The organism is Kluyvera genomosp. 1 (assembly GCF_001266615.1).
Taxonomy (GTDB): Bacteria; Pseudomonadota; Gammaproteobacteria; order Enterobacterales; family Enterobacteriaceae; genus Kluyvera; species Kluyvera cryocrescens_A.
In genome coordinates, this window is record NZ_LGHZ01000014.1 from 1 (window position 1) to 115343 (window position 115343).

112 protein-coding genes, 2 pseudogenes and 1 riboswitch (1 of these 115 running past the window's edge) are annotated in these 115343 nt (G+C 53.2%); of the genes and pseudogenes, 51 read left to right on the top strand and 63 right to left on the bottom strand.

Features of this window, described 5'->3' with window-relative positions:
- Window positions 1-77 precede the first annotated feature (77 nt).
- A pseudogene (locus KP80_RS23310) lies at window positions 78-215 on the top strand (IS3 family transposase); the annotation flags it as partial.
- A 37-nt stretch (window positions 216-252) separates the two neighbouring features.
- On the opposite strand, the gene cho reads toward KP80_RS23310, so the two are convergent.
- The 5 genes from cho to ycgZ form a co-directional block, all read right to left on the bottom strand.
- Complete coding sequence (cho, locus tag KP80_RS08765; RefSeq protein ID WP_052283258.1) at window positions 253-1116, bottom strand: excinuclease Cho; 864 nt, start codon at window positions 1114-1116, stop codon at window positions 253-255.
- 87 nt (window positions 1117-1203) lie between these two features.
- Entirely contained in the window at window positions 1204-1761 is a 558-nt protein-coding gene (locus KP80_RS08770; RefSeq protein ID WP_052283259.1) for a helix-turn-helix transcriptional regulator, read from the bottom strand.
- A 46-nt stretch (window positions 1762-1807) separates the two neighbouring features.
- The gene (locus tag KP80_RS08775; RefSeq protein ID WP_052283260.1) at window positions 1808-2074 is read right to left on the bottom strand and encodes a biofilm development regulator YmgB/AriR family protein; all 267 of its coding nucleotides are present in this window, start codon (window positions 2072-2074) and stop codon (window positions 1808-1810) included.
- Between the two features lie 49 nt (window positions 2075-2123).
- Window positions 2124-2426 (bottom strand): hypothetical protein, encoded by a 303-nt coding sequence (locus KP80_RS08780; protein ID WP_052283261.1) that lies wholly within the window; start codon window positions 2424-2426, stop codon window positions 2124-2126.
- A gap of 104 nt (window positions 2427-2530) precedes the next feature.
- The gene (ycgZ, locus tag KP80_RS08785) at window positions 2531-2776 is read right to left on the bottom strand and encodes a regulatory protein YcgZ (RefSeq protein WP_052283262.1); all 246 of its coding nucleotides are present in this window, start codon (window positions 2774-2776) and stop codon (window positions 2531-2533) included.
- 318 nt (window positions 2777-3094) lie between these two features.
- Between ycgZ and KP80_RS08790 the strand changes: the two genes are divergently transcribed.
- The 4 genes from KP80_RS08790 (at window position 3095) to KP80_RS22375 (ending at window position 6010) form a co-directional block, all read left to right on the top strand.
- Complete coding sequence (locus tag KP80_RS08790) at window positions 3095-4315, top strand: diguanylate phosphodiesterase (RefSeq protein WP_052283263.1); 1221 nt, start codon at window positions 3095-3097, stop codon at window positions 4313-4315.
- A 234-nt stretch (window positions 4316-4549) separates the two neighbouring features.
- On the top strand, window positions 4550-5284 hold the full coding sequence (locus KP80_RS08795; RefSeq protein WP_052283264.1) for a MerR family transcriptional regulator: 735 nt from the start codon (window positions 4550-4552) through the stop codon (window positions 5282-5284).
- A 119-nt stretch (window positions 5285-5403) separates the two neighbouring features.
- Complete coding sequence (locus KP80_RS22370) at window positions 5404-5562, top strand: YqaE/Pmp3 family membrane protein (protein ID WP_072129083.1); 159 nt, start codon at window positions 5404-5406, stop codon at window positions 5560-5562.
- Between the two features lie 277 nt (window positions 5563-5839).
- Window positions 5840-6010, top strand: a complete 171-nt coding sequence (locus tag KP80_RS22375) for a CPCC family cysteine-rich protein (RefSeq protein WP_072129084.1) — start codon at window positions 5840-5842, stop codon at window positions 6008-6010.
- A 389-nt stretch (window positions 6011-6399) separates the two neighbouring features.
- Here the strand turns inward: KP80_RS22375 and KP80_RS08800 are convergent, their stop codons facing one another.
- Window positions 6400-7230 carry an SDR family oxidoreductase gene (locus KP80_RS08800; RefSeq protein ID WP_052283265.1) on the bottom strand — a complete coding sequence of 277 codons (831 nt, stop codon included), beginning with the start codon at window positions 7228-7230 and terminating at the stop codon, window positions 6400-6402.
- Between the two features lie 344 nt (window positions 7231-7574).
- On the opposite strand from KP80_RS08800, the gene KP80_RS08805 reads away from it, so the two are divergent.
- Window positions 7575-8633 carry a YncE family protein gene (locus KP80_RS08805; RefSeq protein ID WP_052283266.1) on the top strand — a complete coding sequence of 353 codons (1059 nt, stop codon included), beginning with the start codon at window positions 7575-7577 and terminating at the stop codon, window positions 8631-8633.
- 10 nt (window positions 8634-8643) lie between these two features.
- A complete protein-coding gene (locus KP80_RS08810; protein WP_052283267.1) occupies window positions 8644-10632 on the top strand; it encodes a TonB-dependent receptor domain-containing protein in 1989 nt (662 codons plus the stop codon).
- A gap of 32 nt (window positions 10633-10664) precedes the next feature.
- On the opposite strand, the gene KP80_RS08815 is transcribed toward KP80_RS08810, so the two are convergent.
- The 4 genes from KP80_RS08815 to KP80_RS08830 form a co-directional block, all read right to left on the bottom strand.
- Window positions 10665-11702: a S66 family peptidase gene (locus KP80_RS08815; protein WP_052283268.1), complete on the bottom strand. Its 1038-nt coding sequence runs from the start codon at window positions 11700-11702 to the stop codon at window positions 10665-10667.
- Between the two features lie 65 nt (window positions 11703-11767).
- On the bottom strand, window positions 11768-12460 hold the full coding sequence (locus KP80_RS08820; RefSeq protein WP_052283418.1) for an ArsR/SmtB family transcription factor: 693 nt from the start codon (window positions 12458-12460) through the stop codon (window positions 11768-11770).
- A 14-nt stretch (window positions 12461-12474) separates the two neighbouring features.
- The gene (locus tag KP80_RS08825) at window positions 12475-12864 is read right to left on the bottom strand and encodes an amino acid-binding protein (protein WP_052283269.1); all 390 of its coding nucleotides are present in this window, start codon (window positions 12862-12864) and stop codon (window positions 12475-12477) included.
- Window positions 12857-13180 carry an antibiotic biosynthesis monooxygenase family protein gene (locus tag KP80_RS08830; RefSeq protein WP_052283419.1) on the bottom strand — a complete coding sequence of 108 codons (324 nt, stop codon included), beginning with the start codon at window positions 13178-13180 and terminating at the stop codon, window positions 12857-12859. Before KP80_RS08830 ends, KP80_RS08825 begins: the two co-directional genes overlap by 8 nt.
- A gap of 150 nt (window positions 13181-13330) precedes the next feature.
- Here KP80_RS08830 and KP80_RS08835 point away from each other — a divergent pair, with 150 nt between their 5' ends.
- Complete coding sequence (locus KP80_RS08835; protein WP_052283270.1) at window positions 13331-13918, top strand: NUDIX domain-containing protein; 588 nt, start codon at window positions 13331-13333, stop codon at window positions 13916-13918.
- A gap of 6 nt (window positions 13919-13924) precedes the next feature.
- On the opposite strand, the gene KP80_RS08840 is transcribed toward KP80_RS08835, so the two are convergent.
- On the bottom strand, window positions 13925-14815 hold the full coding sequence (locus tag KP80_RS08840) for a LysR family transcriptional regulator (protein WP_197276148.1): 891 nt from the start codon (window positions 14813-14815) through the stop codon (window positions 13925-13927).
- Window positions 14816-14963: 148 nt separating this feature from the next.
- Between KP80_RS08840 and KP80_RS08845 the strand changes: the two genes are divergently transcribed.
- Window positions 14964-15941 (top strand): NAD(P)H-dependent flavin oxidoreductase, encoded by a 978-nt coding sequence (locus tag KP80_RS08845; protein ID WP_052283272.1) that lies wholly within the window; start codon window positions 14964-14966, stop codon window positions 15939-15941.
- Between the two features lie 45 nt (window positions 15942-15986).
- Here the strand turns inward: KP80_RS08845 and KP80_RS08850 are convergent, their stop codons facing one another.
- From KP80_RS08850 to KP80_RS08870, 5 genes are all read right to left on the bottom strand, one after another.
- On the bottom strand, window positions 15987-16607 hold the full coding sequence (locus KP80_RS08850) for a LysE family translocator (RefSeq protein ID WP_052283273.1): 621 nt from the start codon (window positions 16605-16607) through the stop codon (window positions 15987-15989).
- A gap of 90 nt (window positions 16608-16697) precedes the next feature.
- Window positions 16698-17012, bottom strand: a complete 315-nt coding sequence (locus tag KP80_RS08855; RefSeq protein ID WP_052283274.1) for a non-heme iron oxygenase ferredoxin subunit — start codon at window positions 17010-17012, stop codon at window positions 16698-16700.
- A 9-nt stretch (window positions 17013-17021) separates the two neighbouring features.
- On the bottom strand, window positions 17022-17498 hold the full coding sequence (locus KP80_RS08860; RefSeq protein WP_231625916.1) for an aromatic-ring-hydroxylating dioxygenase subunit beta: 477 nt from the start codon (window positions 17496-17498) through the stop codon (window positions 17022-17024).
- Window position 17499: 1 nt separating this feature from the next.
- A complete protein-coding gene (locus KP80_RS08865) occupies window positions 17500-18756 on the bottom strand; it encodes an aromatic ring-hydroxylating dioxygenase subunit alpha (protein WP_052283275.1) in 1257 nt (418 codons plus the stop codon).
- Window positions 18757-18791: 35 nt separating this feature from the next.
- Window positions 18792-19769, bottom strand: coding sequence for a 2Fe-2S iron-sulfur cluster-binding protein (locus KP80_RS08870; RefSeq protein WP_052283276.1), 978 nt, complete (start codon window positions 19767-19769; stop codon window positions 18792-18794).
- Window positions 19770-19884: 115 nt separating this feature from the next.
- Between KP80_RS08870 and KP80_RS08875 the strand changes: the two genes are divergently transcribed.
- Complete coding sequence (locus tag KP80_RS08875; protein ID WP_052283277.1) at window positions 19885-20790, top strand: LysR family transcriptional regulator; 906 nt, start codon at window positions 19885-19887, stop codon at window positions 20788-20790.
- Between the two features lie 17 nt (window positions 20791-20807).
- Here the strand turns inward: KP80_RS08875 and KP80_RS08880 are convergent, their stop codons facing one another.
- The gene (locus tag KP80_RS08880; RefSeq protein ID WP_052283278.1) at window positions 20808-21602 is read right to left on the bottom strand and encodes a helix-turn-helix transcriptional regulator; all 795 of its coding nucleotides are present in this window, start codon (window positions 21600-21602) and stop codon (window positions 20808-20810) included.
- A 102-nt stretch (window positions 21603-21704) separates the two neighbouring features.
- On the opposite strand from KP80_RS08880, the gene KP80_RS08885 reads away from it, so the two are divergent.
- Window positions 21705-22463, top strand: a complete 759-nt coding sequence (locus tag KP80_RS08885) for a class I SAM-dependent methyltransferase (protein ID WP_052283279.1) — start codon at window positions 21705-21707, stop codon at window positions 22461-22463.
- Window positions 22464-22528: 65 nt separating this feature from the next.
- Here the strand turns inward: KP80_RS08885 and KP80_RS08890 are convergent, their stop codons facing one another.
- On the bottom strand, window positions 22529-23536 hold the full coding sequence (locus KP80_RS08890; RefSeq protein WP_052283280.1) for a nitrilase family protein: 1008 nt from the start codon (window positions 23534-23536) through the stop codon (window positions 22529-22531).
- 97 nt (window positions 23537-23633) lie between these two features.
- Between KP80_RS08890 and KP80_RS08895 the strand changes: the two genes are divergently transcribed.
- Window positions 23634-24515 (top strand): LysR family transcriptional regulator, encoded by an 882-nt coding sequence (locus tag KP80_RS08895; RefSeq protein WP_052283281.1) that lies wholly within the window; start codon window positions 23634-23636, stop codon window positions 24513-24515.
- Window positions 24516-24666: 151 nt separating this feature from the next.
- On the opposite strand, the gene KP80_RS08900 is transcribed toward KP80_RS08895, so the two are convergent.
- A complete protein-coding gene (locus tag KP80_RS08900; RefSeq protein WP_052283421.1) occupies window positions 24667-25713 on the bottom strand; it encodes an NAD(P)-dependent alcohol dehydrogenase in 1047 nt (348 codons plus the stop codon).
- A gap of 294 nt (window positions 25714-26007) precedes the next feature.
- On the opposite strand from KP80_RS08900, the gene KP80_RS08905 reads away from it, so the two are divergent.
- Both KP80_RS08905 and KP80_RS08910 read left to right on the top strand, forming a co-directional pair.
- Window positions 26008-27702: an NAD-dependent malic enzyme gene (locus KP80_RS08905; protein WP_052283282.1), complete on the top strand. Its 1695-nt coding sequence runs from the start codon at window positions 26008-26010 to the stop codon at window positions 27700-27702.
- A 398-nt stretch (window positions 27703-28100) separates the two neighbouring features.
- Window positions 28101-29813, top strand: coding sequence for an ATP-binding cassette domain-containing protein (locus tag KP80_RS08910; RefSeq protein WP_052283283.1), 1713 nt, complete (start codon window positions 28101-28103; stop codon window positions 29811-29813).
- 105 nt (window positions 29814-29918) lie between these two features.
- Here KP80_RS08910 and KP80_RS08915 read toward each other — a convergent pair whose 3' ends face one another.
- Window positions 29919-30527 carry an inorganic diphosphatase gene (locus tag KP80_RS08915; protein ID WP_052283284.1) on the bottom strand — a complete coding sequence of 203 codons (609 nt, stop codon included), beginning with the start codon at window positions 30525-30527 and terminating at the stop codon, window positions 29919-29921.
- Between the two features lie 217 nt (window positions 30528-30744).
- Between KP80_RS08915 and adhP the strand changes: the two genes are divergently transcribed.
- Window positions 30745-31755 (top strand): alcohol dehydrogenase AdhP, encoded by a 1011-nt coding sequence (adhP, locus tag KP80_RS08920; RefSeq protein WP_052283285.1) that lies wholly within the window; start codon window positions 30745-30747, stop codon window positions 31753-31755.
- 42 nt (window positions 31756-31797) lie between these two features.
- Here adhP and araJ read toward each other — a convergent pair whose 3' ends face one another.
- From araJ to fdnG, 4 genes are all read right to left on the bottom strand, one after another.
- Complete coding sequence (gene araJ / locus KP80_RS08925) at window positions 31798-32964, bottom strand: MFS transporter AraJ (RefSeq protein ID WP_052283286.1); 1167 nt, start codon at window positions 32962-32964, stop codon at window positions 31798-31800.
- A gap of 220 nt (window positions 32965-33184) precedes the next feature.
- Window positions 33185-33841 carry a formate dehydrogenase-N subunit gamma gene (gene fdnI, locus KP80_RS08930; protein ID WP_052283287.1) on the bottom strand — a complete coding sequence of 219 codons (657 nt, stop codon included), beginning with the start codon at window positions 33839-33841 and terminating at the stop codon, window positions 33185-33187.
- On the bottom strand, window positions 33834-34721 hold the full coding sequence (gene fdxH, locus KP80_RS08935) for a formate dehydrogenase subunit beta (protein WP_052283288.1): 888 nt from the start codon (window positions 34719-34721) through the stop codon (window positions 33834-33836). Before fdxH ends, fdnI begins: the two co-directional genes overlap by 8 nt.
- 11 nt (window positions 34722-34732) lie before the next feature.
- Window positions 34733-37780, bottom strand: a complete 3048-nt coding sequence (gene fdnG / locus KP80_RS08940; protein WP_156315632.1) for a formate dehydrogenase-N subunit alpha — start codon at window positions 37778-37780, stop codon at window positions 34733-34735.
- 218 nt (window positions 37781-37998) lie between these two features.
- Between fdnG and yddG the strand changes: the two genes are divergently transcribed.
- Entirely contained in the window at window positions 37999-38880 is an 882-nt protein-coding gene (gene yddG / locus KP80_RS08950; RefSeq protein ID WP_052283291.1) for an aromatic amino acid DMT transporter YddG, read from the top strand.
- Window positions 38881-39060: 180 nt separating this feature from the next.
- On the opposite strand, the gene KP80_RS08955 is transcribed toward yddG, so the two are convergent.
- The gene (locus tag KP80_RS08955; protein WP_052283292.1) at window positions 39061-40551 is read right to left on the bottom strand and encodes an MFS transporter; all 1491 of its coding nucleotides are present in this window, start codon (window positions 40549-40551) and stop codon (window positions 39061-39063) included.
- 120 nt (window positions 40552-40671) lie between these two features.
- Here KP80_RS08955 and KP80_RS08960 point away from each other — a divergent pair, with 120 nt between their 5' ends.
- The 7 genes from KP80_RS08960 (at window position 40672) to KP80_RS08990 (ending at window position 51104) form a co-directional block, all read left to right on the top strand.
- The gene (locus tag KP80_RS08960) at window positions 40672-41253 is read left to right on the top strand and encodes a TetR family transcriptional regulator (RefSeq protein ID WP_052283293.1); all 582 of its coding nucleotides are present in this window, start codon (window positions 40672-40674) and stop codon (window positions 41251-41253) included.
- A 178-nt stretch (window positions 41254-41431) separates the two neighbouring features.
- Window positions 41432-42817 (top strand): NarK family nitrate/nitrite MFS transporter, encoded by a 1386-nt coding sequence (locus tag KP80_RS08965; protein ID WP_052283294.1) that lies wholly within the window; start codon window positions 41432-41434, stop codon window positions 42815-42817.
- Between the two features lie 168 nt (window positions 42818-42985).
- A complete protein-coding gene (locus KP80_RS08970; RefSeq protein WP_052283295.1) occupies window positions 42986-46726 on the top strand; it encodes a nitrate reductase subunit alpha in 3741 nt (1246 codons plus the stop codon).
- Window positions 46723-48249 carry a nitrate reductase subunit beta gene (narH, locus tag KP80_RS08975; RefSeq protein ID WP_052283296.1) on the top strand — a complete coding sequence of 509 codons (1527 nt, stop codon included), beginning with the start codon at window positions 46723-46725 and terminating at the stop codon, window positions 48247-48249. The genes KP80_RS08970 and narH overlap by 4 nt, the downstream gene beginning before the upstream one ends.
- Window positions 48249-48944 carry a nitrate reductase molybdenum cofactor assembly chaperone gene (gene narW, locus KP80_RS08980; RefSeq protein WP_052283297.1) on the top strand — a complete coding sequence of 232 codons (696 nt, stop codon included), beginning with the start codon at window positions 48249-48251 and terminating at the stop codon, window positions 48942-48944. The genes narH and narW overlap by 1 nt, the downstream gene beginning before the upstream one ends.
- The gene (gene narI / locus KP80_RS08985; protein ID WP_052283298.1) at window positions 48941-49621 is read left to right on the top strand and encodes a respiratory nitrate reductase subunit gamma; all 681 of its coding nucleotides are present in this window, start codon (window positions 48941-48943) and stop codon (window positions 49619-49621) included. The genes narW and narI overlap by 4 nt, the downstream gene beginning before the upstream one ends.
- A 229-nt stretch (window positions 49622-49850) precedes the next feature.
- Window positions 49851-50034, top strand: a riboswitch (M-box (ykoK) riboswitch).
- Window positions 50035-50090: 56 nt separating this feature from the next.
- Window positions 50091-51104 carry a magnesium transporter gene (locus tag KP80_RS08990; protein ID WP_052283299.1) on the top strand — a complete coding sequence of 338 codons (1014 nt, stop codon included), beginning with the start codon at window positions 50091-50093 and terminating at the stop codon, window positions 51102-51104.
- A 53-nt stretch (window positions 51105-51157) separates the two neighbouring features.
- Here the strand turns inward: KP80_RS08990 and KP80_RS08995 are convergent, their stop codons facing one another.
- From KP80_RS08995 to KP80_RS09020, 6 genes are all read right to left on the bottom strand, one after another.
- On the bottom strand, window positions 51158-51958 hold the full coding sequence (locus KP80_RS08995; RefSeq protein ID WP_052283300.1) for an MBL fold metallo-hydrolase: 801 nt from the start codon (window positions 51956-51958) through the stop codon (window positions 51158-51160).
- 92 nt (window positions 51959-52050) lie between these two features.
- Window positions 52051-52602 carry a shikimate kinase gene (locus KP80_RS09000; RefSeq protein ID WP_052283301.1) on the bottom strand — a complete coding sequence of 184 codons (552 nt, stop codon included), beginning with the start codon at window positions 52600-52602 and terminating at the stop codon, window positions 52051-52053.
- Window positions 52603-52688: 86 nt separating this feature from the next.
- Entirely contained in the window at window positions 52689-53534 is an 846-nt protein-coding gene (gene nhoA / locus KP80_RS09005) for an N-hydroxyarylamine O-acetyltransferase (RefSeq protein WP_052283302.1), read from the bottom strand.
- A gap of 79 nt (window positions 53535-53613) precedes the next feature.
- Complete coding sequence (locus tag KP80_RS09010) at window positions 53614-55266, bottom strand: ABC transporter permease (protein ID WP_052283303.1); 1653 nt, start codon at window positions 55264-55266, stop codon at window positions 53614-53616.
- A gap of 63 nt (window positions 55267-55329) precedes the next feature.
- A complete protein-coding gene (locus tag KP80_RS09015) occupies window positions 55330-56289 on the bottom strand; it encodes an ABC transporter substrate-binding protein (RefSeq protein WP_052283304.1) in 960 nt (319 codons plus the stop codon).
- Window positions 56286-56990, bottom strand: coding sequence for an ABC transporter ATP-binding protein (locus KP80_RS09020; protein WP_197276146.1), 705 nt, complete (start codon window positions 56988-56990; stop codon window positions 56286-56288). The genes KP80_RS09015 and KP80_RS09020 overlap by 4 nt, the downstream gene beginning before the upstream one ends.
- A gap of 189 nt (window positions 56991-57179) precedes the next feature.
- Between KP80_RS09020 and KP80_RS09025 the strand changes: the two genes are divergently transcribed.
- Entirely contained in the window at window positions 57180-57770 is a 591-nt protein-coding gene (locus KP80_RS09025) for a flavin reductase family protein (protein WP_052283305.1), read from the top strand.
- A gap of 99 nt (window positions 57771-57869) precedes the next feature.
- Here KP80_RS09025 and pptA read toward each other — a convergent pair whose 3' ends face one another.
- Window positions 57870-58097, bottom strand: coding sequence for a tautomerase PptA (gene pptA, locus KP80_RS09030; protein ID WP_052283306.1), 228 nt, complete (start codon window positions 58095-58097; stop codon window positions 57870-57872).
- An 83-nt stretch (window positions 58098-58180) separates the two neighbouring features.
- On the bottom strand, window positions 58181-58723 hold the full coding sequence (locus KP80_RS09035; protein ID WP_052283307.1) for an AAA family ATPase: 543 nt from the start codon (window positions 58721-58723) through the stop codon (window positions 58181-58183).
- Window positions 58724-58825: 102 nt separating this feature from the next.
- Here KP80_RS09035 and KP80_RS09040 point away from each other — a divergent pair, with 102 nt between their 5' ends.
- Window positions 58826-59719, top strand: a complete 894-nt coding sequence (locus tag KP80_RS09040; protein ID WP_052283308.1) for a LysR family transcriptional regulator — start codon at window positions 58826-58828, stop codon at window positions 59717-59719.
- Here the strand turns inward: KP80_RS09040 and paaY are convergent.
- The 13 genes from paaY to paaA form a co-directional block, all read right to left on the bottom strand.
- Window positions 59712-60308, bottom strand: coding sequence for a phenylacetic acid degradation protein PaaY (paaY, locus tag KP80_RS09045; RefSeq protein ID WP_052283309.1), 597 nt, complete (start codon window positions 60306-60308; stop codon window positions 59712-59714). The two genes, KP80_RS09040 and paaY, sit on opposite strands and share 8 nt — an antisense overlap.
- A gap of 11 nt (window positions 60309-60319) precedes the next feature.
- Window positions 60320-61246, bottom strand: coding sequence for a phenylacetic acid degradation operon negative regulatory protein PaaX (paaX, locus tag KP80_RS09050; protein ID WP_197276147.1), 927 nt, complete (start codon window positions 61244-61246; stop codon window positions 60320-60322).
- Between the two features lie 119 nt (window positions 61247-61365).
- Window positions 61366-62682, bottom strand: coding sequence for a phenylacetate--CoA ligase PaaK (gene paaK, locus KP80_RS09055; protein WP_052283423.1), 1317 nt, complete (start codon window positions 62680-62682; stop codon window positions 61366-61368).
- 29 nt (window positions 62683-62711) lie between these two features.
- Window positions 62712-63917, bottom strand: coding sequence for a 3-oxoadipyl-CoA thiolase (gene pcaF / locus KP80_RS09060; RefSeq protein ID WP_052283311.1), 1206 nt, complete (start codon window positions 63915-63917; stop codon window positions 62712-62714).
- Window positions 63917-64339: a hydroxyphenylacetyl-CoA thioesterase PaaI gene (gene paaI / locus KP80_RS09065; RefSeq protein ID WP_052283312.1), complete on the bottom strand. Its 423-nt coding sequence runs from the start codon at window positions 64337-64339 to the stop codon at window positions 63917-63919. Before paaI ends, pcaF begins: the two co-directional genes overlap by 1 nt.
- Window positions 64332-65750: a 3-hydroxyacyl-CoA dehydrogenase PaaH gene (gene paaH / locus KP80_RS09070; RefSeq protein ID WP_052283313.1), complete on the bottom strand. Its 1419-nt coding sequence runs from the start codon at window positions 65748-65750 to the stop codon at window positions 64332-64334. Before paaH ends, paaI begins: the two co-directional genes overlap by 8 nt.
- 3 nt (window positions 65751-65753) lie before the next feature.
- Window positions 65754-66542, bottom strand: a complete 789-nt coding sequence (paaG, locus tag KP80_RS09075; protein WP_052283314.1) for a 2-(1,2-epoxy-1,2-dihydrophenyl)acetyl-CoA isomerase PaaG — start codon at window positions 66540-66542, stop codon at window positions 65754-65756.
- Between the two features lie 2 nt (window positions 66543-66544).
- Window positions 66545-67312: a 2,3-dehydroadipyl-CoA hydratase PaaF gene (gene paaF / locus KP80_RS09080; RefSeq protein WP_052283315.1), complete on the bottom strand. Its 768-nt coding sequence runs from the start codon at window positions 67310-67312 to the stop codon at window positions 66545-66547.
- Window positions 67309-68379 (bottom strand): 1,2-phenylacetyl-CoA epoxidase subunit PaaE, encoded by a 1071-nt coding sequence (gene paaE, locus KP80_RS09085; protein ID WP_052283316.1) that lies wholly within the window; start codon window positions 68377-68379, stop codon window positions 67309-67311. Before paaE ends, paaF begins: the two co-directional genes overlap by 4 nt.
- Window positions 68380-68386: 7 nt before the next feature.
- The gene (paaD, locus tag KP80_RS09090; protein ID WP_052283424.1) at window positions 68387-68884 is read right to left on the bottom strand and encodes a 1,2-phenylacetyl-CoA epoxidase subunit PaaD; all 498 of its coding nucleotides are present in this window, start codon (window positions 68882-68884) and stop codon (window positions 68387-68389) included.
- Between the two features lie 11 nt (window positions 68885-68895).
- Complete coding sequence (gene paaC / locus KP80_RS09095) at window positions 68896-69651, bottom strand: 1,2-phenylacetyl-CoA epoxidase subunit PaaC (RefSeq protein WP_052283317.1); 756 nt, start codon at window positions 69649-69651, stop codon at window positions 68896-68898.
- 7 nt (window positions 69652-69658) lie between these two features.
- Window positions 69659-69946, bottom strand: coding sequence for a 1,2-phenylacetyl-CoA epoxidase subunit PaaB (paaB, locus tag KP80_RS09100; RefSeq protein ID WP_052283318.1), 288 nt, complete (start codon window positions 69944-69946; stop codon window positions 69659-69661).
- Window positions 69947-69957: 11 nt separating this feature from the next.
- Window positions 69958-70887, bottom strand: coding sequence for a 1,2-phenylacetyl-CoA epoxidase subunit PaaA (paaA, locus tag KP80_RS09105; RefSeq protein WP_052283319.1), 930 nt, complete (start codon window positions 70885-70887; stop codon window positions 69958-69960).
- A gap of 285 nt (window positions 70888-71172) precedes the next feature.
- Here paaA and paaZ point away from each other — a divergent pair, with 285 nt between their 5' ends.
- The 6 genes and pseudogenes from paaZ to KP80_RS23315 all read left to right on the top strand — a co-directional run.
- Window positions 71173-73218 carry a phenylacetic acid degradation bifunctional protein PaaZ gene (gene paaZ, locus KP80_RS09110; RefSeq protein WP_052283320.1) on the top strand — a complete coding sequence of 682 codons (2046 nt, stop codon included), beginning with the start codon at window positions 71173-71175 and terminating at the stop codon, window positions 73216-73218.
- 217 nt (window positions 73219-73435) lie between these two features.
- The gene (tynA, locus tag KP80_RS09115) at window positions 73436-75703 is read left to right on the top strand and encodes a primary-amine oxidase (protein WP_052283321.1); all 2268 of its coding nucleotides are present in this window, start codon (window positions 73436-73438) and stop codon (window positions 75701-75703) included.
- A gap of 141 nt (window positions 75704-75844) precedes the next feature.
- Window positions 75845-76582, top strand: coding sequence for an SDR family oxidoreductase (locus KP80_RS09120; protein ID WP_052283322.1), 738 nt, complete (start codon window positions 75845-75847; stop codon window positions 76580-76582).
- Between the two features lie 171 nt (window positions 76583-76753).
- On the top strand, window positions 76754-77293 hold the full coding sequence (locus KP80_RS09125; protein WP_052283323.1) for a GNAT family N-acetyltransferase: 540 nt from the start codon (window positions 76754-76756) through the stop codon (window positions 77291-77293).
- Window positions 77294-77547: 254 nt separating this feature from the next.
- A complete protein-coding gene (locus KP80_RS09130) occupies window positions 77548-78771 on the top strand; it encodes an MFS transporter (RefSeq protein ID WP_052283324.1) in 1224 nt (407 codons plus the stop codon).
- 166 nt (window positions 78772-78937) lie between these two features.
- Window positions 78938-79066 (top strand): annotated as a pseudogene (locus KP80_RS23315) (NADH:flavin oxidoreductase); the annotation flags it as partial.
- An 87-nt stretch (window positions 79067-79153) separates the two neighbouring features.
- Here KP80_RS23315 and KP80_RS09135 read toward each other — a convergent pair.
- The 3 genes from KP80_RS09135 to KP80_RS09145 form a co-directional block, all read right to left on the bottom strand.
- Window positions 79154-79789: a DUF421 domain-containing protein gene (locus tag KP80_RS09135; RefSeq protein ID WP_052283325.1), complete on the bottom strand. Its 636-nt coding sequence runs from the start codon at window positions 79787-79789 to the stop codon at window positions 79154-79156.
- 9 nt (window positions 79790-79798) lie between these two features.
- Entirely contained in the window at window positions 79799-80245 is a 447-nt protein-coding gene (locus tag KP80_RS09140; RefSeq protein ID WP_052283326.1) for a DUF3290 domain-containing protein, read from the bottom strand.
- A 401-nt stretch (window positions 80246-80646) separates the two neighbouring features.
- On the bottom strand, window positions 80647-81546 hold the full coding sequence (locus KP80_RS09145; RefSeq protein WP_052283327.1) for a LysR family transcriptional regulator: 900 nt from the start codon (window positions 81544-81546) through the stop codon (window positions 80647-80649).
- A 137-nt stretch (window positions 81547-81683) separates the two neighbouring features.
- Between KP80_RS09145 and KP80_RS09150 the strand changes: the two genes are divergently transcribed.
- From KP80_RS09150 to KP80_RS09190, 9 genes are all read left to right on the top strand, one after another.
- Window positions 81684-82607 carry an alpha/beta hydrolase gene (locus tag KP80_RS09150; protein ID WP_052283328.1) on the top strand — a complete coding sequence of 308 codons (924 nt, stop codon included), beginning with the start codon at window positions 81684-81686 and terminating at the stop codon, window positions 82605-82607.
- A gap of 364 nt (window positions 82608-82971) precedes the next feature.
- The gene (fecI, locus tag KP80_RS09155; RefSeq protein ID WP_052283329.1) at window positions 82972-83493 is read left to right on the top strand and encodes a ferric citrate uptake sigma factor FecI; all 522 of its coding nucleotides are present in this window, start codon (window positions 82972-82974) and stop codon (window positions 83491-83493) included.
- The gene (gene fecR, locus KP80_RS09160) at window positions 83490-84443 is read left to right on the top strand and encodes a ferric citrate uptake sigma factor regulator FecR (RefSeq protein ID WP_052283330.1); all 954 of its coding nucleotides are present in this window, start codon (window positions 83490-83492) and stop codon (window positions 84441-84443) included. Before fecI ends, fecR begins: the two co-directional genes overlap by 4 nt.
- A gap of 86 nt (window positions 84444-84529) precedes the next feature.
- Window positions 84530-86854: a TonB-dependent Fe(3+) dicitrate receptor FecA gene (gene fecA, locus KP80_RS09165; protein ID WP_052283331.1), complete on the top strand. Its 2325-nt coding sequence runs from the start codon at window positions 84530-84532 to the stop codon at window positions 86852-86854.
- Window positions 86855-86927: 73 nt separating this feature from the next.
- Complete coding sequence (locus KP80_RS09170) at window positions 86928-87830, top strand: Fe(3+) dicitrate ABC transporter substrate-binding protein FecB (protein WP_052283332.1); 903 nt, start codon at window positions 86928-86930, stop codon at window positions 87828-87830.
- On the top strand, window positions 87827-88825 hold the full coding sequence (gene fecC, locus KP80_RS09175) for an iron-dicitrate ABC transporter permease FecC (protein WP_052283333.1): 999 nt from the start codon (window positions 87827-87829) through the stop codon (window positions 88823-88825). The genes KP80_RS09170 and fecC overlap by 4 nt, the downstream gene beginning before the upstream one ends.
- Window positions 88822-89778 (top strand): Fe(3+) dicitrate ABC transporter permease subunit FecD, encoded by a 957-nt coding sequence (gene fecD, locus KP80_RS09180; RefSeq protein WP_052283334.1) that lies wholly within the window; start codon window positions 88822-88824, stop codon window positions 89776-89778. Before fecC ends, fecD begins: the two co-directional genes overlap by 4 nt.
- Window positions 89779-90546, top strand: coding sequence for a Fe(3+) dicitrate ABC transporter ATP-binding protein FecE (gene fecE, locus KP80_RS09185; RefSeq protein WP_052283335.1), 768 nt, complete (start codon window positions 89779-89781; stop codon window positions 90544-90546).
- 383 nt (window positions 90547-90929) lie between these two features.
- Entirely contained in the window at window positions 90930-91409 is a 480-nt protein-coding gene (locus tag KP80_RS09190; protein WP_052283336.1) for a hypothetical protein, read from the top strand.
- Between the two features lie 111 nt (window positions 91410-91520).
- Here KP80_RS09190 and KP80_RS09195 read toward each other — a convergent pair whose 3' ends face one another.
- Both KP80_RS09195 and KP80_RS09200 read right to left on the bottom strand, forming a co-directional pair.
- Window positions 91521-92099 carry a hypothetical protein gene (locus KP80_RS09195; RefSeq protein ID WP_052283337.1) on the bottom strand — a complete coding sequence of 193 codons (579 nt, stop codon included), beginning with the start codon at window positions 92097-92099 and terminating at the stop codon, window positions 91521-91523.
- Between the two features lie 216 nt (window positions 92100-92315).
- Complete coding sequence (locus KP80_RS09200; RefSeq protein ID WP_052283338.1) at window positions 92316-93227, bottom strand: LysR family transcriptional regulator; 912 nt, start codon at window positions 93225-93227, stop codon at window positions 92316-92318.
- A gap of 147 nt (window positions 93228-93374) precedes the next feature.
- Here KP80_RS09200 and KP80_RS09205 point away from each other — a divergent pair, with 147 nt between their 5' ends.
- Window positions 93375-94124, top strand: coding sequence for an SDR family NAD(P)-dependent oxidoreductase (locus KP80_RS09205; protein ID WP_052283339.1), 750 nt, complete (start codon window positions 93375-93377; stop codon window positions 94122-94124).
- A gap of 246 nt (window positions 94125-94370) precedes the next feature.
- On the opposite strand, the gene KP80_RS09210 is transcribed toward KP80_RS09205, so the two are convergent.
- Entirely contained in the window at window positions 94371-94670 is a 300-nt protein-coding gene (locus KP80_RS09210; RefSeq protein ID WP_052283340.1) for a putative quinol monooxygenase, read from the bottom strand.
- Window positions 94671-94930: 260 nt separating this feature from the next.
- On the opposite strand from KP80_RS09210, the gene KP80_RS09215 reads away from it, so the two are divergent.
- A complete protein-coding gene (locus KP80_RS09215; protein WP_052283341.1) occupies window positions 94931-95248 on the top strand; it encodes a YebG family protein in 318 nt (105 codons plus the stop codon).
- 120 nt (window positions 95249-95368) lie between these two features.
- On the opposite strand, the gene KP80_RS09220 is transcribed toward KP80_RS09215, so the two are convergent.
- Window positions 95369-96583, bottom strand: coding sequence for an MFS transporter (locus tag KP80_RS09220; RefSeq protein WP_052283342.1), 1215 nt, complete (start codon window positions 96581-96583; stop codon window positions 95369-95371).
- A 104-nt stretch (window positions 96584-96687) separates the two neighbouring features.
- On the opposite strand from KP80_RS09220, the gene KP80_RS09225 reads away from it, so the two are divergent.
- Complete coding sequence (locus KP80_RS09225) at window positions 96688-97626, top strand: LysR family transcriptional regulator (RefSeq protein ID WP_052283343.1); 939 nt, start codon at window positions 96688-96690, stop codon at window positions 97624-97626.
- A 56-nt stretch (window positions 97627-97682) separates the two neighbouring features.
- Here the strand turns inward: KP80_RS09225 and KP80_RS23320 are convergent, their stop codons facing one another.
- Together KP80_RS23320 and KP80_RS09235 are read right to left on the bottom strand one after the other, a co-directional pair.
- Window positions 97683-98369, bottom strand: a complete 687-nt coding sequence (locus KP80_RS23320; protein ID WP_231625917.1) for a hypothetical protein — start codon at window positions 98367-98369, stop codon at window positions 97683-97685.
- Between the two features lie 248 nt (window positions 98370-98617).
- A complete protein-coding gene (locus KP80_RS09235; RefSeq protein WP_052283345.1) occupies window positions 98618-99367 on the bottom strand; it encodes a pirin family protein in 750 nt (249 codons plus the stop codon).
- A gap of 52 nt (window positions 99368-99419) precedes the next feature.
- Here KP80_RS09235 and KP80_RS09240 point away from each other — a divergent pair, with 52 nt between their 5' ends.
- Together KP80_RS09240 and KP80_RS09245 are read left to right on the top strand one after the other, a co-directional pair.
- On the top strand, window positions 99420-100361 hold the full coding sequence (locus KP80_RS09240; RefSeq protein WP_231625918.1) for a LysR family transcriptional regulator: 942 nt from the start codon (window positions 99420-99422) through the stop codon (window positions 100359-100361).
- Between the two features lie 158 nt (window positions 100362-100519).
- Complete coding sequence (locus KP80_RS09245) at window positions 100520-101002, top strand: glutathione peroxidase (RefSeq protein WP_052283347.1); 483 nt, start codon at window positions 100520-100522, stop codon at window positions 101000-101002.
- A gap of 65 nt (window positions 101003-101067) precedes the next feature.
- On the opposite strand, the gene KP80_RS09250 is transcribed toward KP80_RS09245, so the two are convergent.
- Window positions 101068-101808 carry a sulfite exporter TauE/SafE family protein gene (locus tag KP80_RS09250; RefSeq protein ID WP_052283348.1) on the bottom strand — a complete coding sequence of 247 codons (741 nt, stop codon included), beginning with the start codon at window positions 101806-101808 and terminating at the stop codon, window positions 101068-101070.
- 114 nt (window positions 101809-101922) lie between these two features.
- Here KP80_RS09250 and KP80_RS09255 point away from each other — a divergent pair, with 114 nt between their 5' ends.
- Entirely contained in the window at window positions 101923-102813 is an 891-nt protein-coding gene (locus tag KP80_RS09255; protein ID WP_052283349.1) for a LysR family transcriptional regulator, read from the top strand.
- 9 nt (window positions 102814-102822) lie between these two features.
- On the opposite strand, the gene KP80_RS09260 is transcribed toward KP80_RS09255, so the two are convergent.
- A complete protein-coding gene (locus KP80_RS09260) occupies window positions 102823-103374 on the bottom strand; it encodes a nucleotidyltransferase family protein (protein WP_052283350.1) in 552 nt (183 codons plus the stop codon).
- A 224-nt stretch (window positions 103375-103598) separates the two neighbouring features.
- Here KP80_RS09260 and KP80_RS09265 point away from each other — a divergent pair, with 224 nt between their 5' ends.
- Window positions 103599-104090 (top strand): hypothetical protein, encoded by a 492-nt coding sequence (locus KP80_RS09265; protein ID WP_052283351.1) that lies wholly within the window; start codon window positions 103599-103601, stop codon window positions 104088-104090.
- A 2-nt stretch (window positions 104091-104092) separates the two neighbouring features.
- Window positions 104093-104656, top strand: coding sequence for an RNA polymerase sigma factor (locus tag KP80_RS09270; protein WP_052283352.1), 564 nt, complete (start codon window positions 104093-104095; stop codon window positions 104654-104656).
- A 67-nt stretch (window positions 104657-104723) separates the two neighbouring features.
- Here KP80_RS09270 and KP80_RS09275 read toward each other — a convergent pair whose 3' ends face one another.
- Complete coding sequence (locus tag KP80_RS09275; RefSeq protein ID WP_052283353.1) at window positions 104724-105779, bottom strand: SDR family oxidoreductase; 1056 nt, start codon at window positions 105777-105779, stop codon at window positions 104724-104726.
- A gap of 97 nt (window positions 105780-105876) precedes the next feature.
- On the opposite strand from KP80_RS09275, the gene KP80_RS09280 reads away from it, so the two are divergent.
- Together KP80_RS09280 and KP80_RS09285 are read left to right on the top strand one after the other, a co-directional pair.
- Complete coding sequence (locus KP80_RS09280) at window positions 105877-106770, top strand: LysR family transcriptional regulator (RefSeq protein WP_052283354.1); 894 nt, start codon at window positions 105877-105879, stop codon at window positions 106768-106770.
- A 94-nt stretch (window positions 106771-106864) separates the two neighbouring features.
- Entirely contained in the window at window positions 106865-107302 is a 438-nt protein-coding gene (locus KP80_RS09285) for a hypothetical protein (protein WP_052283355.1), read from the top strand.
- A gap of 165 nt (window positions 107303-107467) precedes the next feature.
- On the opposite strand, the gene KP80_RS09290 is transcribed toward KP80_RS09285, so the two are convergent.
- From KP80_RS09290 to KP80_RS09300, 3 genes are all read right to left on the bottom strand, one after another.
- A complete protein-coding gene (locus tag KP80_RS09290) occupies window positions 107468-110725 on the bottom strand; it encodes an autotransporter outer membrane beta-barrel domain-containing protein (RefSeq protein WP_052283356.1) in 3258 nt (1085 codons plus the stop codon).
- Window positions 110726-111422: 697 nt separating this feature from the next.
- Window positions 111423-111926, bottom strand: a complete 504-nt coding sequence (locus KP80_RS09295; RefSeq protein ID WP_052283357.1) for a DUF1543 domain-containing protein — start codon at window positions 111924-111926, stop codon at window positions 111423-111425.
- Between the two features lie 330 nt (window positions 111927-112256).
- On the bottom strand, window positions 112257-113756 hold the full coding sequence (locus KP80_RS09300) for an aldehyde dehydrogenase family protein (RefSeq protein WP_052283358.1): 1500 nt from the start codon (window positions 113754-113756) through the stop codon (window positions 112257-112259).
- 233 nt (window positions 113757-113989) lie between these two features.
- Here KP80_RS09300 and feaR point away from each other — a divergent pair, with 233 nt between their 5' ends.
- Window positions 113990-114898, top strand: coding sequence for a transcriptional regulator FeaR (gene feaR, locus KP80_RS09305; protein ID WP_052283359.1), 909 nt, complete (start codon window positions 113990-113992; stop codon window positions 114896-114898).
- 12 nt (window positions 114899-114910) lie between these two features.
- Here feaR and KP80_RS09310 read toward each other — a convergent pair whose 3' ends face one another.
- Together KP80_RS09310 and KP80_RS09315 are read right to left on the bottom strand one after the other, a co-directional pair.
- Complete coding sequence (locus tag KP80_RS09310; protein WP_052283360.1) at window positions 114911-115132, bottom strand: YgdI/YgdR family lipoprotein; 222 nt, start codon at window positions 115130-115132, stop codon at window positions 114911-114913.
- A 148-nt stretch (window positions 115133-115280) separates the two neighbouring features.
- On the bottom strand, window positions 115281-115343 hold the 3' end of the coding sequence (locus KP80_RS09315) for a YncE family protein (protein ID WP_052283361.1). 1002 nt of this gene lie beyond the right edge of the window; 63 of the gene's 1065 nt are visible here — the last part of the coding sequence; its start codon lies beyond the right edge, outside the window — the gene reads right to left on this strand; the stop codon is at window positions 115281-115283.

A 115343-nucleotide genomic window follows, 5' to 3' on the forward strand; every position in this document is an offset into this window, starting at 1 on the left:
CATATTACCCGGTGATCTGCTTCCCGTTGATTGATACATCCTAATGTTAGTCTCGTCTTCATAAGCCGCATGAGGACATTTCCAAGAAGAAACCTTTTTCTGATGAACAGATCATCTGTATCCTCTGCGAGACCGGTGGTTCTGTCCGTAAGCACGCCATTTCCAACATCACCTTTTACACCTGTCTGATGAAGCGCTGGATGGGGCAAAAAGTGAGGGCGTAACTGTGTTTAACGATGGAAAGCATCCTGATTACTCAGGGATATGGATTGGATAATTTCCGCTCAGCATTGGGCGGCAGAGGGTTTTATAGCCATCGTGGTCAAATCCTGACGCGACACTGGAAAGTGTGTGAACGTCTGTCAGTGAGCTGACCGCACCGAGCCAGAACCAGTTATGAATGACATGGTACTGAGTGAGAAACTCACCTTGTTCTTCCAGTGCAACCGCCCCTTCCCATGGCCAGCAGAGTACCTGTAAATGTGCTAATGCCTGATAAAGCCGGGCATGATGCGTTTCTATTGCCTCCCGGCCGCAACAGGCTCCTGCACAGCGTCCTAGCATTGAACGAAAACAGGCACGCCCGTGGTTAACGGGTTCGAGGCCCATTACCGAATAACAAAGCTTTTGTTCATCGGCCACGGTTTTCAACGCATCGAGCGCAGCTCGTCGATTCGCAAATAAACCAAAAAGATGCGGTGTGCGGGAGAAATCGATATCTCGCGCATACACAATCTCCGGCCGGGTGCCATTAAGGCGAAGTGAACATAGCTGTCTGTTTCTCCGCAGACGCTTATTAAACAGGGGCTGTTGTTCTTTAATGAGACGCGCTTCAAGCAATAGCGCGCCCAGTTCACCGGCGGTAGGATGCCAGGAAATTCGTCTTGTTTGCTGAAGTAACGACGCTTCTTGAGTGGTACGGAAATGTGACATCACCCGGCTACGAATGTTGATGCTTTTCCCGATATAAAGCGGCAGTGATTCACTGTCACCATGAAAAATGTAAACACCAGGCACTTTGGGTATTGACGCCAGAATAGGGCGCAGGTGCTCCGGATATTGGTAGACTGGTCCTTGGTCGTTTTCCGACCGAACAGGAACCCGACGGTTGATCATAATGACTCCACTTACTGTTTATACATACAGGATACCCGGCGGATTGGTGATGTCAACGCCGCCAGTCGTATGCAAACAGGTGTGCAATCATGCGCGTTGATCCGTTAGCCAGGATTTAAATACATCATTACGCAATGTTTTCATGAAATCGATATTTCCTGAACACCCCAGTTTTTTAATCAGATTAGAGCGAATCTGATACACCGTCTTGATATGAACATTGAGATTTTCTGCCATTTCAATGATCTTTTTCCCGTTAGACATTTGATCAAGCAGGGTGGTCTCGCGAGGTGAAAGTTTCACTCTCTGCTCAAGACGAGGACTTTCTTCTCGTTGCTTACCAATCGTAGTGAGTATTCGAGTCATTTCATTTATTGACGCTTTCGATGAAATAAAATTGACCGTAAAAGAATCCAGGAAATTATGCAGATTACCATCACCCAACAAAAGAAAACGATGTGTGCGCAGATCATATTGATGCTGTTTTACATTGGCATATTGATTGACTGAGAAAATAACAAAACGAACATCATCACGATTAAAGCGTACATTCGTGAGGATTTGTCGCAAACCTAGCTCGAGGAAGTTATCATCAAGCCATAAATCTACTCGTTCAAGTTTAACAGGGTTAGCTTCGCCGTTCATAATGACTCCACATTAAAAATAATGATGCTATGCGGCCTCGACGTGATTAGATATCGTCGAGAGTATAGTCCACAATAATTTCCAGTGTTTTACGAATAACATCAGCCGAAACGATGTTATTCGTTTCTTCTAGTGAATGGATAAGTACAGCAATAATATTTTTGTTACTAACCGTCTCGCCAGCGGTAAGAAGCTGGCGTACCGCACCGCCAAGTACTTCAGCTTCTTCTGCTAACATATCTCCAGCCTTAAGGAAATGCTCAGATAAAGCTTTGTTGTGCAGGGATGGGTAGAAATCATATTGCTGTAGCATAGCGATTCTCATCTGTAAGTTGTGTGAGCATTAGTTGTTGGGTGAATATTCAATGGATTTTGCTGCTTTTGTTTTTATTGCTGTGAATCAAAATATCGTTGTCATCGTGTCTGCGTTTCTTTATGTTCCTTACCTGAACAGGCGAAATAGCATCATTTGAACTATTTAATGCATCAATTTCATTGATTGCTTTTTGCAAAGCATGCATTCGAGTTACATCTATTTCCGTGCTCAGCATGTTATTCAACTCATATAAAAGTGCCTTCGAATTAATCGGTCTTTTACTTTGAATAATCGATAATACGGCTTCACCAATCAGTGTGTCAGCCAGTTTTTTTTCATTACTCATCATAACAACATTCTCTTATTGCTTTATATCCCATATGAAGGATTAAGCATTAAGTTAACTCAGGCCGAGTATTGCAGTACTCTATATGCACGGTATTCTTTTCTTTATTATCTGTTTTCAAAAAGCAATCCAATCAATTCGTTGTAATGTTTCTCTTCTTCATGGTCAGCAGAGTGCTCAAGTCGCTTGAGCAATTTAGTACATAGTGATTTCCTGTTGAGATTTTTCCCGTCTGTCAGGATTTCTACCACGATCTGCCCTAAGGTCTCTTGCTGAGTAGGAAGAGTGGCTTTATCAAAGTAGCTGCAAATAGCACTGGCTGAATCTACGTTGTATTGACGGTTCTGCTGCATGTTTTGCTCCTGTTGATGACGTTTTCTTGTAACGATTAGCGTTAGCAAACTCATAAAAATTGTACATAAATGTTGTACAACATGATGATTATTTTTTAGCAAAAAATGCTTATCGTTTAAAAACAGCAAGATAAATGTTATTTATTTGTATCAACTTAAGAGTAATCTGTACGTGAGTTGTACGTGATTAAATGAAAAGTAGGATAAAATAACAGTGTTGGAATTAATTAAAAATAATGTTAAATCAATGTGTTAAAACAAGGGCATTTTGCTGTCTTATCTGCTACTGTGGGAAAAAACCTCATTGCTGGAACCGTTATGCTAACAACCATTATCTATCGCAGTCATTTATGCCACGATGTTCCAGTAAAAGCGCTTGAGAGTATGGTGGCAGAAGCCAATCTAAAAAATACTGAAGCGAATGTTACGGGGATCCTTCTCTTCAACGGTACCCATTTTTTTCAACTGCTTGAAGGCCCTGATCAGAGTGTGAGGCGTATCTACAGCGATATCGGTGGTGATAAACGGCACTACAATATTGTCGAATTGCTATGTGACCACGGGCCTACACGCCGATTTGGAAAAGCAGGGATGGAACTCTTTGATTTACGAGAACATCCTCGTGAAGAAGTCCTACAAACGGTGCTGAACAGAAGTACCACTCACTATCAATTAACCTATAACGATCGTGCACTACAATTTTTCCGAACATTCGTTGAGGCGACTGAAAAGGGGAACTATTTTGAGATCCCACCCGCGGAGTCCTGGGAGTTTGTTTCTACTGAAGTAACGGATGATCTGGGTCCATACAGGGCATCGACCGCGCGGGAATATACGCTTGCATTACAACCCATTATCGACCCTCTGGCACAGGAAATTATTGCTCTCGAGGCGCTGATCTTCACCCCGCAGGGTGAAATATCTGATGCGTATTTCGACAGCCTGCAAGGTGATGAGATTTATGAAGTTGACCTTGTGAGCAAAAAAGTCGCCTTCGAAATGGTGCGGGAGCGAGATCTGAGTGGAAAAATCCTTTCCATCAATCTGCTACCGATGACGCTAGTAAAAATACCTGATGCCGTTGATTATCTCATCCATGAGATAAAAACGAATGGGTTGGTCCCTGAGCAAATTGTCGTGGAATTCACGGAACATGAGGTGGTATCAGGGATTGAGGAGTTTACCCGTGCGGTGAGAGTGCTGAAATCTGCCGGAATCAGTGTTGCTATCGACAACTTTGGCGCCGGATTTGCCGGTCTGCAACTACTGGCACAATTTCAGCCTGAACGTATCAAAATTAATGCGGAGTTGATCCGCGATGTTCACAAAAGTGGGCCGAAACAGGCCATTGTACAAGCGATTATTAACTGCTGTTGCTCACTTGAAATTGTCGTCTCAGCACTCGGTGTTGAGAAAGCGGAAGAGTGGATGTGGCTTGAGTCTGCGGGTATTTCCCATTTCCAGGGGAAACTCTTCGCTGCCCCTTACCGGGAAGGTGCTCCAGCCATTGCCTGGCCGGAGAAAAAAGGGTTACTCTAACGCTGTACAACTTTCCCGTCTTACACCCCTTGTGACGCCGTGTTGTAAGGGGTGAACTCTCTGAATTTCCTCATATGTCCTTTTTTAACCTCTTGTTTTCACTTGCCGTTTAATAAAAATTAACAACATATGCACTCTTTTTTGCGAAAAAGACTGTACAATAAAAAATAAGTTATACAGATTAAACCGAACCTTATCCTGTTCAGGAAAGTAAGGATCGTGTCGAGAGGTACTATGGCGTTTTACAGTATCGGTGATGTTGCCGAAAGATGCGGAATAAACCCTGTCACGCTACGAGCCTGGCAGCGTCGATACGGGTTACTGAAGCCTCAGCGAAGCGAAGGGGGACATCGTCAGTTTGACGAAGAAGATATCCAACGCGTTGAAGAAATTAAGCGTTGGATTAAGAGCGGTGTACCTGTTGGCAAAGTAAAAGCGCTGCTGGAAGAAAGCCGCGTCATCACCCATGACGATGACTGGACATCTCTGCAAGAAGAAATGATGTCCGTACTCCGCTTTGCCAATCCACCAAAGCTGCGGGCAAAAATTGTTGCAGCAGGGCGGGAATATCCCATTGATGCACTTATCGATCATGTTTATATGCCGGTGCGTCAGCGCTTGAGCCTTGATCACAATACTGCACGTATTATGTGTAGCATGTTTGATGGCATCCTTATTGAGTATGTTGCGTCTGCTTTAACAGAACGACGTCGTAAGGCGGGTAAGGAAGCGTTACTGATTGGCTGGGATATTGATGACAGAGCTCGCCTTTGGCTGGAAGCATGGCGTTTATCACAGGCTGGCTGGCATATTTCGGTCCTTGCCGAACCTCTGGAAACCCCGCGTCCTGAGCTTTTCCCTGGTCAAATGCTCTTTGTCTGGACCGGTCTGACCCCAACCAGACGCCAGCAGGAATTGCTTCAGCACTGGAATGAACAGGGTTATACCATCACCTTCCATCAGCCTTGATACCGTCGTATAGAAAACTCTTAAATACGCTCCAAACGAAGCATAACTGAATGATTCTAAGTAGAAACTCCGAAAAAGAGACTATGCTTACTACTCTGCGATTTTAAAAGGGAGTGAAAATGGGTTTCTGGAGAATAGTCATCACAATCATTTTACCTCCATTGGGTGTGTTGCTCGGTAAAGGATTTGGGTTAGCCTTTTTCTTAAATATTATCTTAACCTTACTCGGTTATATTCCGGGATTAATTCACGCCTTCTGGGTACAAACGAAAGACTAGTCAATATTAAACGGCGCAAGCGCCGTTTTTTACTGTCTTCTATGCATTTGTCTGCATCTATTACGTCACCATTGTGATGTCCTGATCTGAAAATGAAATCTGAGTCACGACGCCCCAAATATACATCAGTTTTAATAACGGTCCCAACCGACCGCGCCGGGATCCTCCTTTTAGCGGTCAGCCTTAATCAAGATACCCGTCCTCGCGCCTGAACACCGACTGATTTACAGCGCTCTGGCAAATTATAAGTATTCACAGTGAGGAGTAGGGGGAAGCGGTGGGCGCTGCTACATGTAAAAATAAAACAATTGATGAGTCTGGTTGTTTTGAAATTTGCCCTGTATGTGGGTGGGAAGATGACCCAGTGCAATCTGCTGACCCAGATATTACTGGAGGGGCAAACTCTCCGAATTTAAATGAGGCGAAACGTCCATTCAACAAACAGTAACTGAGTATTTTATCCCGGCCACTACGCCGGAATCGCTTCAACGTGGTAAAAAGGCCCGTAATGCGGCGAAACAGGTTGCTGAATCCGTGAAAACACAGGTCCGGGAAAAACTGGGTGAAGGTACAGCTTTTAGTCTTACGGTGTAGTGTAGATGGAATAAAAAGCGGCTGGCATATGAAGTAATAGCCCCACAGACGTCATTTAACATAATATACATTATGCGCACTAAAATGAATTCAGGCAGAATCCACGGTTTACTGGTCATGATGATGTTCATTAGTTAAAGCCAGGTCAGCTCTCAGGTCCTCACTTCTGGATCATCGGTATCGATTTGTCTTCTATCAAACCCGGTAAAAACCGGGTCAGTTTTTGGGGTTGAATTCACTACGTTACTCAGGCCTCAGTTCACCGTATTTGAATGATGCGGTTGCTCCACCATCTATCAGTAAATCGCTGCCTGTCACGTAGGTTCCATTCGGCCCAAAAAGAAATTCTGCCAGCGCACCGATCTCATCAGGTGTACCGCCACGACCAGCCGGTGATTTCTCCAGCATGTTCCGATAAAAAGTGCCGCGTTCATCACTATTAAGTTCGTCATACGCTAATGGCGTGAAAATGATACCGGCACTGATGCAGTTTATCCGGGCACCGCGTCTTCCCCATTTTACAGCCTCTGACATAACCCGAAGCGCATTACAGCGTTTAGATATCTGGTAAGCATAAAGGCTGTCTTCAATCTCTTTAACCAGCGGCATTTCAAGTAATGCTTCTGGCGATAATGTGGCGAGTTCATCCACCTGAGCCTGAGTCAATGCATCGACTGCTAGTCGGTGGCTGGACTGGGAGCCAATAACAACGCAAGAACCGCCCGCAGCGATGACGTTGCCAAATTCTTCAAATAGTACCGCACTACCATACAGGTCAACGCGGATCAGATCCTGGGCGCTGGCTTGAGATGGCGATAATCCCGCAGTGTGGATAACACCTTTGATGTCACCCAGTGCACATGCCGTTTTCACCAACGCCTGTATTGAATGGCGTGAGCTCACATCTACGGTCGTAGTACTCACCTGAAATCCAGCCCTTGAAAGCGAATGTTCAACCTGCTGTGTATTTTCAGGTTTGATATCGGCTAGCAGGATATGTTTGCCAACGCTGACGCGCCGCGCAATTGCCTGAGCAATTGATCCACTGCCGATTACAACAATAACATCGGTCATAATACTACCTCATCTGTTGATGATTACCGGTGGCAAAAGCCTACAGCCTACGCCCCTGACGTCAAATATCGGTTGATCATAGCGGTTGCCATGAAATGAAGTAAGTCACTAAATCGGCTTAACCTTATGAATTGCGCTCATCAATAATGGTACTGTTCCTCTGAACAACTGCCGGTGATTTCAGCTTTGTATCCTGATTATTCCTCTCTAAAGCTTAAAAAAAAGCGCATTTTGGACTATACGCAACACAAATTCTGGTAGGTAGATGAGAGTTAATCTCAATTGCAAATGATAGTAGTTACCATTACCATCTTGGTTTGTAAAAATTTGCAAAGGAAACTTACATGTCTACAAAAAATGTAAAGAAGACTGTTTTACGTGCCCTCGCCCTTTCCTTATCTATCCACGCCTGTTTTGTCCACGCGGCAGACTTTACCGATAAAGATTTTCCGTCCCAGCCTCTAGGTCATGGCGTTTACGAGCTGGCCTATGACCAGGGACAAAATGCCCTTTATGCCGCATCGGCTCCCTCGTTTGATAAAGACAAAACGGCCGGGCTGGTTTTCCAGCTTGATGCAAATTCGCTGGAAATAAATCATAAAATCGCAACAGATCGCCGCACGTTTGCCGTTGCTTTGGATGAAGCTAACCACATTCTGTATCTGGGAAATGCACTTGAAGGCTCAATTACACTGCTCGATACCCGCACCAATAGCGTTATCAATACCCTCCAGTTAAGTGACGATTCCAACCCCAAAAAGAGCGCGCACGTTCGTGAAGTCGTGCTCGATAAAAAACATCGTCGCCTCTACATCTCCGGCATTGGAGGTAAAGACAGCGGATTACTATGGGTTGTTGATACAGAGAAACAACAGCTGATCGAGACAATTGAGAAATACGATCCGGTCGGGTTTGCGGTCGATAACGAGGCTAATAAAGTGTACGCCGTAACGGGGAAAGGTGAACTGCTGACTCTGGATGGCGCGACCTCAAAAGTGCTTTCCCGCGTGGCGGTTGATCCTAAAGAGCCTAAACATTACTTCCTCAATATTGCGCTAAATACCGGGAAAAATGTTGGCTACATCGCCGATACCAACACCCGTGATGTTCTGGTCGTGGACCTTAACTCCGGCAAACTCCTCCACCGGATCCCTACCCCTAATTCCATTGCCGTGGTGTACAACCCTTCACGCAATGAAATTTATGTCACCCACCGTAACGATCAGCAGATTAGTGTTATCGATGCCAACACCTACCGCGTGAAGCACAGCATCAAAACTGCCGCCATGCCGAACAGTCTGGTGCTTTCTCCTGATGCAAACACGCTGTACGTCAGCGTTAAGCAAGACGAAAAAAGCGCTCAGGCTGATTACGTCGTAAAAATCGATCTCACTAAATTCTGAGGACCTATTCGTGATTACCCAAACACGTATTGCCGTGGCTGTTTCGCTTGCATTTGCTAACCTTTCCGCTGCTGTATATGCAGACACTAATGAAGACCAGATGGTGGTTACCGCGACCGGTTTTAGCCAGGAACGTCGCGAAGCGCCGGCGACCATTTCCGTCGTTGATGAAAAAGAGTTAAACACACGTTCAAACCAAAACGTCACTGAGGCATTACGTGAAATGCCGGGTGTCCTAGTGGGTAACGGCCACGGTACGCTGGCTACCGGCGATGTTCAGATGCGCGGGATGGATTCGTCCTACACCTCGTATATGGTGAACGGCATCAAACAGGCCACCCGTGAATCGCGGCCTTACGGCCATCATATTGGGACCGAGGCTTCCTTTCTGCCACCCATGGCCGCCATCGAACGCGTCGAGGTTATTCGTGGGCCGATGTCCTCTCTTTATGGTTCCGACTCCATAGGCGGCGTGGTCAACGTTATCACCAAAAAAGGCTACAACCTCGAGAACTGGACCGGTGTACTGGAAGATAACTACTTCCTGCAGGAACAGAGTAAATACGGCAATACCAACCAGACCAATGCTTTCCTGATGGGACCGGTGATCCCCGGCAAACTCGGCGTCAGCGTGGCGGCCGATTATCTTGACCGCCGCGACGACGATAGCCCGAAGAAACCACGCTTTGTCAAACATGAAGCGGGTAACCTGGATGCAACCGTATCCATGTCGCCAACCGATACCCAACTGTGGGATTTGAATGCGTCTCGCGGTCATCAGGAAAAAAGCCATAACCCAGGCAACCCTTGGTATTGGGGCTTTGACCGCGATGCGGCCTCACTTTCCCAGCATGCCTGGTACGGTGACGATCTGTTGGAAGTGAAAAACTTCATCAGCTATGAGAAAGCGCGCACTGAATACCGCGTGGAGGAAATGTCGCCACAGTTTATTGAACAGCGCAATTTTGAAGCCAACAGCGCCAACACCTTCACCCTGGGCGATCATAAACTGACGCTGGGCGCGAACTATACCCGCAATGAGCTCAATGATACTTTTGACGTCGAAGATAAAGCCGTTGCGGGCGTCACCCCAGTGAGCAAAATCACTCGCTACGGCTGGGCGGTGTTTGCGGAAGATGCCTGGATGATTGTGCCAGACTTTACCCTGACCACTTCTGCGCGCCTCGATCACGATAGCTACTTCGGCTATCACGTGACGCCTAAACTGTACGGCAACTGGACCATCGACCAAAACTGGGCATTAAAAGGTGGCGTATCCACCGGCTATAAAAAGCCCGATCTGCGTGAAAACAACTCCGGATTTACCAGCGTCTACGGTGCCTACCCATACTCCTACATTGGCATTGGTAACGATGATCTGAAGCCGGAAGAAAGCGTTAACACCGAACTTGGGATTTACTGGCAGCAGGACACGCTGGCCCTGGATGCGACCGTGTTCCACACACGCTTCAAGAACAAGATCAGCGATTACACGATTTGTACTGAAACCGCGACGCAGAAATGCGTTTATAACGGCTACACGGCGGAAAGCGTCTCCCAGTATTTCAACGTCAGCGACGCGGAAGTTTACGGCCTGGAGTTGAACGGCGACTGGCAGGTCACGCCTTCCCTGAAGGCCAACGCCAACTATACCTATACTCACAGCGAGCAGAAAAGCGGCGAGTATAAAGGCTACGCGCTGAGCGATTTCCCAACCAGCATGGCCAATATCTCGCTGACCTGGAACGCGATTAACGATCTGGACCTGTGGACGAAAGCGAGCTGGCGCAGCAATTCGCCGGATATCGGTAAATCGACCGCCACGGAAGCTTATGCGCTGGTTGATTTAGGTGCGCGCTATCGCGCGACGAAAAATATCACGCTGATGGCCGGTGTTTATAATGTCTTTGACGTAAACCCTATCTATACCACGACGTATAACGAAACATCCATGCTTGAAGGACGCCGCTATAATATTGGCGCCCGCTACGAGTTCTAAATAAAATGCCGGAGCCTATGTGCTCCGGCGTTTTATCGTTGTTGGCTAATTGAGCCACCATTATGACGGTAAACGACCGTTGCAAGCGCGCCATTAACCAGCGTCATTTGCGGGGGAATATGGCCGATATCGACATCGTAAATAACCGGAATATTCAAATCTCCCAACGCCGAGAGCAAGGCATCACGATAATTTTGCTGTGACGGGTTATCCGTATCGGGCCCGGCATTTCGGCCAATCAGAATGCCATTGAGCGAAGTTAACCAGCCGTGTAAACGCAAGCTATAAAGGGCGCGCGTTAATTCACATGGCGCCATTTCGACATTCTCAAAATAGAAAATAATGCCCTCTTCACTATTTTGCTCTCTGAACCTCGGCAAATTCCCCCACGGTGTACCCGCCAAACGTGAAATGATATCGAGACATCCTCCAATTAACCGCCCGGTAAACTCTACGGTGTCTGAAGTACCGTTTAGCATTTTCCACTGCGTTGGCTGAGTGAGGTTAAAACCTGCATCGGTGGCAACACCCCATTGATTTTCCTCAACCTGATAAGCCTGAGAAGCGTGTTGAATATTTGATTTCTCGCCCGTTTCTTCCAGAATATCCCATATCGCCCTGGTGGTCGTATCTAATTCACGGGCGCCAAGTTCCATTAAATTTGGACCATGTACGGTAGCCCAATGGCAGTTTAGGGTCAGCGGGAAATGAAAAGTACTCAAGTCAGAAAAACCGACGAACCATTTTGGTTCCTGCGCGGCTAATTGTTTAAAATCGAGCAGTTCAAGTAATTCCATGCCCAAATCGCCGCCCCAAGGCGGCATGACCGCCTTTATTTCTGGGTCGGCAAGAAAACGCATTAACTCCACTGCGCGAGCCTGTTTATCCGCACTTTTATTTTTATGCTGTGCGCGTAGGCAGTCCCCTTCAAGCACCCGATATCCACGTAGTCGAAGAGCGTTAATGGCCAGATCCAGACGCGCATGTAAATGCGCAGGAACGCCCGATGACGGCGCGGTGATGGCAATTAAATCTCCCGCAATTAAGCTACGCGGAAAGCGGATGTTCATAGGCCGATCCTCAAGAGTAAAATGAGAACATAACGTAATCGTTACGAACATACACCTACGATAATTTATAAGGTCAGCTTAAATATCCGCGTCAGCGCCCTTTTCCCTTCATCGGTAAAATTGACCTCCCGATAACCTGCAATGCGCGTGAGCCAACCATTACGTTCAAATGCGGCTAACAGCGCTGCCCCACAGCTACCGCCAAGGTGAAGCCGTCGTTCACTCCAGTCCAGGCAACCGCAAATCGTCTTACGTTTACTCAACGGTGTCATGACCGCCCCCATCTGCTGGAATTTATCTCTCCCTTCTGCTGAGAGATCACGGCCATCGGCAGTAAACCAGCCCTGTTGTTCCATAAACTCGTAAAGCTTGACCGCCACTTCACCGGCTAAATGATCGTAGCAAGTACGTGCTTTACGCAGGTTAATGGGTGTGCTGCACTTTTGTGGTGATGATAACCGCATCGAGACACCCATTAGATTTTCCAGCAGCGCAGCAATCTCGCTGCCGGCAAGCCGATAATAGCGATGCCGCCCCTGAGATAAACAACTGATGAGCTGGCCTTGCAGAAGTTTGTTGAGATGCGCGCTGGCGGTGGACGGCGCAATGTTCGCGACCGCGCTGAGTTCTGTCGCCGTCCATGCGCGACTGTCCATCAAGGCACACAGCATACTGACCCGTGAAGGATCGGCTATCGCCGTGGCCACCTCAGCCATGGAATATTCGAGTATTTCAGCATCATCATGCACAGCGTTCATCTCAAGCGGTTTAGTCACCTATCAGCGCTCCATTTTTCGGTCACCTGCGCGGCTAACGGGTCGTTATCTGTCAACAAAATCAGCCGGTTATTGTGATCGCTGTACTGAACATGAATGGTTATCTGGTGCTCAGCCAGCACGCGAGCTATCTCACCTAACTCCCCAGGACGTTCCTGCAGAAGCCGTCGAATCAGTGGTTTTGCGATGCTCTCAACGTGCATTCCGGCGGCGCTAAGCACCTGACGCGCCCGTTCGCCGTCTTCCACCAGGAAATGCGCATGGCTGCTATCACCGACGGTAAAAACGCCGCCGCCTTCCAGCCCTACGCCATTTTTCCCCAGCGTGACGCCTAACTGTGCCAGCGCTCCGGGTGCATGATGAAGAATAACGTGAATATCATACATGAGGGCATGCCCTCGTTTGTAAAGAATACTCCCGCAGCAGCTGCGCAACCCGAATACGATAATGGGCAAAAATGGTACTTTGCCCTTCACGCTGTGCGGCCTGGTGACGGATATTACATTTCCACGCTCGAACCGCCTCTTCGTTTTCCCACCATGAGAGAGATAACACCTTTCCCGGCGAACTTAAGCTTTGAAAACGCTCGATCTCAATAAATCCAGCGACATGGCTCAACTCAGCTTTGAGTTCGGCGGCAAGCGCCAGGTATCTGTCCTGTTGTTCCGGCATAGCGCGAGCTTCAAATATAACGGCAATCATAGCAACCTCCTTCGTGTGAATGACTGCACTATAAACAGCGTCATGAGTGAATGCTTCGCTAACGGGCGAAATATCCAGGATGCACGAAATATCTTGATAATGCATGATCATGGCGATTAGCATGCATTGACACTCTATGGAGGCTGTAACTTGACCCTTAAAAACTCACAAATACGCATTATTGATGATCAAACGCTGGCTAATGATTGGTACCTACTAAAAAAATATACCTTTGACCTACGGCGACAGAATGGACAATGGCAGCGTCAGAGCCGTGAAGTTTATGACCGGGGAAATGGCGCGACCGTCCTGCTCTACAACCGGGTTAAGCGCACGGTCATTCTCACCCGCCAGTTTCGCTTTCCGACCTACGTCAATGGTCACGACGGTTTTCTTATCGAGACCGCCGCTGGGCTGCTCGATAATATGGCGGCAGAACAGCGCATCAAAGCGGAAGCCGAAGAAGAGACCGGTTATCAAATTACCCGCGTCGAAAAGGTCTTTGAGGCGTTTATGAGCCCTGGTTCAGTCACCGAAAAGCTGCACTTTTTTATCGCGGAGTACAGCCCGGAAAGTCAAACGAGCGCGGGTGGCGGTATCGAGGCCGAAGGTGAAGATATCGAAGTACTGGAGATGACTCTCGAAGAGGCGTTAGCCGCCATCGATAATGGACAGATTATCGATGGTAAAACCATCATGCTGTTGTATCACATGGTGGTGAAAGGCATTATGTCATAGTCTTCATCAGCGCAGCTCTGCAATCAGCCCTTCCAGCCATTCGGCAAACACCCTCACCTTCTGCGATAAATGGCGGTGCGGATAGAGCAGAGACAGTCGACGGCGTGGGCTTGGATAATCTGGCAAGATCTCGACAAGCTGGCCGTTATCAATGTAGGGCTGCAAAAAGAAGTTCATTCCCTGTAATAAGCCAAGCCCGGCGAGCCCTGCGGCGATATACACTTCTGAGTTATCAAGGATCAGCTTGCCCGGCAAGGCTATCTCTTCCGTCGTCGACCCCCGCTGAAAACACCACGGCATCACCTGGCGGCTGCTGGTATTAATCCAGTTAACGCCCTGATGATGCTGCAGATCATCGAGCGTTTTCGGCACGCCGTACTGTGCGAGATACTCCGGGCTGGCGCAGGTGGTCATTTTAATATTGCCAAGCGATCTGGCGACATAGTCACCATCATCCAGCGCCCCAACCCGCAGTACACAGTCGAGGCCATCGCGGAGCATGTCCCGACGTACATCGGAGCTACTCAGGATAATCTCCAGGTCCGGATGAGCGCGGTAAAAATCCGGCAGTTTGGGGACCACAATCAGTCGGGCAAAGGCGATGGGCATATCCACGCGCAGCTGCCCATGCAATGGGCGGCCCGGCGCGAAGGATTCCAGCAAGTCATCGGCCTGTGCCAGTAGCGGTTTGCTGCGACGATAAAACTCTTCCCCTTCCGACGTCAGATTGATGCGCCGCGTGGTGCGCTGCAACAGACGTACACCGCTTACCTGCTCTAGCTGCTGCAGCGCTTTGGTCACCGCGGGACGATGAATCTGTAGGTTTTCCGCCGCTTGGGTAAAGCTGCCTGAATCAACGATTTCAATAAAAATCTTAATATTTTCAAACAGATTCATTTGCATGATGCCGCCACTTTACCAATAACCACGAGATTGTTATCCATTTAATAATATTGAAGAACGATTTTCACTATTTTTCCAAACAATTAAGCGGCCTACACTGCCCGCATTCCAGCATATCCCTGCTTGTCACAAGGAAAATAAGATGAAAACTAACCGTATCTGTCAGATTCTCGGCATCGAAAAACCGGTCATTCAAGGGCCGCTATCCTGGCTTACCGATGCACGTCTGGTCGCTGCCGTGAGCAATGCCGGTGGATTGGGCGTATTAGGCCCGAATGCCGGGTTAACCGCAGACACCGCGGTTTCTACCCCGGAAGAAACCGCCGAGAAAATGCGCGAAGAGATCCGCAAAACGAAAAAACTGACCGAAAAACCCTTTGGCGTAAACCTGATCCCGAGCCCGGAAAACGACATCTGGACGCCGCCGATCCTCAACGTTATTAAAGAAGAAGGTGTCCATGCGGTGGTCTATACCGGCTACGGTGAAGGTGCGATTATTCCGGCATTGTTCGACGAACTGAAAGCCGCTGGAATTATCATTATCTACCGCGATATCAATCCAACCCCCGCCAATACACGCGAGGCAGAACGGGCCGGTGCCGATATCATTGTCGCCACCGGGTTTGATGAAGGCGGTACGCTGCCGGGCAATGTCCTGGGTACATTTTCCATCGTGCCGATGATTGCTGATGCAGCAATCAATGTGCCGGTACTGGCAGCTGGCGGTATTGTCGATAAACGTACCGCCCGTGCGGCACATGCGCTGGGCGCGGAAGGTGTATTCGCTGGGTCGGTGTTTATCAGCACAGAGGAAAGCCGGGTGCCGCGGTCGGTGAAAGAGAAAATCGTCGCCGCCAATGGGCTGGACCTGAGCCTGTTCCGCACCCTGCCTGATTTCTATCGCTCGCTGCCGGGCAAGCTGACTCAAAAACTGGTCGCGTTAGATAAAGCCGGTGCTAGCAAAGAAGAGATTGGCACCGCGATGGGCGGCCTGCGTGGGCTGCGGCTGGGAATGCTGGAAGACAATACCGACGAGGGCTATATCTCGCTAGGTACCGGGATCGGTGGCATTAAAGCCATTACCCCTGTGGTGGAGGTTGTCGAGCAATTAACCGCATAATCGACGATGGGCAGCAATAGGCTGCCCATCATTGCTCATTGGCCCCTAGCGCTGGCTTAACGCCAGGCGCAGGGCAAATAGCATAAAGAGCCCGCCGGTCACCCTATCCATACTTTTAATAAAACGGGGATTGCGTAAGATCCGTGAAGCATAGCGGGTGACCATAATGAGCGTCAGTGACCAGAGTGTGCCGATGAGGACGTGGATAGTCACCAGTATAAACGTCCACAGAATCGGTGAGTGCCCGGTAGGAATAAACTGCGGCAGAAATGAAACGTAGAAGACACCCATTTTAGGGTTCAGCACGTTGCTCAAAAGCCCCCGCACAAACCCGTTCCCTCCCCGTTCATTTTCCGATGTCGGTTCTGCTACGGTATGCCGAGGTTTAAGGAGAAGTTGGAATCCCAGCCAGCCTAAATAGCCAGCCCCGCACCATTTGAGCATATCGTAGAGCAGCGCAGAGGTTGCCAGAACCGCGCCAAGCCCAAAACCCACCAGTGCCCCCCAGATAAAACAGCCGGTATCAATTCCTAACGCCGCCTGAAATGCCTTTTTCCCGCCTTCGGCAGTGGAGGTGCGGAGGATCAGTGCAGTATCGAGCCCTGGAGTCAGTGTGAGGAGTAAAGCGGCAAAAGAGAATGCGAGAAGAGAATCTGCAACGGACATTTTCGAACTCCGAAAACGAGGATGCTATTGCAGAATTAACATGAGCGCAACAAAAAAGTTCTGCAGGACTGTCTGGCCCTGCAGATGAGGTTAAGACAATTTCAGATACACCTGCTCGCCGTCGATCTGTACCGGATAGACGGTAACGCCCTGGGTTAACGGGCTGCACAGCGCATTGCCGGTTTTAATACAAAAGCGCCCCTGGTGCAGCGGGCACTCAATTTCACCATCCTCAAGAAAGCCATCGCTCAGACGCGCATTTCCGTGTGAACAGAGATTATCACTGGCGAACACCCCTTCCTCCGTGCGATACAGCGCGATATCGAGGCCGTTCACGGCGACGCCAATCACATCATCTTCCGGGAGATCGTCCAACTGCGCGGCAAAGATCCAGTTCTCAGACATAGCGTTACCTCAAATAGGATAAATCAGCGAGTTGGGGACCAGTTCGCTATCGAAGATGCACAACCGACTGGCAAAACGTAGGCCCTTCGGCGTCTGCACCACGGTGTCGAGGTAATAACCGACGTTGAATACTTCGCTATGGCCATCCGATTTCGTGCGGAACACCGCATAGTTGGTCCGCGCCACAATTTCTTGCTCATCAATAGACACTATATGCGGCAGCCCAATCACATGACGCTGATAGTACGGGTCGTGGAATAAGGTTTCAGCAACGCCGTAGATTCGGTCTTTTAACATCCCCTTGCTGTCGAGATTAATGGTCGATAGCGGCAAGTGGCGATCGTAATTTTCACGCGGGATCACCTTATAACGACAATCGTCGGTGAATAACTCGGTCCATTTTTCCCACTCTGCGCGGTCAACGGCATCGCTATACTCCGTTTGCAGCGTGACCAGCTGTTGCCAGATTTCACTATTTATCATCATGTTAAATCTCCAGAACGCCGCGCCAATAGTGGTACATTCCGCGAATTAGGGTTTCCGACACCATATGGTCGGTATTCTCATAGCCGGTGCCGCCCATTTCGGCGAGAGTGCGCTGGGTAGGGTTGTGTTTAAATCCCTGCTGCGAAAACTCCACCACTTCACCATCATCCGCCGAGACAAATCCCGCAGGGCCAAACAGATTGGCCTGCTTGAGGCGACGCTGGGTCATCTCCTCGCTGTCGTCGGCAAAGCCAAAGTGCGTCCAGACAAAATCAAATTCGTGCGGACCGCGCGGCTGAATATGTCGTACGGACATCGAATTGACGTTTTGCTGGATAACCAGGCTTGGGAACAGCGTCATCATCACCACCGTCGGGCCGTTCCACCACGGCTCTTCCACCACATCGAGGAAGCTCGAGTCGTTAAGCTGCATTTGTTCTTTAAAGCTACTGACGCCCTGCGTTACCTCGCTTTTACCGCCATTGCCCTTACGGCTGACCATCGCGGCATGGCGATATTTGTCATCCATAATCAGCTGCGAACGGTTATCAGCACGCCACAGGCCAAACGTCACGAACCAGGTATGCAGTAAACCGGCGTGATAAGGATCTTTGATGTTTTCTTGCATCAACTTCCAGTTACCGGGGATCCGCTGACGGTTATAGCCCAGCAGTTTCAACGGACGACCGCTGAATACGCGCTCAAAATAGGCCAGAATATCCGGGCCAAGATAGCTTTCCAGCGGCTCCACCTCATTTGAGAATGAGGCGAAAACCACGCCGTTATGGCAGGCTACGTTCAGTTTTTTCAGCCCGTGTTCTGCCGGATTAAAATCCTTCGGCATACCGCCGTTGACCTTGCCATCCTGCTTCACGCCGCGTCGGAACGGAACGCCCTGCAAGTTGCCATCAAGATCGTAATTCCACTGGTGATAAGGACAGACAAAGTCGGTACGATTGCCGGATTTTTCGCGGCAAAAACGCATACCGCGATGGGCGCAGACGTTTTCGACGACATTGATCTCACCCTGTGCGTTACGCACAACAATGACCGAGCGCTCGCCGACCACGCTGCGAACAAAATCACCGTTATTGGGAATTTCGGCTTCCAGGGCGACGTAACTCCAGTGCTTCCCGTAGAAAATTTTCTCCAGTTCGCGCTGATAGATATCATCGCGGGTATAGGCCCAGAACGGGATGCGGCTAGTACCGTCATCGGGCCACAGCAGGTTGCTATGAGGTTCAGAGGTGAAGTTCATGATGACTCCTTGTTGTTATCTAACCAGGTACGACATTACGGTTGGTAATAAAACGCATCGGCATGAATATCTTCGGCCTTAGCGCCGAGCGCACGCGCCTGCTGCACCATCGACTCGACCATCGCTGGCGCGCCCGCCGGGTAAACTTTCCAGCCGGTCAGCGTAGGCAAGCCCTCGGCCACTGCGGCGGGAAGCCGGCCAAAACGCACCGCGGCCGCGGGCGGTTCCTGACTTAATACAAGGTGATAGCGAAAGTTTTCATGCTGGCGACGCAGTGTTTCCAGTTGCTCGATGCCATAGAGATCTTTTGCCCAACGGCTGCCGTAATAGAGATGAATAGGGTTGGCCATCCCCTCTGCCAGCGCTGTGCGAATAATCGATAGCAGCGGCGCAAGTCCAGTGCCTCCGGCGACACACAGCATCGGGCCTTCATGCTTTTGACGAAGCCAACTAGCCCCCAGCGGGCCATTGAGTTTGAGCGTCGTGCCCGGCGTCAGGCTCTCAATCAGCCCCGGCGTCACGCGGCCGTCCGGGACAATGCGAATATGAAATTCCAGGTCATCCTCCTGCGGTCGGCTGGCCATGGAATAGCTGCGCTGGGCTCCACCGGGAAACGTCAGGCGGACAAACTGCCCGGCCGACCAGGCAAACGACTTGGCAGGCTTTAACCGCAGCTGCCACACGTCGTGGCAAAGTGGCATAAATGACAGCACCGTGGCTTTTAATGTCCTCGCGGGGTGAGTCACAATCTCATCCGCCGGCGGCAGTTCGATGGTGCACGGTGAATGCAGTACCGTGCAGCAGGCAAGAACTTCCCCTTCCGCCATGTCCGGCACGTTATCCGGTAGTAACTGTTCGACATGCCCCGATACCACGCGACATCGGCAGGTCTGGCAGCGTCCAGACATGCAGCTGTAGGAAATCGGGATTTGGTGCTCACGTAAAACGTCCAGCAGATTGCTACCTGGGGTCACGCTAAGCTGCCGGCTTGCCGGGGTGATATCCACTTGCATCACAATTCCCCCTTTCGAATGTTGTTATTTTGTTAACGAAGCGTATAAAAAAAGGGGGCGGTGAGATATGCCGTGCGGTTTATAGCGGTTATTAATCGGATACATAACGATATCTATGTCACGTTTACATGAAGTAGACCTGAATCTGCTGGTGGTCTTTCGCCATATGTACAGCGAACGCCATACGGGACGCGTTGCTGAAATTATGGGCCTGACCCAACCTTCAGTAAGCCATGCCATTAAACGGCTGCGCATCATGCTAGGGGATGAACTGTTTGAAAAAGCATCGCGCGGTATGCGCCCGACGCCGTACGCTGAAGCAATCGCCGGCGACGTTGATGAGATTTTGAGCTCGCTGGAGAAGACCCTCAGCTATCGGGATACCTTTAATCCCTGGGAAAGTTCACGGGAATTTCGCGTCGCCATGACCGATCTGGGCGAGATCTATCTGCTACCCAGATTGATGAATTTACTCGGCAAAGAAGCCCCGGGCGTGCGGATCACCACCGTTCGTGATACTGCGGTGCCGCTCAAAACCGAAATGGAAAACGGTGGCGTGGATTTGGCGGTGGGCCTGCTGCCGCAGTTGGAGGCGGGTTTCTATCAGCGTCGATTGTTCGACCAGCGCTATGTGTGCCTGATGCGTAACGATCATCCGCTCAGCACGGTTGAGTTTGATGAAACCGCCTTCCGCGAGGCGCAGCACATCAAGGTTATGGCACAGGACTCGGGTCATCGGCGGATCTTCGATCTGTTTGCCAAAGCGGGAATTGCCGACCAAGGGCTGCTCTGCGTACCGCATTTTATGGCCATTCCCTATATCCTCAGCGAAACGGACTTTATTGTTACCGTGACCGAGAAGCTGGCGCTGCAAACCGCTCAGCGTTTTGGTTTGACGATCCGTCCCTTACCTTTTGATTTGCCGGGTATTCAGATTAACCTGTTCTGGCACAGCCACGTACATCAGGACGCGGCAAATACCTGGCTGCGCCGCTGTTTTATGCGGCTGTTTACCGAATAAGTAAGTGACGTTGTCACTTACTTTTGGTTTGTACTCTCTGGGATCAGCATAATCATTTTTAATGCGCGGTTGCTGGTGAGCTGCCAGCTCAACTGGCGATAAACCAGTTCCCCTTGCTCGGCGTGGTGAAACAGACGTTCGCCGCCTTCCCGGACAATGACCTGCTGTTGTGACCAAAATTCACGAAAATCAGCGCTGTTCTCGCGCATTTGCTGCACAAAGGCATTCAATACCGTATCGTTTGCATAATGCACCGCATCGGCCCGTAGCTCCGCGACAATACGCCGGGCGCGGGCTTCCCAGTTATCAACCAGCTTGCGCGCCAGCGGATGCGCAAACATAAAGCGCATCATATTTGGCGTGCTATCTACATCGAGCCAACCGGCGAATAACGCCTCAGCACCTTTATTCCATGACAGCACTTGCCAGGTGAGATCCAGTAGATAACACGGCTGTGAGACGCTGTTCACGGTAGCCAATATCGTGGGTTCGACGGCAGGTACCTGCTCATTGAGCGGATCGCTTTTATGTGCCAGCAAAAACAGATATTCGCGCTCGGCCGCCGTCAGCTTCAGCGCCAATGCAATTCCTGAAAGCGTTTGTGCCGACACGGTAATATCGCGACCCTGCTCAAGCCAGGTATACCAGGTGGTGCTAATTGCACTCATCTGTGCCACTTCTTCGCGGCGTAACCCTTTGGTTCTACGGCGAGAAATAATCGGTATTCCCACCATTTCCGGTGAGGTATTTTCCCGCTTGACGCGTAAAAAAGCCCCTAATGCTTGCGGCCCGGTGAGCTGCGATTTGTCCATGGTAGTAACTCGATATACCCGTATAAATGCCCATATTGTACCCGTATTAATCCCGTCGTATAGTCGGTTTTAACAACAAAATAACAACAGAGGAAGACAGGTATGAGCAACCATCACGAAGCATTAGTACAGTCGCAGTTTAGCAGCCAGGCCGCCGCCTATTTACAGAGCAGCGTTCACGCCCAGGGGGTTGATTTACGTCGATTAAGCGAATGGATAGCAGATGATACAGCCGCGACCCTGCTGGATGTAGGCTGCGGTGCTGGGCACGCCAGTTTTACCGCCGCGCCGTTAGTGGCAAAGGTCACCGCGTATGACCTGTCAGAAGGGATGCTGGCGGTGGTCGCCCAGGAAGCGGAAAAGCGCGGCTTTGGCAACATCACCTGCACACAGGGGCCCGCGGAAGTACTGCCGTTTGCCGACCATAGTTTCGATATCGTTATCAGCCGCTACTCCGCTCACCACTGGCATGATATTCAGGCGGCGCTGATGGAGATCCGCCGCGTCCTGAAACCCGGTGGCCGTTTTATCATGATGGACATCGCGTCCCCCGGCAAAGCGATGCTCGACGTCTGGTTACAAACCGTGGAAATGCTGCGCGACCCTTCGCACATCCATAACTATTCACAGGGACAGTGGCTGGCGATGGTTAACAATCGCGGAATGATCGTCGAAAAACTGGTTAGCGATAAGTTGCCGCTGGAGTTCTCCTCCTGGGTTGCTCGCATGAAAACCCCGGAGAATATCGTTGAGGCTATTCGCTATTTGCAAAATAAAGTCTCCGACGAAGTCCGGGCCCACTTCGCCATTGCCGAAGATGGTAGTTTCGTCAGCGATACGATTATGTTCCAGGCGCGCTAATCGCCACAGGCAGTGACGCCGGGGTAATCCCGGCGTTGTTTATGGCGAGGTGCGGGAAGACATGATCAGTGGTTTGCGGGTGACTCATCTTTGTCAGCGTTGAATGACGGGATGTCCTGTGAAAATCTTGCCGTTCTGGCATCGCGCTCATAGCCCTGCGGTTCGCTTAATATCTGATACAGCTCAGGCCGTCGGCCATGAATCCATCGCCTTCCCGTAGACATCGCCAGCAACGTCAGATCGAGGTCGGCAAACACAATCGCATCTTCAACGGCGTCAGTTTCGTTAACCACGCGGCCATAGGGATCAAGGATCATCGCGTTACCGGTTCGGACTTCGCCATTATCAAGTCCCACACCGTTACTGAACAGGATGAAGAAACCATTATCATGCGCTCGTGAAGGTAACCAACGCATCAGCCATCCTCGCCCGCTATCTCCCTGAAATGCGGATTTTAGTGCGTCCGGATCCTGGTGACGGTTTTCCCAAAGATTGACCGGAATGGGCTTCATACCAAAGGGGCTACGTGAATTTGTACCGCCAGTCTGGTGAGGTGCAATCAGGATGTCAGCCCCCTTCAATGCAGTAATGCGAGCGTTTTCAACAAGATTGTTATCCCAGCAAATAAGAATACCCATGCGTACGCCCCAGGGCGTGTCGAAAACGGTGTAGTCATTGCCACGTGCGATGTCAGGGTGCTCGAAAGCATGCAGTTTCCGGTGAATATGCCGTTTTCCGTCAGGCATGCAGACTGCGTAGGCATTATATAATTTCCCGTCAGCCCCCTTTTCAATAAAACCGGCGCCAATCGCCATATCATACTTTTTCGCAAGGAGCGCGACGTTGGCCAGCGACTGGCTGGTGTCGGTGCTTTCAGCCAAATTGATGACCTCCTGAGTGCTGAGATCAGGTACGTGCCAGTAGCCCGTAATGCACATTTCTGGAAACGCCAAAATCTGGACGTTGTCCTTGTGGGCTTTGGCGATGAAATGTTCCATAACTGACAGGTTATATGCCTTGTCGCTTGCTCGATGGCAAAACTGAACTGAAGCGACACGAATACTTTTTTTCATCATGTTTATCCTTGTAATTCACTGAGAAGCCTAATTTCAGCAGAAAGAAGATAAGTATGTATAATCAGTAATTCTCCCCCTTTGATAACTGACTGGAATGGATATCAAACTACTGCGCGCATTCGTGATGCTCTCTCAAACTGGGGGATATCGGACTGCTGCGGCTAAGCTTTGCGTCACACAGCCTGCTCTGACAAAGCAAATTCAGATGCTTGAACACCTCTCTGGAATGACTCTTTTTCAGCGCGGTCGCCATGGTGCAAAATTGACTCTCGCGGGAGAGCAACTGCTTCAGGAAGCGCAGGATGCGGTGGATTACTATGAAAAATTTCTTAAAAAAGCGGCACACTTACAGAAAGGGAATGCAGGAAAAATCATGCTGGGATTTGGTATTTCCTCTTTTCGTATGGCGCCCGAGAAAGTTGCCATTTTTCGCGACGCGTTTCCTGATGTGCAGGTTTTTCTTAATGATATGCCTTCCGCGGTGCAGTGCCGCGAGTTGCTCGAAGGTAATCTCCAGGCCGGATTCGTACGGCTGCCCGTTTCCGAGCAATTACAAAGCACGGTTCTGACGGAAGAGAAACTCGTTCTTGCCGTTGCATCCGATCGCCATACCGGCTTAGCCGAGGCGTTGAAGCTTATCGAAAATAATCTTCTGCTCCAACTGTCGGCAAACCGTGGAGAAGGATTGTCAGCGCAAACCGCACACTTCCTGATGTCGCATAATTTGTTCCCCAAAAAAGTGGCCGCCGCCGATGACATTCAAACGCTGCTGGCACTGGTCGCAGCGGATGCTGGAGTGGCTCTTCTACCTGAAAGCGTCCGCTATATCCTTCCGTCAGGCGTTAATCTTATTGCGCTGGAAGGTGAGTTTACGACATGGCAAACCGGGATAGCGTGGAATGCACGGATAATCGATCCGCTTAGGGATAACTTCATTAATATCGTGATAGGCGAAACTGAGAACCTATCAGTTTGAGTGGCGAGGATAGTTAGCAAAACGGGGGCCGGAAAAGAGAGAACATGACTCACAGTAAACACTGACGGGTACACAAATAGTCCCACTATGAGGTGTTCTCCCCCCTCCAGACGCCCTGAACATTCACGAAATAAGTGACGCCGTCACTTATTTAACCGGCCAGAGACGCCATATCAATCACAAAGCGGTATTTCACATCGCTTTTTAGCATCCGCTCAAAGGCGTCATTAATATTCTGAATATCAATCACTTCAACATCAGCCGTAATGCCGTGTTTGCCGCAGAAATCGAGCATTTCCTGAGTTTCCGCAATGCCACCAATGCAAGAGCCGGCAATCGCGCGACGTCCTAATAGCAGCGGTACGGTGCTAAACTCCGGCGCATCCCCAACCAGGCCGACAAAGACCAGGGTGCCATCGAGGGTTAATGTCGACAGGTAGGGATTGATCTCATGCACGTACGGCACCGTATCGATAATGAGATCGAATTGATTTTGCACTTTCGCCATCTGTGCTTCATCAGTGGAGACCACCACGTGTGCCGCCCCCAAACGACGGGCATCGACTTCTTTGCCAGGAGAACGGGTAAACAATGTCACTTCCGCTCCCAGCGCGTTGGCCAGCTTAATGGCCATATGCCCTAAACCGCCGAGCCCAACGACCGCAACCTTACTCTGCGCATTAATTTTCCAGTGGCGCAGCGGTGACCAGGTGGTGATCCCGGCGCACAGTAGCGGTGCCGTGCCCTGCAAATCCAGCGTTTCAGGCACATGTAGCACAAAATCCTGGCTGGCAACGATAGACTGCGAGTAGCCGCCGTAGGTGGTGGAATGGTCGTGACGGTCCTGACCGTTGTAGGTCTGAATATTGCCCTCTTCGCAATACTGCTCCAGCCCGTGCTGGCAAGGCTGACAGACACGGCAGGAATCAACCATACAGCCAATTGCCGCTAAATCTCCGGCTTTAAACTTAGTCACACCGCTGCCGACGGCACGCACGCGCCCGACAATTTCATGCCCTGGCACAATCGGGTAGGTGCTAAAGCCCCAGTCATTGCGCGCCTGATGCAAATCGGAATGGCAAACGCCGCAGTAGAGAATATCGATAACCACATCATCGGTTCTCGGCTCACGACGTTCAAAGGAAAACGGCGCCAGCGGCGTTGATGGGTTTGTGGCAGCATAACCTAACACTTTCATGACGTTACCTCGCACTTCTGGTTTATCTTTCAGCCAAAATACGCTACAGCACATTGATTAACGCGACTATACCCGCGAACGCAATACCATCATGAGCCTGGTTCATGAATCGTTCTTGGCCTCCGGCAGCGCACAAAGGGTTAAGGTGGCGAAATAGTCAGCAGTTGGCGGTTTTTTTGTGCCCTTACCCCTAATTTGTCACCATCATGTTAATGGTTGCTCTATAATCTTGCGCGCTGCAGTTTCTGCCAGCCCGTCGCCGGGTCTGGAATGAAGACAACGGAGTTACGTAAGATGTTATCAGGTCATAAAAATCGTTCCCTGTATATCCCCTATGCGGGGCCGGTACTGTTGGAATTCCCTCTGCTTAATAAAGGCAGTGCGTTCAGCATGGAAGAACGCAGCAATTTCAACCTGCTCGGGCTGCTGCCTGAAGTAGTTGAAACTATTGAAGAACAGGCCGAGCGCGCCTGGATCCAGTATCAGGGATTTAAAACTGAGATCGATAAACACATCTACCTGCGCAATATCCAGGACACCAACGAAACGCTGTTCTATCGTCTGGTCGAAAACCATCTCGATGAGATGATGCCGGTCATTTATACCCCGACCGTAGGCGCCGCCTGCGAGCGTTTCTCCGAGATTTATCGTCGCGCGCGTGGCGTATTTATCTCTTACCAGAATCGTCACAACATGGACGATATTCTGCAAAACGTGCCAAACCACAATATCAAAGTGATTGTGGTGACCGATGGCGAACGTATTCTTGGCCTTGGCGACCAGGGCATCGGTGGTATGGGCATTCCAATCGGTAAACTGTCGCTGTACACCGCCTGTGGCGGGATTAGCCCGGCGTATACCCTGCCGGTGGTGCTGGATGTCGGCACTAACAACCAGCAGTTGCTGAACGATCCGCTGTATATGGGCTGCCGTAACCCGCGTATCAGCGATGACGAGTACTATCAATTTGTTGATGACTTTATCCAGGCGGTCAAACACCGCTGGCCGAACGTACTGCTGCAGTTCGAGGATTTCGCGCAGAAAAACGCCATGCCGCTGCTTAATCGCTATCGCGATGAAATCTGCTGCTTCAACGATGATATTCAGGGTACCGCCGCGGTCACCGTCGGCACGCTGATTGCCGCCAGCCGTGCGGCTGGTAGCCAACTTAGCGAGCAAAAAATTGTCTTCCTTGGTGCAGGTTCTGCCGGTTGTGGAATCGCTGAGCAAATCGTTTCCCAGCTGCAGCGTGAAGGCCTAAGCGAAGAACAGGCGCGTGGCCGCGTCTTTATGGTTGACCGTTTCGGCCTGCTGACCGATCAAATGCCGAACCTTCTCTCTTTCCAGAGCAAACTGGCACAGAAGCAGGAAAAAATTCAGGACTGGGCGCACGAGAATGATGAAATCTCTCTGCTGGATGTGATTCGCAATGCGAAGCCCGATATTCTGATCGGCGTTTCTGGCCAGACCGGGCTGTTCACCGAAGAGATCATTCGCGAAATGCATGCGCATTGCCCGCGCCCTATCGTCATGCCGCTGTCGAACCCGACTTCACGCGTAGAAGCCACGCCGCAGGATATTATCAGTTGGACCGATGGCCAGGCGCTGGTTGCCACCGGTAGCCCGTTTGCCCCGGTGGTCTGGAAAGACACGGTTTATCCGATTGCCCAGTGCAATAACTCCTACATCTTCCCAGGCATTGGTTTGGGTGTGATTGCTTCTGGTGCGTCACGCATTACCGACGAAATGCTGATGTCGGCAAGCGAAACGCTTGCGAAGCACTCGCCGCTGGCCACTCACGGTGAAGGCCTGGTGCTCCCGGAACTGAAAGATATTCACAAAGTGTCGCGTGCCATTGCGTTTGCCGTTGGCAAAATGGCGCAGCAGCAAGGTGTGGCAACCAACACCTCTGCCGATGCATTGCAGGAAGCAATCGACGAGAACTTCTGGCAGCCGGAATACCGCAACTACCGTCGCACCTCCATCTAATCGTGTCATAGCCCAGATTGAGTTACCGCATTGGGACTCAATCTGGCTACCAGACTTTAGCAGGCACGATGTTGAAGACCGGTATTTTTAAGATCTTCATAATGTATGTTGTAACTAATGTTTTATTCACTGGCGTAATATCACCCGTCCCGCTACACTGCATTCACACTTTAACCACATTACTGAAAATAAGGAGGCTAATTATGCTGTATCGTGAAAAATTTAATATTTCACATACACTTGGTGATCGCACCTGCTCAAGCGTTATCGATATCGTGCTGCGATAACTTCGGCTTGAGCGAAGACACTCACTCTTAATCCCTTCCCTCGGGCTTACTTAGTTATCGTCAGCGATGTTTGACGAGGCATTCCCATGCCTGTAACTCTTGAGTAAGCAAATGAGCACATTACTAACGGCACAATCTCTACACGTTGAGACGGCGTTTGGCCCTCTTTTCACCCAACTCTCTTTTACCCTGAAAAAAGGCGACCGTATCGGCCTGATTGGCTATAACGGCTGCGGAAAAAGTACCCTGCTTCAGGTGCTTGACGGCACGCTTGCGCCCTCTTCAGGACAAGTGTCACTCGCCAGCCATTGTTTGATGGCAAGAGTGGAACAGCATTTACCTTCGACATTGTTGAATCAGTCGCTTATCGACGCCGTCCTGGTGCAGCTACCTGTGGCAACACGTGAAAGTCAGCGGTGGCAGGCCGAACGACTCTTACTGGAAATGGGGTTTATCTCCGGCGAAATTGCGCAGACGGCATCCACGCTGAGCGGCGGCCAGCATACGCGTTTGCTCTTAGCGCGCGCGTTGATATTACAACCCGATTTACTGCTATTGGATGAGCCCGGTAACCATCTCGATCTGCCGACGCTGCTATGGCTGGAGAGTTTCCTCAATAGCTGGAGCGGGAGTTTCGTTCTGGTTTCGCATGATAATCCGCTGCTGGATGCAGTCACCAACACCAGTTGGATCCTCCGCGATAACCGACTACATGCGTTTGCACTGCCTTGTACCGCCGCTCGCCTGGCATTAGAAGAACAGGACGCCAGCGATGCGCTGCGTCATAAGGCCGAACAAAAAGAGATCGACCGCGTCACCGCTAGCGCCAAACGGCTAGCCACCTGGGGACGGGTGTACGACAACGAAGACCTCTCGCGTAAGGCCAAACAGATGGAGAAACAGGTCACGCGGCTAAAAGAGAGTCAGACCGAACTCACCCACGGCACGCCGTGGACATTAGCGTTGCACGGGGATGCAGTACGCGCAGATCGATTACTGGAGCTGGAACAGCTGTCGGTTCCACCGGCCCCCGGTCTTCCGCCGCTGTTCACCACCGGAATCGCGCGACTGCAAAGCGGTGACCGGGTGGCAATTATGGGCCGTAACGGCGGCGGAAAATCCTCGTTGTTACGGCTGCTGTGGCGACAAATGCAGCAGGATACGCCTGATGCTGGGCTACGGCTTCATCCACGTCTCCACGCGGGATATTACGACCAAACGCTGCATCAGCTCGCCGACAACGACTCGCTACTTGACGCACTCGAAGGTTTCGAGCCGTCGGCAGAAACGCGGAAACGAGCGCTCATTTCCGCCGGTTTTGGCTGGGCGCGGCATGGTCAAAAAGTGAGTACGCTGAGCGGCGGCGAGCGTTCACGCCTGCTGTTTGTTGGGCTATCGCTGGCTCGCTACAGCTTGCTGTTACTGGATGAGCCAACCAACCATCTGGACATGGACGGTAAGGAAGCACTGGCACAGACGCTGTGTGAATACTCCGGCGGTTTATTAATGGTCAGCCACGACCGCCAGCTTATCAGCCGCAGCTGTAATCGCTTCTGGCTAATTGACGAAAACGGACTTAGCGAATGGCCGGATGCCGATGCCGTTTATGCACAAATCAGAACCCACGATCGCGCGGACACAGAACAACAGACCGTTTCTGAAATACCCAACGTCACCATTGACGGTGATGAACTGCTGGAACGGCTGGTGATGCTGGAACAACGGCTTGCGGAAGATTTAGCACGGAAACCAAAGCACCAAAAACCGCAGCTACAGCAGCAATGGCAGGAGGAGATTGCGCGGATTAACCAACAATTGGGCTAATAGCGCGTAGAGGTTGTATCCGAACACCGCCATCCGGTTAGAGATGGCGGCTGAAATTATCCCTGAACAATAGCCCGGCCGAGCATAGCAACGCCGGGCTATTTTCTACTGCTGAGGCTGCGGGTGTTTCTCTTTCCACGCATCCCACGACTGCTTGATTTCTTGTTTTGCCGCCACGGCATCGTTAAAACCGCTCAGCTCCACGCTTTTGCGCCCGGCCGGCAGCTGCTTGTAGACGCGGAAGAAGGCTTCCAGACGCTCCTGCTCCATCTTTGGTAAATCGCTGATATTTTTAATTTCATCATAGGTCGGGTCAATTTTACTCGCGGGTACCGCGATAATTTTGTCGTCCTTCTCACCGCCGTCAACCATCTTCAGCACGCCAATCGCCCGCAGTTTGATGAGCGTCCCCGGCGCCATTGGCGCTCGGGTGTAGAACACCACATCCAGCGGATCGCCATCTCCGGCCAACGACTGCGTCAACGAACCGTAGTTCGCCGGATAGGCTACCGGCATTGACTGGAAACGGTCGGCGATAATAAACCCTGTTTTGGCATCGGTCTCATATTTGATGACCCCACCGGCTGGAATTTCGGTGACCGCGTAAAACTCTTCCGGATTGTTATCCGGCTGAGGAAAATCCAGTACGTTGTGCGCCTGAACGGCGGCTGAGAAAACCAGGCTTGCAGCGATGATTGTTTTGACCAGATGCATTGTCGTATCACTCTATTGTTATCAGAAAATAAAAACGACACGGTAGAGTTTGCAGTTGAACGCAAGATGACCATTTAATGGCACTTTTATGAACGCTTAACACTATCAAACTGAAAAACCACCATATTCTTCCCCCCTCCTGCCTTGCAATTTCGGCATTAATGACTAATCATTAATGAGTATTATTATCAAATACATATCAACCAGGAGTAAGGTTATGAAGGCTGCTGTTGTCACTCAGGATCATCAGGTAAACGTCACCGATAAAAAGCTGCGTCCGCTGCAGCACGGTGAAGCCCTGTTAAAAATGGAGTGTTGTGGTGTCTGTCACACCGACCTGCACGTGAAAAACGGCGATTTCGGTGACAAGACCGGGGTTATCCTCGGCCACGAAGGCGTCGGCATCGTTAAGGAAGTTGGCCCGGGCGTAACCTCACTGAAAGTTGGCGACCGCGCCAGCGTGGCATGGTTCTTCCAGGGCTGCGGCCACTGTGAATACTGCAACAGCGGTAACGAAACCCTGTGCCGTTCGGTTATCAACGCCGGTTATACCGCCGATGGCGGGATGGCTGAAGAGTGCATCGTTACCGCTGACTATTCAGTCAAAGTGCCAGACGGTCTCGATTCTGCCGCAGCCAGCAGCATTACCTGCGCGGGCGTGACCACCTACAAAGCAGTGAAAATTTCCAATATCAAACCGGGCCAGTGGATTGCCATTTACGGCCTTGGCGGCTTGGGCAACCTGGCGCTGCAGTATGCGAAAAACGTCTTTAATGCCAAAGTGATCGCGCTGGACGTTAACGATGCGCAGCTGAAGCTGGCACAAGAAATGGGGGCCGATCTGGTGATCAACTCCCGTAGCGAAGACGCGGCGAAAATCGTGCAGGAAAAAACCGGCGGCGCACACGCCGCGGTGGTGACTGCCGTGGCGAAAGCCGCATTCAACTCCGCCGTTGACGCCGTTCGCGCCGGTGGCCGTGTGGTAGCGGTTGGCCTGCCGCCAGAGTCCATGAGCCTGGACATTCCACGTTTGGTTCTGGATGGCATTGAAGTGGTGGGTTCACTGGTCGGTACGCGTCAGGATCTGACCGAAGCATTCCAGTTTGCTGCCGAAGGTAAAGTGGTGCCGAAAGTGACGATGCGTCCGCTGGAAGACATCAACGCTATCTTTAAAGAGATGGAACAAGGCCAAATTCGTGGCCGTATGGTGATTGATTTACGCCATTAATGCCCTGTGCCTCTCCCCCCAGGGAGAGGCAGTTTTCCACGTTCACCCACCAGCCAATACTCGCTGACGCTGCTGATAACGCGCATAGATAAGTAATGACGTCATCGCCAGGAACGATAGCGCTGCAGCCGGCAAGGCAACAGTATTCCAGCCAAAGTTTAACGTAATCATCAGACCGCCGAAGAATGCGCCAATAGCGCTGCCGAGGTTAAAGGCAATCTGCCCACCCGCCGCCCCGAGCATTTCGCCACCCTTCGCGTTTTGCAGCAGCAGAATTTGTAGCGGAGCCGACAGCGCAAACAGCCCAGCACAGCAGATAAATGCTAACGCCAGTGACGCAATCTTCATCCCGCCGAGCAGGAAAATCAGCAGCAGCGCCACGACAATCACGCCATCAGTGGTGGCTGCAATCCGCAGCGGACTGTAGCGACCCGAAAGTTTGCCGCTGAGAATATTGCCCAGCACCATGCCCAAACCCGCCAGCATCATGATGAACATGATGGCCCCTTCGGAAAAGCCGGAAACATTCATCATAAACGGCTTGATATAGCTAAACCACGCGAACACCCCTGCGTTGCCGAACATGGTAGCGGCGAAAATCAGCCACGGCGCCGGACTTTTCAGGAAATGGAACTGCTCGCGCAGACGGGCGTCGGATTTATCAAACAGCGTCGGGACCCAGGCAATAATTGCCACCAGCACCGCAGCGTCAAACAGCGCAATCGCCAAAAACGTATAGCGCCAGCTAAATTGATGGCCGAGCCATGTCCCGGCGGGAACCCCAACCAGATTGGCGACCGTCATCCCGGCAATCATCCCGGCGACCGCCGCAGTCACACGTCCTGGCGGTGCGATCTTCGATAGAATTATCGCCCCAACGCCAAAGAACGCCCCGTGGGGAAAACCAGAGATGAGTCGACCAATCGCCAGCATGACGTAGCTTGAGGAGACGGTGAACACGATATTGCCAAGGATACACAGCGCTGCCAGCAGCAACATGATGGATTTCAGCGAGTAGCGCGTTGAAAACAGCGCAATAATCGGCGCACCAATCACCACGCCAAAGGCATACCAGGAGATCATATTGCCTGCTGCCGGGATCGAAATACCGACATCACGCGCCAGTTCCGGGAGGACGCCCATAATACCAAACTCGGCCATCCCCAGACCAAAGGTGCCCAGTGCCAGTGCGAAAATTGTCTTTTTCATCCCTCTAATCACTTGTTTATGTTGCCTTTGCGGGACGGCATTATTGACCATTCGCTGACCACAGACCAGCCCAAATCGCCCAATGACGGGATAATCCATGAAAACAGTGCAAATGATTCATAGAACAAGGAATATCAGCGGATACACCAATAAAAAAGAGCGGTTCAACGTCCCCCCGCCCTGGGGACATCAAACCGCTCTCCGGTACTGCGAAAGAAACTTACTTCAGCCCTTCCGAATTCTCTTTCTTCGCTTCAAGACGCTCAACGTCACGATACCAGCGTGGGTGGTGCTTCTGCGCCCAGCGACGGCTGACTTTGCCTTCAATCATCCCTTTAATCGAGCCTTTTACCCAGAACGCCATATACATATGGATAAGGATCGCGTGGATCAGGATGATGGCAGTCGTCGCATGAATCAGCAGCGCATAGCGCACGACCTGAATCGGGAAATACTGCGCGAAGTACGGGCGCCAGATAATCACCCCGCTCACCAACAGCACGAAAATCATGCTCATGATGGTCCAGAACATCATCTTCTGCCCGGCGTTATATTTTCCGACGCGCGCGACCTTATGCTCATTGCCTTTCAGCACTTCGACAATCCCCAGCACCCACGGAATATCCTGCTTATCCGGAATGTTGTGATGCACAAAACGGGCGAACATAAACATCAGCACGACGAAAATCATCACCCCAAAGAACGGATGCAGAATACGCCCCATCTGCGGCGTCCCGAAGGTCTCCGTCAGCCACTGCAGCGTCGGGAAGAAGAAGGAAATCCCCGACACGGCCACCAGGAAGAAGCAAATCACCACCGTCCAGTGACAGGCACGGTCGATAAACTTCGTGCGTACAATCATCTTCGACTTACTCATGGCCATCTTCCTCCTCGTCATCATCCACTTCTTTGTTCGGGCCAATACCAATGTAGTGATAGATAAGCCCGGCAAAAGTAGCGATAAATCCGGCGGCAGACAGCGGTTTCAGCGCCCCTTTCCACAGATTAATGCTGGTATCAATCGATGGATCTTTTGGCAGCTTGTGATACAGCTCCGGCTGGTCTGCGTGATGCAGTACGTACATCACGTGAGTCCCGCCAACCCCTTCCGGGTTGTAGATACCGGCCTGCGGATAGCCGCGTTTCTTGAGCTTATCCACCCGCTCCTGCGCCACATCCAGCATCTCTTTTTTGGTACCGAAATGAATGGCACCGGTCGGACAGGTTTTCACACAGGCCGGTTCTTGTCCGACGCTGACGCGGTCAACGCACAGGGTACATTTATACACGCGGTTATCCTCTTTATTGAGGCGCGGAATATTAAATGGACACCCGGCGATGCAGTAACCACAGCCAATGCAATTGTCCTGCTGGAAATCGACGATCCCATTGGCGTACTGAATGATCGCCCCTGCGGATGGACAGGCCTTCAGGCAGCCGGGATCCTCACAGTGCATACAGCCGTCTTTACGAATCAGCCACTCCAGCTTGCCGTTCTGTTCGGTTTCGCTAAAACGCATCACCGTCCAGGATTTGGCACTCAGATCGGCAGGGTTATCGTAAACCCCCACGCAATGCCCTACCTCGTCGCGGATATCATTCCACTCGGAACAGGCCACCTGGCAGGCCTTACAGCCCACGCAGGAGGAGACATCAATCAGCTTAGCCACTTCCTCTTTGTAGTCCCGCGCACGTGGCGCGGGGGTCATAGAGTTAGTCGCAGAGCGTTTGATAATGTCTTGTGTTTCCATCGCCATCTAAACGCTCCTTACGCTTTCTCGATGTTAACCAGAAACGCCTTATATTCCGGCGTTTGCGAGTTGGAATCGCCAACGTTCGGCGTCAGGGTATTGGCGATATAGCCCTTACGCGCCACGCCCTCGTAGCCCCAGTGCAGCGGGATACCGACAGTTTCCACCTGCTGGCCGTTAACGTTGAGCGTTTGTAGACGACGGGTCACCACCGCCACTGCGCGAATAAAGCCGCGCTGGCTGCTAACCGTCACCTTGTCACCATTGGCAATGCCTTTGGCTTTCGCCAGCCCTTCGCTGATCTCCACAAACTGCTCCGGCTGTGCAATCGCATTCAAACGCGCATGCTTAGTCCAGGTATGGAAATGCTCAGTCAGACGATAGGTAGTCCCCACGTACGGGAACTTATCTTTCTTACCAAGGCGTACGGCATCTTGTTCATACAGACGCACAACTGGGCTTGAAATCACATTCGGGTGCAGCGGGTTGGTACCCAGCGGCGTTTCCATTGGTTCGTAGTGTTCCGGGAATGGCCCTTCCGCCAGCTTATCGATGGCAAACAGACGGCCAAGACCTTCCGGTTGCATGATAAACGGCATCGTCGCACTGCCCGGTGGCGCAGTATTAAAGTCCGGGATATCGTTCCCCGTCCATTTGCTCCCGTTCCACTTGATCAGCATCCGTTTTGGATCCCACGGCTTACCGTTCACATCCGCAGAAGCACGGTTGTACAGTACGCGACGGTTCAGCGGCCACGCCCATGCCCAACCCAGCGTATTACCGAGACCCGATGGGTCAGAGTTATCGCGGTTGGCCATCTGGTTGCCCTGCTCGGTCCAGCTACCGGCGTAAATCCAGCAGGAGGATGAGGTGGTACCGTCGTCACGCAGCAGCGCGAAGCTGTTGAGTAACTGCCCTTTTTTCGCCACCAGCACGCCGTTCGCATCATAGATATCCGCCAGCGCGTAGCCGTTGTTCTCTTTGGCCACCTCTTCGGATTCCGGATGATCCGGCTGTTTGTAGTGCCAGCCCATCTTCAGCAGCGGTTCAACGCCCTTACCGCCTTCTTCGCGATACATTTCGCGCAAACGATGGTAAATACCGGCCAGAATCTCGCCGTCGTTACGCGCTTCGCCCGGTGCATCCTGGCCTTTCCAGTGCCACTGCAGCCAGCGTCCGGAGTTGGCAATTGACCCATCTTCTTCGGCAAAACAGGTCGATGGCAGACGGAAGACTTCCGTTTGGATCGTCGATGGATCAACATCGTTCGATTCGCCGTGGTTCTGCCAGAAAGTCGACGTTTCGGTGACCAGCGGATCGATAACGACCATGTACTTCAGCTTACTTAAGCTACGAACAACCTTGTTCTTATCCGGGAACGATGCCACTGGGTTAAAGCCCTGGCAGATGTAACCGGTGACTTTGCCGTTATCCATCATGTTGAAGTATTTGATAACGTCGTAGGCCTGATCCCATTTCGGTAACCAGTTAAAGCCCCAGTCGTTATCTTTGCTCGCCGCATCGCCGTAGAACGACTTCATCAGGCTGACGTAGAACTTCGGATAGTTGCTCCAGTAGTTCACCTGATCCGCCAGCGTCGCTTTCGGCGTGTTCGCCGCCAAATAGCTTTGCAGATCTGTCTGTTTATCCGACGGCAGCGTCAGATAGCCCGGCAAGCTGGTCGACAGCAGGCCTAAGTCGGTTAACCCCTGAATGTTGGAGTGCCCGCGCAGCGCATTCACACCGCCGCCCGCCATACCCATATTACCCAGCAGCAGCTGAATCATCGCCATGGTACGAATGTTCTGCGCACCGACGGTATGCTGAGTCCAACCCAGCGCATACAGGAAAGTGGTGGTACGGTCGGCCGCACTGGTGGAAGCCAGCACATCGCACACTTTCAGGAAATCGGCTTTTGGCGTACCGCAGATGTTCTCCACCACGTCCGGCGTATAGCGGGAAACGTGCGTTTTCAGCAGGTTCCACACGCAACGCGGATGCGTCAGGGTGTCATCGCGTTTGGCATAGCCGTTTTCGTCGAACTGATAGTTCCACGATGATTTGTCGTACTGACGTTTATCGGCATCGTAACCGCTGAACAGGCCGTCTTCGAAGGTAAAGTCATCGCGCACCAGCAGGCTGGCGTTGGTGTAATGCTTCACGTATTCGGCGTTAATCTTATTGTTTTCGATAAGATACAGCAGGACGCCCGACAGGAAGGTAATGTCGGTACCGGAACGAATCGGCGCATAAATATCGGCCACCGACGCCGTACGCGTAAAGCGCGGGTCGACAACGATCAGCGTCGCATCGTTATTGTTCTTCGCTTCCATCGCCCAGCGGAATCCCACTGGATGGGCTTCAGCGGCGTTACCGCCCATCACCATCACGACGTTGGCGTTCTTAATATCAACCCAGTGGTTGGTCATCGCACCGCGACCAAATGTTGGAGCAAGACTTGCTACCGTTGGTCCGTGTCAGACGCGCGCCTGGTTGTCTACCGCCAGCATGCCAAGTGAGCGCACAAACTTCTGCGTCAGCATACCGGTCTCATTACTTGCCGCCGATGCACAAAGCATCCCGGTGGAGAGCCAGCGGTTAACCGTGACGCCCTGCTCGTTTTTCTCAATAAAGTTGGCGTCGCGGTCGGCTTTCATCAATTTTGCGATGCGATCGAAGGCTTCATTCCACGAAATACGCTGCCATTTATCTGAGCCAGGTGCGCGATATTCCGGGTAACGCAGGCGGCTTTCGCTATTTACGTAGTCCAGCAGACCCGCGCCCTTCGGACAGAGTGCACCCCGGCTGACTGGATGATCCGGGTCGCCTTCAATATGGTAAATGGCTTCACGGGTATTTTTTGCCCCATCACCCAGGCTATACATTAATAGCCCACAACCCACGGAGCAGTATGTGCAGGTATTACGAACTTCTTTGGCGCGCAGTAATTTGAAATTACGCGCCTGAGCCAGCGCTATTTTCGGGGCAAAGCCCAGCGCCGCTGCAGTCGTCCCAGCCATACCGCCCGCGCAGATTTTAAAAAACTTTCTGCGGCTGACGTCCATTGTTTTCCTCATTATCAGGTGAACTTGCCGGCCAAGCTAACAGCAATGCCCCTGATTTTTTTGCGTCAAATCAATGTCGAAAACCGAAGCCCCCTTAATAGTCAACGCCTGCGATTTTTATTAATCCTTTAGGGTTATGCGTTGCGGAAAATTATCACCAGTACCGGCGAAAAAATGCTATAACCGCAGACTTCGTTGATTAAAGCATCAGGTTGGGAATGGATAAGAAAAGAGCGACGCTCATTGGATTTAGCGCCATTATTCTGTGGAGCACGATGGTGGGTCTGATTCGCGGCGTAAGCGAGGGGCTTGGCCCCGTGGGCGGAGCGGCAATGATCTACAGCCTGAGCGGACTTTTGCTGATTTTTACCGTTGGATTCCCGCAGTTACGCCAAATTCCACCGCGCTATCTGCTGGTTGGCAGCCTGTTCTTTGTCAGCTATGAAATGTGTCTGGCGCTCTCGCTGGGATATGCAGGTACCCGTCAACAGGCCATTGAAGTCGGCATGGTAAATTATCTGTGGCCGAGTCTGACTATTCTGTTTGCGATTCTCTTTAACGGCCAAAAAACAACCTGGCTGGTCATTCCGGGATTATTACTGTCGATTGTTGGCGTCAGTTGGGTATTAGGCGGTGAACACGGACTGGATCTGGCGGAAATACGCAGCAATATCATCTCTAGCCCGCTGAGCTATATTCTGGCATTCGTTGGCGCGTTTATCTGGGCCGCCTACTGCACGGTGACCGCGAAGTATGCCAAAGGCAAAAATGGTATCACTCTTTTTGTTTTATTCACCGCGCTAGCCCTATGGGTCAAATTCCTGGTGGGCGAACAGCCGCCGATGATCTTTAGCTGGCCCGTGGTGATTAAACTGGTGACCTGCGCACTGGCTTTAGGATTTGCCTACGCAGCCTGGAATGTCGGGATCTTGCACGGCAATGTCAGTTTATTAGCCGCAGCCTCCTATTTTACACCGGTGCTGTCATCGGCGCTGGCGGCCTTCCTGCTAAGCGCCTCGCTGTCGTGGTCATTCTGGCAAGGTGCGGCAATGGTGTGTGGCGGTTCGCTCTTGTGCTGGTACGCCACCCGCCGTCCCTAAACGTTATTGGGCGCAAACTCGCCTCTGCGCCCAACATGATACCCAATCAATACCCTAACACCGTCCACGTAAGCAAAGTGATTAGGGGAAACGCCGGGATTTGGTTCCCAGAGGGACGCCAAACCCGGTGGTCACCCCGGGTATCTCAATCGTAAACTCGGCGTGTTAGGCGATATCTGGTTATACCGGATCCGGCACTTTCGCCAGCCCGCGCCAAATTCCTGCCGCCAACAGCAGCAATAGAACGCCTGCGGTTCCCAGCGCTACGCTGTGGGCACTGATAAATGCCGTCTGCGCCGCTTCCACCAACGCCTTAGCCGGGATAACCGGCAGCGACTGCGCCAGCTGCATCGCTTCCCCAATCGACGATGCCGCACGGCTTGCAGATTCGCTGTCCAGACTCTGTGGCAACACGATTGCCGCGCCGTAGCTGCGGGTGAGAATCAGGCCAAACAACGCAATCCCAAGCCCCGCACCCAGTTCATAAGCCATGGTTTCGATAGCACCGGCCGCCGCCGCTTTCTCTTTCGGTGCCGCCGCCATAATCGCTGATGTCGAAGCCAGAAGCGCGCTCGCAGCGCTAAAGCCTAACAGCGCCATCAGTCCCCACGCCTGCCACTGCTGAGTGCTGAAATCGGTCACCGACAGCCCCAGGAAGCTAAATGCACTTAACAGCATACCGCCGGTCGCCACCTGGCGCAGGCCTAAACGTGAAACCAGCATTCCGGCAATCGGGCCGCTAAAGCCACTGGCCACCATTACCGGCAGCATAAACATGCCCGCCTCAAACGGCGTTTTCTGATGCACAAACTGCAGTTCCTGTGCCATCAGCAGCTCAAACCCCACCAGCGTGACCAGCGCTGTCATTGCCATCACCACGCCACTTAAAATAATACGGTGGGTGAACAGACGCATATCGATCATCGGGCGCGTTGCCGCCAACTGCTGGCGAACAAAGGTCACCAACAGGGCCAGGCCCACCAGCGCCACCGACACGGTGATCCACGCGGCCAGCTGCCCTTTCAGCGCCGACTTGGCGCTATAGACCAGCATCAGAATGGCGGCGATCAGCATCAGCGCCTGGGTAAGATTTAGCGGCTGTTCATGGCGCGCCGGTTGACGCGGAACCAGACGAGCGCTGCAAATCATCACTACCAGCACAATCGGTACGTTGATCAGGAATACCGATCCCCAGTAGAAATGCTCCAGCAGCAGGCCACCGACCAGCGGGCCAAAGGCCGCACCGCCGGACCCGACTGCTGCCCACAGTCCCAGCGCCATATTACGGTGTCTGGCTTCGGCAAACGTACTGCGAATTCCCGCCAGCGTCGCGGGCACAATCATCGCCGCACCCACCGCCAGCAGCGAGCGGGAGACAATCAGCGCCAGCGCGGTAGGTGAAAATGCCGCTGCCAGCGAAGCAACACCAAAGATCCCGCTACCGAGCAGCAGCAGGCGTTTAAAACCGATCTTATCGCCGAGCGCACCCATCGGCAGTACCATCCCGGCCATCACTAATGAATAAATATCGATGATCCACAGCAGCTCGTTGCCGCTGGTCCCCAGCGCAACGCTCAGCGTTGGTGCCGCCACGTGCAGCACGGTCGCGTCGATCGCCACCGGGATATAGACCATCAAAATTGCCATAAGCGTTAACCATTGGCGTGACATAGTTCCTTTCCTCATTTCATTTATGTTGGACAGTTGTCCAGGAAAAGGATCCTGCCGGATTGTTGAACGCGTGTCCAATTTTTTGTTATTCTCAGTTAAACCCCACTTAAACAAAGAAAAATGAACTATTTAACTCGGGATGAACGGCGGGAAGTGATCCTTAAAGCGGCAATGCAGGTCGCGTTAAGCGGCGGCTTTACGGCGATGACCGTGCGCCATATCGCCACCGTTGCCGGCGTTGCCAGCGGCCAGGTCCACCACCACTTTGCCTCCGTGGGCGAACTTAAAGCGCTGGCTTTTGTGCGTCTGATTCGTGAAATGCTCGATATGCCGCTGGTTCCAGACGACGCGAACTGGCGTGAACGCCTGTTTGCCATGGTGGGCAGTGATGACGGTCGGCTCGAGCCCTATATCCGCCTGTGGCGTGAAGCGCAGCTCTTAGCCGATAGCGACAACGACATTAAAGGCGCATACCTGTTAACCATGGACATGTGGCACAAAGAGACCGTCGCGCTCATTTTACAAGGAACTGAGGCCAATGAATTTCGTCCGGGCGATAGCGCTGAAAATATCGCGTGGCGATTAATAGCGTTAGTCTGTGGATTGGATGGAATTTATGTATTGGGGATGAACGAAATAAATGACGAAACCTTCACTCGTTATATAAATAATTATATTACGATAGAGCTCAATCCCGCCTAATTTACATTTAGTAACACTTAACAACGTTTTATTCACAGCGCGTTTTCTTACAACGCGCTTTTTTTATCTATTCTTCAACGATAAAGAGATAAAACGGCCTGGCGATAATAATCTCCCTCCACCTACTCCGCTGTTTTTCCTTTTGTTTCTTTTTTATGACGCTGCTCTCGAGGGTATTATGGCAAATAATGAGAAAGAGAATCATTATCTTCTAAAAGACTGGAAACCTGAAAATTCGGCGTTCTGGGAAAATAAAGGAAAATCAATTGCAAGGCGAAATCTGTGGATTTCAGTAGCCTGCTTATTACTCGCCTTCTGCGTCTGGATGTTATTTAGCGCAGTGGCGGTCAACCTCAATAAAGTCGGATTTAATTTCACCACCGATCAACTCTTTTTATTAACCGCACTGCCTTCACTCTCCGGTGCAATATTACGTGTGCCCTACTCCTTTATGGTACCTATACTGGGTGGCCGCCGATGGACGGTTATTAGCACCATTATCCTCGTTATTCCCTGCGTCTGGCTGGGGCTGGCCATTCAAAATACCGCTACTCCCTACTGGGTATTTATTACCATCGCACTGCTGTGCGGTTTCGCCGGGGCTAACTTTGCCTCCAGCATGGGTAACATCAGCTTCTTCTTCCCGAAAGCGAAACAAGGCAGCGCCTTAGGCGTTAACGGCGGTCTGGGCAATCTCGGCGTCAGCGTAATGCAGATGGTCGCACCGGCGGTGATCTTCCTGCCAATGTTTGCTTTCATCGGCGTACACGGCGTTGCTCAGGAAGATGGTTCGACGCTTGCACTCAGCAACGCTGCCCTCATCTGGGTGCCGCTGCTGATTATCGCTACCCTCGCCGCCTGGTTTGGCATGAATGATATTGCCAGCTCCAAAGCATCGGTACGCGATCAACTGCCGGTGCTGAAACGCCCGCATATGTGGCTGCTGAGCCTGCTTTACCTGGCGACGTTTGGCTCGTTTATCGGTTTCTCCGCAGGCTTTGCCATGCTGGCGAAAACGCAGTTCCCGGACGTCAACATCCTCAAACTGGCCTTCTTTGGGCCGTTTATCGGCGCACTGGCACGTTCGTTTGGCGGGGTGATTTCCGACCGTCTGGGTGGAGTTAAAGTCACGCTGGTGAACTTCATTTTGATGGCGCTGTTCTCAGGCCTGCTGTTCTTGACTTTGCCGGGCAGCGGATCCGGTAGCTTTGTCGCCTTCTACGTGGTGTTTATGGGGCTGTTCCTCACCGCCGGTCTCGGCAGTGGCTCGACCTTCCAGATGATTGCGGTGATCTTCCGTCAAATCACTATCGATAGCGTGAAGAAACGCGGCGGCAGCGATGAAGAAGCCCAGCACGAAGCGGTTACCGACACCGCCGCCGCGCTCGGTTTTATCTCGGCCATCGGCGCTATCGGCGGTTTCTTCATTCCTAAAGCTTTCGGCACCTCTTTAGCGATGACCGGTTCCCCGGTTGGCGCGATGAAAGTGTTCTTTGTCTTCTACGTCGTCTGTGTGCTGGTGACCTGGCTGGTCTACGGCCGCCGTAAACCGACAACCAAATAAATAGAACGATTCCCTACGTCATGAACGTTGTAGGACGGCAGCACAGCAACGCCTCACCCACGATAGACATCGGTCTGTCGGGAGTGAGGCGCCTGCAACATCAACGATGGCGGAAAAATGTGAGCAGTGTAACCACGGAGACTTTGTCTTCCGTCAGGAGAAGATGTCATGAGCAAACTACTGGATCGCTTTCGCTACTTTAAGCAGAAAGGCGAGACTTTTGCCAACGGTCACGGACAGGTCTATGACAACAACCGTGATTGGGAAGATAGCTACCGTCAGCGCTGGCAGTTCGACAAAATCGTCCGCTCCACGCACGGGGTGAACTGTACGGGCTCATGCAGCTGGAAAATTTACGTCAAGAATGGCCTGGTCACCTGGGAAACCCAGCAGACCGATTACCCGCGAACCCGTCCCGACCTGCCCAACCACGAACCGCGCGGATGCCCTCGCGGCGCCAGCTACTCCTGGTATCTGTATAGCGCTAACCGTCTGAAGTATCCGCTGGCACGCAGAAAGCTCATTGAACTGTGGCGTGAAGCGCTGGCGCAAAACCCGGACCCGGTACTGGCCTGGGACAGTATTATGCAAAGCCCGGAAAAGACCCGCAGCTACAAAGAGGCACGCGGCAAAGGCGGTTTTGTGCGTTCATCGTGGAAAGAGCTTAACCAGCTGATTGCCGCGGCCAACGTCTGGACCATTAAAAACTACGGCCCGGACCGCGTAGCGGGGTTCTCGCCGATTCCAGCCATGTCGATGGTTTCGTATGCCGCCGGGACTCGCTACCTGTCGCTAATTGGTGGGACGTGTTTAAGTTTCTACGATTGGTATTGCGATCTGCCACCCGCTTCGCCAATGACCTGGGGCGAGCAGACCGACGTACCAGAATCTGCCGACTGGTATAACTCCAGCTATATCATCGCCTGGGGCTCTAACGTCCCGCAGACGCGTACCCCGGATGCCCACTTCTTCACCGAAGTGCGCTACAAGGGCACAAAAACCGTTGCAATTACCCCCGATTTCTCTGAAGTCGCCAAGCTCAGCGACCAGTGGCTGGCCCCCAAACAGGGTACCGATAGCGCACTGGCGATGGCCATGGGGCATGTGATTCTCAAAGCCTTCCACCTCGATAATCCTAGCGATTACTTTATCAACTATTGCCGCCGCTACACCGACATGCCGATGCTGGTGATGCTCGACAGCCGCGATGACGGCTCGTACGCGGCAGGCCGTATGCTGCGCGCCTCCGACCTGATTGATGGGCTGGGCGAAAGCAACAATCCAGAATGGAAAACCGTAGCCTATGACAGCAACGGCGAACTGGTGGTCCCTAATGGTTCTATTGGTTTCCGCTGGGGTGAGAAAGGCAAATGGAACCTGCAAACGTTGGCCGGGGGTAAAGAGAGTGAACTGACGCTGTCGCTTATTGATAAGCGCGACACCGTTGCCGGCGTAGCATTCCCCTACTTTGGCGGCAACGAAAATCCGCATTTCAGAAGCGTGAAGCAGGATCCTATTCTGGTGCGCAAGGTTCCCGCGAAACAGTTGACCTTTGCCGACGGCAGTAGCCGTCTGGTGGTCAGCGTCTACGATCTGGTGCTGGCAAACTACGGGCTCGATCGCGGCCTGGATGATGAACTGGCGGCAAAAGGTTTCGATGAGGTCAAAGCCTATACCCCGGCCTGGGCGGAGCAAATCACCGGCGTTTCACGGCATAACATCGAAAAAATTGCCCTTGAGTTTGCCGACACTGCGCATAAAACGCACGGCCGCTCGATGATTATCCTCGGTGCTGGGGTCAACCACTGGTACCACATGGACATGAACTACCGTGGCATGATCAACATGCTGGTATTCTGCGGCTGCGTCGGCCAAAGCGGCGGCGGCTGGGCGCACTATGTCGGCCAGGAAAAGCTGCGTCCACAGACCGGTTGGTTACCGCTGGCGTTCGCGCTGGACTGGAACCGCCCGCCGCGCCAGATGAACAGTACCTCCTACTTCTACAATCACGCCAGCCAGTGGCGCTATGAGAAGCTGACCGCCCAGGAATTGCTCTCACCGTTGGCCAATCCGGATAAATACACCGGTCATCTGATCGACTTTAACGTCCGCGCCGAGCGTATGGGCTGGCTGCCGTCCGCTCCGCAGCTTAACGTCAACCCATTGACGGTGAAAGCTAAAGCCGATGCACTGGGAATGACTGCGCAGGAATACACGGTACAGGCGCTGAAATCCGGCGATATCCGCATGGCCTGCGAACAGCCTGATAATGGCAAAAACCATCCACGTAACATGTTTATCTGGCGTTCCAACCTGCTGGGTTCCTCCGGTAAGGGCCATGAATACATGCTGAAGTATCTGCTGGGCGCCGATAGCGGGATTCAGGGCGAGGATTTGGGCTCAACCGATGACGTCAAACCGGAAGAAGTGGAATGGCAGACCGCCGCGCTGGAAGGCAAGCTCGACCTGCTGGTGACGCTCGATTTCCGGATGTCCAGTACCTGTCTGTTCTCCGATATCGTCCTGCCGACCGCCACCTGGTATGAAAAAGACGATATGAACACCTCGGATATGCATCCGTTTATCCACCCGCTATCCGCCGCCGTTGACCCTGCCTGGGAGTCAAAAAGCGACTGGGAAATCTACAAAGGGATCGCCAAATCATTCTCGGAAATCTGTCAGGGGCATCTGGGCACCGAAACCGACGTGGTTCTGCAACCGCTGCAACACGACTCCCCGGCGGAGCTGGCGCAGCCGTTTGCTATCCAGGACTGGCGTAAAGGCGAATGTGACCTCATTCCGGGCAAAACCGCGCCGAATATTATTGCCGTTGAACGCGACTATCCAGCCACCTACGAGCGCTTTACCTCCCTCGGCCCGTTGATGGATAAGCTCGGTAACGGCGGTAAAGGGATTGCATGGAAAACCCAGACCGAAGTCGATTTCCTCGGCAAGCTTAATTACGTCAAGCTCGATGGCCCGGCGAAAGGTCGCCCTTGTATTGAAACCGCGATTGACGCCTCGGAGGTGATTCTCGCCCTCGCCCCGGAAACCAACGGCCAGGTGGCGGTAAAAGCCTGGGAGGCGCTGGGTGAATTCACCGGGCTGGACCACAAACACCTGGCAACCAACAAAGAAGACGAAAAAATCCGCTTCCGCGATATTCAGGCACAGCCACGCAAGATTATCTCCAGTCCGACCTGGTCCGGTCTGGAAGATGAGCACGTTTCCTACAATGCGGGCTATACCAACGTTCACGAGCTCATTCCATGGCGTACCGTCTCTGGCCGCCAGTCGCTGTATCAGGATCACCCGTGGATGCGCGATTTCGGCGAAAGCCTGGTGGCCTATCGCCCGCCTATCGACACGCGCAGCGTCAGCCATATGAACGCGATCCCGCCGAACGGTTTCCCGGAAAAAGCGCTCAACTTCCTGACGCCGCACCAGAAATGGGGCATTCACTCCACCTACAGCGAAAACCTGCTGATGCTGACGCTGTCACGCGGCGGGCCGATTGTCTGGCTGAGTGAGACCGATGCCAAAGAGCTGGGGATTGCCGATAACGACTGGATTGAAGCCTTCAACGCCAACGGTGCATTGACCGCCCGCGCGGTGGTCAGCCAGCGCGTTCCACCGGGCATGACCATGATGTACCACGCGCAGGAACGCATCATGAATATTCCAGGCTCGGAGATTACCGGACGACGCGGCGGCATTCACAACTCCGTCACCCGCATCTGCCCGAAACCCACCCACATGATTGGCGGCTACGCTCAGCTGGCCTACAGCTTCAACTACTACGGAACGGTCGGTTCGAACCGTGATGAGTTCATTATGATTCGCAAAATGAAAAATATTAATTGGCTGGATGATGAAGGCAATGATCAGGTTCAGGAGGCGTCAAAATGAAGATACGCTCACAGGTTGGAATGGTTTTAAACCTCGATAAATGCATCGGCTGCCACACCTGCTCCGTGACCTGTAAAAACGTCTGGAGCAGTCGTGAAGGGATGGAGTACGCCTGGTTTAACAACGTGGAAACCAAGCCCGGCATCGGGTTCCCTAAAGATTGGGAGAACCAGGAAAAATGGCAAGGCGGATGGGTGCGCGGCATTACCGGAAAGCTCACCCCGCGCATGGGTGGCCGCGTCAACGTGCTGGCAAAAATCTTCGCTAACCCGCTGATTCCTGGTATCGATGATTACTACGAGCCGTTTACCTACGACTATCAGCATTTGCACAACGCGCCGGAAGGCAAAAACCTGCCGACTGCCCGTCCGCGCTCGCTGATTAGCGGCCAGCGGATGAACAAAATTGAGTGGGGTCCAAACTGGGAAGAGCTGCTCGGCGGCGAATTTGAAAAACGCGCCCATGACCAGAACTTCACGGCGATGCAAAAAGAGATGTACGGCCAGTTCGAAAACACCTTCATGATGTATCTGCCGCGCCTGTGCGAACACTGCCTCAACCCGAGCTGCGTCGCCACCTGCCCGAGCGGCGCCATCTACAAGCGTGAAGAAGACGGCATTGTGCTGATCGACCAGGATAAATGCCGCGGCTGGCGGATGTGCATCAGCGGCTGTCCGTATAAAAAAATCTACTTCAACTGGAAAAGCGGGAAATCCGAAAAATGCATTTTCTGCTACCCGCGCATTGAGTCCGGTCAACCGACCGTCTGTTCAGAAACCTGCGTAGGCCGCATTCGCTACCTTGGTGTGCTGCTCTATGATGCCGACCGCATTGAAGAAGCGGCCAGCACCGAGCGCGAAACCGATCTCTACGAGCGTCAGTGTGACGTATTCCTTAACCCACACGACCCGGCGGTCATTGAAGAGGCGCTCAAGCAAGGCATCACGCAAAATACCCTTGATGCCGCTCAGCGTTCGCCGGTGTACAAAATGGCGATGGACTGGAAGCTGGCCCTGCCGCTGCACCCGGAATACCGCACGTTGCCGATGGTGTGGTACGTTCCGCCATTGTCACCCATTCAATCCGTTGCCGATGCGGGCGGCCTGCCAAAAACCGACAGCATTCTGCCTGCGGTCGAAAGCCTGCGTATCCCGGTGCAGTATCTGGCCAACATGCTCAGCGCCGGTGATACCGGTCCAGTGCTGCGCGCGCTCAAACGCATGATGGCGATGCGCCACTACAAACGCTCGCAGACGGTTGAAGGTGTGACCGATACCCGCGCGATTGAAGAAGTGGGCCTGAGCGTTGAACAGGTCGAAGAGATGTATCGCTATCTGGCGATTGCCAACTACGAAGACCGCTTCGTGATCCCCACCAGCCACCGCGAAATGGCGGAAGATGCCTTTCCGGAGAAAAATGGCTGCGGCTTCACCTTCGGCGACGGCTGCCACGGGTCGGACACCAAGTTCAACCTGTTTAACAGCCATCGTATTGATGCCATCAACATCGGGGAGAAAGACTAATGCGGATCCTGAAAATCATCGGGCTGCTGCTGGAATACCCCGATGAGCTCAGTTGGGAGAACAAAGACGAGCTGTTCTCCCTTATCGACAGCGATGCGCCAGTGCTGCGTCCTTTCCTCGAGCAGCATCTGGGCGTTGCGCTACTCGATAAACAGGCCGAATGGTGTGAAATCTTCGAGCGCGGTCGCGCCACCTCGCTGCTGCTGTTTGAACACGTGCACGCCGAATCGCGCGATCGCGGTCAGGCGATGGTCGAGCTGATGACGCAATACGAACAGGTCGGTTTGCAGTTGGATTGCCGCGAGCTGCCTGATTATCTACCGCTGTATCTCGAATACCTGAGTATTTTGCCTGACGCACAGGCGCGCGAGGGCTTGCAGAACGTCGCGCCGATTCTGGCGCTACTCGGTGGGCGACTGAAACAGCGTGAAGCGCCGTGGTATCAGCTGTTTGATACCCTGCTGGCGCTGGCCAACACCACATTATCAAGTGACAGTGTCACTAAACAGGTGGCGGGTGAAGCACGCGATGACACCCGTCAGGCGCTGGATGCGGTATGGGAAGAGGAACAGGTGAAGTTTATCGAAGATAACGCTACCGCCTGCGACAGTTCCCCACTGCAAAGCTATCAACGACGCTTTAGCCAGGACGTGGCGCCACAGTACGTGGACGTCCGTGCGGGAGGCCCGAAATGATACAGTATCTCAACGTCTTCTTTTACGATATCTACCCCTACCTCTGCGGGACGGTGTTTCTGCTCGGAAGCTGGCTGCGTTACGACTACGGGCAGTACACCTGGCGCGCCTCTTCAAGCCAGATGCTCGACAAACGCGGCATGGTGCTGTGGTCAAATCTGTTTCACGTCGGCATTCTGGGGATCTTCTTCGGCCACTTCTTCGGCATGCTGACACCGCACTGGGTTTATGAGTCCTGGCTGCCGCTGTCGCAGAAACAGCTGATGGCGATGATTCTCGGCGGCGCCTGCGGCGTGTTGACACTGGTTGGCGGCGCGGGTCTGTTGATTCGCCGCCTCACCAACCCGCGCATTCGCGCTACGTCCAGCACCGCCGATATCCTGATCCTCAGCATTTTGCTGATCCAGTGCTGCCTCGGCCTGACCACCATTCCGTTCTCCGCCCAGCATCCGGACGGCAGCGAAATGCTGAAACTGGTGGACTGGGCGCAGGCGGTGGTCACCTTCCACGGCGGCGCTTCGGCGCATCTTGACGGCGTGGCGTGGGTTTATCGCGTGCATCTGGTGCTGGGGATGACCATTTTCCTGCTGTTCCCGTTCACCCGTCTGGTTCACGTGTGGAGCGCGCCAATCGAGTATCTAACCCGCCGTTATCAGGTGGTGCGTTCTCGTCGCTAACAATGTTATTCCCTCTTCCCCCCGGCCGAGCGCAGCGACGCCGGGTTTTTTTATGCCACAAGAAAATTCTAAACGCTGACTCAACAACAATATTCTTTGCCTTCCTTAATTAAAATCTCGCGCTATATTACGCTCATCAAATGAATCACAAGCCACGAGGTCCAGAAAATATCATTTACCGCCCTGTTCAATTCAAGGCGATAAATATCAGCAAGCTCGGCCAGTTTATTAATAATCTTGTTATGGCGAGGCTCCTGAATAAACATAAGTTATCGCCCTGGTGGTATCGAGAGAGACCATCACAGGGAAATACAGGCATCCATCGAATCAAGGTGTTGCCAAGATAACTTCTGACGGCATTAGGCCGGACAGATACGTTGTTCAGTGCTAAAACCGGGACGTAGGGATTCTTCTCAGCTCTTCCAGTTTTGTTCGCCCTATAAGCGCGTTTTTCTATAGGGAATTTCCAATGTCACATATTCAAGCAACAGCACCATTTTACTCAGTCGACCAACATGCTGGCGATATTATCTCAAGCTATATGTCCAGAGATTTTATTTCCCTGCCGGAACATCTGAATATCAAAGAAGCGCGAGAGCTTTTTTTACAGATATTAAATGACGATCATTTTCCGTGCGCGGTATTTGTCGTCGATGGCGAAAACCTGCGCGGCATACTATCGACACGCAAATTACTGCAAGCAACCGATGACCATCAGCCGCTAACGCAATTAATGGGTGCGACGCTGTTTCACGTCGGCCCGCAGGACTCGCGAGCCGTTGCCGCCAGCATCATTGAAAAACACCACCTGACACTGCTGCCGGTTATCGACAACGGTAAACTTATCGGCTGTTTGAACGAAAAAGAGATCGCCCAGCTGCTCGAGGACGAAGTGACGGAAGATGCGCAGCTCCAGGGCGCCACCCTGCCGCTGGATAAACCGTATCTGGACATCAGCCCGGTCATGCTGTGGAAGAAGCGCGCGGTGTGGCTGCTGCTGCTGTTTATCGCCGAAGCCTACACCAGCAGCGTGATTCAGCATTTCGAAGAGGCGCTAGAGTCGGCGATTGCGCTGGCCTTCTTTATCCCGCTGTTGATTGGTACCGGCGGGAACAGCGGGACGCAGATCACCTCAACGCTGGTGCGCGCCATGGCGCTGGGCGAAGTCGGTCTGCGCGACCTGGGGCGCATTTTACGCAAAGAGATGTCAACGGCGGTCCTGGTCGCTATCACGCTGGGGACTGCGGGCTGCATCCGTGCATGGATGATGGGCATTGGCCCGGAAATCACCTTTATTGTCAGCCTGACGCTGGTGTGCGTGACGCTATGGAGTGCGGTCGTGTCGTCGGTTATTCCGCTGGTGATTAAGCGCCTGGGGATCGACCCGGCGGTGGTTTCAGCACCGTTTATCGCCACGCTGATTGACGGCACAGGGCTGATTATTTACTTCAAAATTGCCCAGCATTTCTTAGGCCTGAACTAACCCATTTATTCGCTGCTTCCCGGTCGCTGTTGTGGCCGGGAAACTCACGACACCTAGCCTAAAACAAACGTATCGCCGGTTGCCGGAGAAATCACCTGCGGTAGCCACATTTTCCCCCACGCCCCGGTACAATGGCAGCCCATCACGGTATCGACATTCAGCTCCCGCAGGAATCGCCTCACTCGCCACAACTCGCCAGGCAACGCACTACGCAGATGAAAACCTCCAATCAGCGCGTGTACCTGACGGATACCAGTAATGTTCTGGCACTGGCGTACGATATTCTCCAGCCCCCGGTGCCCGCAGCCGGTAATGATCACCAAACCGCGATCCGACAGATAAATCAGTACGCCCTCATCGGTCACGTAGTCCGTCGCGGTCAACGGACCACCGAGCACGCCATAAGCCCGCGGTTTCTCTACCGCAATTTCGCCGGACCAGATAAAACGATCGCTAATCTGCACTGGCGCGCGGGTGTATTCCATACGATGGCGCGAGTAATCGATGTCGAGTGAGAGTTTTTTGATTTTACGCTGGAATCCAGCAAACGAGAGCGCGGCAAAGCGTTCATGCCCCAGATCGGGATGGCAGATAATCCGGCTATTATCCGCCAGCCACGGCACGCCACCGCAGTGATCGTAATGACCGTGAGACAGCACCGTGGCGGTGACATCACTCAGGTCCACGCCCATTAGCGCCGCGTTGTGCATGAAGCTATCATCGGGGCCAGTATCGAACAAAATGGAGGTCTGATCATCCTGAAGAAGCAGGCTAAGCCCCGCTTTTGCCCGCAACGCGGGGGGCGCCCCCTCGCTACGGTAGTTTTCCAGAAGTACGCGCAGCGTCAGCGCCATCGTCTCCCTTCCCTGATAATGAACCAGATGCCTGGCGGCCCCCGGTTTCGGCCAATAAAATGAGCCCGTCAGTATAAAGACTCGTCCTTACGTTACCGTGATACGCGGCTCATGCTGGAAAATCGCGCCAATCCCTGCACTGTTTGTTCGACAATATCATTCGGCGGCGAAACGGAAAAAATCTGCACATCACCCAGCGCACTATATTCACCAAACCGCTGGCGAAATTTACGTTCTTCTTTGTGGGGTTCCAGACCAAAGCCGCGCGTAAGCTGGCGTCCAACGATACAACGACAGGCATCGTCGACGTTCTTGTGCGGCATTAGCAAAACTGACACTCCGCACTCACGCACCCGCTGGCGATTAATCTGCACAATATCCGGGCGGATATCGGTCGCGAGAAAACCGGATGACAGTGCGAATACCGCGTTTTTCTCTTGTTCGTTTAATAACGCGGCAAACAGCGCGGCGTTCTGCTCAAGATAGGATTCATAGCCGTGGGTTTGCAGGTACTCGCGAATATTGGCAATGCGTTCGCAAAATACCGTATCCAGGTCGATGAAGGGATAATCCAGTCGTTGTGCCAGTAACGCCCCGACGGTGCTTTTGCCCGCACCGCCCGGCCCAATCAGTAATACATGCATGAGCACTCCGCCGCGCGGCCTGGCAAGAAGGCCGCTTTCGATAAAAGAGGATTATCTTAAGCGGCCAACGTATGGCATACCGTGAGCTACTTCCCGGCGTCCGGATGGGTATCAAACGCCGCCATGACCGCCGCCAGTTCCGCGACGCTAAAGCCATGTTTCGGGTCATCAACCCCTAGCCCAAAGCGGCTCTGCAACGCTTCATACAGCGCAGGAACATCCGGGAAATCCACCTTCTCGACCACGTGGTTTTTATCCCAGTGGGTAAAGTGGAAATTGGTGAGGGTCATTTTACCGCCGTCCGGTAGATGGCGGCACATCAACAGATGGTGACGGAAATGCGACTGCGGCCAGTGCGCCGACCAGAAGTTGCCCATCACATAGTCGGAAGCGTACTGGCGACCAAGATCGAAGTGATACATCGACTGCCAGTGGTCGTGATGGCTAAACTGCAGGATCCATTCTTGATTTTCATATAGCAGGCGGTAATCACCGTGCGGTGTAGTCTGCACGATATCGGCTAGCAGTTTGATTGGTGCGGTCAGCGTTTGGCCACCAAAACCAACATCAGCAATCCAACGTTCGCCATCCACTTCCACCAACAACAGACGGTGGGTACGCGGCGGCATTTGCGGGGGATGCGCCAGTACGACGCGACCGAGCAGGCTGCGGACGTTAAAGCCAATCTCGCGCAGTGCGCGCTCAAACAGGCCGTTTTGTTCAAAGCAGTAACCGCCGCGACGGGCATTGACGAGCTTATCTTCCAGCGCTTGATCATCGAGATGCATCTCGCGCGGCAGCAGCACATCAAGGTTTTCAAACGGAATGGCACCGTTGTGGTGAAGATGCAAACTGCGCAGCGTCTCGATAGAAACATCGGGGGTGCCCGTCCAACCCAGACGAGCAAAATAGGCGTTTAAAAAGCGGGTCATCAATGCCTCCAGCATTCTGTGTCCGTACTTTATAGCCTATTTTTGCCCCCGCATTGACTGTTTTGTGCGATCGGTTGAGCTAGCGTGTATTGCGCTGCATCAGCGCTAACGCACTGAGCATTAACGCCAGTCCGACGAACAACGTCAGGCTGGCCATCGCCATGCCCTGCCCAACCGAACCCTGCTCAAACTGCCGCCAGATAAACACCGCCACGGTCTGTGTTCCGGCTGGAGCCAGCAGGAGTGAGGTCACCAGCTCGCGGGAGGCGACGGCAAAGACCATCAGCATCGCCGCCAGCAGCGCCGGAAACACCAGCGGCAACACTATCAACCGCAGCGCATGAAACGACGACGCTCCGTGAACCCGTGCCGCAGGTTCCAGATTGGTGCCCAATTGCCGCAGCGCGCTGCCAACATAGCGCACCGGCCACGGCAGCAGCAGACAGCAATAGGAAAGCAGCAGCATAAACCACGTGTTATACGGCGACAGCGGCCAGAACGGCTGATTCCACAACAAAATCAGCCCCACACCGACCACCACACCGGGGAGCGCGGCGGGCATCAACGACAGTGCATCAATCAGCGCACTGCCTTTGATCTTTTGCACCAGTACCAACCAGGCAGCCACCAGGCCAAGCAGCCCGACAATCAGGGCCGACGCCAGCGCCAGCGATAAACTGGTGCCCAGCGCCGACAGCGCATCGCCCTGCTGGGCAAACAGCGCGCTGAAATGCCGCCAGGTAAAGTTATCGCCATTCAGGCCACCGGATAAGGTGCTCATCAGGCTGGTCGCCACCATCGATGCTGCGGGTAGCAGCACCGCCAGCGCGCCAACGGCCGCCAGCAGCAACATGGCAGGCAGCGTCATCCATCCCAGCGCGGCACCGCTGTTTTCACCCGGTTTGCCGGTAACACTGGTCACTTCGGTATTACCGGTAAGCCGCTTTTGCAGCCACCAGGCCAGCAGCGCCACGGCAATCAGCAACATAGACAGTAGCGACGCACCGGTTAAATCAATTGGCCAGTCGGCGAGCTTTTTCTCAATACCCACGGTGAGCATCACTACCCCCGCCCGAGAACCTAAGGCCGCAGGTACGCCGTACTCTTCTATCGCCAGCGTAAAGGCCAGCAGCATCCCGGCAGCCAGCGCCGGAGAGAGCATCGGCAGCGTCACGTGCCAGAACGCTTGCCAGCTATTAGCGCCGTGCACCCGTGCGACGGTCGCCAGCCGTTGTCCGCTCGCCAGCAGGCTGCGAGACACGGCAAAGTAGACCACCGGAAAGATATTGAGCGTCATCACCAGCACAATCCCCAACCGGCTGAACAGCAGATCGTTGAGATCCCAGCCGGTGAGCTGTTGAAGATAGCCGTTATGCTGGAGTACCAGCATCCACGACAGCGCGGCAATGTATGGCGGCGTAAGAAAAGGAATTAAAAACAGCAAATCCCACAGTTTGGGGACTGGCAGGTTAAACAACCCGCGCAGGACGCCCAACGGCAGGCCGATAAACACGCTTGCCAGCGCTACCCCACAGGCAATCCACAGCGTACCGCCGAGCATCGGCATCAGCTGCGGATCGTTTAGCAAAGCGGGAACGCCGCTAAACGGCTCGCCCAGCGATCCGGCACTCAATTGCGGGAAAATGCCCTGCAGGAGGATAAACAATAGCGGCAGCGCCACCAGCACAACCAGGGCGGTCAGCGTGGCAGCGGAGAGGAATTTTTGTTTCACCCGACGTTCCTTGAATGGCAAACCGCCCGGCGGCTTAACCCCCCACCGGGCGGAGAAGGAAAATTATTGCCCGAACAAGGCGTTAAAACGTGAAAGCACCGCGCTGCGCTCGCTGCTGCCGTCGCTGGTGGTCGGCAGAATTTTCAGCTCACCCAACAGCGGGCGTTTCGCTGGCACATCGCTGCGCGCAGGCATCAACCAGGCATCAGCCACCATCGCCTGGCCTTCTGGGGACAGCACGTAATCGACAAAGGCTTTCGCATCATCCGCGTGCTGAGTGGTTTTGAGGATCATCATCGGACGCGGCGCAATCACCGTGCCGCTGGCCGGGAAAATCACTTTCAGCGATTCACCCTGAGCAATATTGCCATAAGAGACATAGTCCACCGCGCCAAACACCGCCGCTTTCGCGCCCTGCATCACCGGCGTGACTGCCTGCGCGTTCGGGCCGCTCACCACCATGCCATTCTTTTTCAACGCATCAAATAGTGTCCAGGCTTTATCCCCCAGACCATTTTGTAACCCGAGAAGCAAATCCAGCGACGCGCCGGAAAGCGCGGGGTCTGGCGTGGTCACCTTATCTTTAAAGGCCGCGTCGGTGAGATCGTTCCACTCTTTCGGTTCCGGTGTGCCGCTTTTGCTGTTCCACACAATCCCCAGCGCGGAAATGCCCTGCGCCACGTAGTCCGCCGACTTAAGCGTCGCCGGGACGTGACCGGCGTTGCCGCTTTGATACGGCATGAGCCAGCCGCGATGGTGCAGATCTTCCGCCGTGTCCCACGACGCAGAGATCAGTACATCTGCCTGCGGATTGGCCTGCTCGGCTTCCAGACGCGCCATCACCTTGCCGGTGGTAGCCTGGAAAATATTCACCTTCACGCCGGTTTTCTTCTCGTAACCACTGGCAAGACTCTTGGCCAACGAACCCGGCCCTGCGGTATACACGGTCAGCGCATGCGCGCTGGAAATCATGGTGGCAGATAACATCATGGCAAGCGCAACGCCCTGTTTAATGGATTTCATACAAGTTCCCCTGAGGATGAAGCAACGGCGCGAACAGCAGCAATGCTGCCCGCAGAAAGATGCACAATACGGTCAGCCAGCAGCTCCGCTTCGCGACGGTCGTGCGTGACGTAGACGGCGGTAATACCCAGTTGGCGCAACAGACGGCTCATCTCAATGCACAGGGATTCACGCAGTTCGCTATCAAGATTGGAGAGTGGTTCATCGAACAGCAGTACTCGCGGTTCGGCAACAATCGCTCGTGCCAGCGCCACACGCTGCTGTTGACCGCCGGAAAGTCCCGAGGGTTTACGTCCGCCAAAGTCCGCGAGCCCGACCCTCGCCAGCGCCTCGTTAACTCGCCGCTCGCGTTCACCCGGCGCCACGCCGCGCATCCGTAGCGGAAACGCCACGTTCTGCGCTGCCGTCATATGCGGCCACAGGGCGTAATCCTGGAAAACCATACCAATATCGCGCTGCTCCGGTGGCATTCCCCAACCGGGTTTTGCCACCAGACGATCGCCGAAGTGGATGTGACCTGTTGCCGGGACGCTCAGTCCTGCTAACAAGCGCAATAGCGTGCTTTTTCCGCAGCCAGAGGGGCCCAGCAGCGCAACAATACTGCCCGGTTCGATGTGCAAAGAGATGTTGTCAAGTACGGTGGTGGCACCGAAGGCGAAGGAGACGCCGTCGAGCCGAATACTGGTAAGCGCGCGCATCATCGCCCTCCCCGTGGGAGTTGCCATAAAGCGGCCGCGCTCACCTGGGATAAATACAGGGGAGCTAACATTTTGTTATCCTCTTTGGGACTTAGTGCAGGCGACTATAGGCAGGCGATATGACGTATTGATTACGTTTTTATTGCGATTTAATGTGTTGCCAGCGCACGCCATTTAGCCAAAGGAAAATCCATGAGCCGCTTTCGTCCCGTTGAACTCCCGCACGCCAGCCGTCTGCTCAACCACGGCCCAACCATTCTCATCACCAGCTACGACGTGGAAACGCGACGCCGTAACATCATGGCGGCCGCCTGGTCAATGCCGGTCGAGTTTGCGCCGCCACGAATTGCGATTGTGGTCGATAAGAGCGCGTGGTCGCGGGAAATCATCGAACGCAACGGCACCTTTGGCATCGTAGTGCCGGGTGTCGCCGCGGCAAGTTGGACCTATGCAGTGGGGAGCGTCAGCGGGCGCGATGAGGATAAATTTAACGCCTACGGCATTCCGGCGATAACCGGCCCAGTGCTCGGCCTTCCGTTGGTGGAAGAAAAATGCCTGGCGTGGATGGAGTGTCGTTTGCTGCCCGCCACCGCCGCGGCAGCTCAGTACGATACGCTATTTGGTGAAGTGGTTTCCGCGGCCGCCGATGAACAGGCGTTCGTCGCTGGACGCTGGCAGTTCGACGACGATAAGCGCAATACCCTGCATCATCTCGGCGCGGGAACCTTTGTCGCCAGCGGCAGACAAATTCGCGCCAATACGCCGGACGAGAAGCCGATTTAACGCGGGCGGGAGTCTGTGTGTAATGAGTATGAAAATCGGGCTACGCGTCAATGGCATTGACCGTAGCCCGAACAGAACGCAGTGATGGCGGCAGATCCGCTACATGCTATAACCCGGCTTTTTAATCAGCTCATCCATCTTCGGCGCGATTTCGCCATCCCACACCTGCTGCCAATCACTCTCCTGCACCTGATTTAGCGCCACGCTCACCGCGCGGTCTTTGGTGTTCAGATGGCGAATCAGCACTTCGGTAATGTCGGCGGCCAGCGCGGTTTTTTGTTCATCGCTCAGCTCGCGGGGAAAACATTTAATATCAACGTGTGGCATGGGCAGGACTCCTTATCATTTGAGGTTTAAAACTATCATAGCGCGACCAAAACGACTGACATTCTGTGCGCTAATACAGCGAATTAATTCGCTTTTTGGGCCATCAATTCCGCGACCAATGCTTCGGTATCACGACGGTTTCGGAGGCGGACAAAACGGATGTGCTGCCAGCAAGGATCGTGCATATCGCGGAGATAGCGCTGACGGTTGGTGCGCCAGGTTTTGAGCGTCCACAGGATTATCGATTCGCGGCTGGCAAACGATCGCAGAAAGCTTTCGCGATTGCCGGTTCCGGGCCACAGCTCCTGTTGCCGCCACGCCCGCGTAGCCGCGCGGGAGACCGCCTGACGCAGGGTGCGACAGAAACCATAATCGACCCACACCACCATATCAACATCCCGCCACTTTACCGGGCGACTGCGGTTATAGTTGCCGTCCAGCACCCAGCCCGGTGTGTTGATGGCTTCGGTCAGCTTCGCCAACAGTTCATCATCCGGCGTACCCTGCCAGTCGGGACGCCAGTACAAGCGGTCCATTTCGATATACGGCAGAGAGAGCGTTTTCGCCAGCCGTCGCGCAAGCGTCGATTTGCCGACACCACTCGTACCTACCACGTTGATTTTCATCGTTGCCTCACCCGCATTCAGAAGGTTGCATATAAACCTGCGGACATTACACTAAATAAATTCCGCGAAAATATGAACCAGATTCATTAATGGCCTTCCCCGATGCTAAAAGACAATATTAACGATCTGATCTCCTTTATGGTGGTCGCCCGCGAGCGCAGTTTTACCCGCGCTGCGGCGCAGCTGGGTGTGTCGCAATCGGCCCTAAGCCATGCGATGCGTAATCTGGAAAGCCGACTGGATGTTCGTCTGCTCACCCGCACCACGCGCAACGTTGCGCCCACGGAGGCTGGAGAAAAACTTTATCAACGGCTCAGCCCGCATCTACTGGAAATTGAACAGGAGATCTCCGCCCTGCGCGACTCCCGCGAGCATCCGGCGGGGAATATTCGCCTCACCGCCGGTGAACACGCAATGAATGAGGTGCTGTGGCCAAAGCTCAAAGCCTTTATGCAAACATACCCGGATATCAATATTGAGGTCACCGTCGATAACGGTCTGACCGATATCGTTGATGCCCGCTACGACGCAGGGATTCGCCTCGGCGAACAGGTGGCGCGCGACATGATTGCAGTACGCATTGCGCCGGATATGCGCATGGCGGTCGTCGGCTCACCTGCCTATCTGGAAAAGTATGGTATCCCACAAACCCCGCACGACTTGCAGCAACATCGTTGCATCAATATGCGCCTGCCGACGCGCGGCGGGCTGTATGCGTGGGAGTTTGAACAAAACGGCGAACCACTGCGGGTACGGGTGGAAGGCCAGCTCATCCTCAACTGTCTGCCACAACGGCTTGATGCCGCCGAATCAGGTTTGGGGCTGGCCTATGTGCCGGATGACACGATCGGCGAAGCCATTGCCGAAGGCCGCCTACAGCGCGTGCTCGCCGACTGGTGCGTACCGTTTCCCGGCTACTACCTTTACTATCCGAGTCGCCGTCAGCACACCACCGCCTTTTCACTGCTGGTCGAAGCGCTGCGCGACGCTAAATAGCCGATTTCGGTTTCAGGTCTTCATCAAACTCCAGCCGCTGGCGATTGGGTTCTTCCTCAGTTAGCGGCTGCACTTCAAACAGCGTATTCTGACAACGTTCAACCAGCACCTGATACTCGCGGGTGCCCTGCTTTTTCCACGCCAGTTCCTGCTCGGTTAAGGTGCGAATCGCTTTCGCCGGGCTGCCAACAATCAGGTGGTTAGCAGGCATATCGGCACGCGCTTTAACAAACGCCGACGCGCCCACAATACTGTTTTCACCGATAGTCGCGCCGTCAATGATCACCGCGCTCATGCCAACCAGCGCATTACGACCAATCACGCAGCCATGGAGGATCGCGCCGTGGCCGATATGACCGTCTTCTTCGACGATCGTATCCTGCCCAGGAAAGCCGTGCATCACGCAGTTATCCTGAATATTGGCACCGTCTTTCACCACGATACGGCCAAAATCCCCGCGCAGGCTGGCGTTCGGGCCAACGTAAACGCCTTTGCCGAGAATCACATCGCCGATCAGTACGGCGGTAGGATGCACATAGCTTTCAGCGGGGACTACCGGGATCATCCCGTCCATCTGGTAAATCGGCATGGCTTCTCCTGTTACGCCTCGGGCAATCCCCCAAAGCGTTGATAATAGAGCGGCCCCGGCGCGGGCAGTTCGCCCACCGAACTTTCGCCTTTTTCACTGACAAAAGCCTGCGCCCCAGGGGCCACGCGTTGATAGATGTTGATGCACAGTTGGCGCGCCGTTTGCCCCAGCCAGTGGGCGGGCAGCAGCTCTTCCGGCAGCAGCGGATCTTTAAGCACCACGCGGCGGTAGAAATGGATCAGCAGCAAACGGATCTGGAAGCAGCGTTCCGGCGTCAGTTCATCCGGTTCGGCATCGCGCAGCAGCGGTAATAGCGGCCGGAATAGCGTGATAAACGCGTCATACATGGCATTCTGTTCGGTCAGATGCCAGCACTCCTCCACCCGCTCGCGAAGCGCTGCGCGGGAGATGGCCAGCGGAGAATGAGCTTCAAAGAAGATGACGTTCTCTGCCACGCCCGCCTCATGCAACAACGACTGTACGTCGGCCAGTTTTTGCGACGGCGAAGCCAGCAGGCTCGGCGCAAGCACGCCAAACCCCTGCCAGATCAGCTGTTTTTTCACTTCTGCCAGGGTGGATTTTTCTAACCCTTCCGACAGCAGCAGCAGCCAAGTACCGTCCCACTCCGGCGCGCTGGCGCGGTAGATTTTGCTCTCCGCGCGGCGGGTTAGGCGTAGCCCCTTATCACTCAGGCGATAAAAGCTGCGGCGGCCGATTCGCACGACGTCCAGCCACTCCTCTTTGTTCAAGCGAAACAACGCGGTACGCACAAAGCGTTCGCCGAATCCCAATCCCTCTAATAACGCAGCTACGCTTCCCAGCCAGACTTCACCGCCGCGCTGGGATAAGCAGTCACCGTATAACGAGGCGATAAGCGAGGTGCCGCTGATGGGCATCGTCGTCACCGCCTGCTGAATAAAGCTATCGAGTTTGTCCATATGATTCATTCTGTTGTTATTTATATCCTTTTTGAATCATAGCACAGGAAATAATCTCAGGTATGGCAGGATCTGGTAGCCCGGCGTGATGCCGGGCCACCCAAGGTTGAGGGGTTGCCTTAACCGTTTGCCGCCGCTTTACGCAGGTCAAACACGCGGCACGCTTTGCCTTCAGAGCGAGGAATGCTACCGCAGTTAACGATGCTGACGTCGGTGGAAATGCCAACCATCGACTTAATGCGGTGACGCAGGTGGTGACAAATCTGGCAGCGCTGTTCGTGGCTCAGCGTTAAGCTGCTTTCTTTCAGCTCGACGCGTACGGAAAGCGAATCAAGATGCCCGCGACGATCCACTTCCAGCTGGTAGTGCGGCGCCAGATGTTCAATTTTGAGGATCTCTTCTTCCAGCTGCGATGGGAAGACGTTGACGCCACGAATAATCAGCATATCGTCGCTGCGGCCGCTGATGCGATCCATGCGGCGCATGGTGCGGGCGGTGCCCGGCAGCAGACGCGTCAGGTCGCGGGTACGGTAGCGAATGACCGGCAGCGCTTCTTTGGTCAACGTGGTGAACAGCAGTTCGCCATGCTGGCCATCGGCCAGCGGCGTGCCGTCTTCCGGGTTGACCACTTCCGGGAAGAAATGGTCTTCCCAGATAGTTGGGCCGTCGCTGGTTTCGATGCATTCCATCGCCACGCCTGGGCCCATCACTTCCGACAGGCCATAGATATCCAGCGCGGTAATGCCGAGACGGCGTTCAATTTCTGCCCGCATGCCCGCGGTCCACGGCTCGGCGCCAAATACGCCGGTACGCAGCGAACAACCGCGCGCATCGCCGCCCATCTGGCGTTCCAGCTCTTCAATCAGGTTCAGGCAGTAGGACGGCGTTACCATGATCATGTCAGGTTTAAAATCACGAATCAGCTGGGCCTGCTTTTCCGTCTGGCCGCCGGACATCGGGATCACCGTCGCCCCTAAACGTTCCGCACCGTAGTGCGCCCCCAGGCCGCCGGTAAACAAGCCATAGCCGTAGGCGACGTGAATTTTATCTTTCGCCGAACCACCGGCGGCACGCAGCGAACGGGCGACGATATTTGCCCAGGTGTCGATATCGTTTTGCGTATAGCCGACCACGGTCGGTTTGCCGGTAGTCCCGGACGACGCATGAATACGCACCACCTGCTCCATCGGCACCGCGAAGGTGTCAAACGGATAGTTATCACGCAGATCCTGCTTGGTGGTGCAGGGAAACTTGCTCAGATCGCTCAGCTCATGGAAATCATCCGGGTGCACCCCCGCCGCGTCGAACTTACGGCGGTACATCGGAACATTTTCATAGGCGTGTTTGAGCGTCCATTTCAGACGTTCGGTTTGCAGAGCCTGTAATTCGTCACGCGATGCGGTTTCAATCGGATCTAATTTTGTTGTAGTTGTCATTTTTTTAGGGTACTCGCAGGTCAATTAGCTCACACTCGCTCGAGGATCAGGGCAATGCCCTGGCCCACGCCAATACACATCGTACACAGCGCATAGCGTCCTTTGCGTCGTTCCAGTTCCAGGCTTGCCGCCAGCGCCAGGCGCACGCCGCTCATGCCCAACGGGTGGCCTAAGGCGATGGCGCCCCCGTTCGGGTTGACGTGCGATGCGTCATCCGCAAGCCCTAACTGCCTCATCACGCCCAGCGCCTGAGCAGCAAAGGCTTCGTTGAGTTCAATCACGTCCATATCGTTAATATTCAGCCCCGCGCGCTCCAGCACTTTACGTACTGCTGGCACCGGCCCCAGTCCCATGTATTTAGGCTCCACGCCCGCCGTGGCCATCGCGACGATGCGCGCACGCGGCGTTAGTCCCTGTGCATGAGCCTGCTGTTCACTGGCAATGATCATGGCCGCGGCACCATCATTGACGCCGGACGCGTTCCCGGCGGTGACCACGCCACCTTTACGGAATGGGGTTTTCAGCGCGGCCAACTGTTCCAGGGTGGTCTCTGCGCGTGGATGCTCATCATCACGCACCGCATTCACCGCGCCCTTCTTACCGATTATCTGCACTGGCACAATTTCTTGCGCCAGAATGCCGTTACGCTGAGCTTGTGCCGTACGCTGCTGGCTGCGATAAGCGAAGGCGTCCTGGTCTTCACGGCTGATATTTAACAATTCAGCTACATTCTCCGCCGTTTCCGGCATGCTGTCAGTACCAAATTGTTGCTGCATGAGCGGGTTCACAAAACGCCAGCCGATGGTGGTATCGAACATCTCGGCCTGACGCTGGAAGGCCGATGTGGCTTTGCCCATCACGAACGGCGCACGAGACATCGACTCCACGCCGCCAGCGATCAGCAGATCGGCATCCCCAGCTTTGATAGCGCGTGCGGCAAAGCCGATAGCATCCAGACCCGAGCCGCACAGGCGGTTAATGGTGGTACCCGCCACGCTGTGCGGATACCCCGCCAGCAGCGTCGCCATATGCGCCACGTTACGGTTATCTTCACCCGCCTGGTTGGCGCAGCCAAAGATCACATCATCAATGCAGCTGGGGTCCAGACGCGGGTTGCGGCTCAACAATTCACGCAGCGGGACCGCCGCCAGATCGTCGGCGCGAACGCCCGCCAGCGCGCCGCCGTAGCGGCCAATTGGAGTACGAATTCCGTCACAAATAAACGCGTCGCGCATTAGACTTCTCCCGTGATAGTGCCGCCGATGCGGTGCGATTTGCCGCGAAACAGGGCCACTGTTTTTTGCTGCTGATTCACAATTTCAATGTCGTAAACGCCGGTCAATTTGCCCTGTTGTTTAACTCGCGCGGTGGCGGTCAGCAGGTCACCGGTAAACGCCGGGCGAACAAAGTCGATACTGGCCGCAGACGCCACCGCGGCCAGCCCCTGGCTGTTACAGGCATAGGCAAACGCGGTATCGGCCAGCGAGAACAGCTGGCCGCCGTGGCAGGTTTGATGGCCGTTCAGCATGGATGGCGTGACCGCCATGGTCATCTGCGAATAGCCGTCGTCCATTTCGATAATCTCAATCCCCAGCGCACGGGCGCAGGTGTCTTTCTCGTACATGGCGCGGGCGTTGCGCCAGGCTTCACTACTCATGACGCATCTCCAGTAGCGCCTTTTGGCGCAGCAGCGCACTCGGGCGATAGCGTTCTTCGCCGTAGTGCTGTTGAAGGTTTTCCAGCAGACGCAGTACGCGTCCCCAGCCAAGGGATTCGCCCCAGGCCAGCGGGCCACGCGGGTAATTCACACCCAGACGCATGGCGGTATCAACATCCTCGGCGCTGGCGACGCCTTTTTGCACCGCATCCAGCGCTTCGTTGGCCAGCATTGCCACCGTGCGCCACACCAGCAGGCCCGGGTAATCGGCGATACGCAGCACGTTTTTACCCTGCTGTTGGAAGTGGTAAACGGCTTTGTCAGTATCCGCCTGCGTGTTGGTTGCAGCCGCCGCCAGCACCACGGTGTCGCCCGCGCTATGGTCATAAACCACGACCGGGCATCCGTGACGCACGCTTAAGGCCAGCGCAGTTTCCCCGCAGGTCTCCAGCAGTAAAACATCATCTAATTTAGTGACGTTGTCACTTATAGCGATTTTTGCCGCTGAGTCTGCGCTTAACGCCGCTTCAGTCATAACCGGCTGGTCTTGCGCAGGCCAGCGGTAAACGCCGTGGCCGCTTTTCTTGCCCAGACGCCCGGCAATCGCCAGCTCTTGTTGGAGCAGCGACGGCAGAAAACGACGGTCCTGCCAGAAGGCGTTAAACACCGAACAGGTCACCGCAAAATTGACGTCCTGGCCGATTAAATCGGTCAACGCCAGCGGCCCCATCGGGAAACCGCCACCATCGCGCAGCGCGGCATCGATAACCTCCGCCGACGCTACCTGCTCTTCCAGTGCACGCCAGGCCTCGGCGTAGTAAGGGCGAGCCACGCGGTTGACGATAAAGCCCGGCGTTGAACGGCAGCGAACCGCCTGTTTACCCCAGCGACTCACGCAGTCGCAAAGCTGCTCAACCACTTCGGTGGACGTCGCCAGGCCACTGACCACTTCCACCAATTTCATCACCGGTGCCGGGTTAAAGAAATGCAGCCCCGCCACGCGCTCCGGGTGTTTGATGCCAGCGGCGATAGCGGTAATCGAAATGGACGAGGTGTTGCTGGTCAGCAGCGTGGACGGTGAACAGATCTCCGCCAGCTGGCTAAACAGCGCCTGTTTAATCTCCAGACGCTCGGAAGCAGCCTCAATCACCAATTGCGCATCGGCAAGCTGGCTTAATTCGGTGGCGGGCGTAATGCGCGAAAGCAGCAACTGAGCCTGCTCGGCGCTGAGTTTTCCCCGGTTGACGCGGCTTTCCAGACGCTGACGGATTCCGTCGATGGCGCGGGTAATCGCCTCGGTAGAAATGTCATACAGGCGCACCGGATGTCCGGCGCTGGCCGCCACTTCGACAATACCGGCGCCCATGGTGCCGCCACCGATGACGGCGACAATAAATGGATTCTGGCTCATGGCTTATTTCCCGCTGAACTGTGGCGCGCGTTTGGCGAGGAAGGCGCTGACGCCTTCACGATAGTCATCACTGCGTCCCGCCATTCGCTGGAAGTCGCGTTCGACGTCAAGCTGCTGGTCAAGGGTGTGGGTCTCGGAAAGCTGCAGCGCTTTTTTAATCAGCCCCAGGCCAAAGGTCGGCTGTAAGGCGAAATGGCGGGCCATCGTCAGGCTGGTGTCTTTCAACTCAGCGTCATCCACCACCTGCCAGATCATGCCCCACTGCGCGGCCTGTTCGGCGCTAAGGCTATCGCCCAACAGCGCCAGTCCCATCGCACGAGCGCGCCCGGCAACGCGTGGCAGCACCCAGCTCCCGCCGCAGTCCGGCACCAGGCCGAGCTTACTAAATGCCATCACGAATTTAGCGGAGCGCGCAGCAATCACAATGTCGCAGCCCAGCGCCAGCGTAGCACCGGCACCAGCGGCGACCCCGTTGACCGCACAGATAACCGGTTTTGGCAGCGCAGCCAAACGGCGCACCAGCGGGTTGTAAAAGCGCTCCACCGACATGCCTAAATCCGGCGCTGGGCCGCTTGGGTCGACGTTACGGTCGTTAAGATCCTGGCCTGCGCAAAAACCGCGTCCCGCGCCGGTAATCAGCAGACAACGAATGGTGTCATCCCGCTCAGCCTGCTTTAAGCAATCGGCCAGCTGCTGGTGCATCACATCGTTAAAGCTGTTGAGACGGTCTGGGCGGTTGAGCGTCAGGGTCATCACGCCCTGTTCAATCTCACATTGAATGAAAGCTTCCACGGTTAGCGTCCTTTAAATTCCGGTGTACGTTTTTCTAAGAAGGCAGCGATGCCTTCACGACGATCTTCCGTGCCGCTCAGCAGCGTAAACAGCTGGCGTTCCTGGGTCAGCCCAGCCTGTAAAGTCACTTCCTGTGACAAACGCAGCGCCTGTTTTGCCGCACGCAGCGCGATGGGCGAATGACGGGCAATTGTCGCCGCCAGCTTCAGTGCATACTCGTCGGAAAGATTGGCCGGATGGATATCACTCACCAGACCCGCCTGCAGCGCCCGCTGGGCGTCAATACTTTCACCACTCAGCACCATGCGGCTGGCCAGCGCTTTGCCGACGCTACGAATAAGACGCTGGGTACCGCCCGCACCCGGCATAGTGCCGAGGGTAATTTCGGGCAAACCGAAGCGCGCGTTATCCCCGGCGATCACCAGATCGCACAGCAGCGCCAGTTCACAGCCCGCGCCCAGCGCATAGCCGTTCACGACTGCAATTAGCGGCTTATTGAAGGCGTCAATCCGTGCCCACAGACGGGGACGCAGATCGTCAAAAGTGGCGGGCAGATCTTTTTCCGCCATTTCATTGAGGTCGGCCCCGGCAGCGAAATAGCGCGGATTGCCGCTGATGACACAAACGCTGATGCTGGCATCAGCAGCCGCGTTTTCCAGCGCCTCGGCAATTTGCCCAAGCAGCGCATTGTTGAGTGCGTTGCGTGCCTGCGGACGATTCAGGGTTAGCTGAAGGACACGGTCATGGCGGGTTATCAGTAACTCACTCATGCCATCCCCCGCGCATCAAAGTCGACCACCACGTCGCCGCTGGTTGGCAGCGCCTGACAGCTCAGGACATAGCCCGCCGCCAGTTCATCGGCTTCCAGGCTGTAGTTAGCGGCCATGGCCACCTCGCCGCGCACCACTTTGCATTTACAGGTAGCACACACACCGCCTTTACAGGCGAACGGCAGGTCCGCACCCTGACGCAGCGCGGCATCCAGAATGCTGTCATCTTCCGCGCTAAGCGAAATCAGGCGATCGCGACCATCCTGACGCAGCGTGACCGTACGGCCTTCCGCCTGTACGCCGGTGGCGCGTTTCACGCTGGTGCCCGGCGTATTAAAGCGCTCAAGGTGAATGGATTTCTCCGGCATACCCAGGGTGCGTAACGTCGCTTCCGCGTCGTCCATCATCGCCGACGGGCCGCAGATAAAGGCGTCGTCAAAGCGGCTGAAATCAAGAAGATGTTCAGAGAGCTCACGCAGTTTGTCGCCATCAATGCGCCCTTGCAGCAGATCGCTGTCCATCGATTCCTGGCTGAACAGGTGCACCACCTGCAGACGCTGTGGATAGCGGTCTTTCAGGTCGGCAAGTGCCTGACGGAACATCATGCTGTGGCTGCTGCGATTGCCGTAAATCAGCGTGAAGCGGCTGTCGTTTTCGGTTGCCAGTGTGGCTTCAATGATCGCCATCATCGGGGTAATGCCAGAACCGGCGGCGATCGCCAGGTAGTTGGCCTGGCGTTCAGCCGTAGGCTGGTAGCCAAAATGCCCCTGCGGCACCATCACTTCAAATTCCATGCCCTGCTGGATATCGCTCTGGGCATAGCGTGAGAAGCGGCCGCCATCGATAGCTTTCACCGCCACGCTGATTTCAGACGGCGTTCGGCTGCGGCAAATGGAGTAGCAGCGGCGCAGTTCTTCACCGCCAAGGCGGGTTTTCAGCGTCAGGTGCTGGCCGGGACGGAAAGCGTACGCAGTACGCAGCGCGTCGGGAATGGCGAAGGTGATGGTCACCGCATCGCGGGTTTCCGGCTCGACGCTTGCCACGGTAAGCGAATGAAATGTTGTCATCGCAACCTCAAATACATTTAAAGTAATCAAAGGGTTCACGGCAGCTGTCGCAGCGATAGAGCGCTTTACAGGCCGTCGAACCGAATTCGCTAATCAGCGAGGTGTGGGTGCTACCGCAGCGCGGGCACAACACTTCGCTGGGCATTTCCGCATGGCAGGCGTGGGCCTGCGGCGGGCTGATGCCGTACTGGCGCAGACGCTCGCGGGCGTCCGGGCTCATCCAGTCGGTGGTCCATGCCGGGTCAAGCTGCAAAACAATGTGCACCGGGGTGTAACCGTGTTCGATCATCACCGCGCGAATTTCACCCAGCAGGTGCTCAGTCGCCGGGCAGCCGGAGTACGTTGGCGTAAAGCCAATGACCCAGCCGTCGCCATGACGTTCAACGCTTCTGACCATGCCAAGGTCAGTGATCGTGAGCACAGGGACCTCCGGGTCAGGAATTGCGCTGAGCAATCCCCAGACGGTACGCACCTCGGCGGGTGCGATTGCAGCAAGACGTTGCATAGCCACCTCCATTACCACTGCTGACCGGGATACGCGCGCTGCAGATACTGCATTTCCGCCAGCATCGGCCCCAGATGTTCACTGTGTAGGCCCTGCTTGCCGCCGCTGCGGAAGGCCGCTTCCTGCGGGATCTGTAAGCCAGAATCGAGCAGCGCGGTATGCACCGTCGTCTGCCATTCGCCCTGAAGTTCACGCGGTTCGACGGCGATCCCCTGCTCAACCAGCGCGATCTCCAGCTCATCAGCCATAAACAGTTCGCCGGTAAAGCGCCACAGATTGTCGACCGCCTGCTGCATCCGCTGGGCAGAAAGTTCAGTGCCATTACCCAGACGTTCCATCCAGCCGCGGCTAAAGCGCTGGTGATAGCGCACTTCTTTAAGTCCTTTGGCGGCAATTGCGGCAATCTGTGTATCGCGGCTGTTAACCAGGCGGCTGAACAGCGCTACGTGCCAAACGTCGATAAAGAACTGACGAGCGATAGTGTCGGCAAAATTACCGTTTGGCTGTTCAACCAGCAGCAGATTGCGGAACTGACGCTCATCGCGGCCAAATGCCAGCGTATCTTCGTCGCCGCTGCCGGAGAGTTCGGCGGCATAGCTTAAGAAGTTGCGCGCCTGCCCCAGCAGGTCGAGACCGATATTGGCCAGCGCCAGGTCAATTTCCAGCTCCGGCGCATGGCCGCACCAGGCACCTAAACGCTGGGCCAGCACGAGGCCGTTATCGCCCAGACGCAGGGCATACGTTGCAACGGGATTCAGGTTATTCATCGTTGCCTCACATATGTTCCATGCCGTCCGGCACGGTGTAGAACGTCGGGTGACGGTAGACTTTGCTTTCCGCCGGGTCGAAGAACTCACCGCGCTCTTCCGGCTGCGAGGCCACGATGCTGCTGGCTTTTACGACCCAGATGGAGCAGCCTTCACTGCGGCGGGTATAGGCATCACGGGCGTTTTCTAACGCCATTTGATCGTCGGCAGCATGCAGGCTTCCCACGTGACGGTGCGATAGCCCCTGTTTGCTGCGAACAAAAACTTCGTATAACGGCCAGTATGTGTTGCTCATTCTTTTTCTCCTTAGGCGGCGTCGCGGGACTGTTGTTTTTGCGCATGTGCCAGTGCGGCTTCGCGCACCCATGCCCCTTCTTCCCAGGCCTTGCGTTTCGCACCCAGACGTTCGTGGTTACAGATGCCACGCCCGTTGATCACTTCGTTAAGTTCCTGCCAGTCGATTTCGCCGTAGCGATAGTGGCCAGTCTCTGTATCCAGCTGCAGGTCGGCATCCGGAACTTTCATACCGAGGATCTCAACCTGTGGGACGGTGTTGTCGACAAAGCGCTGACGCAGTTCATCGTTGGAATGCAGTTTGATTTTCCACGCCATGCTGCGGGCGCTGTTTGGCGAGTTGTCATCGCTTGGTCCAAACATCATCAGCGCAGGCCACCAGAAACGGTTAATTGCGTCTTGCAGCATCTGGCGCTGCTCTTCGTTACCCGCCGCCAGCGCCATGCAGGCTTCAAAGCCCTGACGCTGGTGGAAGCTCTCTTCTTTACAGATTTTCACCATCGCACGAGCGTATGGGCCATATGAGGTACGGCACAAGGCAACCTGGTTTACGATCGCCGCGCCATCAACCAGCCAGCCGATGACGCCGATGTCGGCCCAGGTCAGGGTTGGGTAGTTAAAGATGGAGGAGTATTTCATCTGGCCGTCGAGCATCTTCTGATACAGATCTTCACGGGCGCAGCCGAGGGTTTCGGCGGCGCTGTAGAGGTACAGGCCGTGTCCGGCTTCATCCTGCACTTTCGCCAGCAGAATCGCCTTGCGACGCAGGGTCGGCGCGCGGGTGATCCAGTTGCCTTCCGGCAGCATGCCGACAATCTCTGAGTGCGCATGCTGGCCAATCTGGCGGATCAGCGTTTTACGGTAGGCATCGGGCATCCAGTCCTGCGGTTCGATGGCTGTTTCCTGCGCGATGCGCTGGTCAAAGCGTTGTTCTTCTGTCACGTCATCACCTTATGATTCCGATAAATTCAACAAATCAATTTTTGTGAATCACTTTGTTTTATAAAAGTTACATCCAGGTTAAATAAAACCACAAATTTTGTTTGTGAATTTTGTGATGTGTACCGCAAAGGCTTTTACAAAACCCTTAATAAACAGACATATGATTCATGCTCACTTCGTGTCCGCGATCGCATTGTTAATAAATTATTAAAATCAGGCTTGCAATTTGTGATTCAGAAAAGAACTATTTATAGCGAGATTACGTAACATATTCGGAGATTTGCGATGCAGAAGTTAGCCAGCTATTTATCCGGCACCTGGCAGACAGGCCAGGGCCGTCCCCGCACCATTCATCACGCCATCAGTGGCGAAGCACTGTGGGAAGTGACCAGCGAAGGTCTGGATATGGCGCAGGCGCGTCGTTTCGCGATTGAGCACGGCGGGAAAGCCTTACAGGAAATGACCTTTATTGAGCGCAGCGCGATGCTCAAAGCGGTGGCAAAGCATCTGCTGGAACTGAAAGCCGATTTTTATGCTATTTCTGCCGAAACCGGCGCCACTCGCGCCGACAGCTGGGTAGATATTGAAGGTGGTATCGGCACCCTCTTCACCTACGCGGGTTTGGGTGGTCGCGAACTGCCGGACGATACGCTGTGGCCAGAAGATGAGCTGATCCCTCTGTCTAAACAGGGCGGCTTTGCCGCGCGCCACGTGTTGACCTCTAAATCCGGCGTGGCGGTACATATCAACGCCTTCAACTTCCCATGCTGGGGCATGTTAGAAAAGCTGGCGCCAACCTGGCTTGCCGGGATGCCGGTGATCATCAAACCGGCTACCGCCACCGCACAGCTGACGCAGGCGATGGTGAAAGCGATTGTTGAAAGCGGCCTGGTGCCAAATGGCGCAATCAGCCTGATTTGCGGCGGTGCAGGCTCCCTGCTCGACGAACTCGACAGCCAGGACGTGGTGACCTTCACCGGTTCGGCACACACCGGACAACAGCTGCGCGTGCATCCCAATCTGGTCGCCAAATCGATTCCGTTCACCATGGAAGCGGATTCTCTGAACTGCTGCGTTTTGGGCGACGATGTGACCCCTGAGCAGCCGGAATTCACGCTGTTTATTCGCGAAGTGGTACGTGAAATGACGGCGAAAGCCGGGCAAAAATGTACTGCGATTCGCCGTATTATCGTGCCGCAGGCGCAGATAAAAGCGGTCAGCGATGCGCTGATTGCTCGTCTGCAAAAGGTGGTGGTTGGCGACCCCGCGCAGGAAGGCGTCAAAATGGGGGCGCTGGTTAATGCAGAACAGCGACAGGACGTACAGGACAACGTCAACCGCCTGGTGCAAGCTGGCTGTGAGGTACTGCTGGGCGGCAAAGCCGATCTGAGCGCTGCCGGGGCTTTCTTCCCACCAACGCTGCTGCTGTGTACCCAGCCGGATGAAGTGTCCGCCGTGCACGCGATCGAAGCCTTTGGCCCTGTCGCCACGCTGATGCCTTACCAGAATAGCGAACACGCCATGCAGCTGGCGCGGGCGGGCGGCGGCAGCCTGGCCGGGACGCTGGTGACCGCAAGCGGTGAGCTGGCGCGTGAGTTTATTCTTGGCGCGGCTCGCTCACACGGTCGTATCCAGGTACTGAACGAAGAATCCTCTGCTGAGTCCACCGGCCATGGTTCGCCGTTGCCGCAGCTGGTTCACGGTGGCCCAGGGCGTGCTGGCGGTGGTGAAGAGCTGGGCGGCCTGCGCTCGGTGAAACATTACATGCAGCGCACGGCCGTTCAGGGTAGCCCAACCATGCTGGCCGCAATCGGACAGCAGTGGGTGCGCGGCGCACAGGTGGCAGAAGACCGCATTCACCCGTTCCGCAAATATTTCGAAGAGATCCAGCCGGGCGATAGCCTGTTGACCCCCCGCCGGACATTGACCGAAGCGGATATCGTCAATTTTGCCTGCCTGAGCGGCGATCATTTCTACGCCCACATGGACAAAATTGCCGCCGCCGAGTCGATATTTGGCGAACGCGTGGTGCACGGTTACTTCCTGATTTCTGCCGCTGCCGGTCTGTTTGTTGATGCGGGCGTCGGCCCGGTTATCGCCAACTACGGTATGGAAAACTTGCGCTTTATTGAGCCGGTTAAGCCGGGCGATACCATTCAGGTTCGCCTGACCTGTAAGCGTAAAACGGTCAAACGCCAGCGCAACGCCGAAGAGAAAGCCACCGGCGTGGTGGAATGGTCGGTCGAGATCTTCAATCAGCATCAGCAGGCGGTCGCTCTCTACTCCATCCTGACGCTGGTTGCCCGCCAGCAGGGGGATTTCCCGGCATAACGCCCTTGCCACCCCGCCCCGATAGCAGCATTTCCCCCCTATCGGGCCTGCACCATGGTTTCCCCAATGCCTCTGCGGAGGCATTTTTTATAACTGGCAAAACTGACAAATAACCTGGCATGCGCAAGCAAACGCTTAATGACGTTCGGCTGTTAGGTTAAGAGACTGAACAAGAAAAGCCTGGCACGGCACAACATAACGATAAGATGAGGTCACAATGTCTAAAGCTTTGAATCTGTCTAAACGTAAAACGGCGCTCGCGCTGGCTATCGCACTGTGTTGCGCCTGGCAAAGCCCGACCTTCGCCCACGGCGGTGAAGCGCACATGGTGCCAATGGACAAAACCTTGCAGGAATTTGGCGCTGACGTGCAGTGGGATGACTATGCACAGATGTACACCCTGATTAAAGACGGCGCCTATGTGAAAGTGAAGCCAGGTGCGAAAACCGCGGTGCTCAACGGTAAAACGCTGAACCTGCAGGTGCCAGTGGTGATGAAAAAAGGCAAAGCGTGGATTTCTGACACCTTCATTAACGACGTGTTCCAGTCAGGTCTTGACCAGACCTTCCAGGTTGAGAAAGTACCTCACCCGCTGAACTCCCTGTCGTCCGCTGAAATTGGCGAAGCTGTGACGATTGTGAAAGCCGCGCCAGAATTCCAGGCCAACACTCGTTTCACCGAAATTTCCCTGCACGAGCCGGATAAAAAAGCGGTGTGGGACTTTGCGCTTAACGGCACGCCGGTTAACACCCCGCGTACCGCCGACGTGATTATGCTCGACGGCAAACACGTGATTGAAGCCGTGGTCGATCTGCAAAACAAAAAGATCCTTTCCTGGACGCCAATCAAAGACGCCCACGGCATGGTACTGATTGACGATTTCGTTAGCGTGCAGAACATCATTAACGCCAGCACCGAGTTTGCTGACGTGCTGAAAAAACACGGTATCAAAGACACCACCAAGGTAGTCACTACGCCGCTGACCGTCGGCTACTTCGACGGCAAAGATGGGCTCAAGCAGGATGCACGTCTGCTGAAAGTGGTCAGCTATCTGGATACCGGCGACGGCAACTACTGGGCGCACCCGATCGAAAACCTGGTCGCCGTTGTCGATCTTGAGCAGAAAAAAATCATCAAAATTGAAGAAGGCCCGGTGATTCCCGTTCCGATGGAATCCCGTCCGTTTGATGGCCGCGATCGCGTGGCAAAATCGGTGAAACCGCTGGATATCATCGAGCCGGAAGGTAAAAACTACACCATCACCGGCGATATGGTGCACTGGCAGAACTGGGACTTCCACCTACGCCTGAACTCCCGCGTCGGGCCGATTCTCTCTACCGTGACCTATAACGACAACGGCAAAAAACGTCAGGTAATGTACGAAGGATCGCTGGGCGGCATGATCGTGCCTTACGGCGACCCGGATGTGGGATGGTATTTCAAAGCGTACCTGGATTCTGGTGATTACGGTATGGGTACACTGACTTCGCCTATCGCTCGTGGCAAAGATGCACCCTCCAACGCCGTGCTGCTGGATGAAACCATCGCCGACTACACCGGCACCCCAACCACGATTCCACGTGCGGTGGCGATCTTTGAACGCTATGCCGGTCCGGAATATAAGCATCAGGAAATGGGCCAGCCGAACGTCAGTACCGAACGTCGTGAACTGGTGGTGCGTTGGATAAGCACCGTCGGTAACTACGACTACATCTTCGATTGGGTATTCCACGAAAACGGCACCATTGGTATCGATGCCGGTGCGACCGGGATTGAAGCGGTGAAAGGCGTGCTGGCGAAAACCATGCACGATCCGAGCGCCAAAGACGACACCCGTTACGGGACGCTGATCGACCATAATATCGTCGGCACCACCCACCAGCATATTTACAACTTCCGCCTCGATCTCGACGTGGACGGCGAAAATAACAGCCTGGTGGCGATGGATCCGGAAGTGAAACCAAACACCAGCGGCGGCCCGCGTACCAGTACGATGCAGGTAAATCAGTACGATATCGAAACCGAGCAGAAAGCCGCGCAGAAGTTTGATCCAGGCACCATTCGCCTGCTGAGCAACACCACCAAAGAAAACCGCATGGGCAATCCGGTGTCGTACCAGATTATCCCTTACGCAGGCGGCACCCACCCGGCGGCAACCGGGGCGAAATTTGCCCCTGACGAGTGGATTTACCATCGTCTGAGCTTTATGGACAAACAGCTGTGGGTCACCCGTTATCATCAGGAAGAGCGTTATCCAGAAGGCAAATATCCAAACCGTTCGGTGCACGATACCGGTCTGGGCCAGTATGCGAAGGATGACGAGTCGCTGAAAAATAACGATGACGTGGTATGGATTACCACCGGGACTACCCACGTGGCACGTGCCGAAGAGTGGCCAATTATGCCAACCGAATGGGCGCACGCGCTGTTGAAACCGTGGAACTTCTTTGACGAAACGCCGACGCTGGGCGAAAAGAAAAAGTAACGTTGACGGACTTAACGGGCGGTAAAATCGGCATGATTTTACCGCCCGTTGTTTTACAAATGGCACTAACTGAAAGATGCCCCTTCATCTCCTCATGTATATCTACCTCCACACCTAATCATTAAGAAAGGATGGATGACGATGCTGAGAGGTAAAAGAGCCGTAATTACCGGTGGCGGCGGTGGGTTTGGTCAGGCACTGTGCGTGTGGTTAGCGCGAGAAGGCGTCGAAGTGGATTTTTGCGCGCGGCGGGCCGAGGATATTCAAAAAACCTGCAGCCTCATCACGGCCGAAGCCGGTGTAGCAAAAGGATATCTCTGTGATTTAACCCAACCCGAGTCCCTTTCGCAGTTTTCTTCACAATTATTAACGTCAGACAAACCCATCGACATTTTAATTCTCAATGCGGCCCAGTGGCTGTCGGGAACGTTAGACGATCAACCCGACGTAGAAATTATTAATACCATCAGTTCAGGCCTGACGGGTTCCATATTACTGACTCAAGCATTACTACCCGAATTAAGACGTTCAGAATGTGCTGATGTTATCTCCATTATATCTTCTTGCGGCATTCCGAATTTTACCGAATCTATTGCGCATCCCGCTTTTTTTGCCAGCAAACACGGGCTAAGTGGCTTTACCACTAAACTTTCTCACCAGTTGTCCGAGGAGAATATCCGTGTCACCGGGTTGTATCCCCCGGATTTTGAACTGACAGGCTTAGATACGCCCGTTGATAGCCCATCAAGAATGGGCGAACGGCTATTGAACGGGCGTTCGATCTGGGAAACCATTCGTTTTGTGCTGACTCAACCGCGCAGCTGTCATATCGGTAGTCTCTATTTTAACGGTCCCACGCGTGAAAAACTGAGCGTTTAAGTCTGAATTTAGCGACGTTGGGCAGATGACGTTTTCTGAGGGTTTTAAAAACGACCTTGAACCTGATGACTTGATCAACAATATGAGTATTTCCTGTACATGCAGATAAGTTGAAGCAATCATTGTACAGACAACACAATATCGACATTTTCTTTAGGACAGCACTTACTAATGCAGATACCCATACTCTATACAGAACGCTTGTTATTAAAGCCATTAGTTGCCGAAGACGCCTTACAAATTCAGGAAGTCTATCCTCGCTGGGAGATAGTTCGTTATATGACCGCCTCGGTCCCCTGGCCTTTTCCCGCTAACGGTGCTGAAAGATACGTTAATCACGTCGCGCTGCCCGATATCGCGAAAGGAATTGCCTGGTTCTGGACTATCAGACATCGCGAGGCTCCGGACATCCTAATGGGGTTAATCTGCTTGTACGACATTGAGGATAATAATCGAGGATTTTGGTTAGCGCCGGAATATCAGAGACAGGGGTACATGCGCGAAGCCAGCCATGCAGCGACAGACTACTGGTTTAATACGTTACATAAGCCCGTGCTACGAGCTCCGAAAGCGGCTCTCAATCGCCGCTCACAACGTATTTCAGACAGCAGCGGCATGCGGCTCATCAGGACTGATAAAGCCGAGTATGTCAGTGGTCTTTTAGATTCCGAACTTTGGGAAATCACCCGCGACGAGTGGAATGCTCGTTAGCGTTAGCGGATATCAGTCGGTGCCGCGCCCCCTTCGGTCTGAGCAAAGCAGACCGCCAAAATAGTTGGCTGCGTTGTGCCATGAGAAAAGTTTTGGGCTGCAGGCGCACCGGCTACTTTTCATGTGCTAAACTTTTGCATCTGTTTCTACTCGAGTTTTTTCAATGTAAAGATTCCGTCTTTTAACAGTTTTTCCTTTCCGCATTGCCTTTGGGCTATGTGGAGTTCTGTTATTTAAGATGAGAATTTTTCTGCATGAATACTCTGCTACTTGCGCTCATTCGCGCATTGCGAAGCCATCGTTGGCTGCGCTTTCTTGGTTGCGCCTATATCCTGTCATCTTTGGGAAACGGGCTTACTCAGATCATTATCTTTGGGCAATTGTTACACTGGCAGGCTTCTCCTGCGACTCTGACCCTGGTTTATATGCTGTCGATGCTTCCCGGTTTTATCGGAAGCCTTTGGGGAGAGGTTTTGTGTAGAAAAGTATCTCCCTTACGGATACTCATCGGCACAGAGTTACTCGGTTTATTAGTGCTTATTTTTCCACTATATGGCGTGGTGCATCATAGTGTTCCTGCGCTGCTTGCAGTCCAATGTTGGGAAGCGCTATTTGCCGGCATGAGCTATCCCGCGTTGACCTTATTATTTAAACGCGGGTTGCGCCCGGAAGAACTACCGGCAGCAACCGCCATGGAAACGATAATTTTTGCCTCACAAGTTATCTTTGGCACAGGCCTGGGCGTTTTACTGTTCGACCACATTTCTCTTTTAAACCTGCTTGCTATCGATGCCCTGAGTTTTGCGGCATCTGTCGCTATGCTGCTGGCATCTGGCTCTGTTTTCCGCATAACCGGGTCGCAACCTGAAAAAGGTCAGTATGTCGCGCAACAACTCCACTGGCGAAGTTTATCTCCTGTGCAAAAACGAAGCATTTTACTTTTACCTGCCCTTGCCGCCGTGGGATCTCCCGCAATGGCGCTTTTACCTGCTTTGGCACAAGAAATCAGGCCAGTCAATTCAACCGAATTGGCACTGCCACTGATTTTTGCGCGAAGTCTCGGGCAACTCTGCGGCCCGTTAGTCCTTAATGCCGATAAATTGCAACGATATTCAGCGAATAACGGGCTATTGATGGTATGTCTGAGCGGGTATATCGGGAGCTATTTTCTATTACCCCTATCTACCGGTTTTACATACGTTGGGTTGGTTATGGTCTTTAGTGCACACGTGGCGTCAAATATTGTGTTTGCTTTAGGCTCTTTCGGCGTACTTAAAAACTTCGCTGAAACACAGGTTTCGCGAGCCAGCGCAATGTCCTGGCGTGGGCAGGTTTTGACAGCCGCTGTCTCGACCGGAATAACCAGTGTAATGGCACAGCAGTTGGGTGCCTTTACTGCGCTCTACACGATTTCGATAGTCAGCCTGACGGCCGTCGGCGTTTTGCTGTGGCTCAATGGGGCGCACAGAACTCACTAACACCGTGATATAGGCAGCATTGTCAATTCATAGTGGGGAGCGAATCGCTCCCCATCATGACAATATTCATTTTCGATTAAGACAATGCGTAAGGCTCGCGCCTCTTCAAAACGCTGTTTATGAATGTGCGACCAAACCCTTTGTTATCAGCTACCGCATCTCGTCTTCATTAGGACTTTCCCTTGTCGCAGTAGGCAAAGGGCTGGTGATTAACCCGAAATGGGTGTCATTGGCTAGCGCGGGTCGGCACCGTGAAATCCAGACAGAGCCTGTTCCTAAATCCGTGCCATATCTACAAAAGGCAGCCTCATGTCACTTAACTCTCTGCAAAAAAACACATACCATCAATTACATAACGTAATCAAGGGGGGGTCTTGAGATATTACTTTTCATATCCGTATAAATTAATCCTACCCGATAAATACTCACCTAAATATACTTCACTGATTTTATTGAAGCCTTGCTTTATCACTTCATTTTCTAACCAGTCACTGTCCTTATTAAGGATTTCAAGCAGGTCATGGTTTGCTAAGCCATCGACTATAATTGGGTAACGTATATTCTCATCACCGCTTTGTATGATGGTTAACTGCCCATTCTGTTCGAGGACCACGCGTTTGAGTTGTTCAATTTCATAAATGCCATTGGCTCTTAACTTGAACATCAAATCATTTGCAGAAACACCGTTACGTAAACACTCTTTAACATTAACACTGCCATTATGTACCAGGGTGATAGGCTTGCCATCAATGATTCTTTTAACCAAGCGGTTATTCTCTTTTAAAAACTTAAGCACAAAGACGAGAAAAGTCCATATAATTAACACGAGAACAAATTGCAGTACTGTTATCGATTCATTGTAAATCACACCACCGATAATCCCCCCAAGCACATAGTTCTGAACCTGATCCATTGCGGATGACGGGGCCAGATTCCCCTTCCCCATGAGATTTATTTGAACAATTAAGCACAGTATCCCCAGGCCCAGTTTTATAATAATAGGTGTATAAATTATCATTTCTGTTCCTCAGTTCTTCATGATTTCTATTGCTGGATTCACTAGCGAAACTTCAACTAAGCTGTATGTTTTTTGATCCGGGCTGAGGTTGACTCGGTAATAAAAATCATTGATCTTAACAATAATACCGTCCGAGAGTTGCACTGAACTGGAAAATATAGAAGTCACATCGACTTTTTTTTCTTGCGACAAGAGCCTCACAAAGTTAACCATTTGTGATGATTGGGAGTGTATATTTTGACTATCGGTATAGTCGGCATATTGAACCCCAGAAATAAAGAGTAAAAACAAGAAAACGATAATCGTTAAGTCACGATATTTAGTTTGCAAACGATGACGCATATACAGGCTAAAAACAACGATCAGAATAAATAGCGCGCTAAATATAATTATGTACTTTAAATAATCATTAATATTAGATTGCGTTTGTAGATAACCAATGCCATAAAATCTCATGATTTAATAATCCCCAACCCCTAAAAACCATATTCTCATTATGGTAACACATTACCTCTCTCCACTCTTATGCTACTGAATAATTATCAGTTATCAACTTAAATTTGTCATTCTCTTTTAATTTGAAACAGAGCACATCGATGGGGGTAAGTATTTGGCGATAAAACCGTGCACGTTTAAAATTAGTCTTATTTGCCATTAAAAACGTAATCTGACGTATAAACGCGCTCGGATGACCTCTAAATATAGAGCCAGCTGAAATTTCCTACTTTCTATGGCTCTGAGCTCCTCGACATAAGTACACATTCATGTGCGCTGCAGTTTTTCAGCTCAACCCGTTACGTTGTAATAGTCTATATGAGTCCCTTCTGAATGGCTGAAACCATCGTCTTAACGAATGGCTACACAGCACCCTTATATTTCAGCACATCAATTAACAGAGAAAATGCCGAACCAGCATGACGGCGATGGGGGTAATACAGATGATATCCCGGTAAATCAGGCGTAAATTTCTCCAGGACGCGGGTCAGTTTCTTTTCTTCAATAGCCTGCTGAACCTGATCATAAGGCAGGTATGCTAAGCCGTGCCCATCAATTGCGGCATCAAGAATCAAGTCTATGGTATTCAATAAAAGCTGGCCTTCCATGCGAACCCTGACTTCTCGCCCTCCTCGCATTAATCGCCAGCGATTTGCGGAACCCGATGAGGGCAGATACAAATTGATAGCCTGGTGATCGACTAAGTGTGATACAGATGTTGGAACACCATGCCGGGATAAATAATCCGGTGCACCGACAATCGCCATCGGAATATCAGGCCCAATTCGCACAGCAATCATATCCTTATCCATTTCTCCCCCCAGGCGAACCCCAGCATCAAAGCGTTCAGAGACGACATCGGTCAGACCGTAATCGATAAGGAGCTGCACATTAATATCGGGATGCGTTTTCAGCAGCGTGCGCATTGCTGGCAACAATAGGGTCCTGGCGGCGTGTTCAACCGTGGTAATACGTATTGTGCCTGAGGGGCGATCGCGCAGATCGCCCAGCGAAGCCACAGCCGAGTCAATGTCATGCATCATGGGGCCAAGGACAGACAAAAGTTGTTCACCCGCTTCCGTCGGTACCACGCTGCGTGTGGTACGCGTTAAAAGCCGCAACCCTAACCGCTCTTCCGTGCGACGAACTATCTGGCTTAATGCTGACTGCGCCATGCCCAGACGGACCGCAGCCCGGGTGAAACTTCGTTCTTCGGCGACGGCTACGAATGCCATCAGATCGGCTATCTCATCGCGTTTCATCTTTGCGCTTCCAGCTGAGCAATTAATCATTTAAATGATAAGTCCAATCATTATTTTGGGTCTAATCATCTTAATAATCAATGACTATAGTTACCCCATCAAGCATGACAGATAACCGACAGCCCATGAGGAACCGGATGATGAACAAGAAAATTAGCTTCACAAACAGCAATATCCCGACAATTTCTTTGTCTGCTGTACTTTATTTCCCACCCGCATTTGATGAAAGCCGCAAGTACCCGGCTATTGTGGTGTCTCATCCGGGGGGCGGCGTTAAGGAAAAAACGGCCGGCACCTATGCCGAAAAGCTGGCACAAAAAGGGTTTGTCACTGTGGCCTACGATGCTTCTTATCAGGGCGAAAGCGGCGGCGAGCCACGCCAGCTAGAAAATCCCTACATCCGTACTGAAGATGTCAGCGCGGTGATTGATTACCTGACCACACAGCCTTATGTCGACACTGCGCGAATTGGCGCGATGGGAATTTGCGCCGGAGCGGGCTATACCGCCAATGCCGCAATTCAGGATCGTCGCATCAAGGCCATCGGAACGGTCAGCGCCGTTAACATCGGCTCAATGTTCCGTAATGGCTGGGAAAACAATGTGAAGTCCATTGATGCACTGCCGTATGTTGAGGCGGGATCCAGCGCCCGTACCGGTGATATGAGCAGCGGTGAACATGCCACCATGCCGCTGGCGCCAATGAACGAGTCTGATGCGCCAAATGAAGAGTTGCGCCAGGCCTGGGAGTATTACCACACCCCTCGGGCACAGTATCCGTCGGCCCCCGGTTACGCCACGCTGCGAAGCCTCAACCAAATCATTACCTACGACGCGTACCATATGGCGGAGGTTTATCTGACCCAGCCGCTTCAAATTGTTGCGGGTAGCGTAGCGGGAAGTAAATGGATGAGCGACGACCTGTACGATCGCGCCTCAAGCCAGGACAAGCGGTACCACATTGTTGAAGGCGCTAACCATATGGATATGTATGATGGCAAAGCATACGTCGCTGAAGCGGTTTCAGTATTAGCGCAATTCTTCGACGAGACGTTGAAATGATGTCTGTTCATATTTAGAACGCCGATATGGTCTGACATATTGCCGCCAACATCGTGCTTCCAACGGCGTTCGCTGAACCAAAACAGTCGCCGCAATGATTAACTGCCACGCTGTTGGCAGTTGTAAGGAGCTGCCTTGGTGTCCCTGTTGCCTGTCGGTTTCGCTAATTAGCCAGAACAGGGACGCGGAGACAGCGCGTGCCAGAAGCGGCTCATCTTTCCCTATCCAGTACCGACCTCACAGCATTTATATAAAAAACAGAACATTAAAAATTTCATCATCCTACCATTTTATTTTTAATTGAAATGATAACCATTCTCATATTAGTATAACCGCGTGATAATTAACTTTTGATACACTCCGCATGTCTGACCGCGCCACTATTACTGCTTCCTTAACGCTCGAGTCGCTTTATGGCTCGCATCACGGCTGGCTGAAAAGCTGGCTGACGCGAAAGCTCCAGTCTGCCTTTGATGCAGATGACATTGCACAGGACACGTTTCTACGGGTAATGGGCAACGACACGCTCTCAACAATCCGCGATCCTCGCTCTTTCCTGTGCACTATCGCCAAACGCGTGATGGTTGACCTGTTTCGCCGAAACGCGCTGGAAAAAGCCTATCTGGAGATGTTGGCGCTGATGCCGGAGGGGCTGGTACCTTCGCCCGAGGAACGCGAAAGCCAGCTCGAAACCCTGCAGCTCGTCGACAGCATGCTTGACGGCCTAAATGGAAAAACACGCGAAGCATTCCTGCTTTCGCAGCTCGATGGTCTGACATATAGCGATATCGCGCTGAAGCTCGGTATCTCCGTTAGCTCGGTGAAAAAGTATATGGCAAAGGCTATCGAACATTGTCTGTTGTTTCGTCTGGAGCATGGCCTGTGAACGTGTCTATCACCGATTCTCGCCGTCAGGCATTGCGCTCCGCATCACACTGGTATGCCGTATTGAGCAGCGAGCGCGTCAGTCCGCAGCAGGAAGCACGCTGGCAGCAATGGTATGAAGAGGACAAGGATCATCAGTGGGCCTGGCAACAGGTTGAAAACCTGCGTAACCAGCTCAGTCACGTTCCAGGCGAGGTCGCCAGCCGGGCGCTTCACGATACTCGCCTGACTCGCCGTCACGTCATGAAAGGGCTGCTGCTCCTGCTCGGCGCGGGTGGCAGCTGGCAGCTCTGGCAATCTGAAACCGGTGAAGGTCTGCGCGCAGACTACCGCACCGCCAAAGGCGCGATCAGCCATCAGCGGCTCGAAGATGGCTCGCTGCTGACGCTCAACACACAAAGCGCAGCGGACGTGCATTTTGATACACATCAGCGCACCGTCCACCTCTGGTACGGCGAAATTGCCATCACCACCGCAAAAGATGCTCAACAGCGACCTTTCCGCGTGATGACCCGCCAGGGCCAGCTCACCGCGTTAGGCACAGAATTTACCGTCTATCAGCAAGACGGCGTCACTCGCGTTGCCGTTCAGCAACACGCTGTTGAAGTCTTGCTGGCAAACCATCCACAAGAAAAACGCATTGTAAACGCGGGCCAAAGCCTGCCGTTTAGCGCGTCTGAATTTGGCGTAGTAACCTCGACGGATGATGAAAGTGCGAGCTGGACTCAGGGCGTTCTGAGCTTCAGTGATACACCGCTGGGTGAAGTGATTACCACGCTGAGCCGTTATCGCAACGGCGTGCTGCGCTGCGATCCGGCAGTCGCCGGGCTGCGCCTGAGTGGGACTTTCCCGCTAAAAAATACCGATGCCATTTTGGATATTATCGCCAAGACTCTTCCAGTTAAAATTCAGTCAGTTACGCGGTATTGGGTCAATATTTTGGCATTGTAAGAAAAATAATTCTCATTTTTATTGTCCTTTTTCCTCTTCTCATTCGACTCATAGCTGAACACAACAAAAATGATGATGGAGAAGGTATGACGCCTTTACGCGTTTTTAGCAAAACAACACCTTTGGTTAACGCCATTCGCCTGAGCCTGCTGCCGCTAGCAGGCCTCTCGTTATCCGCTTTCGCAGCACAAGTTGATATCGCGCCAGGCTCACTCGACAAAGCACTAAACCAATATGCTGCACACAGCGGCATTACCCTGTCTGTTGACGCCAACTTGACGCGCGGCAAACAGAGCAACGGTTTGCACGGCGATTACGATGTTGAAAGTGGTTTGCAGCAACTGCTCCAGGGCAGCGGTCTGCAGGTGAAACCGTTAGGGAATAACAGCTGGACGCTTGAACACGTTCCTGCACCACAAGAAGATGCGCTAACGGTTGTGGGCGACTGGCTGGGCGACGCGCGCGAAAATGACGTATTCGAACATGCTGGCGCGCGTGACGTTATCCGCCGTGAGGATTTCGCCAAAACCGGTGCGACAGCCATGCGCGACGTGTTGAACCGCATCCCGGGTGTTACCGCGCCGGAAAACAACGGTACCGGCAGCCACGATCTGGCGATGAATTTTGGTATTCGCGGCCTCAACCCGCGCCTCGCTAGCCGCTCAACTGTACTGATGGACGGTATTCCCGTACCGTTTGCGCCTTACGGTCAGCCACAGCTTTCACTGGCGCCTGTCTCGCTCGGAAATATGGATGCCATCGACGTGGTACGCGGCGGTGGCGCGGTGCGTTATGGGCCGCAAAGCGTAGGCGGCGTGGTGAACTTTGTCACCCGCGCGATTCCACAAGATTTCGGTATCGAAGCCGGGATGGAGGGGCAGCTCAGTCCAACTTCTTCGCAAAACAATCCCAAAGAGACGCACAATCTGATGGTCGGCGGCACGGCGGATAACGGTTTTGGTACCGCCCTGCTTTACTCCGGCACACGCGGCAGCGACTGGCGCGAACACAGCGCCACGCGCATCGATGACCTGATGCTGAAAAGCAAATATGCCCCAAATGAGGTGCATACCTTCAACAGCCTGCTGCAATACTACGACGGTGAAGCCGATATGCCCGGCGGCCTGTCCCGTGCGGATTACGACGCCGACCGCTGGCAATCTACGCGTCCAAACGATCGCTTCTGGGGGCGTCGCAAACTGGCAAGCCTCGGTTATCAGTTCCAGCCGGACAACCAGCATAAGTTCAATATTCAGGGCTTCTACACCGAAACCCTGCGCAGCGGGTATCTGGAACAGGGCAAACGTACCACCCTCTCACCGCGCAACTACTGGGTACGCGGCATTGAACCCCGCTACAGCCAGAGCTTTATGCTTGGCTCCTCCGCGCATGAAGTGGGCGTAGGATATCGCTATGTGAGCGAATCAACGCATGAAATGCGTTACTACACCGCAACCAGCAGCGGACAGCTGCCGTCCAACGCCAGCCCTTACGATCGCGACACCCGTTCCGGCACCGAAGCTCATGCCTGGTATTTGGATGACAAAATTGATGTTGGCAACTGGACAATCACACCGGGTATGCGCTTTGAACATATCGAGTCATATCAGAACAACGCCATCAAAGGTACGCATGAGGAAGTGAGCTATAACGCGCCGCTTCCGGCACTCAACGTACTCTATCACCTGACTGACAGCTGGAATCTTTATGCAAACACCGAAGGCTCATTCGGCACCGTACAGTACAGCCAAATTGGCAAGGCTGTGCAAAGCGGCAATGTGGAACCGGAAAAAGCGCGAACCTGGGAGCTTGGAACCCGATACGACGATGGCGCGCTGACGGCGGAAATGGGGCTGTTCCTGATTAACTTTAATAATCAGTACGACTCCAACCAGACCAACGACACCGTTACCGCACGCGGCAAAACGCGCCATTCCGGACTGGAGACTCAGGCTCGCTATGACCTCGGCACGCTGACGCCAACGCTCGACAACGTTTCCATCTACGCAAGCTATGCGTATGTGGACGCCGAGATCCGCGAGAAAGGCGACACCTACGGTAACCAGGTGCCGTTCTCGCCGAAACACAAAGGCACGTTGGGCGTGGACTATAAACCGGGCAATTGGACCTTTAACCTGAACAGCGATTTCCAGTCCAGTCAATTTGCGGATAACGCCAACACCGTTAAAGAGAGCGCCGACGGTAGCACCGGCCGCATCCCTGGCTTCATGCTCTGGGGCGCACGCGTAGGCTATGACTTTGGTCCGCAGATGGCAGATCTGAACCTTGCGTTCGGCGTGAAAAATATCTTCGACCAGGCGTATTTCACCCGCTCTTATGACGACAACAACAAAGGCATCTACGCAGGCCAGCCGCGCACGTTGTATATGCAGGGGTCGTTGAAGTTCTAAATCCCGGTTGCCCGGCCTGCATCCTGTTTTGCAGGCCGGGTTAGCGAAGCACCACTCGACATAGGCAATTCACATGTTCACACCATTACGCACCCTATTTGCCGCTCTGCTGCTGATTACCGGCCACGTCTTTGCCGCCACGGTTCAGGACGAACATGGCACCTTTACGCTTGATAAAACGCCACAGCGGATAGTGGTGCTGGAACTGTCGTTCGCGGACGCGCTGGCCGCCGTCGATGTCAGCCCGGTCGGCATTGCCGACGATAACGATGCCACGCGTATTCTGCCCGAGGTCCGCACCCATCTGAACCCCTGGCAGTCTGTCGGCACGCGTGCGCAGCCGAGTTTAGAAGCTATCAGCGCGCTGAAACCGGACCTGATCATTGCCGATAGCAGCCGCCATGCGGGTATTTATAGCGCCTTACAGCAAATCGCACCGGTGCTGCTGCTGAAGTCTCGCAATGAAACCTACGCTGAAAATCTTCAGTCTGCGGCCATCATCGGCGAAGTCATCGGCAAAAAGGCACAGATGCAGTCGCGCCTGGCTCAACATAAACAACAGATGTCAACGTGGGCTAACCAGTTGCCAAAAGGCACGCTAGTGCTGTTCGGTACGTCTCGGGAGCAGCAGTTCAACCTTCACACGCAGGAGACTTATACCGGGAGCGTCCTGACCTCTCTGGGGCTGAGCGTGCCTACAGCAATAGCGGGTGCGTCTATGCCATCCATCGGATTTGAACAGCTGCTGGCGCTCAATCCTGAATGGCTGCTGGTCGCGCACTATCGCGACGAGAGCATCGTGAAGCGCTGGCAGCAAGATCCGCTGTGGCAGATGTTAACGGCTGCGCAAAAACAGCAAACGGCTTCCGTCGACAGTAACGCCTGGGCGCGGATGCGCGGCATTTTCGCGGCCGAACGTATTGCCAGCGACACGGTAAAAATCTTTCATCACCAGCCTTTATCCGATGTGAAATGACAGTACTCAAACATCCGGCGCTGCAGTGGGGATTTCCCCTTGCCGCGCTTATTGTCATTTTCTGGCTGAGTCTGTTTTGCTACTCGGCCATTCCTGTTTCTGGCGTTGATGCCATTCACGCCCTGATGCCCGGTCATACGCCGACGCTTGCACAAGCGCTGGTGCAAAACCTTCGTCTGCCGCGCAGCCTGGTCGCTATCCTGATCGGTGCGAGTCTGGCTCTCGCGGGAACGCTGCTGCAGACCCTGACACAGAATTCAATGGCCTCCCCTTCGCTACTCGGCATTAACAGCGGCGCGGCGCTGGCAATGGCGCTTACCAGCGCTATCATCCCTACGCCCGTCACGGGTTACTCCATCGCTTTTATCGCGGCCTGCGGCGGTGGCGTAAGCTGGCTGCTGGTGATGACCGCAGGCGGCGGGTTTCGCCATACTCAAGACCGAAACAAACTGATCCTCGCAGGGATCGCGTTTTCGGCTTTTTGTATGGCCCTGACTCGCATCACCCTGCTGCTGACGGAAGATCACGCCTACGGCATTTTGTACTGGCTAGCGGGGGGCGTATCCCACGCAGGCTGGCAGGAATTCTGGCCGCTTTTCCTGATGGTGGTGGTTTCGGTACCGGTGGTCATGTTGCTGGCGAATCAGCTGAACCTGCTTAACGTCAGCGACAGCACCGCCCGCACGCTGGGGGTGAATCTGCCGAAGCTACGTTTGACAATCAATATTCTGGTACTGCTTCTGGTAGGCACCTGCGTCAGCGTGGCCGGTCCGGTGGCGTTTATCGGCCTGCTGATACCGCATCTCGCGCGCTTCTGGGTGGGATTCGATCAGCGCAAGGTCCTGCCAATGAGCATGCTTATGGGTGCCACGCTGATGCTGCTGGCGGATGTTCTGGCCAGAGCGCTGGCCTTCCCTGGCGAGTTGCCCGCAGGAGCAGTGGTGGCGCTGGTTGGCGCGCCCTGCTTTGTCTGGCTGGTCAGGAGGCGGGGATGAAAATTACGCTCGTCATTTTCATCGTCCTCGCGCTGGCAGGATTTTCGGCTCTGTCGCTGCAAATGGGCGTGATCTCCGTTCCCTGGCGCGCCCTGCTGACCGATTGGCAAACCGGGCGCGAGTATCATTATGTGTTAACGACGTACCGCCTGCCGCGTCTGCTGCTGGCACTGTTCGTCGGTGCCGGCCTCGCGGTAGCAGGCGTTCTGGTGCAGGGGATCGTGCGTAATCCTCTGGCATCACCGGATATCCTCGGCGTCAACCACGCCGCCAGCCTGGCCTCTGTAGGCGCACTGCTTCTCTTACCATCGCTACCGGTGATTGCACTGCCATTGTTGGCCTTTACCGGTGGCATGGTGGGCCTTGTCCTGCTGAAAATACTGGCGAATATCCGCCAGCCAATGAAGCTGGCGCTCACGGGTGTTGCGCTTTCTGCCTGCTGGGCAAGCCTGACCGATTATCTCATGCTCTCGCACCCGCAAGATGTGAACAGCGCTCTGCTCTGGCTGACCGGCAGCTTATGGGGCCGCGACTGGAGCTTTGTGAGGATTGCCGTCCCGCTGTTGCTTGTGTTTCTGCCGCTGAGCCTGTTTTTTTGCCGCGATCTCGATCTTTTGGCTCTGGGCGATGCGCGCGCCACCACGCTCGGGGTGTCGGTGTCTCGTACCCGGTTCCACGCTTTGCTACTGGCTGTCGCCATGACGTCGACCGGCGTGGCCGTCTGCGGCCCAATTAGCTTTGTTGGCCTCGTCGTGCCGCATATGGTACGCAGCATCACCGGTGGCCGTCACCGCTGGCTACTACCCGTTTCGGCCCTGACCGGTGCGTTGCTGTTGGTAATTGCTGACCTGATGGCGCGAGTGATTCATCCCCCACTGGAACTTCCGGCTGGCGTGCTGACCGCCATTATCGGCGCACCGTGGTTTGTCTGGCTGCTTGTGAGAATGCGATAAATGACATTACGAACTGAAAACTTGACGGTCCATTACGGTACAAACAAGGTGCTTGACGGCGTTTCACTCGCCCTGCCTGCGGGGAAGATCACCGCTCTGCTCGGCCCCAACGGCTGCGGGAAATCGACGCTGTTAAACTGTTTTTCGCGGCTGCAAACGCCGCAATCTGGAACGATATTTCTTGGCGATAATCCCATCAATGCGTTTTCATCACGCCAGCTGGCCCGCAGGCTGGCACTGCTGCCGCAGCACCATTTAACGCCAGAGGGGATCACCGTCCGGGAGCTGGTGTCGTACGGTCGCAACCCGTGGTTGACACTGTGGGGACGTCTTTCCGTTGAAGACAATGCACGGGTCAATGCAGCCATGCGCCAGACCCAGGTCGATCATCTCGCCGAACGACGGTTAACCGATCTTTCCGGCGGTCAGCGCCAGCGCGCATTTTTGGCAATGGTGATGGCGCAGGATACCCCGGTCGTTCTGCTTGACGAGCCGACAACGTACCTGGACATCAACCATCAGGTTGAGCTGATGCACCTGATGGGGGAACTCAAAGCCCGAGGGAAAACGGTCGTGGCGGTATTACACGACCTGAATCAGGCAAGCCGATACTGCGATCGTCTCGTGGTGCTCGCAAATGGACGGATAATGGCGCAGGGCACGCCAGAAGAAGTCATGAAGCCGGAGCTCCTGAAATCGGTATTTTGCGTTGAGGCGGAAATTCATCCCGAGCCGGTCTCGGGAAGGCCAATGTGCGTAGTGAGGTAGGTGACACAAGCCGTAAGAACCAAAGTATGACGGAACGCAACGGGACTGACGCCATCAAGCCTTTTCAGGATGGCGCTGAACTCTTCCTGAATCTGAACGATTTCCGACGCTCATCACCCATCAGCTTGATTAAGGCTGACAGGTTCAGGAGCAACGTTGCGCTGAGTTGAGGTATGTTTCGCTTTTAGCTCATAGTTGACTTTCAACTCAGTCAGCAATGTCCGCCATGTGCCAGGAGCGAAATTCTGGTAGTGGTCAGTGGGAAGGTATTTCAGCAAAATGAGATGGCCTTTAAGCATGTTTTTTACGCAGCCACCCGCTATTGAATCTCGCGACGGCAAAGGTTACCAACTCACAGAATAAAGGATGAACGGGATCGGGCTATGCGTACTCATCAACTGAATAAGTCCCGCAAACTCTATCGCAGCATCAACACAACTACGCCGCACCATTCTAATAATCCAGGTGCTAAGTATCGCTGGGAGCGCAATCGTAAAAAAGTCGGAGATGAGCAACTGGCAAAACGCGAGTCAATGCATAGCAAACAGAACCGTGGCCGAGACTATTCACCATTGTTTTATTTTCTGATCAAACAGATTGGCAAACCTTGGGATGAAATATTCAGCGAAGTATGTGGACGTCTTGACACCACTGAGCCTGTATTCTGGTTGGTCGCGCTACATGAGCATCAGCGAAAGGATTTAGTCTGTATTGGGGAAAGCAGTTTTTATCCAGGTCTGTTTGTTGATGAGAATGGAGTTCTTCAACAGGTAAACACTTCAATTACGGGCAAGGACGTTGAGGTGAGTTGCCGCTGCTGCACGCATACTTATCTTGGTGAACCTGTACCGTGGATAGATTGAACAGCAATACGTCTTATTCTGCCACGGATGCTGCCGTTATCAGCGATGAGAGCGATTGCACGCTTTTGCGCCTCACTCGACACAGACGATGCCTTGCGCCTGTTTTTGTTATCAAATAGCGGACTTAACAGCCTTAAGCGTCCTTTTTCGAATCCACCCGCTACCCGCCCGAATTGCCAGCCAGTAAGCCGTCATTTTCAGCTGAGTCGCTCGATCTGGGCAGTAAATAAACGTCTCAGTTTGCAGCTCAAATTGCCCTTCTTTCACTTTTCTTACCCGATAGCGCAACAAGAGCTTCGCGCTGCCCGGCATCACTGGCGCCAGATAAGCGTCAGTATCCGGCGCGTTTTCCAGGCCGAAATCAGCCCGCCAGAATTGCCCGCGCAACCCATAGCAGAGCTCAGATGCTGACTTTTCCAGAAGCGTAAAACTGTCCAGGCCAAAGCGGGTAACCACATGTGGTTGTTTATTGCGCCGGAATTTTTGCGGAAGTTGCCGTACGGACATCAATAGCCGGATGACCGCGTCCTGCTGAATATCGAATGTCGCAATTAACGGCAGAATTTTTTCAGGCGAGTGCGTCCTGATGACTGTCTGATGTTTTTCATGGAACTGAAACTGGGGCAAGAAAACGGGTTTATCTTTCCATTGAAGAAGTGCTCTACTGGACACGAACCCAGGGTTCAACATGTTACCTCCTTGTTATCCTGCAAACCCAGCCAGAATAACAGATGCCTTACAGCAGACAAGAACCCGGGCAAGTTCCTGTGAATTTCTAGAGCGTTTAGGCCAGTAATGCCTGACACCTGCCAATCCTACATATCATCTGCATATTGCTGAAACATAATGTCCGCAGTTCTCTCAAAGCGTATGACCGCCGAGGGCGGATAGTCGTCAGCGGTATGTTTATCGGTACCCCCGCAGTGCCGCTGGGAATACCTCGATTAGCCAGTCAATAAACACTCGTAACCGGTGCGTCATGTACCTGTTCTGCGGATAAACGACATAAAAAGGATAACTCGCGGGACGCCATGCCTGTAGGATCTCAACAAGTGTGCCGTTGTTCAGTTCATCTTTCGCCGCATAGCAAAAGGTCTGGATAATTCCCATCCCTGCCACGGCCGCAGCCAAATGCGCATTACTTTCGTTAACCCCGATGTGATGCTGCATCTTCATCTCCCGCATTTCACCTTCTACGATGAAGCGAAAAGGAAAGGCTCTGCCCGTCAGCGGAGACAAATAGCTCACCAGCTTATGTCCATTTCTTAATTCATCCGGATACGCAGGTACGCCAGCGGCTTTCAAGTATCCCGGCGTGGCGCAGGTCACCATCGGGGCATCGCCAATATGACGGGCGATTAACGATGAGTCATCAAGAGAGCCACCACGGATGACACAGTCCACATTTCCGCTAATAAGATCCACCGGCCTGTCGGACACGCCTAAATCGATTTTGATTTCCGGATAGCGCTGCAAAAAATCCGGTAACGCCGGGATCAGGACTTCACGTGCGGTAGAGCCGCCGACATCAATACGCAGATACCCCTTAGGTCTGCTCTGCAAGGCGCTAAACGAAGTGTCTATCTCCTCAATATCAATGAGCACCCGAGAGGCTTTTTCATAATAGTCCTGCCCCTCTGGCGTTGCGACGACGCGCCGGGTTGTGCGATGTAAAAGACGCACACCGAGATGGGCCTCCAGTGATTTAACCAGCTTACTTAAGGTGGCATTCGGCAGATTCAGCGAATCCGCTGCCCGCGTAAAACTGCCGGTTTCCACCACCCGCGTAAACGCACGCATAGCCATTAACTGATCCACGTTCTGTTTCTCCGTATGACATCTAATTATTCACCTGTAGAAAGAGTGTTTTCCATTTTTACTCATTTATCAATAATACCTCTGTGGCTAGAGTGTGTTCACAGGCTGAATGACGGCCAATTCGAAACAACGCCGAGGAAATGAATCATGAGTAAACCACTTTCAGACAAAATTGCCCTGGTCACGGGCGGCAGCACAGGAATCGGTCTTGCCAGCGCTCAGGAACTGGCGGCGCAGGGGGCAAAAGTCTACATCACCGGGCGTCGTCAGCAGGAACTGGATGCGGCCATCGCGTTGATCGGCACGTCGGCTACGGGGATTCAGGCTGATGTCTCCCGTCTTGACGACCTGGATAAGGTTTACGCGCAGATTGCAGAAGAGTCTGGGCGTCTGGACATTTTGTTTGCTAACGCCGGTGGCGGAGATATGCTGCCGCTGGGCGCTATAACCGAAGAACATTTTGACCGGATTTTCGGGATTAATGTTCGCGGCGTCTTATTCACCGTCCAGAAAGCGCTGCCACTGCTGGGTGCCGGTTCATCCATTATCCTCACCGCCTCCACCGTTTCGGTAAAAGGGACGGCTAACTTTAGCGTGTACAGCGCCAGTAAAGCCGCAGTGAGAAACTTTGCCCGCTCATGGGCGTTGGACTTGCAGGGTCGTGGTATTCGGGTGAATGTCGTGAGTCCGGGTCCGGTCAAAACGCCTGGATTAGAGGGGCTGGTTGCCGAGGAAGAGCGTCAGGGCCTGTTTGATGCACTGGCGGCACAGGTTCCGTTGGGCCGGATTGGTGAGCCTGCAGAAGTTGGCAAAGCCGTTGCATTTCTGGCTTCTGATGCCGCCAGTTTTATCAATGCCACAGAACTGTTTGTTGACGGCGGTATGGCGCAGATTTAAAGCTGATATCACCCCGTAAAATCCCCGAGGCGACGGGTTTTCAATGGACGGCTGGCGTCATGCAATTTTAACTTCACAGTGTGACAGCGAAAATATGGCTCCAGCCATCCCTGATGGGTTTTATCATCTCGCAAAACATAGCGACCGTTTGCAAATCACTTCACCCTCGTCAACAAAATTTGCGCATAACTCCCCTTCTTATGACGAGTGTTGGTCATAACGGCTGCTGTGTGCCAATATCAGACCTTATCTCTCAGGGTCCACCAGACCATCCATGAGTATATACTGCGCGGCTTTACGCGCGTATTGATCAATCAAAGGAACAAGCCGAGTGAAATGCTCGCTGGCGCAATGTGCATCGAGTGCCGCCCGGTCAGGCCATTCTTCAATGAAAATAAAATGCCCCGGATCCTTTTCATCTCGATACAAATCATAAGCAATACACAGAGGTTCTCGTTTCGTTGCCGCGATGAGCTCGCGGTATAAAGGGAGAACGGTGTCGACGCATTCAGGTTTGATAAAATCTTCGGCAATGACCTTTAGCATGCGAACTCCTTCATTAAAAATGGCTAGGGTTTTGATGGATAATGACAGCCTGAAGGGCTATTTCAAACAGAAGGTCCGCTCCTCGCTCACAGCGGACCTTTAGCTCTGTGAGTTTGCCTGCGCAGTATCAGGCGCAGACAGCTGCTGTGTTAATGGCAATCGACGGCTTGCCCTTTCGCTATAAATATCTACACATAATCCCTGCCACACAGATTCGGAATCTGATACACTGGATATAATTACAGTTAAAGGGGCACATAATGGCTGTTGAAACAAAATTTGTTGTTGTCAGAAAAGGTGAAGAGAAAATGACATTTGCCAGTAAGAAAGAGGCTGACGCTTACGACAGACTGCTCGATATGGCAGAGGCGTTTACCGACTTGCTGTTGCAAAGCGGGAAGCCGCTGGATGAAACTCTGGCCGAAGATCTGGGTCTGTATTTTGCCGAGCAGAAAGTTGCCGTGCAGCATATTCTGCGTACCAGCAAGCTTCCAGAACTCAATAGCCCAACGGAAGACGATATGTCAGATTCAGAGACGTCTGCCAGTAAAAAAATCAGCGCCGTTAAAGCGGCCTAAATACCCGCACGCAGCGTCTCCCATGCAGAAGCCGTGAGTAGGAAACTGCTCGCGGCTTTTTTGCATCCAGAGATCCGCAATGGTTCGATAATCCCGAAGTAAAAGTTCGTTTATCTCCCCCTACCTTTCAACGGCTTTTTTCATGTCTGATGAGTGGATACGTTTAGCCAATTTCTTTTGCAGAATAATCACCAGAATGGGGAATCCTGCCGCGGAAATTGCGCAAACCACCAGCAACACATTCATATTTTCCGGCTCTATGCTGTGATCGGGTAAGAGAAATGCGGAGAGGAAAAATGCAGCGGTGGTCATCAAATACATTATTGATGTTTGCAATGACGAGAATCCCGCTCTTTGAACGTTCTCAGGGAACTGAATAGAAACCGTTGCAGATGACACCAGACGACTGTATGACGCACCAAGAAATACGGTAATAAATAACGCCGCCTGCTGATAGCCCAGCATGGGTATGAGTAAACTCAGTATAAATACAAAAGTTGAGGCGCTCGCCAGAACCCAAGCAGAATAACGAGTCGTGAATACCCCTGTTATTTTGGTAGATAAATAGCCGGTAACGCCGCCGCAAAAGAAAAGCCAGGGTAGCAGGTCTTGTGAAGCGCCTAATTGTTGGGTCATCAAGGGGACCAGAATCGGGATGACCAGCATGGGACTAAACTGTACCAGCGCATTACTGGAGGCAAACAGGAAGGTATCTGCATCGAGAGACGGTGCGTGGAGCGTGACAACAGAAACCGGATCCTGGGGAATAATAGAAATTATCAGCGGCAACGATAATAAACACAGGATACTGATTAACCACAAAGCGGCATGCCAGCCATACTGAGTACACACTACTAATATCGCCGGCATGCCGAAAATACTGACCAGCGAAAATGACGCAATCACCGTCGCCAGCATTTTTCCACGCAAATTAGCGGGGGCGAGATTGATCAATATTCCGATCCCAACGCCCATTGTCGTGCCGCCCACCAATCCGGCACAGAACCGGAGCGTAAGCAGAAGACCAAAACTGGACGTGAATGTCGTCAACAGCGTCAGGAGTCCTAACAGCGCCATATTGATAAATAAAAAGCGTTTTTGATTACAGCGCCTCATCCAGTAAAACGCGATAACACCGGAAATAACCGCACCCGAAGTGTACATACCGGAGACATAACCTGAATAGGATACGGGAACAGCGAAGTCGGCCGCCATAAAAGTAAATACTGGGTTGAACAGCATATATTCCAACGCATGAGTAAACTGGATAAATGCCATCACCATGGCTATCCGCATCAGGGCTTTAGGATCAAACATCGGTATAACCGGCGACATTGCAAGCCACTCCAGAAATGAAAGATGTCCAAGTTTAACTACTATCAATGACGCACATTAGATGGTAAAAATGGCACTTATTATTATCATCTATGGGATAATCGATGCGTCCAGCTCTTGATTTTAATACCCTGAAAGTCTTCATTGCGGTGGTAGAAGGTGAAAGTTTTGTCGGCGCAGCAAAAAACCTTGAAATGCCGACATCCAATGTAAGCCGCTGTATTGCTCAGTTAGAAGAAAAGCTGAATCTTAAGCTCATTGAGCGCAGCACCCGACATATGAAGCTCACTCAAGCGGGGCACCTGCTCTACACCCGTGCGAAGCCCTTACTCGAGGCGCTCGAGCAAACCGAAACCGAATTAACGTTGCGGCAAATGCAGCTCAAGGGCCCGTTACGCCTCAGTATTCCGAATGAAATCGGCCCCGCTTTACTGGGATCTGTGGTGGCTGAGTTTGCCTGTCAGTATCCGGATCTGGAGATCAGCTGCGTCACGAATTTGTCCGGTTTTGAATCTCTACGCGAGGATCTGGACTTAGCGGTCATGATTACTCGTGGTCAGATGGATGACAGTGATTACATCGCCCGTCATCTCATGACGATCCCCTGCACTATTGTTGCCGCCCCTTCCATCATTGAGCGTTATGGAACCCCTTCTCATACTCAGCAATTTACAGAACTACCTTGTATTACCACGGTAAGTGCGCTGAAAGGTGCGCCCTGGCAGTTCGTCAATAAAAAAGGGGGATTCGAGACCATTAAGGTCAAAAGCCATTATCGGGTCAACAGCGGAGAGATGGCGGGACGCGCTGCGCTCGCTGGCGTCGGGTTTGCCATTTTATCAAAACAAGCCTGCCTGCCTTTTATCAACGATGGACGGTTAATCGAGATTGAATGTGAACTGCCGGCGGCACCGCTACAATTGTTCGCTATTTTTGCAGACAGGCGTTACCTGCCGGCCAAAACCAGGGCATTTATTGATTTCATGCGGCTGAAACTGAGCACGACATCTTTAGCCGCACAAGACGAACCCGAAGAGCATTAACGCCCCCGTTCTCAGGAGGAATCACTCCCCCTGAGATACCGCCGTTTGTCTTCTACTTATGGGCGCATCAGCGGCTCAATCCCAATCCATTTCCGCGTAGGTTGATAACAAAGCTTCAGTGCGGGCACCGCGACTTTCACCCCATTAACGTCAAGATTACCTAAGTGAATGGACCATTTCTCATTGGCGTAGGCGTTATAAATTTTAAAGACCACATACGCTGAACCGTAGTCATCGTTATTGGTAATGCGCGGGACATTGCGATGAACCTCATCGCTGTTGATGTCATAAGGCGATGGTCTCGCGTATTTTTCATTTTCTTCGGGGAAATCATACGGGAAGGATGTGGTACCCAGATAAACCTCTGGGCGCGCGTTCTGTCGGTGCCCATCGCCCAGGTCGATATAGGCCTGGCGCGTGTCGATAATAATCGGTACCGCTGGCTGCCCCTTACTCCCTGGGCGGGAAGGCCGCTGACGGCCTTTGTTATAAGCAATCAGCTGCACATAAAATTCTGGCCTGGCCTCGGGCCCCTGAACATAAGGAAGAGTGAAACTGCTTCGTTTCTCAGGCATATATCGGCCAGGAATAGCGTGGTCGTAGAGATAAGTTTCCAGCACGATCTCTCGCTTACCGCCTGGTGTATTAACCGTAAAATTATGCACGCTTTCGCAAAGATCAAGATAACCCGGCCTTTCCCTCGGATAGGGAAGACATCCTCCCAAAAGCGTAACGCCAAGCACGACAACGCAGCCCCATCCAGGATGTCTCGATACTGACATAGCAAAATCCCTCTAGCAAAAATACCGAAGGATAGCTTAGGTGAGTATTGCTCTGGCGTTAACCTACCAAGATTGACGCTTTGGAGGGGAAGTTAAGTGGCCGAATGAGCCAGATAATGCGGCATTGGTTGATGTAAAAGGCACTGGCTGTCTAACCCCAAACGCCCCGCCTTTGCCGGTGGAGCGTTAGTCTTGCTGCCTCGAATCGCTTAATTCGCGTCTGCCCACTCGCCCATTTCAATAATGATAATGTGCGCGTGCTGCTCTTTCGCTTTAAAAGTCAGCGTCATTGGCCCGACGACTTCAAGTGAATCACGTTCATCCAGCGTTACAATCCCTTCGACATTCACGCTATCTTCAATACTGTTGATATACGCCTGGCGGCCAGCTTTAAGCTCATAGGTCACCTCAGCCGCGCTGTCGGTCAGTTCACTGACAAACATATTCACGTCCTGATTCAGATGCAGCGGCGCATCATCGTCGTTTTGCAAACTCCCTACGATATGCAGCAGCTTATTCTCACGGTCTTCGTCGGTGAATTTATGGTTTTCATAACGCACCTCCAATCCTTGTTTTGGCGGCAGGATCCAGATTTGCAGGAAACGACACCAATCATCATGGTTGTTCAGCTCCGAGTGCCACACGCCGTTGCCTGCGGTGACCGTTTGCACATGCCCACGGCTCAACACATCTTCCACCTGTGTCGCGCTATCCCAGTGGGTCAGATTGCCCTTCACAAGATAACTGACAATTTCCATATCCTTATGTGGATGTTTATCAAAGCCGCTGTGCGGTTTCACATCATCATCGTTGACGACCCGCAGCACGCCATAATGCATATTGTCGGGGTCGTAATAGTTGGCGAATGAGAAATGAAAATAGGTGTTCGCTGGATGATATTCACTGGCTGGCAGATAATGCAGCAGCTCCGCGCCTTTTTTACGATAATGACTAGCCATAATAGATGATCCTCGGTGTATGTCTGATGCATGTATGATAGGCACGAGGTTCATGCAGATAAATCAGGGCTCAGGTAAGACACTATTACGCAAAATGAAAGAATACGATCTCATCTCACTCCGTAGCTTTGTCGCCGTGGTAGAAAACGGCAGCTTTTATAATGCTGCCGTACAGCTTGATGCCAGCAGTGCAGCCATCAGTCGCCGGGTGTCCGCGCTGGAAACGGCACTGGGCGTGAAGCTCATTAACCGCACTACCCGCCAGCTTGACTTGACGCCCAGTGGGCAACAATTCTATCAGGACGTGTTAGGGATTTTAGGCGCGCTTGAGCAGGCGGAAGAAAGGCTTAACTGCGCTCAGGAAACCTACAGCGGTATCATTCGCCTGGGTGCACCATTGAGTTTTGGCACCCAAAAACTGGCGCCGTTGCTGCCCGCGTTTTTGAAGAAGTATCCGCAGATTACCGTGACCTTGCAGTTAGAAGATCGGGTCAGCGATTTGCTCAATGAAGGCATCGACCTGTCGCTGCGCATCGGGAATTTGCAGGATTCATCGTTAGTCAGCTCCTCCATCGCCATGATGCCGCGGCTGTATTGCGCTTCGCCGGATTACCTCAAAACGCATGGCAAGCCAGAATCACCGGAAGAATTAAAGCACCACCACTGTTTGCATTACTCGCTGCTCTCTACCCGCGATGAGTGGGAGTTTGCCAGCGGTGGCCAGGAACTGGATGTCCGGGTGCCATTGGCCGCCAACAATGGCGATGTGCTGCGGGAAGCGGCTATCCAGGGCATGGGGATTGCGATGTTACCATGGTATATCGTCGAAGAGGCGCTGCGCGGCGGCGCGTTAGTTCCGGTACTTGAGCGCTATGCGCCCCCTCCTCTGCCGCTGTCGATCGTCCGGCCATCTCGCCAGTTCACCCCGGTAAGGGTGACGGTGTTGATGCAGTACTTACGTGAAGCACTGGCAGATGTTGGGGAGAAAAAATAAGCCGCCCAGTGCTTTTTTTGGCGGCTATTACGGCCGAGCGTAAGGCTGATATTGTGGCTCACCGCGATGAGGCTATGCTTGTAGAGCGACCTCGCGATTGATTAAGACATCACAGGCTGTGCGGCGCAGCAAACTGAATCTGCTTTAAGGACGCTACCATGACCCCTTTTCACCAACTCACTGCCACCAGCCTGCGGGGCGAGCCTGTTTCAATGGCCGACTATGCGGGTAAGCTGGTTTTGGTGGTAAATACCGCCAGTCATTGCGGTTTCACGCCGCAGTATGCGGGCCTTGAAGCCCTCTACAAAAAGTACGCCAGCCAAGGGCTGGTGATCCTGGGATTCCCCTGCAACCAGTTTGGCAAGCAGGAACCCGGCGGCGCCGATGACATCGCGCAGACCTGCCACGTCAACTACGGTGTGAGCTTCCCAATGTTTGAGAAAATTGAGGTCAACGGTGCCGCTACGCATCCGGTATTTCGTTATCTGAAAGACCAACTGCCGGGCGTGCTGGGCGGTCGAATCAAGTGGAATTTCACCAAGTTCCTGATCGGCCGCGACGGCAAGCCACTTAAGCGTTTTGCCCCTTTCACCACTCCGGAAAAAATGGAGCCCTTCCTCGCGTCAGCGCTGACAGGCTGATTTTTTATCGCGCCGGGAGAAGAATGGCCTCTGACCCGGCGAGCTCTGAGCACATCCCCAGGCAGTTACATCAATGGGCGAGACAACAACTCCGCCCCCAACACCATCAGAAACAGCAAAAAGTAGCGCCGGAACTGTTTCGCCCCAATGCGCCCCCTCACCTTTTGCCCAATCCACATGCCCAGCAGCGCCGGGATAGTCGACAGCAGTGACAGTGAAAACTGCGGGATTTGCAGGGCATCGTGTTGGTATAACCCGATGGCCATCGCCACTGTCGACACGGTAAATGACAGGCCCAGCGCCTGAACCAGCTCTTCTTTCGTCAGCGGTAGTGATTGCAAAAAAGGTACAGCGGGCATAACAAAGACGCCGGTGGCCCCGGTGATCACGCCGGTAACCGCGCCGGTTAACGCAGACAGCCATTTTTCCTGGGCGACAGGCACGACCAACACCGGTGCAATTAACGCATAGAGAGCATAAATCACTAACGCAGCGCCCAGCCCAAATGCGGACCAGGCCGGGTCGATAGCGATCAGCAGCGACGATCCTGCCACCGTCCCCACCACAATCAATACCATCATCAGCCACAGACGCCGGGTGATACGGTACACCGATGGGCCCGAAAAAAGCTGCAGCACGTTCGTGACAAACGATGGCGTCACCAGCAGCGCGGCGGCAACCGGCAGCGGCATCATCGTTCCCAACAGCCCCATGGAAACCGTCGGCAAGCCCATCCCGGTCACCCCTTTCACAAATCCTGCGAGCAAAAAAATCGCCAACAGAGAGAGATACAGCGTTTCGTCCATCGTTTTTTCCCAGTCTTTACAGTTTCACGTATTCAACCAGGCCAGACAGCGGTGGACAATCTGGTATCCACGCGGCATGCTTCGGCTATTCCGAAGGCAATCTGGATGCGCATAATGAGATTGGATATTGCTGACATGAGGCTATTCGTGTCTATCGCCGATGCCGGCAGCATAACCGCTGGCGCAAAACGGGCCCATCTGGCGCTGGCCTCGGCCAGTGAACGGTTGAAAAATATCGAACGCGATGCCGGCGTGAGCCTGCTGGTGCGTCATCCGCGCGGTATTAGCATGACTGAAGCCGGCGAGCTTTATGTGCATCACGCCCGGCAAATTTTGTCCCAGCGAGAACGGATGAAAACGGAATTAAGCGCATTTGCCTGCGGCTCCCGGGGGAAAATTAAGCTTTACGCCAACACGGCGGCAAATGCTGAATATCTGCCGCGCAGGCTAAGCTCGTGGCTCGCAGAACACCCCGATATCGCCATCGAACTGGAAGAGCGCACCAGCGTGGATATCGTCAATATTCTCGTTTCAGGTATCGGTGAAGCGGGAATCGTTTCCGATGCGGTTGACGCGGTAGATCTCACGTTGATCCCGGTGGCCGATGACCGTTTGGTGCTGATTACCCCTCTCCAGCATCCGCTTGCTGAAGCCGGAGCGTTGTCGTTTTCCGACGTTGTCACCGAGCCTTTTGTTGGGCTCTACTCCGGCAATGCGCTGCAAGATCACATTAGCCAGCATGCCGCCGATCTTGGCCACCGCCTGAACTACCGCATCCGTATGAGCGGTTTTGAAGGATTTTGTGAAATGGTGAGTAACGGCATTGGCGTGGGCATTCTGCCAGCGTCCATCGCAGACCGCTTCCAGCACAAATTTGCGTTTCGCCAGCAGGCTTTAACCGAGGCTTGGGCGAAACGAAAGATCTGTCTTTGCTATAAACATTGGGCGTCACTCAGCCCGGCAATGAGGACATTGCTGACGTTCTTACAGAAAATTGAGTCATGAGTTTGCGAGTTAAACCAGGGTCAACATCCAGTAGCGTTCTTGCCAGCGCTTTTCGACTACGCGTTGGTTGAAAATCGTCAACGTGTCGCCCTTAAATGACGGAGTGGGTTTTAGACGTAGCTCAAACAGGTCGTCTAGCCCGTAAGGGGCGATAACATCAATAGTTTTGTCTTCGCCTAACCTGACGGCAACAGCCGTCGCTGTCTCAGGCCAATACCGCAGAGCATCCTCCGTTGAACGATATGGGGCATGACCATTGCGATGATGCATTCGGGCTTGATTCTTCACCGACCAATCGAGTGACGGGAGCAGTTGGCAAAGCCTCTTTTCCCGTTCTTTATCGTGAGTCGCATCGTGTAATTTTGCATCAAACCACACCACATCGACATCACCAAAGACCGCGCCTGGCACCATGCCGTGTAAGCGATCCCATACCGCATCGCGTACGAACCCGGCACCAATCCAACCGTCGTTGAGTTTCATCGCGCGAACGGCATTAAGCGCGCTCATCCGCAAAGGATCCTCGAACAATATTCGCTGTAAACTGGCCCGATAATTCATGATATTCCCTTTTCGCGGCATTAAAAAACCCTCAAAACCACTTCACTTCCCGTTGTTAATCTTATCACCCGATATACTTTGCGCTATCCCTCGCACGCAACGGCTCAGAGGCAAAATAGTGGATGACATTAAAAAAATGCATTTTTCTGGCAATATTTTTACACCTCATTCGTCTACCTCATCAGAAACCCATTTTTCAGTGTTCTGTTTGAGGAGTAAAAATCATGAGAGATTTCGATATGCATAGACAAGGTTGGGGACGTGGCCGCGGATTTGGCGGTCATCATATGGCGAAGCCGGTACTGATTGGCGTCGCCCTGTTTGCCCTACTGGGTCTGCTGGTCATGTCCCTGTGGAATGCCCTGCTGCCGGAGCTTATCGGTGTTAATAGCATCGGTTTCTGGCAATCGCTGGGGCTGTTAGTGCTGTGTCGTATTTTGTTTGGTGGTCTGGGTATGCGCCCCGGCATGTTTGGCCGCTCCCGCCGACGCATGCATGAACGCTGGATGCAGATGACGCCAGAACAGCGCGAACAATTTATGCAGCATCGTCGTGGCGGCGGCTGTCATCACGAGCATCACGGGCACGGTTTCGGCCATCATCGCGACGGACATTGTTCACGCCCTGAACAACGCGAAAGCCAGCCGGAACAAACCGCTGCGCAACCGCAGTCTGAAGAGTCAAACGGTGACAAACCGGCAGGCACCGAGCGATAGGTATGAGCGCTGAAAAAGCGAAAGAATCCCCGATCCTTTCAGCGCTGGCTGCCTGCCGGACCAAACTGTCGGCCTTTATTCGCGGGCGCACAGCGGTACGCGCTGATGCGGACGACATCCTGCAGGAAGTCACCTATCAGTTAATGAAAGTCGAACAGCCGGTGGAAAACGTCGCCGCCTGGCTGTTCCGCGCGGCGCGCAATGAGATAACCGACAGGTCGCGGAAAAAGCGCGAACTTCCGCTGTCGTCTTACTATGCCGATGGCGAAGACGATGACAGGTTTCTCGAAGATGAGCTGGCGGAAACCTTATTTGGCGTGCCGCAGTCACCGGAAGACGAATATCTCAGCGAGCTGGTGTGGCAAGAGCTGAATAAGGCACTCGCCGAATTACCGGCTCCCCAGCGCGAGGCATTCGAAAAAACGGAGCTGGAAGGCTATAGCATGAAAGCACTGGCCGAAGAAACCGGGGTGAGTGTTCAAGCGCTTTTGTCACGCAAGCACAAGGCCGTATTGTATCTGCGGACGCGTCTCCAGGTTCTCTATGATGACATCGTGGAGGAGTGATCCAGCGTTTTTCTTTAACCCTATCCGACCGTTATTTTGCGGCCGGATAGGTATTCTTCCCAGCAGGTTAAGGGATAATTCGCGCAGCCCTTAACTGCGCAAAAATCGTAAAGAACATCTCATCGGTCGCCTGCATACGCGAAAAGCCCGCACGCCGCAGCTTACTGCCATCGCCAAACATGTCGTAATGCCAGCCAAACACAAAATCAGCAAACTGACCGTCACTTAAGCGCAAAAGATCCGCTTCGACTAGCCCGTTGCCCGCCAGTTCACGCCATATCGCCTGGCTATCCAGAAAGAGTTGATGAAGTGACAATCTGACCGGTGGTGCGCAGTCAAGCTCGAACCAGCGTGCAATGCGTGGCCACAGTTCGCTCCAGCGCCAAATGTCGCCATTGTTCACGTTGAAGGCCTCGTTTTGTGCCGTCGGTGCGGTTGCCGCCCACAGCGTGGCATCGGCCAACAATCCCGCGTCGGTATAATCCACAATGCTATGCCAGGTCTGATCGGAGCCGGGAAAGCGCAGCGGCAGCCCCTGCGCCCGGCACAACGACGCATACAGCGCAATACTTAGAACCAGATTCATGGTATTGCCGGGCACCGCACTCCCCACCACACCGGGCCTTATTGCATTCCAGTACCATGTTTTACCGCGCTGGAACTGGCTGAGCCACGCAAGCTGAGCGGCGTTGAATTCCGCACCGAGTACGCCGGGGTCGCTCTCGCGGGCGGGCGTTTTAAACGGCCCGAGATGTGCGCCATACACTTTATACCCCTGCATTAAACTGACCGCCTGCAGCGGTGCCATTTTTTCAATTTGGCTAACCAAATTACGGAGCATGGTGACGTTGGGCGCCACCATATCCCCCCAGTTCTCAGCATTTACCCAGGCGCTGTAAAAGAGATGAGTGACATCGCTTAATGGCTGTAGCATCTGCGCACTGTGTTCAACATCGAGTAAATCGACGGACACGAGGGGAATACCCGCGGGATGCGTTGCATTCTGGCGGCTCAGGCCGATGACCTTCCAGTGATTATTCAGCAGCGTGTTGACCATCTCCCGACCGACAATACCGCTGGCACCGGCAACTAACGCGACCTTTTGTGGCTGTTTTAGATTCATGACTCGACTCCAGTAAGGGGAACAGAGTCAGTGTGATTGATTTTTTTCTTCGCAAATATCCCACTACACTGATGGTATTTATCAGAAGAATCATTAAATGAATAATAAGCTCAATGCGATCGCGACTTTCTTACGCGTTGCCGAGGCGGGCTCCTTCTCTGCCGCCGCGCGCCAAAGCGGGATGAAACAATCCGCCGTCAGCCAGCAGGTTGCCGCCCTTGAAGATGAGTTAGGCGTGGTTTTGCTGCATCGCACAACACGGGTGATGGCGCTAACCGAACACGGGGAAAGCTACCGACGGGATATGACGCTGTTGCTGGATGCAATGCGGGAAGCTGAACAGCGATTGCACCCCGTCGAACCGCACTGGCAAGGCAAAGTCCACCTCCAACTGCCCAGCGGGCTCGGCCAGCTTTTTCTGCCGCATCTATTGGCTCTGCAGCAAATGCATTCCGGATTGCAGCTCACGCTCTCGCTGGATGACCGTATCGCCGATCTGGTCAGCGAAGGCGTCGATGTGGCGCTGCGTTTAAGCAGCGCCCCTCCGCAAACGCACGCTATACGCATGCTGGCATGCATTGAAACAGCGCTGTTTGCCGCGCCCCACTTTGCCCTCCAATCGGTCAACGAATTGGCCGCGCTTCCACACGTTAGATTTAGCGGGATCGCCCCCGAATCACCACTGCGCTTAGTTTCTGACGCTGAGAATATTGATGTGAAGGTGCATACCGTTTTTCGCGCCAATACCAGCGACGCGCTGCTTCAAGCCCTCGAAGCTGGTATCGGTATCGGCGGCATGCAGCGCCCGCTGGCCCGGAAAGCATTGCAATCGGGCAGGCTGATTCCAGTATTACCCGCCTATCGGCTACCGGATCGTTTTCTCTACGCCGTCTATCCCGATGCGCGTTTTATTCCGCAGAGGGTCCGGGGTATTGTCAGCGTCATTGAGAGTTTGCTGCCTGAGATAGTCGGGACGCCACAAACAGAGTGACATTTTTCATTCTCACTTATTACGGATCAATTTTAAGTGAGTCCCATATACTATAATTATGAGTCGTGTATTTAATCTGCGCTCAGGTATAACCATGAAGTTTAAATTATTAACATTCCTTCTTTTCGTGTCATTTCAAAATATTGCAGCGGACTTTACCTGCTCTGAGTCTTCAGCATTTCCTTTTATGAAGAGAACGTATAATTCAGATACCGTTTATCACGTCAAAATGAACCCAAAAAACGATGTCCTCACGCTTCAGATTACCTTTAATAGCCAAGTTTTTGATTTCGAAACCAAGACATTATCTCCAGTTACTCGCAGCACGGGCGAAAAGTTTTATGCAAAACATCTGGATGGTAAAAAATGGGTTGAGTTAAATCCAACAATTACGACTGACTCAAAAGGTGAAGTATTCAAATCTGACCCCATGTATTTTTATTACGATGACGTAAGAGGCATTTTTAACACCTTTGTCATGGATGGCAACGGGGGATTAAAACTGGATCAACAATGCATGGAAGTCGAATAGCAGCAGAGTATTAACGAGTAATGATCACCTTTTATAACTAAAGTTGCCCACAATCGATACTTTCGGAAACCTGAGGTGTGGAAAAGCCGGAAAACACAAAATGTGAATCCGGCTAAGAGGAATAACAAGATCCAGCCCTATCATCACAGAGCTAAACTCATGCCATCAAAAGTGGTAACGCAGTCCTAACTGCCCCGATTTGTGGCTGTAGTTGTTTTCTCCTACCTGACCCGAAATCTGGCCGTAAATATGGAAGTCTTTGCGCACTTCAGCCTGCAGTCCCAGCTTGGCTTCGAAACGGTTCTTAGGCATGTCGCTTGAGAACGTTGCCCCATTGAAATCCATGCTATTGCCCGCATTGTTCCACAGCCAGTTAACGGTCAGAAACGGCTGAAATTTCGCCTTATCGTTGGGGGCAGTCGGCTGTAAATAGGTGCGTAATCCCAGGCGAGTCGATACGCCGTTGGCGTCCTCGTTCCCGATTTCCATACCGTTTTTATCACTGATGCTGTCGGCACTATAGTGCGCATAGCTTACCTGCCCCTGCGGTTCTAGCATCCAGCGCCACTGCTCAAACGATTTAAGCATGCTGGCGTGACCCGACTCCAGCGACACGACCCAGGATCGACTGTCGTAATCTTTCGCACTGTCCGCCGTGTTCTTAAACCAGTTGTACATTCCCCACAGATCGGCATACCAGCCTTCCAGCTGCTCAGCGTTGTTGTACCAGGTTAGATAAGCACCCGCGCCATAACCATCGACTTTACTGCGCGAAGTTGAACCGGTTTTTTTACTCTTACTCACCGTATCTGCGCGCCCGTAGGCGCCCATGACCCCAAGGTGATAACGGTCACCATTGTCATCATCCCAACGCGTCAGATCTCCCCCCAAATGGAGAACGCGGGAATTGATATTCTGGCTGAGCATCCGTCCAGCGGCATCCATTTTGCTATTGCTGGCGACACCGCGCAGCCACATTCCAGGGTGCTCACGCTCGTCACCCTTATAGCGTTGAATATACTGAGGTTCACCCAAACGGTCGTGCAGCGAATGCATAAACAACCCGGTCGCCATCGTCTGGTTGGACAAATAGCTCCCCAAATCCGGGTTAATTTGCTGACTGTTAGTACGTAGGTAGAAACTCTGGTTAGTGGGGTCCGAAAGCGCTCCTTGTTCTAGCGTATATTCATAAACCCCAGCTCGCACCGTTCCGCCCGCGAGTGTAAAAGCATCCCGGCTGGCATCACCTAGCACATTCACGATCTGAATCCCGTCCTGCTTGGTAATGGTGCCTTTCCCACCAACGTTGTTAATCACAATAGTGGTTGTGCCGCTGCCTTTGCTGGCGTTATCCACCACCAGTACATCGCTTTGCGACGCTTTGCCACCCTCGTTCATCACGGTATCGAGGATCAGCTTTCCTCCATCAGAAATAAACTTACCCCCACCAGAGGTGATGCTGCCACCATCATGAACAGACTGCCCATCCATGCTGTTATTGTTCGTAATAGCCAGAACATCACCCGCCAGTTGGTTGAGCGCCAGATTGAGCGTGCCTGCATTATTAAACTGGTTTACGCCCAGCATTTGTCCCTGATTGATGCCATACGTCGTGATTCTTTTGCTTCCCTGAGAGATGAACAGCCCAGCCGCATCGACATCGCTCTCGCCGCTAACCTCGGCCAGTTGTATAAGGGCACCCGTAGCGTTGTTGATGACGTTCTCACCTTCGCCAAAGTGCATCATCGCCACCTGTTTGGTGTCGCGAATCTGGTCTCCGTTGCGGTCAGCAAAGCTGCGTAAATTCAACGTATCGTAGTTATTCAGGCTAATATTTCCGCCATCCGTTCGCAAATAGCCGGTGATATCGCCGTAGTTGTTGAGGGTTATCTCATGGCCCGCTGCATTATCAGCGACAAAAGCCAGATCGCTCATTGCCCCCAGCAAGCCGGCGTTTTCCAGCATGAAATCAGAAGATGCCACATCCCGCGTGACAGCCCCGACATATTTCGCCCCAAAGCCATCGACATCTGCGCTACCGCCGGTAACTGTGGCGCCTTTGCCAATAACAATAGATCCTTCACTGTTACCCGACATTTGCAAACCGCCCACGCCCTTTGAAGCATCAATGTGGCTTCCAGCACCAAGCACAATTTGTTGGCTGCCACCGCCGTTCGTGGCGATACCAATGCTATTGCCCGTTGCTTTCAACAGACCTTTAGCATGGTTTACTGCTGCCAGTCCCCCGGCATTGCTGGCATAAATTCCATATCTCGGTTCGACACTATTTTCTGAGCCGACATGAATATCCCCGGTATTCACGACCCAGGTTTCGCGATGAGCGCCTGATGCGGTAATAGCGCTGCCGTCGGTCGTGGAAATCGTACCGGAGTTAAATATTCTAATGCCCATATCTTCTTCAGATGAGTTCGCCCCATTATAAGCAGCATTTGCCACAATACCTTCAGAATTAGCACCAGCAACGTTTATTGCCCCGGAGTTATAAATATTCATTCCTCCCTTACCAAAACTAAAGGCAAATATGCCATAGGAGTCTTCCCCGGTAACATCAATGGTTGCATTTTTAAGGTTGGCAATATTTACAACACCTAAACCCGGAGCGCCAGGGTTAGTATGGGAGTGAACTCCTTTGCTTTTATCGCCATTGTTATTGATTTTCCCCGCGTTGATAATCAAGGCACTGTCGCGAGAAACACTTTTGATACCATCCATGCCCACACCGTGCGTGGTAATGGTCGTCCCTTCCTCTGCTATCATCTGCGTGGATCCATTTCCCGCAAATGCAAACGCACCACTATTCATCGCTTCCGTTTGGCCGGTGCCGGTCATGTTTATTTTAATATCAGAACCGGCAAGGAGTTCTACGTGCGAATGACCTTCTTCGCCATAGTTTTCGGCATAGATCCCGGATCCATTAACATTATTACTGCCATTTATTACTTCCAATTCAATTCTTGAATTGCTCTTAATTTCCACCGTTGCATTATCACTGTCTGTACGGGAATACAGTCCCATCCACTGATTCCCTTTGTTTGCTAAAGGCGTGATAATGCCTTTAACTGACGAGTTATAGAAGCCAAGCGACAGATTTCCATATTTTTGTTGGCCTGGGGCACCAAGAACTGAGCCGTTACCTCCGCCAAGGCTAACCGCAGCTTCGATTAACAACCCCCTGAAGCCAGTACCTTGTTGAAAGTTAACGATATCATAATCATGAATTTCCATTTTATTATAACCATTGAGGCCGCTATATTCACGAATAACATCTCCGTATACGACCCCAGATTCACCGATTATTGTTCTTGTATCATCAATACGTTCGACGCCAGCCAAAGTCGCACTGGAAAACAAAGCTGCTGCGATTGCAAGTGATAACGTACTCCGATAAAAAAACCGTTCCATAGTCATTTCCTTTTATTTATATCCATCACACAACCTACGTCCATCATCAGACGTGACTCTGACAACTACGCCATTATTACGATACGTTCAGAACGGTTATTTCCATATACCCTCCCAACGAATTAATAGATGAACCTCCGCTCGAGGAATAATGTCACCCACAACATTCATCAATTTAAACATTGGATAAATAAAGGAATATTTCCAATAGATTGCGTAATTCACTTTCTTATTATTGATAGGCTTTGGCTATAATCAGTAATTTGCATTATATTTCACCCTACAAAAACACCTGCCGAGACATTATTATAATTAATGATTCAAGATGTATAACAGAGATAGCATCGCTGCACTCATCAAAAACCATCAAAGATGACGACAGCAGAACTTAATAATTAGCAGGATTGCAATATTTAACGTGGATATAAAACAGACACCAGACATTAGTTAAGCAAATAAAAATAACAGTAAAGAAATAATAAAATAATATTAGGAATGGCCTGAGCGCAGAGTTCAGAATAAAAAGATGAGCTATACTCATTTTCCGCTACGACATGATTTATCCGTCGTATTGATACAATACTAACTGATGCGTTTATTATGAATCATCAACATCTAAAATAAGCACAATCGAATACTGAATAAAAACGCACTCATCCGCCCAACCATCAGGCGGAGATTGTCCTAAAACCCTAGGTTACTCACCAATCGGCTGATAGCCCTGCCATTCTGGCAAATCGCGCTGACCAGTAGCACAAGGCGTCAGGTGAATATAATAATCGCCGACTTTTTCAAGTAGCAGGCAATCGTCAACCTCTTTCAGATTGTCCTTATGCTGTTGGTCAACACCGCACAGCAGACAAGACAATGCTTTTTGCTTCGCCTGTTGAGGATTTTCCGCCACAAAAAGATCGAATTCATGCAGCTCTGCCAGCGTATCCGATCGATAGCCTCCCGCGTTAACAAAATACAGTCGCTGCCCGTATTCAGGCGATTGCGTAGACAGCGTCACGGAATGTCCATCCACCCAGGTAATACGGCTGTAGCCATCAACATGAATTTTGTCGCTGTCGCCAAACCAGGCTTCGCGCAACGCAGGCCAGGCATCCTGTGGCTCGTTCGCAATAACGAACTGAATATCGTGTACCTCAATATTCGACTTACCCGCATTGCCACCCACATAGAACATAAACAGATTCATGATTGCTCCCTCTTTTGTCATTTCGTTGTATAATTGATTATATAGCGATGACTAATTCAACACTATCAGCGAATCAGAAACAGAATGTCATGCGCCATGGATGCGCGACTTTAGGGATCAGTTAGAAAAGTACAGACGTGGGGGTTTGCCAGTAATAGAGAAAAAGCCAGCCTTAATGCCGCTGTGCTGGGCGGATGGTGAGGGTTAACGCGCTCATATAACTCCGGTCCCAAACGTGTTAAGCGGGCAACATCATTTGCCCGCTCACGCTCAAGGATGCCAAGGCAACCTGTCCACAAAAAACAGGGACAGGTTGCCTTCATACATCTATCAGTAGCGCACGCACACCGACTTAGTTTCACACCAATCATTGAGCCAGTCTGGCCCGAAATCACGCCCGGTGCCGGACTGTTTCATGCCACCGAACGGCAGGTTAGCATCAATCAGCGTATGGCTGTTCACCCACACAGTGCCGGCCTGCAGGCGGTCGGTGTAGTTCAGCGCCTGAGTCAGGTCACGGGTCCAGACGCTTGCTGTCAGGCCAAAATCACTGTCGTTGGCAAGGCGCAGCGCCTCTTCTCCGTCCGCCACCCGAATCAGGTTGACGACCGGGCCAAACACCTCTTCACGGGTCAGACGCAGATTCGCGTCCGGGTTAATCACAAGCGTTGGTGGAACGTAATATCCCTGCGCATCCGGGCCAACGTTGCCGCTGATAAGCTCGGCTTTCTGCTGACGAGCTTCATCGAGATAGGCCGCGACTTTAGCGCAGTGGGCTTTGGATACTACCGGGTTAATCTGAGTGGTTTCCAGCATGCCTGGCCCCACCGACATCGATTTCACCGCCTGTTCAAAGCCGCTGACCAGGTTGTCAAAGATTGGCGCTTCGATGTAGATACGCGAACTGGCGGCGCACACCTGCCCCTGATTCAGGAAACTGCCGGTCATCAGACCTTCGATGACCCACTGCGGGTCGGCGTCTTTCAGCACGATGGCCGGATTTTTACCGCCCAGCTCCAGCGTCACGCGGGTCAGGCGATCGGCGGCCACGCGGGCAATTTGTTTACCCGTGGCGGTAGAACCCGTAAAGCTAACTTTCGCGACATGTGGATGCGAGGTTAACGCCGCGCCGCACTCGGCACCGCTGCCGGTGACCACGTTAAAGATCCCATCCGGGATCCCCGCTTCAGTCGCCAGTTCGGCCACGCGCAGCAGGGTCAACGGGGTGGTTTCCGACGGTTTAATAACGATTGAGCACCCTGCTGCCAGCGCAGGCATCACTTTCCACATGCCGATCATTAGCGGGAAGTTCCACGGCACGATACCGGCAACCACACCTACCGGTTCTTTTTTTGTCCACGCCTGATAGCGCGCCCCCTGCGGGAACGGAATAGACACATCCAGCGTACGGCCGCTGATCTTGGTGGTCAGTCCGGCGGTGTAGCGCATCCAGTTCAGGGTGCAGCCCACTTCAAACGCGCGGGAGATATTGATCGATTTACCCTGCTCCAGCGTCTCCAGCTGCGCCAGCTCTTCACCGTGTTGCTCAACCAAATCCGCAAAGCGCAACAGCACGCGTTCGCGGTCAGCCGGCGTACGCCCGGCCCAGCTGCGGGAAACAAAGGCGCGCCAGGCGGACATCACCGCCCGGTCCACATCACCGGCATTGGCATCTGCCGTGCTGGCAATCGCCTGCCCGGTGGCCGGGTTCCAGACGGTGAGACGTTTTTCGCTTTCGGCGGCCTTCTGCGCGCCGTCAATGTAGAGCCCATGCTGGCGGTCTAAAAATTGCTGCACGCTGGCGAGCAGCGTGACCTGTTGTGCGGACATATCGTCTCCTTATTCTTCGCGGGTAGTCATTTCAGTCTACGGCGCGTCGTGGAATGCCGCTTTTGTCTCTGTGACATTCGCTGTTGCCGCTGTGACAGACACCGCAAATCGGCAGATTGCGCTGTCAGAAATGTGTGGCAGGTAATAGTTCTTTCATATATTCCCGCCGCCGCCCTTGTTTACGGCAACATTAATGCAACAATAACCACACATTTTCATTGTAGAGATGGCTTATGGCAGCGGTAGACAGCGGCGAGACGTACCACAACTGGCTGGCGAAGATTAATCAGGTCTGCGGGCATTTCGCGGCCCGTCCGCTGGAGGGGGATTTCCATGGTGAAATCGATACCAGCTACGCAGGTAGCCTGAAGCTCAGCACGGTGACCTCTCGTAACGTCAACCTCTATCGCACACGCCAGGAAATTCGTGGCGGCAATGACGCCTGGTTTTATACCGTTTTCCAACTCTCCGGCGAAGCCAGCATTGAGCAAGAAGACCGTCAGGTGAGTCTACAAGCGGGCGATATGACGCTGATTGATGCCGCCCGCCCCTGCTCCATTGTCTGGCAGCAAACCTCTCGTCAGGTGTCATTGTTATTACCTCGGCAGACCCTGGAAAATCAGCTGCGCGGCAGCGGAATAAGTGTCGCCACGCGGCTGGATAAATCGCTGCCGATGGTTCAGCTTAGCCAGCGTCTGCTGCACGAAAGCATGAGCAGCCCGATGCTGTCAGCCAGCGAAAGCGAAGCGGCACTGGATGCAATTGTCTGTCTGCTGCGCCCGATGCTGCACCGCCAGGAAGTTCAGCCGTCGCGTCGGGAAAAGCAGTTTTCGCGGATTATGGCGCTGATTGATGATGCCATTCAGGAAGAACATCTGCGCCCGGAGTGGCTGGCGGATGAGACGGGAATGTCGGTGAGAAGTTTGTACCGGCTGTTTGCCGATAAAGGTTTGGTGGTGGCGCAGTACATCAAAAATCGCCGTCTGGATCTGTGCGCCCAGGCGCTACAGAGCGCGCACGACGATGAAAAACTGGCGGGCATCGGTTATCGCTGGGGATTCAGCGACCACAGCCACTTCTCTACCGCCTTCAAGCAGCGGTTCGGCATATCGCCGGGCGAGTATCGCAAGCGCGGTCGCTAAAACGTAGCGTTATCAGTTATCTTTGATCAGCTGCGCGACGTCGCTGCTGTTAATTTCACGCGTATTGCCATCCTGATCGACGTAACGGGTCATCCCGGTCTCTTTATCCAGCTGCGGTTTGCCTGCGGTGACAATCGTCTGGCCACTTTTGGTTGTCATGACGTAGTTGCTGGTACAGCCCACCAGCGCCAGTAACATGGCTCCCGTCCCAATCATGTATAAAGACTTTTTCATGCTATCTCCGTTTATCGCCCACACTTTATGTATGGTTTAACTGAATGTATTGTATGCCCAATCACGAGAAATGAGATAGACGTGGGATGTAACAGAAGATAAATCCGGGGGTTCAGGGAGACGCTATGCGCCTCCCTGACAGGGCGAATTACAGCGCGATGCGAATCACGTCGTCAGGCGCAGTGGCCTCTTTTTGACGGGTTGATTCCTG

Bases quoted from the DNA above. Each gene is read 5' to 3' on its own strand.
- KP80_RS08845 (WP_052283272.1), top strand. From the start codon at position 14,964: ATGAAAACTAACCGTATCTGTCAGATTCTCGGCATCGAAAAACCGGTC.
- KP80_RS09225 (WP_052283343.1), top strand. From the start codon at position 96,688: ATGCGTCCAGCTCTTGATTTTAATACCCTGAAAGTCTTCATTGCGGTG.
- KP80_RS09285 (WP_052283355.1), top strand. From the start codon at position 106,865: ATGAAGTTTAAATTATTAACATTCCTTCTTTTCGTGTCATTTCAAAAT.
- KP80_RS09245 (WP_052283347.1), top strand. From the start codon at position 100,520: ATGACCCCTTTTCACCAACTCACTGCCACCAGCCTGCGGGGCGAGCCT.
- KP80_RS09220 (WP_052283342.1), bottom strand. From the start codon at position 96,583: ATGTCGCCGGTTATACCGATGTTTGATCCTAAAGCCCTGATGCGGATA.
- KP80_RS08865 (WP_052283275.1), bottom strand. From the start codon at position 18,756: ATGAACTTCACCTCTGAACCTCATAGCAACCTGCTGTGGCCCGATGAC.
- KP80_RS08965 (WP_052283294.1), top strand. From the start codon at position 41,432: ATGGCAAATAATGAGAAAGAGAATCATTATCTTCTAAAAGACTGGAAA.
- KP80_RS08905 (WP_052283282.1), top strand. From the start codon at position 26,008: ATGTTATCAGGTCATAAAAATCGTTCCCTGTATATCCCCTATGCGGGG.
- KP80_RS09035 (WP_052283307.1), bottom strand. From the start codon at position 58,723: ATGAAAATCAACGTGGTAGGTACGAGTGGTGTCGGCAAATCGACGCTT.
- feaR (WP_052283359.1), top strand. From the start codon at position 113,990: ATGGCAGCGGTAGACAGCGGCGAGACGTACCACAACTGGCTGGCGAAG.
- paaI (WP_052283312.1), bottom strand. From the start codon at position 64,339: ATGAGTAGTGAAGCCTGGCGCAACGCCCGCGCCATGTACGAGAAAGAC.
- pptA (WP_052283306.1), bottom strand. From the start codon at position 58,097: ATGCCACACGTTGATATTAAATGTTTTCCCCGCGAGCTGAGCGATGAA.
- narW (WP_052283297.1), top strand. From the start codon at position 48,249: ATGCGGATCCTGAAAATCATCGGGCTGCTGCTGGAATACCCCGATGAG.
- fecC (WP_052283333.1), top strand. From the start codon at position 87,827: ATGACAGTACTCAAACATCCGGCGCTGCAGTGGGGATTTCCCCTTGCC.
- KP80_RS09250 (WP_052283348.1), bottom strand. From the start codon at position 101,808: ATGGACGAAACGCTGTATCTCTCTCTGTTGGCGATTTTTTTGCTCGCA.
- KP80_RS09130 (WP_052283324.1), top strand. From the start codon at position 77,548: ATGAATACTCTGCTACTTGCGCTCATTCGCGCATTGCGAAGCCATCGT.
- KP80_RS08900 (WP_052283421.1), bottom strand. From the start codon at position 25,713: ATGAAAGTGTTAGGTTATGCTGCCACAAACCCATCAACGCCGCTGGCG.
- paaC (WP_052283317.1), bottom strand. From the start codon at position 69,651: ATGAATAACCTGAATCCCGTTGCAACGTATGCCCTGCGTCTGGGCGAT.
- narI (WP_052283298.1), top strand. From the start codon at position 48,941: ATGATACAGTATCTCAACGTCTTCTTTTACGATATCTACCCCTACCTC.
- fecI (WP_052283329.1), top strand. From the start codon at position 82,972: ATGTCTGACCGCGCCACTATTACTGCTTCCTTAACGCTCGAGTCGCTT.
- KP80_RS08895 (WP_052283281.1), top strand. From the start codon at position 23,634: ATGGATATCAAACTACTGCGCGCATTCGTGATGCTCTCTCAAACTGGG.
- KP80_RS09300 (WP_052283358.1), bottom strand. From the start codon at position 113,756: ATGTCCGCACAACAGGTCACGCTGCTCGCCAGCGTGCAGCAATTTTTA.
- KP80_RS08830 (WP_052283419.1), bottom strand. From the start codon at position 13,180: ATGATTGCCGTTATATTTGAAGCTCGCGCTATGCCGGAACAACAGGAC.
- KP80_RS09135 (WP_052283325.1), bottom strand. From the start codon at position 79,789: ATGATAATTTATACACCTATTATTATAAAACTGGGCCTGGGGATACTG.
- KP80_RS08970 (WP_052283295.1), top strand. From the start codon at position 42,986: ATGAGCAAACTACTGGATCGCTTTCGCTACTTTAAGCAGAAAGGCGAG.
- KP80_RS08825 (WP_052283269.1), bottom strand. From the start codon at position 12,864: ATGTATGATATTCACGTTATTCTTCATCATGCACCCGGAGCGCTGGCA.
- KP80_RS08910 (WP_052283283.1), top strand. From the start codon at position 28,101: ATGAGCACATTACTAACGGCACAATCTCTACACGTTGAGACGGCGTTT.
- yddG (WP_052283291.1), top strand. From the start codon at position 37,999: ATGGATAAGAAAAGAGCGACGCTCATTGGATTTAGCGCCATTATTCTG.
- KP80_RS08860 (WP_231625916.1), bottom strand. From the start codon at position 17,498: ATGATGATAAATAGTGAAATCTGGCAACAGCTGGTCACGCTGCAAACG.
- KP80_RS08960 (WP_052283293.1), top strand. From the start codon at position 40,672: ATGAACTATTTAACTCGGGATGAACGGCGGGAAGTGATCCTTAAAGCG.
- pcaF (WP_052283311.1), bottom strand. From the start codon at position 63,917: ATGCGCGACGCGTTTATTTGTGACGGAATTCGTACTCCAATTGGCCGC.
- paaD (WP_052283424.1), bottom strand. From the start codon at position 68,884: ATGCAACGTCTTGCTGCAATCGCACCCGCCGAGGTGCGTACCGTCTGG.
- KP80_RS09275 (WP_052283353.1), bottom strand. From the start codon at position 105,779: ATGAATCTAAAACAGCCACAAAAGGTCGCGTTAGTTGCCGGTGCCAGC.
- KP80_RS08870 (WP_052283276.1), bottom strand. From the start codon at position 19,769: ATGCAAGTGGATATCACCCCGGCAAGCCGGCAGCTTAGCGTGACCCCA.
- KP80_RS09000 (WP_052283301.1), bottom strand. From the start codon at position 52,602: ATGCATGTATTACTGATTGGGCCGGGCGGTGCGGGCAAAAGCACCGTC.
- KP80_RS09015 (WP_052283304.1), bottom strand. From the start codon at position 56,289: ATGAAATCCATTAAACAGGGCGTTGCGCTTGCCATGATGTTATCTGCC.
- KP80_RS08780 (WP_052283261.1), bottom strand. From the start codon at position 2,426: ATGATGAGTAATGAAAAAAAACTGGCTGACACACTGATTGGTGAAGCC.
- KP80_RS08800 (WP_052283265.1), bottom strand. From the start codon at position 7,230: ATGACCGATGTTATTGTTGTAATCGGCAGTGGATCAATTGCTCAGGCA.
- KP80_RS09265 (WP_052283351.1), top strand. From the start codon at position 103,599: ATGAGAGATTTCGATATGCATAGACAAGGTTGGGGACGTGGCCGCGGA.
- KP80_RS08795 (WP_052283264.1), top strand. From the start codon at position 4,550: ATGGCGTTTTACAGTATCGGTGATGTTGCCGAAAGATGCGGAATAAAC.
- fecD (WP_052283334.1), top strand. From the start codon at position 88,822: ATGAAAATTACGCTCGTCATTTTCATCGTCCTCGCGCTGGCAGGATTT.
- araJ (WP_052283286.1), bottom strand. From the start codon at position 32,964: ATGAAAAAGACAATTTTCGCACTGGCACTGGGCACCTTTGGTCTGGGG.
- fecA (WP_052283331.1), top strand. From the start codon at position 84,530: ATGACGCCTTTACGCGTTTTTAGCAAAACAACACCTTTGGTTAACGCC.
- KP80_RS09190 (WP_052283336.1), top strand. From the start codon at position 90,930: ATGCGTACTCATCAACTGAATAAGTCCCGCAAACTCTATCGCAGCATC.
- KP80_RS08885 (WP_052283279.1), top strand. From the start codon at position 21,705: ATGAGCAACCATCACGAAGCATTAGTACAGTCGCAGTTTAGCAGCCAG.
- KP80_RS09260 (WP_052283350.1), bottom strand. From the start codon at position 103,374: ATGAATTATCGGGCCAGTTTACAGCGAATATTGTTCGAGGATCCTTTG.
- KP80_RS08850 (WP_052283273.1), bottom strand. From the start codon at position 16,607: ATGTCCGTTGCAGATTCTCTTCTCGCATTCTCTTTTGCCGCTTTACTC.
- KP80_RS08915 (WP_052283284.1), bottom strand. From the start codon at position 30,527: ATGCATCTGGTCAAAACAATCATCGCTGCAAGCCTGGTTTTCTCAGCC.
- KP80_RS09240 (WP_231625918.1), top strand. From the start codon at position 99,420: ATGCAGATAAATCAGGGCTCAGGTAAGACACTATTACGCAAAATGAAA.
- KP80_RS08995 (WP_052283300.1), bottom strand. From the start codon at position 51,958: ATGGCGCTGACGCTGCGCGTACTTCTGGAAAACTACCGTAGCGAGGGG.
- fdnI (WP_052283287.1), bottom strand. From the start codon at position 33,841: ATGAGTAAGTCGAAGATGATTGTACGCACGAAGTTTATCGACCGTGCC.
- KP80_RS09120 (WP_052283322.1), top strand. From the start codon at position 75,845: ATGCTGAGAGGTAAAAGAGCCGTAATTACCGGTGGCGGCGGTGGGTTT.
- KP80_RS09255 (WP_052283349.1), top strand. From the start codon at position 101,923: ATGAGATTGGATATTGCTGACATGAGGCTATTCGTGTCTATCGCCGAT.
- KP80_RS09125 (WP_052283323.1), top strand. From the start codon at position 76,754: ATGCAGATACCCATACTCTATACAGAACGCTTGTTATTAAAGCCATTA.
- paaH (WP_052283313.1), bottom strand. From the start codon at position 65,750: ATGAGCCAGAATCCATTTATTGTCGCCGTCATCGGTGGCGGCACCATG.
- fecE (WP_052283335.1), top strand. From the start codon at position 89,779: ATGACATTACGAACTGAAAACTTGACGGTCCATTACGGTACAAACAAG.
- tynA (WP_052283321.1), top strand. From the start codon at position 73,436: ATGTCTAAAGCTTTGAATCTGTCTAAACGTAAAACGGCGCTCGCGCTG.
- KP80_RS08815 (WP_052283268.1), bottom strand. From the start codon at position 11,702: ATGAACATCCGCTTTCCGCGTAGCTTAATTGCGGGAGATTTAATTGCC.
- KP80_RS08820 (WP_052283418.1), bottom strand. From the start codon at position 12,460: ATGAACGCTGTGCATGATGATGCTGAAATACTCGAATATTCCATGGCT.
- KP80_RS08790 (WP_052283263.1), top strand. From the start codon at position 3,095: ATGCTAACAACCATTATCTATCGCAGTCATTTATGCCACGATGTTCCA.
- KP80_RS09290 (WP_052283356.1), bottom strand. From the start codon at position 110,725: ATGGAACGGTTTTTTTATCGGAGTACGTTATCACTTGCAATCGCAGCA.
- cho (WP_052283258.1), bottom strand. From the start codon at position 1,116: ATGATCAACCGTCGGGTTCCTGTTCGGTCGGAAAACGACCAAGGACCA.
- paaY (WP_052283309.1), bottom strand. From the start codon at position 60,308: ATGCCGATTTACCAGATGGACGGGATGATCCCGGTAGTCCCCGCTGAA.
- KP80_RS09025 (WP_052283305.1), top strand. From the start codon at position 57,180: ATGAGCCGCTTTCGTCCCGTTGAACTCCCGCACGCCAGCCGTCTGCTC.
- KP80_RS09020 (WP_197276146.1), bottom strand. From the start codon at position 56,990: ATGATGCGCGCGCTTACCAGTATTCGGCTCGACGGCGTCTCCTTCGCC.
- paaK (WP_052283423.1), bottom strand. From the start codon at position 62,682: ATGACAACTACAACAAAATTAGATCCGATTGAAACCGCATCGCGTGAC.
- KP80_RS09280 (WP_052283354.1), top strand. From the start codon at position 105,877: ATGAATAATAAGCTCAATGCGATCGCGACTTTCTTACGCGTTGCCGAG.
- KP80_RS09195 (WP_052283337.1), bottom strand. From the start codon at position 92,099: ATGTTGAACCCTGGGTTCGTGTCCAGTAGAGCACTTCTTCAATGGAAA.
- paaZ (WP_052283320.1), top strand. From the start codon at position 71,173: ATGCAGAAGTTAGCCAGCTATTTATCCGGCACCTGGCAGACAGGCCAG.
- paaE (WP_052283316.1), bottom strand. From the start codon at position 68,379: ATGACAACATTTCATTCGCTTACCGTGGCAAGCGTCGAGCCGGAAACC.
- KP80_RS09205 (WP_052283339.1), top strand. From the start codon at position 93,375: ATGAGTAAACCACTTTCAGACAAAATTGCCCTGGTCACGGGCGGCAGC.
- KP80_RS08955 (WP_052283292.1), bottom strand. From the start codon at position 40,551: ATGTCACGCCAATGGTTAACGCTTATGGCAATTTTGATGGTCTATATC.
- KP80_RS08805 (WP_052283266.1), top strand. From the start codon at position 7,575: ATGTCTACAAAAAATGTAAAGAAGACTGTTTTACGTGCCCTCGCCCTT.
- KP80_RS08990 (WP_052283299.1), top strand. From the start codon at position 50,091: ATGTCACATATTCAAGCAACAGCACCATTTTACTCAGTCGACCAACAT.
- adhP (WP_052283285.1), top strand. From the start codon at position 30,745: ATGAAGGCTGCTGTTGTCACTCAGGATCATCAGGTAAACGTCACCGAT.
- KP80_RS08855 (WP_052283274.1), bottom strand. From the start codon at position 17,012: ATGTCTGAGAACTGGATCTTTGCCGCGCAGTTGGACGATCTCCCGGAA.
- KP80_RS09295 (WP_052283357.1), bottom strand. From the start codon at position 111,926: ATGAATCTGTTTATGTTCTATGTGGGTGGCAATGCGGGTAAGTCGAAT.
- KP80_RS08890 (WP_052283280.1), bottom strand. From the start codon at position 23,536: ATGAAAAAAAGTATTCGTGTCGCTTCAGTTCAGTTTTGCCATCGAGCA.
- narH (WP_052283296.1), top strand. From the start codon at position 46,723: ATGAAGATACGCTCACAGGTTGGAATGGTTTTAAACCTCGATAAATGC.
- paaX (WP_197276147.1), bottom strand. From the start codon at position 61,246: ATGGACAAACTCGATAGCTTTATTCAGCAGGCGGTGACGACGATGCCC.
- KP80_RS09170 (WP_052283332.1), top strand. From the start codon at position 86,928: ATGTTCACACCATTACGCACCCTATTTGCCGCTCTGCTGCTGATTACC.
- fdxH (WP_052283288.1), bottom strand. From the start codon at position 34,721: ATGGCGATGGAAACACAAGACATTATCAAACGCTCTGCGACTAACTCT.
- KP80_RS08770 (WP_052283259.1), bottom strand. From the start codon at position 1,761: ATGAACGGCGAAGCTAACCCTGTTAAACTTGAACGAGTAGATTTATGG.
- KP80_RS08875 (WP_052283277.1), top strand. From the start codon at position 19,885: ATGTCACGTTTACATGAAGTAGACCTGAATCTGCTGGTGGTCTTTCGC.
- KP80_RS09145 (WP_052283327.1), bottom strand. From the start codon at position 81,546: ATGAAACGCGATGAGATAGCCGATCTGATGGCATTCGTAGCCGTCGCC.
- nhoA (WP_052283302.1), bottom strand. From the start codon at position 53,534: ATGACCCGCTTTTTAAACGCCTATTTTGCTCGTCTGGGTTGGACGGGC.
- KP80_RS09140 (WP_052283326.1), bottom strand. From the start codon at position 80,245: ATGAGATTTTATGGCATTGGTTATCTACAAACGCAATCTAATATTAAT.
- paaB (WP_052283318.1), bottom strand. From the start codon at position 69,946: ATGAGCAACACATACTGGCCGTTATACGAAGTTTTTGTTCGCAGCAAA.
- KP80_RS22370 (WP_072129083.1), top strand. From the start codon at position 5,404: ATGGGTTTCTGGAGAATAGTCATCACAATCATTTTACCTCCATTGGGT.
- KP80_RS09310 (WP_052283360.1), bottom strand. From the start codon at position 115,132: ATGAAAAAGTCTTTATACATGATTGGGACGGGAGCCATGTTACTGGCG.
- KP80_RS08775 (WP_052283260.1), bottom strand. From the start codon at position 2,074: ATGCTACAGCAATATGATTTCTACCCATCCCTGCACAACAAAGCTTTA.
- KP80_RS08840 (WP_197276148.1), bottom strand. From the start codon at position 14,815: ATGAATCTGTTTGAAAATATTAAGATTTTTATTGAAATCGTTGATTCA.
- KP80_RS09270 (WP_052283352.1), top strand. From the start codon at position 104,093: ATGAGCGCTGAAAAAGCGAAAGAATCCCCGATCCTTTCAGCGCTGGCT.
- ycgZ (WP_052283262.1), bottom strand. From the start codon at position 2,776: ATGCAGCAGAACCGTCAATACAACGTAGATTCAGCCAGTGCTATTTGC.
- KP80_RS09235 (WP_052283345.1), bottom strand. From the start codon at position 99,367: ATGGCTAGTCATTATCGTAAAAAAGGCGCGGAGCTGCTGCATTATCTG.
- KP80_RS09215 (WP_052283341.1), top strand. From the start codon at position 94,931: ATGGCTGTTGAAACAAAATTTGTTGTTGTCAGAAAAGGTGAAGAGAAA.
- KP80_RS09040 (WP_052283308.1), top strand. From the start codon at position 58,826: ATGCTAAAAGACAATATTAACGATCTGATCTCCTTTATGGTGGTCGCC.
- KP80_RS08880 (WP_052283278.1), bottom strand. From the start codon at position 21,602: ATGGACAAATCGCAGCTCACCGGGCCGCAAGCATTAGGGGCTTTTTTA.
- KP80_RS09150 (WP_052283328.1), top strand. From the start codon at position 81,684: ATGATGAACAAGAAAATTAGCTTCACAAACAGCAATATCCCGACAATT.
- paaF (WP_052283315.1), bottom strand. From the start codon at position 67,312: ATGAGTGAGTTACTGATAACCCGCCATGACCGTGTCCTTCAGCTAACC.
- KP80_RS09210 (WP_052283340.1), bottom strand. From the start codon at position 94,670: ATGCTAAAGGTCATTGCCGAAGATTTTATCAAACCTGAATGCGTCGAC.